This window comes from Micromonospora sp. NBRC 101691, assembly GCF_030269285.1.
GTDB classification, from domain to species: domain Bacteria; phylum Actinomycetota; class Actinomycetes; order Mycobacteriales; family Micromonosporaceae; genus Micromonospora; species Micromonospora echinospora.
On record NZ_BSTB01000028.1, the window covers coordinates 1 to 85,466 of the forward strand.

The 85,466-nt window shown below is 70.2% G+C and carries 62 protein-coding genes, 1 tRNA gene and 1 pseudogene; 24 read left to right on the forward strand and 40 right to left on the reverse strand.

Going from position 1 to position 85,466, the window contains the following annotated elements; translation table 11 throughout:
* Positions 1–247: 247 nt before the first annotated feature.
* Positions 248–1,180 carry an ornithine carbamoyltransferase gene (locus tag QSK20_RS29540; RefSeq protein WP_285791898.1) on the reverse strand — a complete coding sequence of 311 codons (933 nt, stop codon included), beginning with the start codon at positions 1,178–1,180 and terminating at the stop codon, positions 248–250.
* A 30-nt stretch (positions 1,181–1,210) separates the two neighbouring features.
* Entirely contained in the window at positions 1,211–2,503 is a 1,293-nt protein-coding gene (ectB, locus tag QSK20_RS29545) for a diaminobutyrate--2-oxoglutarate transaminase (protein WP_285791899.1), read from the reverse strand.
* 566 nt (positions 2,504–3,069) lie between these two features.
* Here ectB and QSK20_RS29550 point away from each other — a divergent pair.
* From QSK20_RS29550 to QSK20_RS29560, 3 genes are all read left to right on the forward strand, one after another.
* Positions 3,070–4,059, forward strand: a complete 990-nt coding sequence (locus QSK20_RS29550; protein ID WP_285791900.1) for a TauD/TfdA family dioxygenase — start codon at positions 3,070–3,072, stop codon at positions 4,057–4,059.
* Between the two features lie 383 nt (positions 4,060–4,442).
* Entirely contained in the window at positions 4,443–5,369 is a 927-nt protein-coding gene (locus tag QSK20_RS29555) for a TauD/TfdA family dioxygenase (RefSeq protein ID WP_285791901.1), read from the forward strand.
* 44 nt (positions 5,370–5,413) lie between these two features.
* A complete protein-coding gene (locus tag QSK20_RS29560; protein WP_285791902.1) occupies positions 5,414–11,836 on the forward strand; it encodes a non-ribosomal peptide synthetase in 6,423 nt (2,140 codons plus the stop codon).
* Between the two features lie 609 nt (positions 11,837–12,445).
* On the opposite strand, the gene QSK20_RS29565 is transcribed toward QSK20_RS29560, so the two are convergent.
* From QSK20_RS29565 to QSK20_RS29600, 8 genes and pseudogenes are all read right to left on the reverse strand, one after another.
* The gene (locus QSK20_RS29565; protein ID WP_285791903.1) at positions 12,446–15,634 is read right to left on the reverse strand and encodes a non-ribosomal peptide synthetase; all 3,189 of its coding nucleotides are present in this window, start codon (positions 15,632–15,634) and stop codon (positions 12,446–12,448) included.
* 176 nt (positions 15,635–15,810) lie between these two features.
* Positions 15,811–15,978, reverse strand: a complete 168-nt coding sequence (locus tag QSK20_RS29570) for a hypothetical protein (RefSeq protein ID WP_285791904.1) — start codon at positions 15,976–15,978, stop codon at positions 15,811–15,813.
* Positions 15,975–16,217 (reverse strand): transposase, encoded by a 243-nt coding sequence (locus QSK20_RS29575; RefSeq protein ID WP_352232331.1) that lies wholly within the window; start codon positions 16,215–16,217, stop codon positions 15,975–15,977. The genes QSK20_RS29570 and QSK20_RS29575 overlap by 4 nt, the downstream gene beginning before the upstream one ends.
* A 45-nt stretch (positions 16,218–16,262) precedes the next feature.
* Complete coding sequence (locus QSK20_RS29580; protein ID WP_285791905.1) at positions 16,263–16,523, reverse strand: hypothetical protein; 261 nt, start codon at positions 16,521–16,523, stop codon at positions 16,263–16,265.
* Between the two features lie 580 nt (positions 16,524–17,103).
* Positions 17,104–17,511 (reverse strand): annotated as a pseudogene (locus QSK20_RS29585) (glycogen debranching N-terminal domain-containing protein); the annotation flags it as partial.
* A gap of 125 nt (positions 17,512–17,636) precedes the next feature.
* A complete protein-coding gene (locus tag QSK20_RS29590; RefSeq protein ID WP_285791906.1) occupies positions 17,637–18,653 on the reverse strand; it encodes an ArsR/SmtB family transcription factor in 1,017 nt (338 codons plus the stop codon).
* A gap of 4 nt (positions 18,654–18,657) precedes the next feature.
* Positions 18,658–18,975, reverse strand: a complete 318-nt coding sequence (locus QSK20_RS29595) for a PqqD family protein (RefSeq protein ID WP_285791907.1) — start codon at positions 18,973–18,975, stop codon at positions 18,658–18,660.
* A complete protein-coding gene (locus QSK20_RS29600) occupies positions 18,976–19,758 on the reverse strand; it encodes a hypothetical protein (RefSeq protein ID WP_285791908.1) in 783 nt (260 codons plus the stop codon).
* 408 nt (positions 19,759–20,166) lie between these two features.
* Between QSK20_RS29600 and QSK20_RS29605 the strand changes: the two genes are divergently transcribed.
* Positions 20,167–21,291: a methyltransferase gene (locus QSK20_RS29605; protein ID WP_285791909.1), complete on the forward strand. Its 1,125-nt coding sequence runs from the start codon at positions 20,167–20,169 to the stop codon at positions 21,289–21,291.
* An 83-nt stretch (positions 21,292–21,374) separates the two neighbouring features.
* Here QSK20_RS29605 and QSK20_RS29610 read toward each other — a convergent pair whose 3' ends face one another.
* The 3 genes from QSK20_RS29610 to asnB form a co-directional block, all read right to left on the reverse strand.
* A complete protein-coding gene (locus tag QSK20_RS29610) occupies positions 21,375–22,643 on the reverse strand; it encodes an MFS transporter (RefSeq protein ID WP_285791910.1) in 1,269 nt (422 codons plus the stop codon).
* Between the two features lie 100 nt (positions 22,644–22,743).
* Positions 22,744–23,760 (reverse strand): diiron oxygenase, encoded by a 1,017-nt coding sequence (locus QSK20_RS29615; RefSeq protein ID WP_285791911.1) that lies wholly within the window; start codon positions 23,758–23,760, stop codon positions 22,744–22,746.
* Positions 23,757–26,009: an asparagine synthase (glutamine-hydrolyzing) gene (asnB, locus tag QSK20_RS29620; protein WP_285791912.1), complete on the reverse strand. Its 2,253-nt coding sequence runs from the start codon at positions 26,007–26,009 to the stop codon at positions 23,757–23,759. Before asnB ends, QSK20_RS29615 begins: the two co-directional genes overlap by 4 nt.
* Before the next feature lie 672 nt (positions 26,010–26,681).
* On the opposite strand from asnB, the gene QSK20_RS29625 reads away from it, so the two are divergent.
* From QSK20_RS29625 to QSK20_RS29650, 6 genes are all read left to right on the forward strand, one after another.
* Positions 26,682–28,766 (forward strand): hypothetical protein, encoded by a 2,085-nt coding sequence (locus QSK20_RS29625; protein WP_285791913.1) that lies wholly within the window; start codon positions 26,682–26,684, stop codon positions 28,764–28,766.
* A gap of 70 nt (positions 28,767–28,836) precedes the next feature.
* Positions 28,837–30,618: a non-ribosomal peptide synthetase gene (locus QSK20_RS29630; RefSeq protein ID WP_285791914.1), complete on the forward strand. Its 1,782-nt coding sequence runs from the start codon at positions 28,837–28,839 to the stop codon at positions 30,616–30,618.
* Positions 30,615–31,829 (forward strand): cytochrome P450, encoded by a 1,215-nt coding sequence (locus QSK20_RS29635; protein WP_285791915.1) that lies wholly within the window; start codon positions 30,615–30,617, stop codon positions 31,827–31,829. Before QSK20_RS29630 ends, QSK20_RS29635 begins: the two co-directional genes overlap by 4 nt.
* Before the next feature lie 68 nt (positions 31,830–31,897).
* Entirely contained in the window at positions 31,898–34,975 is a 3,078-nt protein-coding gene (locus QSK20_RS29640) for a non-ribosomal peptide synthetase (protein WP_285791916.1), read from the forward strand.
* Positions 34,976–34,980: 5 nt separating this feature from the next.
* Complete coding sequence (locus tag QSK20_RS29645; RefSeq protein WP_285791955.1) at positions 34,981–35,358, forward strand: nuclear transport factor 2 family protein; 378 nt, start codon at positions 34,981–34,983, stop codon at positions 35,356–35,358.
* A 60-nt stretch (positions 35,359–35,418) separates the two neighbouring features.
* Positions 35,419–35,763, forward strand: coding sequence for an inorganic diphosphatase (locus QSK20_RS29650; RefSeq protein ID WP_285791917.1), 345 nt, complete (start codon positions 35,419–35,421; stop codon positions 35,761–35,763).
* A gap of 28 nt (positions 35,764–35,791) precedes the next feature.
* On the opposite strand, the gene QSK20_RS29655 is transcribed toward QSK20_RS29650, so the two are convergent.
* The 14 genes from QSK20_RS29655 to QSK20_RS29720 form a co-directional block, all read right to left on the reverse strand.
* Positions 35,792–36,997 carry a hypothetical protein gene (locus QSK20_RS29655; protein WP_285791918.1) on the reverse strand — a complete coding sequence of 402 codons (1,206 nt, stop codon included), beginning with the start codon at positions 36,995–36,997 and terminating at the stop codon, positions 35,792–35,794.
* Positions 36,998–37,028: 31 nt separating this feature from the next.
* Positions 37,029–37,721, reverse strand: a complete 693-nt coding sequence (locus tag QSK20_RS29660) for an HAD family hydrolase (protein WP_285791919.1) — start codon at positions 37,719–37,721, stop codon at positions 37,029–37,031.
* Complete coding sequence (locus QSK20_RS29665; RefSeq protein WP_285791920.1) at positions 37,718–38,548, reverse strand: P-loop NTPase family protein; 831 nt, start codon at positions 38,546–38,548, stop codon at positions 37,718–37,720. The genes QSK20_RS29660 and QSK20_RS29665 overlap by 4 nt, the downstream gene beginning before the upstream one ends.
* Positions 38,545–39,744 (reverse strand): hypothetical protein, encoded by a 1,200-nt coding sequence (locus QSK20_RS29670; RefSeq protein WP_285791921.1) that lies wholly within the window; start codon positions 39,742–39,744, stop codon positions 38,545–38,547. The genes QSK20_RS29665 and QSK20_RS29670 overlap by 4 nt, the downstream gene beginning before the upstream one ends.
* Complete coding sequence (locus QSK20_RS29675) at positions 39,741–40,931, reverse strand: pyridoxal phosphate-dependent aminotransferase (protein WP_285791922.1); 1,191 nt, start codon at positions 40,929–40,931, stop codon at positions 39,741–39,743. Before QSK20_RS29675 ends, QSK20_RS29670 begins: the two co-directional genes overlap by 4 nt.
* Positions 40,932–40,933: 2 nt before the next feature.
* Positions 40,934–42,091: an amidohydrolase family protein gene (locus QSK20_RS29680; RefSeq protein WP_285791923.1), complete on the reverse strand. Its 1,158-nt coding sequence runs from the start codon at positions 42,089–42,091 to the stop codon at positions 40,934–40,936.
* Positions 42,092–42,104: 13 nt separating this feature from the next.
* A complete protein-coding gene (locus QSK20_RS29685; RefSeq protein ID WP_285791924.1) occupies positions 42,105–43,721 on the reverse strand; it encodes a B12-binding domain-containing radical SAM protein in 1,617 nt (538 codons plus the stop codon).
* A complete protein-coding gene (locus QSK20_RS29690; protein WP_285791925.1) occupies positions 43,718–44,173 on the reverse strand; it encodes a nucleotidyltransferase domain-containing protein in 456 nt (151 codons plus the stop codon). The genes QSK20_RS29685 and QSK20_RS29690 overlap by 4 nt, the downstream gene beginning before the upstream one ends.
* The gene (locus QSK20_RS29695; RefSeq protein ID WP_285791926.1) at positions 44,170–45,075 is read right to left on the reverse strand and encodes a phytanoyl-CoA dioxygenase family protein; all 906 of its coding nucleotides are present in this window, start codon (positions 45,073–45,075) and stop codon (positions 44,170–44,172) included. The genes QSK20_RS29690 and QSK20_RS29695 overlap by 4 nt, the downstream gene beginning before the upstream one ends.
* On the reverse strand, positions 45,072–46,121 hold the full coding sequence (locus QSK20_RS29700; RefSeq protein ID WP_285791927.1) for a phosphotransferase family protein: 1,050 nt from the start codon (positions 46,119–46,121) through the stop codon (positions 45,072–45,074). The genes QSK20_RS29695 and QSK20_RS29700 overlap by 4 nt, the downstream gene beginning before the upstream one ends.
* 61 nt (positions 46,122–46,182) lie before the next feature.
* The gene (locus QSK20_RS29705) at positions 46,183–47,424 is read right to left on the reverse strand and encodes a radical SAM/SPASM domain-containing protein (protein ID WP_285791928.1); all 1,242 of its coding nucleotides are present in this window, start codon (positions 47,422–47,424) and stop codon (positions 46,183–46,185) included.
* 81 nt (positions 47,425–47,505) lie between these two features.
* A complete protein-coding gene (locus tag QSK20_RS29710; protein WP_285791929.1) occupies positions 47,506–49,107 on the reverse strand; it encodes a hypothetical protein in 1,602 nt (533 codons plus the stop codon).
* Between the two features lie 276 nt (positions 49,108–49,383).
* Positions 49,384–49,527, reverse strand: a complete 144-nt coding sequence (locus QSK20_RS29715; protein WP_285791930.1) for a hypothetical protein — start codon at positions 49,525–49,527, stop codon at positions 49,384–49,386.
* Between the two features lie 162 nt (positions 49,528–49,689).
* A complete protein-coding gene (locus tag QSK20_RS29720; RefSeq protein ID WP_285791931.1) occupies positions 49,690–50,346 on the reverse strand; it encodes an MFS transporter in 657 nt (218 codons plus the stop codon).
* A 145-nt stretch (positions 50,347–50,491) separates the two neighbouring features.
* On the opposite strand from QSK20_RS29720, the gene QSK20_RS29725 reads away from it, so the two are divergent.
* Positions 50,492–51,904, forward strand: a complete 1,413-nt coding sequence (locus tag QSK20_RS29725) for an OLD family protein (protein WP_285791932.1) — start codon at positions 50,492–50,494, stop codon at positions 51,902–51,904.
* 36 nt (positions 51,905–51,940) lie between these two features.
* On the opposite strand, the gene QSK20_RS29730 is transcribed toward QSK20_RS29725, so the two are convergent.
* Positions 51,941–52,024 (reverse strand) — tRNA-Leu (locus tag QSK20_RS29730).
* Positions 52,025–52,306: 282 nt separating this feature from the next.
* Here QSK20_RS29730 and QSK20_RS32305 point away from each other — a divergent pair.
* From QSK20_RS32305 to QSK20_RS29770, 7 genes are all read left to right on the forward strand, one after another.
* A complete protein-coding gene (locus QSK20_RS32305; RefSeq protein WP_502889067.1) occupies positions 52,307–54,691 on the forward strand; it encodes a fibronectin type III domain-containing protein in 2,385 nt (794 codons plus the stop codon).
* 231 nt (positions 54,692–54,922) lie between these two features.
* Entirely contained in the window at positions 54,923–57,499 is a 2,577-nt protein-coding gene (locus QSK20_RS29745; protein WP_285791957.1) for a fibronectin type III domain-containing protein, read from the forward strand.
* 31 nt (positions 57,500–57,530) lie between these two features.
* Positions 57,531–58,526, forward strand: a complete 996-nt coding sequence (locus QSK20_RS29750) for an AAA family ATPase (RefSeq protein WP_285791933.1) — start codon at positions 57,531–57,533, stop codon at positions 58,524–58,526.
* 10 nt (positions 58,527–58,536) lie between these two features.
* A complete protein-coding gene (locus QSK20_RS29755) occupies positions 58,537–59,673 on the forward strand; it encodes a DUF58 domain-containing protein (RefSeq protein ID WP_285791934.1) in 1,137 nt (378 codons plus the stop codon).
* Positions 59,649–61,979 (forward strand): transglutaminase TgpA family protein, encoded by a 2,331-nt coding sequence (locus tag QSK20_RS29760; protein WP_502889068.1) that lies wholly within the window; start codon positions 59,649–59,651, stop codon positions 61,977–61,979. The genes QSK20_RS29755 and QSK20_RS29760 overlap by 25 nt, the downstream gene beginning before the upstream one ends.
* Before the next feature lie 188 nt (positions 61,980–62,167).
* Positions 62,168–62,494 carry an ArsR/SmtB family transcription factor gene (locus QSK20_RS29765; protein ID WP_502889069.1) on the forward strand — a complete coding sequence of 109 codons (327 nt, stop codon included), beginning with the start codon at positions 62,168–62,170 and terminating at the stop codon, positions 62,492–62,494.
* A complete protein-coding gene (locus QSK20_RS29770) occupies positions 62,491–62,820 on the forward strand; it encodes a hypothetical protein (RefSeq protein WP_285791935.1) in 330 nt (109 codons plus the stop codon). The genes QSK20_RS29765 and QSK20_RS29770 overlap by 4 nt, the downstream gene beginning before the upstream one ends.
* Positions 62,821–62,869: 49 nt before the next feature.
* Here QSK20_RS29770 and QSK20_RS29775 read toward each other — a convergent pair whose 3' ends face one another.
* Positions 62,870–63,628 (reverse strand): TetR/AcrR family transcriptional regulator C-terminal domain-containing protein, encoded by a 759-nt coding sequence (locus QSK20_RS29775; RefSeq protein WP_285791936.1) that lies wholly within the window; start codon positions 63,626–63,628, stop codon positions 62,870–62,872.
* Between the two features lie 30 nt (positions 63,629–63,658).
* On the opposite strand from QSK20_RS29775, the gene QSK20_RS29780 reads away from it, so the two are divergent.
* Complete coding sequence (locus QSK20_RS29780; RefSeq protein ID WP_285791937.1) at positions 63,659–64,783, forward strand: FAD-dependent oxidoreductase; 1,125 nt, start codon at positions 63,659–63,661, stop codon at positions 64,781–64,783.
* Positions 64,784–64,835: 52 nt separating this feature from the next.
* On the opposite strand, the gene QSK20_RS29785 is transcribed toward QSK20_RS29780, so the two are convergent.
* From QSK20_RS29785 to QSK20_RS29795, 3 genes are all read right to left on the reverse strand, one after another.
* A complete protein-coding gene (locus QSK20_RS29785; protein ID WP_285791938.1) occupies positions 64,836–65,624 on the reverse strand; it encodes a CPBP family intramembrane glutamic endopeptidase in 789 nt (262 codons plus the stop codon).
* A 114-nt stretch (positions 65,625–65,738) separates the two neighbouring features.
* The gene (locus QSK20_RS29790) at positions 65,739–66,536 is read right to left on the reverse strand and encodes an SDR family oxidoreductase (RefSeq protein WP_285791939.1); all 798 of its coding nucleotides are present in this window, start codon (positions 66,534–66,536) and stop codon (positions 65,739–65,741) included.
* Between the two features lies 1 nt (position 66,537).
* Positions 66,538–67,533, reverse strand: coding sequence for an LLM class F420-dependent oxidoreductase (locus tag QSK20_RS29795; RefSeq protein WP_285791940.1), 996 nt, complete (start codon positions 67,531–67,533; stop codon positions 66,538–66,540).
* A gap of 132 nt (positions 67,534–67,665) precedes the next feature.
* Between QSK20_RS29795 and QSK20_RS29800 the strand changes: the two genes are divergently transcribed.
* Positions 67,666–68,886 carry a low temperature requirement protein A gene (locus tag QSK20_RS29800; protein WP_285791941.1) on the forward strand — a complete coding sequence of 407 codons (1,221 nt, stop codon included), beginning with the start codon at positions 67,666–67,668 and terminating at the stop codon, positions 68,884–68,886.
* A 24-nt stretch (positions 68,887–68,910) separates the two neighbouring features.
* On the opposite strand, the gene QSK20_RS29805 is transcribed toward QSK20_RS29800, so the two are convergent.
* Positions 68,911–69,582, reverse strand: coding sequence for a maleylpyruvate isomerase N-terminal domain-containing protein (locus QSK20_RS29805; protein WP_285791942.1), 672 nt, complete (start codon positions 69,580–69,582; stop codon positions 68,911–68,913).
* Between the two features lie 80 nt (positions 69,583–69,662).
* Between QSK20_RS29805 and QSK20_RS29810 the strand changes: the two genes are divergently transcribed.
* Complete coding sequence (locus QSK20_RS29810) at positions 69,663–70,115, forward strand: YbhB/YbcL family Raf kinase inhibitor-like protein (RefSeq protein ID WP_285791943.1); 453 nt, start codon at positions 69,663–69,665, stop codon at positions 70,113–70,115.
* Between the two features lie 71 nt (positions 70,116–70,186).
* On the opposite strand, the gene QSK20_RS29815 is transcribed toward QSK20_RS29810, so the two are convergent.
* On the reverse strand, positions 70,187–71,068 hold the full coding sequence (locus QSK20_RS29815) for a phosphatase PAP2 family protein (RefSeq protein WP_285791944.1): 882 nt from the start codon (positions 71,066–71,068) through the stop codon (positions 70,187–70,189).
* 93 nt (positions 71,069–71,161) lie between these two features.
* On the opposite strand from QSK20_RS29815, the gene QSK20_RS29820 reads away from it, so the two are divergent.
* Both QSK20_RS29820 and QSK20_RS29825 read left to right on the forward strand, forming a co-directional pair.
* On the forward strand, positions 71,162–71,857 hold the full coding sequence (locus QSK20_RS29820; protein ID WP_285791945.1) for a DUF3159 domain-containing protein: 696 nt from the start codon (positions 71,162–71,164) through the stop codon (positions 71,855–71,857).
* Between the two features lie 209 nt (positions 71,858–72,066).
* A complete protein-coding gene (locus QSK20_RS29825) occupies positions 72,067–73,212 on the forward strand; it encodes a LacI family DNA-binding transcriptional regulator (RefSeq protein WP_285791946.1) in 1,146 nt (381 codons plus the stop codon).
* On the opposite strand, the gene QSK20_RS29830 is transcribed toward QSK20_RS29825, so the two are convergent.
* The 6 genes from QSK20_RS29830 to QSK20_RS29855 all read right to left on the reverse strand — a co-directional run bounded on the left by QSK20_RS29830 (position 73,148) and on the right by QSK20_RS29855 (position 84,074).
* Complete coding sequence (locus tag QSK20_RS29830) at positions 73,148–74,782, reverse strand: fucose isomerase (RefSeq protein ID WP_285791947.1); 1,635 nt, start codon at positions 74,780–74,782, stop codon at positions 73,148–73,150. The two genes, QSK20_RS29825 and QSK20_RS29830, sit on opposite strands and share 65 nt — an antisense overlap.
* An 87-nt stretch (positions 74,783–74,869) precedes the next feature.
* Entirely contained in the window at positions 74,870–75,871 is a 1,002-nt protein-coding gene (locus QSK20_RS29835) for a substrate-binding domain-containing protein (protein ID WP_285791948.1), read from the reverse strand.
* 22 nt (positions 75,872–75,893) lie between these two features.
* Positions 75,894–76,958 (reverse strand): ABC transporter permease, encoded by a 1,065-nt coding sequence (locus tag QSK20_RS29840; protein ID WP_285791949.1) that lies wholly within the window; start codon positions 76,956–76,958, stop codon positions 75,894–75,896.
* Positions 76,955–78,550: a sugar ABC transporter ATP-binding protein gene (locus QSK20_RS29845; RefSeq protein WP_285791950.1), complete on the reverse strand. Its 1,596-nt coding sequence runs from the start codon at positions 78,548–78,550 to the stop codon at positions 76,955–76,957. The genes QSK20_RS29840 and QSK20_RS29845 overlap by 4 nt, the downstream gene beginning before the upstream one ends.
* 116 nt (positions 78,551–78,666) lie before the next feature.
* Positions 78,667–80,790, reverse strand: a complete 2,124-nt coding sequence (locus QSK20_RS29850; protein ID WP_285791951.1) for a family 43 glycosylhydrolase — start codon at positions 80,788–80,790, stop codon at positions 78,667–78,669.
* A complete protein-coding gene (locus tag QSK20_RS29855) occupies positions 80,790–84,074 on the reverse strand; it encodes a DUF2961 domain-containing protein (protein WP_285791952.1) in 3,285 nt (1,094 codons plus the stop codon). Before QSK20_RS29855 ends, QSK20_RS29850 begins: the two co-directional genes overlap by 1 nt.
* Before the next feature lie 272 nt (positions 84,075–84,346).
* Between QSK20_RS29855 and QSK20_RS29860 the strand changes: the two genes are divergently transcribed.
* Positions 84,347–85,466 (forward strand): FG-GAP repeat domain-containing protein (locus QSK20_RS29860; RefSeq protein WP_285791953.1); only part of this gene is annotated, 1,120 nt, incomplete at its 3' end.

An 85,466-nucleotide genomic window follows, 5' to 3' on the forward strand; every position in this document is an offset into this window, starting at 1 on the left:
CCCCCGACAACACCTCCACCCCCACAAACCTGTCCGCCGCCACCGCCAAACCCTCCGGCGCCAACCGCAACACACCCGACGCCGGAAAACCCGGCCCACGCAACGCAAACTGATCCCACAACCGCCAATCACCCGTGGCCAGGGTCACGCCTTCGGACATCGCACTGACACCTTCCTGAGTGCGGCGCGACCGGCGCCGACTGAAAAGCAACTGTCGTCGATCAGTTCTCACGCAATTACGGAAGACTCATTCCGAGCGACCGGCGCACCACTGCAGCACCGCACGTGCGCTGTGGTACTTGTGTTCCGCCTGCTCAAAAGCGATGCTGGCCGGCCCGTCGAACACCTCGACGGTCACCTCCTCGCCGCGGTGGGCAGGCAGGTCGTGCATGAAGACCGCGCCCGGGCTGGTGGCCAGCACAGCCGCGTCGACCTGGAACGGGGCGAACGTCGAACGCCAGTCCGGGGTGGGCTTGACCGTTCCGGTGGTCTGCCAGCGGGTGGTGTAGACGACGTCGACCAGGGGCAGGTCAGCCATGTCGTGTCGCTGCGTCACCGTCGCGCCACTGCGTCTGGCGTAGACCTCCGCACGGTCCAGGAACCGTTGTCCCACGCCGTACCCGGGTGGGGTACGCAGGTGCAGCGCGACGCCGGGGAACCGGGACAGCGCGAGGGTCAGCGCCGACGCGGTGTTGTTGCCCTCACCGACGTAGAGCACCCGCAGGCCGTCGACACGTCCGAAGTGACGAGTCAGCGTGGTCAGGTCGGCCAAGGCCTGGGTCGGGTGTTCCTCGGCGCTCATCGCGTTGACCACCGCCATCCGGGGCTGCCCGGCCCAGGTACGCAACTCGGCCTCACTGCCCGCGGTACGGACCACCAGGACGTCGAGCATCCGGGACAGGACGGCCCCGGTGTCCTCGGCGGACTCGCCGGTGTTCTCCTGCAGGTCGCCCGGACCGTAGGTGATCAACTGGCCGCCCAGCCGCAGTGCTCCTGCCGAGAACGCGGTGCGGGTCCGGGTGGACGTCTTACGGAACAGCACCCCCACCACCAGATCGCGCAGGGGGCGGTCGTCGTCGGCACCGGAGGCGTACTCGGCACCCCGACGAATGATCCAGTGCAGGTCCTCGTCGTTGAGATCGTCGATGCTGACGAGGTGCCGACGCGGCGTGTCGAACATCAGGCCTTCCTCCGTCTCGTGAGGGATCGATCACGACGCCGACAGGGCGTCACGGAGCAGTTCGAGGCCGAGGTCGAGTCGCACGACGTCGATGTTCAGCGGTGGCAGGACCTTGACCACCTCGTCGTGTCGCCCGCACAGCTCGACGATCAGGCCGTGGTCGAAGGCGTACCGCTGTACCCGGTCGGCGCGTTCCGCCCCACCGGCCCGGCCGAGGTCGATCCCCAGAGCCATCCCCTGGCCTCGCGTGACCACTCCCGGCTCGCTGTCGGCCAGCTCGGCACCGAACCGCATCAGCCGGTTCGCCGAGACGGCGAGATTGGTCAGGAACTGCCCCTGCCGCCACAACTCGCAGGCAGCCGTGGCACCGACGAACGCGAGCTGGTTGCCGCGGAAAGTTCCCGTGTGTTCACCCGCCTCCCAGACGTCCAGGTCACGACGGATCAGTGTCAGCGCCAGCGGCAGCCCGTAGCCGCCGATCGCCTTGGAGACGGTCACCAGGTCAGGGATGACGCCGGCATGCTCGAAGGAGAAGAACCTGCCGGTACGCCCGCAGCCGGACTGGATCTCGTCGACGATCAGCAGGATGCCGCGTCGCTCGGTCAGCTCACGTAGCCGCCGCAGCCACTGGGACGAGGCGGGATAGACACCGCCCTCCATCTGTACCGGCTCGACGATCACCGCCGCGGGCAGGTCGGTGCCCGAGGACGGATCGTCCAGCAGCCGCTCGATGAGCGCGACGGAGTCGAACGGTCCGGCGGGTCCGTCCTCGTAAGGGACGAAGGTGACATCCTGTCCCGCCACCCCACCGGCACGGCGGGCCCGACGACTGCCGGTGACCCCCAGCGACCCGCAGGACATCCCGTGGTACGCACCGGTGAACGCGACAATCCCCTGGCGGCCGGTGGCCTTGCGGGCGAGTTTGAGTGCGGCCTCCACCGCGTCGGTGCCGGTCGGGCCGCAGAACTGCACCTTGTGGTCGAGTCCGCGGGGCCGTAGGACCGTCTCGGCGAAGCGGGTGAGGAACTCCCGCTTGGCGATGGTGTACAGGTCCAGGCCGTGCATGATCCGGTCGGAAGCCAGGTATTCCTGGATCCGTTGCTTGATGAAGCCGTTGTTGTGGCCGTAGTTCAGGGTGCCGGCACCGCAGAAGAAGTCGATGTAGCGGCGGCCGTCCTCGGCGTACAGCTCCACGCCCTTGGCCCGGTCGAACACCACCGGGAACTTGCGACAGTAGAGCCGTACCTCCGACTCCAGATCTTCGAAAACGGAGAAGTCCGGGGCGGCGACGGCGGTGCCGGGGTGCTCGCTGGTGACGGTCATCTGGGTCCTTTCGTCGGTGCCTGCGGCAGATCGAGCAAGTGACGGCTGAACCGGTCACGCCAGTGGTCGAGCTGGCCAAACACGCGGGCACCGGTAGCGACGCAGATCCGTCGACTGCCACCGATGTCCACCTTGTCACCTCCGTCGAGGGCCGACGCCGGCCGCCTCACCACTGGCCGCGGGCTTGACGACAAGGCTGCTGACCAGCCGGGATGGCGGACAGGGAAGAAGCAGCAGAACCGACGCGCGGGCTTGTCTGCGCGTCTGTCTCTACGCCTCCCGCCACCGGCGGGCGCACGCTGGCGGCCAGACAGCAGACCCGAGAGGGCCAAGACCCTGGCCGACGACAACGTCCACCGAACTGTCCGCCACGGTGAACCGTGGCGGTAACCGGCCCCTGGTACGGGTGACGGCTAGGCAGAGCTGCCCGCGCCCGACGGGCGACCGGTGATCCGCGGCCCGCCTGTCCCCGTTGTGACCGAGCCTGACGGCCGCACCACACCATCACCGGCCCGTCGAGCCGCACCGACACCGGCTCGGAGATCCGTACGAGAGGACCACCGATCATGCTCGATCAATCGATCCGCCCACCCCGGATCGTGCAGGGACCGCGACTGCACCTCCTCCAGGAGGAACGCTCAGCCGTGCGCCACCTGGCCGAACGCCTCGTCGCGGCGCCCCCCGCGCTGCTGGACGACCCGGGCTGGGTGACGCGGGCCCGGCAGGTCAGTTGTCGACTGCCGACCCGGCTCACCGAAGCGATCCGCGCCTACCGGCACGACCCGGGCCCCACCGGCACCCTCGTCCTCACCGGGCTGCCCGTCGGCGAACCTGACCTGCCCGACACACCCACCGTCCGGGACTCCGTGGAGCGCATTCCCGCCCTACCGGCCGTCACCGCGATGCTCATCGGCCTGCAACTCGGCGAAGTCATCGCCTACCGGGAGGAGAAGATCGGAGCCCTGGTGCAGAACGTGGTTCCCGTACCCGGGCTGCTGGAAACCCAGAGCAATGCCGGATCCGTGCCGCTGGAACTCCACGTCGAGAATGCCTTCCACCCGCAGCGGCCGGACTACGTCGGCCTGCTGTGCCTGCGCAACGACCACGCCAAGCAGGCCGGCACTCTGGTCGCCTGCATCCGACAAGCGCTACCACTGCTGACGGAGGCCGACCGCAGGATCCTCCACGAACCGCGCTTCCTGACCGCACCTCCGCCGTCGTTCCGGTCCGGCGACCGCACCCGGCCTCACTCGGTGCTTCAGGGCAGCCTCACGGATCCGAACATCTGCGTCGACTTCAACGCCACCAGAGCGCTGGACGAGGAAGCCCGGGAGGTCATGGTCCGTCTCCGGCAGGCCATCACCGATGTCGCGGCCTCGCTGGTCCTCCAGTCGGGCTCCATGGCACTGGTCGACAACCGGCTCGTTCTGCACGGCCGCACCGAATTCGTCCCCCGTTTCGATGGCCACGACCGCTGGTTGCACCGCGTCTACGTGCACCTGGACAACCGGCGCAGCCGCGCCTACCGGGACGACGGCGGGGCCGTGCTGACCTGAGACCCCACGTCTCCGGTCGCGGCGGGTGCCTTTGACGCGGTAACCCGATGCGCGGCGTTCCGGGCGCCCCTGCTGATGATCCGTCGTCTGCCCGCCGGTGCGTATCCAGTGGTGCCGGCCGGGCGGGCAGTGACCGCAAGGGAGCCTGCTCGTAGCAGGTCCTGTCACAGTCCCGTGGAAGGGAAATCGACCGTGCCGGCCTCCTGCCGCCGATCGGAGAGAAGAACACGCAGAAACTCGGGCACCGGTTCTGCCGGCAGCGCTGCCGGTTGTTCCCTGCTGTGACCCGGCGTCGATTGGACACGCTGAGCGCCATGGATACGACGACGACTGCCCCGAACGCAGGCACAAATGCTCCTCAGGCGCCGGCCCTCCCATACGTGATGTCCGCAGAAGCAGCGCCAGCCCCCGTCACCAGCTTCGTGTCCGGTGCTCGGAGGGAGATCCGGCAGCGGCTGCACAAACACGGGGCGGTGCTGCTGCGCGGCTTTGACATCGGTGGTGTGGACGGGTTCGAGGGCGTCGTGCGGACCGTCGCCGGAGCACCACTGGCCTACGCCGAGCGGTCGTCTCCCCGTAGCACGATCAAAGGTCAGGTGTACACCTCGACGGACTACCCGCCGAGCGAGGAGATTTTCCTGCACAACGAGAACTCCTACCAGGCCACCTGGCCAATGATGTTGTTCTTCCACTGCATGCAGCCGCCCGCCACCCTCGGTGCCACGCCCCTGGCCGACGTCCGGCAGGTGTACCGGTCCATCGATCCGGCCGTACGGGAGGCCTGCGCCGCCCGGGGCTGGATGGTGGTCCGCAACTTCACCCCCGGCTTCGGGGTGCCCTGGCAGCAGGCGTTCAACACCGACGACCGCACCGCCGTCGAGACCTACTGCGCGCGCAACGGCGTCGAGGTCGAGTGGATCGGCAGACAGGGACTGCGCACCCGGGCCCGGCGCGAGGCCGTACACCGGCACCCGGTCACCAACGAACTGGTCTGGTTCAACCACCTCGCGTTCTGGCACGTGACGACCTTGGCCGCCGAGGTCTGCGCCGGGCTGCGGCAGATGTTCGACGAGTCCAACCTGCCGACCAACACGTACTACGGCGACGGACAACCGGTACCCGACGATGTCGTGGCACACCTGCGGGACTGCTACCGAATGGCTCAGCGGCGGTTCGACTGGCAGCTCGACGACGTACTCATCGTGGACAACATGCTCGCCGCGCACGGCCGTGAGCCCTTCACCGGGGCCCGGCGGATCGCCGTGGCGATGGCCGAACCCTGGTCCGGAGGGTCGGCCGTCACGGCCTGACCCTCCGCTCCGCCCCAGACTCATCTCAACGCAGGAGGCGATCGATGGAAACCGGAGATGGTGGAATCCCACTGTCATTCGCGCAGGAGCAGATGTGGTTCCTTGACCTGCTCCACTCGGGGGCCACCCACTACCTGATGCAGCGCGCGTTCCGGTTACGCGGCCCGCTGGACGTCGAGGCCCTCTCGCATGCCCTGACGGCAGTCGCCGAGCGACACGAGGTGTTACGTACCCGGTACGAGACCGTCGACGGGACGGCGATCCAGGTCATCGACGATCCTCAGCCTGTCGAGCTGACCGTACGCGATCTCACCAAAGACCCGAGCGACAGCCGGGAGCGGCTGGTTCAGGAGATCGTCGCGACGGACCTGGACACGCCGATCGATGTGCGGACGATGACGCCCTGGCGGGTCACCGTCATCCGGCTCTCGCCGGCGGACTGGGTCCTCTCGATCACCATTCACCACATCGCCTTCGACGGCTGGTCGTGGGACGTGCTGATCCGTGAGCTCGGCGTCCTGTACCGGGCGTACGCCACGGCTTCGCCCGTACCGTTGGCGCCCCTTGCCGTACAGTACGCGGACTTCGCACTATGGCAGCGGAAGTCGTGGAACTCGTCCGCTGCGCTGATGGAGAAGCAGCTCACCTACTGGCGTGACCGGCTGGCCGGGTTGTCCCCGCTCGAACTGCCCACCGACCGACGGCGCCCGACGCGGTGGAAGGCCGATGGCGGCAGCATCGATGTCAGCATCCCTGATGCCGTCGTGCGGCAGCTGGCCGTCGTGGCCCGTACACGCAACGCGACACCGTTCATGGTCTACCTGGCCGCGTTTCAGCTCCTGCTCAGCCGCTACTCCGGGCAGAGCGACGTGGCCGTCGGTGTGTCGGTGGCCGGCCGTACCCAGGTGGAGCTGGAGCAACTGATCGGCCTCTTCCTCAACACCGTGGTGATGCGGACGGACCTGTCCGGCGCTTCGTCGTTCGAGGAGCTCCTGGACCGGGTCCGTGACACCACCCTGGACGCCTACGGCCACCAGGAGGTGCCGTTCGAGCGGGTGGTGGCCGAGCTGGCACCGGAACGCGACCTGTCCCGCAACCCGTTGTTCCAAGTCGGATTCGCCCTGTACAACACCCGACAGGAATCGCTCACCCTGCCCGGACTCGATGTCGAACGGTTCAGCACGATCGCGACGAGTTCGGCCTTCGACCTGTCCCTGCACCTGGTCGAGCGGCCGGACGGCTCACTGGTCGGACGAATGATGTACCCGACCGCGCTGTTCAACAGGTCCCGAATCGAGCGGATGGCCGCCAACTACCGTCACCTGTTGGTCAGCATCGCCGCCGATCCGCGCCGCCCGGTGACCAGGCTGGAGTTGATCGCGGATCCCGAGCGGGAACGACTTCTCGCGTGGAACCGGACAACGCTCCCCTTCGACACCCCGGACAAGTGCCTGCCCGCGCTCTTCGCCGCCGCGGCCCGCCGTACCCCACACGCCCCCGCCGTGGTCGCCGCTGACCGCGTCCTCAGCTATGCCGAGCTGGCCGCCCGGGTGAACAGCCTCGCAAGCTGCCTGCGGACGATGGGCGTCACCGCGGAGACGCCGGTGGGCGTGGCCATGGAGCGCGGGGTCGAGCTGGTCACAGCGCTGATCGCGGTTCTCTCCGCCGGGGGTGTCTACGTCCCGCTGCCACCCGATCACCCCACTGAACGCCTGTCACTCATGATCGCCGACGCCGGCATACGCATCGTGCTCACCCAGGAGGCCCTACGGTCCCGGCTGCCCGGGGCGGAACAGGTGGTGGCGGTCGACACGCGGTGGGAGGAACTCACCGACCGCGCGGCCCCCAGCGACCTGCCGCCCATCGATGCGGCCCAGGCGGCGTACGTGATGTACACCTCCGGGTCGACCGGGCGACCCAAGGGCGTGATGATCACCCACGACGGCATCCGCAACCGGGTGCTCTGGTCGGTCGACCGGTACGGTCTGGGTCCCGCCGATCGGATCCTGCAGAAGACCACCATCGGTTTCGACGCCTCGATGTGGGAGTTCCTCGCACCCCTGGTCTCCGGTGGCACCGTCGTAATGGCACCACGGGACGCCCACCGTGATCCAGCCGTCATGGTCCGCGCTGTCGTCGAGCACGGGGTCACCGTCCTGCAGCTCGTCCCGTCCGTGCTGCGACTGCTGGTCCAGGAACCCGGGCTGGCCGACTGCACCACACTGCGCCTGGTGTGTTCCGCGGGCGAGCCGCTGCCCGCCGCGCTGTGCGAAAGACTGACCTCCCGCGTGAACTGCGACGTGTTCAACACCTACGGACCGACTGAGTGTTCGATCGACTCGACCGCCTGGCCCTACGTCCCCGGAGAGGCGGCGGAGAGCGCCCCGATCGGCACGCCACTGTCGAACATCCGGGTCTTCGTGGTCGACGGCGAAGCCCAGCTCACCCCCATCGGCGTGCCCGGTGAGCTCTGTGTCGCCGGAGTCGGGGTGGCCCGCGGGTACCTCGGCCGCGGGGACCTGACCGCTGACCGGTTCATGCCCAACCCCTTCGCCCACGAACCCGGTGAGCGGTGGTACCGCACCGGGGACCTCGCCCGCTGGCGTGACGACGGCACGCTCGAGTTCGCCGGCCGCGTCGACGACCAGGTGAAGATCCGAGGCGTACGAGTGGAGCCGGGTGAGATCGAGACGGCCCTTACCGCGCACCCCGCAGTCACGGCCGCGACGGTCACCACCCATCGACCGGTAACCGGCGACGTGGAGCTGGTGGCGTACGTGGTGCCCGCTGACGACACGCCACCGCAGCCCGATGAGCTCCGCGACCACCTCTCCCTGCGGCTCCCGGCCGCACTCGTTCCCTCGGTCATCACGTATCTCGACGCGCTCCCGTTGACTCCCAACGGGAAGGTCGACCGCGCGGCGCTGCCCGTGCCCGGTGATGTACGCTCGGCCGGGACGAACGGTCACATCCCTCCACGCACACCGACCGAGCAAACTATCGCCGAAATCATGTCCGACGTGCTCGGGGTAGACCCTGTCGGCCTCGAGGACGACTTCTTCGCCCTCGGCGGGCACTCCCTGCTGGCTATCCGCCTCGTCCTCAAGCTGCGCCGCGCGTTCGACCTGGAGCTGACCGTCGGTGAGTTGTTCGACCGACGTACGGTCCGGGAGCTTGCCGCCCTGGTCGACGCGGGCACCACACCGAGCCAGCCCGCCATCCAGCCCGTGCCACGGAACCGACCGCTGCCGCTCTCCTTCGCCCAGCAGCGGATGTGGTTCCTGGACCAGTTGGAGCCAGACAGCGTGGAGTACCTCGTACCGCTGGCACTCCGACTACACGGGACGTTGGACGTGGAGGCGCTACGGCATGCGGCCGACGAGGTCGCCCGCCGCCACGAGGTGCTCCGCACCCGCTACATCGGGGTCCAGGGCGAACCGGTCCAGATCGTCGACCCACCGGGGCCGGCGACGTTCCGGCTGATCGACCTGACCGACGCCCCGGACGCGTCGGCCAAGGGCCGGAAGCTGCTCGACCACGCCTCCAGCACACCGTTCGACCTCGAACGGGAACACCAGCTGCGGGTCACGCTCATCCGCACCGCGCCGGATGAGCACCTCATCGCGATCACCCTGCACCACATCGTCTTCGACGCGTGGTCGATGGGCATCTTCCTACGTGACCTGGTTGCCTCCTACGACGCCTTCGCGGAGGGGCGCCCCTCCCCGCTGCGCCCCGCGCAACTGCAGTACGCGGACTTCGCGGCGTGGCAGCGGGAACGACAGCCCGGACACGAGTTGATCGGTCAACTTGACTACTGGCGTGAGCAGCTCGCCGGTCTGACCCCGGTCGAGCTGACGTTCGACCGGCCACGCCCAGCCCAGCGGGACCCACGCGGTGACACGGTGATGGTGGATGTGCCGGAGGAGCTTGCCTCGGCCGTCGCCAACCTCGGCGACCGCAACGGCACTACCCTGTTCATGACGCTGCTCGCCGCGTTTCAGGTGCTGCTCGCCCGGTACACCGGCCGGACCGACATCGCGGTCGGTACCCCCGTGGCTGGGCGGACCCGGCAGGAGACCGAGGAACTTGTCGGCTTCTTCGTCAACAACCTCGTCATGCGCGGTGACCTCAGCGGCGACCCGTCCTTCTCAGAGATCCTCCCGCAGGTGCGTCAGACGGTGCTCGACGCGTTCGCCAACCAAGACGTGCCCTTCGAACACCTGGTCGACGCGCTGCGCCCGGACCGAGACCTGTCCCGGAACCCGCTGTTTCAGATCATGTTCGAGGTTCAGCATCTGGCTCCCCTGCCCGCCGCCCTCGGTTCAGCATCCGTCGAACCCCTCACCTCCGGCACGCCAGTGGCCAAGTTCGACCTGACGCTGTCAGTGCAACAGCGCACGAACGGACGACTACGCCTCGTCTTCGAGTACGCGGCCGGACTGTTCGACCGGACGACCATCCACCGGATGGCCTCCCACTACCTGCAGTTGCTGGCCAGCGTCGTTGACGATCCCGACACCGCGATCGCCGAACTGAACCTGCTCACGGAGACCGAGCGACAGCAGATCCTCGAGCAGTGGCCGAGTTCGGCGGGCAGGCGGCTTCCGCACCTCGATCCGCCAGCGGAATGGCACCTCTGCGTACCGACGTTGTTCGAGCGGCAGGTGCAGCGCACACCTGATGCAGTGGCGGTGGTCTTCGGTGAGCAGCGACTCACCTACCGCGAGCTCAACCGTCGCGCGAACCAGCTCGCCCACCATCTGCGCACGATGGGGATCCGGCCGGAGACCATCGTCGGTTCCTGCCTGGAGCGCGGTACGGAGGCTGTCGTCGCGTTGTTGGCGGTGCTCAAGGCCGGCGGGGTGTACGTGCCTTTCGACCCCCAGCATCCCGTGGAGCGGCTGAACTTCATGCTGGCCGACGCCAACGCTCAGGTGGTGCTGACGACTCGGAACTTCGCCGACCGGCTCAGCGACGACCGAAGGGTGGTGGTGGTTGACGGGGAGGAACCGACGTCCGCCCATCAGCCGGAGACCGATCCCGCTCCCCTGGTCCAACCGAACAACCTCGCCTACATCATCTACACATCCGGCTCCACCGGGCGCCCCAAGGGCGTCATGATTGAGCATCGGTCCTACGTACACCACTGCCGGGTGATCGCCGACGCCTATGACATCAGCCCGGACGACCGGGTGGTCCTACTCTCCGCCCTCACCTTCGACGTAGCGATGGACCAGATCGCCGCCACTCTGCTGGCTGGGGCCGCCATCGTGGTCAGCGACCCGGTGTTCTGGGCACCAGCGGAGTTGGCCGAGCGCCTTGCCGAACATCAGGTGACGATCGTCGAGATCACCCCTGCCTACTACCGGGAGCTGCTCCAGTTCGACGTGGAGTGTCTGTCGCAGCTCAAACTGATGAACGTCGGCAGTGACGTGGTGACGGTCTCCGATGCCCGACGGTGGGCGGCGACCGGGCTGCCCGCACGATTCCTGTGCAACTACGGCCCAACTGAAGCGACTGTCACCTGTCTACTGCATCCGGTCGCCGGTGAACTTGTCGGACATCGTGAGGAGGCGGCACTGCCGCTGGGGCGCCCTGTCGCCGGTACCCGCGCCTATGTGCTCGACGCCGCCCTACGGCCGGCGCCCATCGGGGTACCCGGCGAACTCTGCCTCGGCGGAGTGCGCCTCGCCCGTGGCTACCATGACCGACCTGGACTGACCGCCGAGCGTTTCATACCCGATCCGTTCTCGTCAGCGCCGGGAGCGAGGCTCTACCGCACCGGTGACCTCGTTCGGTACCGACCGGACGGCAAAGTGGAATTTCTCGGCCGGATCGACCAGCAGGTCAAGGTTCGCGGCTACCGCATCGAGCTTGGCGAGATCGAGGCGGCGCTGGTCCGGCATCCGACGGTGCAGGCGGCTGTGGTGGTGGCCAGGCACGTCGGGCCAGGCGAGCGGCAACTCGTTGCCTACCTTGTGTGTCCGCCAGACGCCCGGCTGGACGTCAGCGAACTCTGCGACCACCTACGCGGACTACTACCGGAGTACATGATCCCAGCGATCTGGATGCCGTTGGCCACCCTGCCACTGACCAGCAGTAAGAAGATCGACCGAGCAGCGCTGCCGGACCCGGTCCTGGACCACGGGATGCGGACATACGTGGCACCGAGGAACCCCGGTGAGGAAGCCATCGCGCGGATATGGACCGATGTCCTCGGCATCGAGCAGATCGGCGCGACCGACAACTTCTTCGAACTTGGTGGGCACTCGTTGCACGCCACCCGGGTCCTCGCGCACCTACAGCAGACCTTCGCGGTCGAACTCCCGTTACGCCGCCTGTTCGAGGCGACCAGCGTGGCCAGCCTGGCCAACGTCGTGACCGAGACCATCCAGGCCCAGATCGAGCTGCTGTCCGACGACGAGGTCGAGGAGCTGCTCTCCGAGGACGGTCGAAGAGGTTAGGTCCGTTCGGGGCGAGGGTGGACACTCCGGGCTCGTCCTCGGTCAGGATCCGACGGTTGACCTGACGTTTCAGCGTCGCGCGGATGCTTTCGACGTGTTTCGGTCACGCCTCGACGTCGAGCGCGAGGCATCTGGCCACGGTCCGCATGCCGGTGGGTGTGGTGATCTGCTGGCGGAGCCGGTCGGCGACCCGGGCTGCCGACCGGCTCCGCGTACGGCGATCAGGTGTGATGTGCACCGGTGTCGCCGGGACGGTGTGCCGGTCAGCCGGTGCACGATGGTGGCCGCCGAAGCCCACAGCCTCCGTGACACGGCCGGCTCCGGCCGGATCTCGTACTCGCGCACGAGGCGACGGTGCAGCGCCATGTCCTGCCTGAAGTTCTGGTCGAGGATCGCGTTCGCGTTCTCCCGCCAGGTCGAAGCCGCCCTGATGACCCGAGACCGAGACGCGTTTTGGCCTTCCACGCCCGCAGGATCGGCCCGATCAGCGCCCACTGCTCGCGGTGACATCGCTGCGGTACGGCTTTCGATCATCCCTGACGAGCTGACGTGACGAGACCTCCGGTTGCAGTGTGGGCGTCAGCACCTCACACCTCGCCGGAGTGATTCTCAGCTCAGGGTGCCCTGCCATCGTGGCGTGAGTTTGGGCATCACACCCTGCGCAGGCAGAGGCGGATAGTCGGTGAGTGCGGCGGCCAACGCCGCCACGCTGGGGTGCTCGAAGAGCGCCCGTACCGGCACGTCGACGCCGAGGCTGGTCCGCAACCGCACGGCGATCCTGGTAGCCAACAACGAGTGGCCACCGACGTCGAAGAAGTTCTCGTGCACGCCGATCCGGTCCCGGCCCAGGACCTCCTGCCACACGTCGGCCACCGTCTGCTCCACAGCCGTCCTCGGCGCGATCGCGCCTGCCGTCGAGCCGAGCCGGTGTACCACCGGGTCCGGCAGCGCCCGGCGGTCCACCTTTCCGCTGCTGGTGGTGGGAATCATGGGCAGGGCCACATAGTACGCGGGCACCATGTGCGCCGGCAGCAGCCGTGCGGCGTGAGTTCGCAGGTCATCGGCATCCAGGGAGGAGTTCTCCCCTCGGGGCACCAGATACGCGACGAGGTGGGCGTCGGTGTCGCCGTGCACCACGACTGCGGCCTCGCGCACCGCCGGGTGGGCGGTCAGCGTGGCGGCGATCTCGCCCGGCTCGATCCGGAACCCCCGGATCTTGGCCTGCTCGTCGCTGCGTCCGAGATACTCCACCGTACCGTCGGGACGGTGTCGGGCGAGGTCACCAGTGAGGTACAGGCGCCCGCCCGGCGCGCCAGCCGGATCGGGCACGAACCGTTCGGCGGTCAGGGCGGGGCGGGCGTGGTAGCCACGGGCGAGTTGCACCCCGGCCAGGCAGAGCTGACCGGTGGCCCCGACCGGTACCGGGCGCAGCTCCGCGTCGAGGATGTGCACCCGGGTGTTGGAGACAGGACGGCCGATGGTCACCCGCTCCCCAGGGCGGCAGGGCGTAGCGGTGACGTCTACCGCAGCCTCGGTCGGTCCGTAGAGGTTGTGCAACTCGACGCCGATGCGGGTGTGGAAATCCTCGGCCAGGTCATCGGGGAGCGCCTCGCCGCTGCAGAACACCCGGCGCAGGGTGTTCAGGCCGGACGGCCCAGCGGGCAGGGCGGTGAGGAAGCTGCGCAGCATTGTCGGCACGAAGTGAACGGTGGTGATCCGCTCGGCGGTGATCAGGGTGGCCAGGTACTCCGGGTCCCGGTGGCCGCCGGGGCGGGCCAGTACCAATGTCGCGCCGGTGAACAGCGGCCAGAAGAACTCCCACACGGAGACGTCGAAGGTCGCCGGGGTCTTCTGCAGGACCCGGTCACTAGCGTCGATCCGGTAGGTGTCCTGCATCCAGCGCAGCCGGTTCAGGATGGCCCGGTGGGTGACCACCACGCCCTTCGGCCGACCTGTGGAGCCGGAAGTATAGATGAGGTAGGCCGGATGATCGGGGTCGAGAGCCACCTCGCGGGGGCGGGTCGGCCCGCCGTCGGTACCAGGGTCGCACACGTCGAGCACGGCGGCAGCGTGGCCTGTGACCCGATCGGCGAGATCCGCGCTGGTCAGCACGACACTGGCGGCAGAGTCGCCGAGCATGGTGGCAAGGCGTTCCGGGGGGTCCTCGGGGGCCAGCGGCAGATACGCCCCTCCAGCGCGAAGCACCCCGAGGAGCGCCACCACCAAGTTCAGGCCGCGGTGCAGGCATACCCCGACCACTGATTCCGGGCCGACACCGTGCCCGCGTAGCCGCTGGGCGATCCGGTCGGCGCGGGCTTGCAACGCCGCGTACGTCAGCTCTCCGTCGTCGGAGACCACCGCCGTTGCGTTCGGCGTGGCTGCCGTGCGACGTGCCACCAGGCCGGGCAGCGTCTCTCCGGGTGGATAGTCGACCCGGGTGTCATTCCACACCTCCAGCTGCCGCAGCTCGGGTTGCGACAGTAACGGCAGTGCGGCCAGCGGGGTGTCCGGCCGGGCCAGTACGAGGCGCAGCAGCCGAAGGTAGCTGTCGGTCAGGCGGCGCACTGTGGCCCGGTCGAACAGCGCGGTAGCGTACTGCACCCGGACGACGAGACCGCCGTCAGACAGCGGACTGAGCTCGAAGTTCAGGTCGAACGGCGAGCTGACGATCGGCGCGCGGACCAGTTCAACGTCGAGGCCGGGCAGCGCGAACGGCTCGGGAAGCGCGCTTCGCAACGAGAAGGAAACCTGGAACAGCGGATTGCGGGACTGGTCCCGTTCCAGGACCACCTCGTCAACCACCCGCTGGAACGGTACCTCGGCGTTGGAGAAGGCGGCGAGGGCGTTCTGTCGTACCCGTCGCAGCAGTTCGGTGAAGGTGGGGCGACCGGTCAAGTCGGCGCGGAGCACGACGGTGTTGACAAAGAACCCGACCAGGCCCTCCACATCGGTACGGCCGCGCCCGGCGACCGGGATGCCCAGGCCGAAATCGGCCTGCCCGCTGTACCGGCCGAGCAGCTCCTGAACCACCGCGACCAGCACCATGAACCGGGTCGCCCGGTGCGTGCGGGCGGTCCGGTCGACTTCGGTGACAAGTGCTGGTGACAGGTCCAGACTCATCCCATCACCCACGCCGTCCCAGACCGGTGGGCGGGGGCGGTCGGTTGGCAATTCCAGCGACGGTAGACCAGCCAGCCGGGTACGCCAGTGGTCGAGCTGGCGGGTCACGCGGGGACCGGTGACCCGTTCACGCTGCCACTCGGCGAAGTCGGCGTACTGCGTCGGCAGGGCCGGCAGGTCAGCCGGTACGCCGCTGGTATGTGCGGCGTATCCGGCGGTCAGTTCCCGGTTGAGCACTCGCCAGGACCAGCCGTCAAAGGCGATGTGGTGCACCACCAGCGCTAGCAGGTGGTCGTCGGGAGCGAGCCTGGCCAGGGTCAGCCGCCATGGAGGCGCGGCGGTGAGAGCGATGGGCCGCCGCAGTTCATCGGTGAGGAACTCCGTGACTGCATGCTCACGGTAAGCTGCGTCAACGCCGAGATCAACGAGGTTGATCGTCACGTCGACGTGCTCCTCGATTCGCTGCACGGGCACGCCGTCCCGGGCCTCGTAGCGGGTGCGCAGCACCTCGTGCCGGTCCACGATCGCGGCAAGCGCGTGGCTCAACGCGCCCCGGTTCAGGGTGCCGCGGATCCGCAGCGCCAACGGCAGCAGGTAGTCCGATGAGCCGGGTCGAAGCTGCTCAAGGAACCACAACCGTTGTTGGGAGAAGGAAGCCGCACGGGTAACGACACCCACCTGTCGAATGCCACCGTTGTCCACTTCGCCACCTCCGTCGAGCGGCCGACGCGCACAGGCGTCCACACCGGCCGTGGGCCTGACGACAAGGCTGCTGACCGGAACGGGCGGCCGACAGGGAAGAAGCAGCAGAACCGACCACGTTGCTCTGCCTGCGTCTTTGTCTCTATGCCACCTCAACTTTTGCCTGAGTAGGCTTCGCGCCGCGACCGGGCAGAGGCCGGACGGGTCTTGGCGGCGTAGTAGGTCGACGGTGCGATCTGCGCGGGCGTGTCCTCGAGCGCCCGCAGGACCGGCTGGACACCGTGTTCGGCCTTCTGGGAGTCGACGAAGTCGACCTTCATCGCGACGGACGGTCCAGCTCCGCCGCGAAGAAACTCGCCGCGGACTTCAGGATCTGGTTGGCCCGCCGCAGCTCACGATTCTCCCGCTCCAACGCGGCGAGGCGTTCGGCGTCGCTGCTGGTGGTGCCCGGACGGTCCCCGGCGTCGGTCTCGGCCTTCTTCACCCACGTGCGCAACGCCTCCGGATGAACCCCGAGCTGACCGGCGATCCGCCGGATCGCGCCTACCGCAGACGCCAGGACCCGCGGGCCTCGACGGCCAACCGGGTCGCACGCTCACGCAGCTCATCGTTGTACTTCTTCGGTGCGGGCATCGCTGGTGTTCCTCCCAGGTTTCGATGTCTCCATCAAACCGGTGCGGGACACCACGAGCAGGTTCGCAGCGGGATCCGCGGTCAGCAGGACCCGCTCCCCCGTTCCGAGGCCGCACCAGTGCCGCACCGCAGCCGGCAGCGACAGGTGCCCCTGACCGGTGACAGTGAAAACTCCCTGAGAATCACGACGCACGACGATGGCGCCGCCACCGTGACGGATGTCCGACCGCACGCAGGCTCCCAGCCCAGTGCGCCGATGATCGCCCGATCGCGGATCCGGCCACTGCTGTCGACCGAAGCCAAGCGATACATCCTCGCTCCGGTGCGCTGCTGCGGGAGGGCCGGCATCGGCAAGGGCGCTCGACGCAGCGGAGCCGGACCTAGCGACTCTCTCCTGGCCTGGAAGCAGGACCGGGGGGAACGACGGAAGCCACCGAGGGCTCAGCCACAAGGACCACCACCCTCGTCCGACGCGGAGTCGGTAGAGGTGGTGACAGAGGTCAGATTCGCATGGTCAAGTGCGCTTGACCACCAGTACGCGGGACACGGCATCGGTGCCGCAAATTTGTGTCCGAGGGGCCACACGAACCACTCCCCCACCACCGATCACGATCGGCGCAACCCTCAAACTCGCCCGAATCTAACTGCCATAAGCGCGGGCCTGACCGTCGAGGAGGAGGCAGTGCTGCCGTTCCTGCTCGCCGCCCGTACCGAGGCCATCGCCACCCTCCGCCCGGTGGGCAGGTGATGTCGCCTCTCTCCAGCAGCGAGCACTCGCACATGACGAATACGAGCGGCTGCCAGTCCGCCCACTATGGTTGTCCGCCCGTCGAGACGTCGGCGCGGCCCCACCGCCCATGGACGCCATGCAGGGTGATCTGGCCGATCCGATTGGGAATCGCCGGATCGGTCGCCAGGCGGCCGGCGTACGGCTCCATGCCGAGCATCGTCCGGAGCAACAGCATGGGTGTGCCCGTCGACCACACCTGCGGACTACACGCGGTGGGGTACTGGACGGGGTATTCGGTCAACTCTCGTTCGTAGCCGGCGAATGCCTCCGGTAGGCGCCCCTGGAAGCACTGCGCTGCATCGATGATCGCTCCCGCGATCCGCCCGGCCTGTTCGGCGAAGCCGTAGCGCCGGAGCCCCCACGCAATGATCGAGTTGTCGAATGGCCAGACCGTGCCGACGTGATAGCTGACCGGGTTGTACCGTCCCTCGCACCGTCGTTGGTCCACGGACGTGGAGGCGCACCCAGGTGGGTCGGCATCACGGTGGGGGCACCGGTAGCCCGTTCGCTTCGGCGAGGACGCTGCGGCACCTGTCCGGTAACGGCGTCAGTCGGTCAAGGTTGCTGCCCGTCGAGGTGGCTGATGAGGGCTAGTCCGCCCCTGTCCAGCTCGTAGAGGACCCGGAAGCCCACACGTCGGCGGCGGATCATGCCAGCGGCGGACAGCGTGGTGAGGTGCTCCGACACGGTGCTGGGGGCCAGTCCAAGCGTCTCGCTCACGGAGGTGGTCGTGGTGGGTACGGCCAACGCGCGCAGGACTGCTGCCCGACTGCGGCCGAGCAGCAGAGCCAGCCGGTCAAGTCCGCAGGGGCTGGTCCCACTGCCAGCTCCAGGAGTCGGGCGGGTCGCCAGCACAGCTGCCCCCCGCGCCTGGTAGGAGATCGCCGTCGTTCCCTGGAAGTCGCGGGAGAACATGCGCATACCCCGCCCGAACAGGACCGGAACGATGAGGAGCTGGGACCTACGTAGGACGCACTCGATATCGGTCTGGTGCGGGAGGCTGAGCCGTCGACCCTCCCACCGGACCTGTCCACCGAGGTCCCTGAGCATGGCCTCCGTTCCCTCCGTGGCCAACGTCCGCCCTCGGAACAGGATCTCCTCCTCGAGTACGCCACGCATGGCTGTCCAGTAGGGCGCCAGGGCGGCCAGATAGTACGACTCGACGAGATCGGTGAACCGAGCGAGTGCGTCGGCGGGTGAGTCGGCGAAACTGACCAGCGGCCCGGGAACACCATCCGGATACAGTTCGGCGAGCTCGCTGACGACATCCTGCGGAGTGGTCCTGCGCAGCGCCGCCAGCTCGTCATGAATCGAGGTCGAGCCAGCGGCCGGAATTGACGCGAGAAACGACGGCCATCGTAAGGGGCGAAGCTGGCGAATCCATCCGGACAGCTCTTCGTAGAACGGCTGCGAAACAACCTGGCGGGCGCGCCCGGCCCAGGCTTCGTAAGGGTAGGGCATCTCGGTGCGGTATCGGTTGAGCAGCGCGATGCTGGATAGCGTCTCCCACAGTGGGCTGGTCGCTATACGGACCTTCGCAAGGGATGACTCGTCGAGGGTGATACGAATCATCGAGTCACTTCAGGGATTGGTGGCCAGGCCCTGCCTGCTGGCGAAACTCGACGACACCCTGCGCCCTGAGCCACCCGACGAACTCGGCCGTGTCCACCTGGGCCGTCGCCTTGTCGACCTCGAACTCGGCCGCTAGGTCGACAGCGATGGCTCCGACCGTCGACCTCCCGTCGATCTGCCGGAAGATGAAGGCCGCAACGTCGGTCAACTCGAAGCTCTCCGCACCGGAGGAAACCATGATCGTCCCCCGGAAGTTTCGGATTCGGATCCCGAGAATGAGCCGAGGAACCGATTCCAGCGACGCGGTCGGACTTTCACTCATCTAGACCTCGACCTTCAGCGAGATGTCCTGACACAGGGTCAGCACCTCGTTGATCCAGTCGGACGGGCACTTCTCGTCGAATGTCCGCATGGTTTCGAGTCGCCAGTACCTGGCGAAGGATATGCCTGACGGCATCGCGGCCCGGAAGCGGTGCGGCCGCCACTTCGGAGAGTAGCTGCCGTACTGACCGTGCTGTTCCAGCAGCGCGTCAATCGCGTGACCGAAAGCCTTGCGCGCCGACAATACCGCACTCTCCATCTGGCCGGACTCCACCTGGCCCAGCGCGTCCTCGACGGCATCGTCGGCTGCGGCCAGGGAACGAGCAACGACAAGCGAGCGGAACGCCGAACTGTCAAGCTCTTGCTTCCGCCGGGAAACCCATTCCTCGCCCGCCAACGGGACACAGTTCGCGAGCCTCTCCAGAAATGCCTGCTCGTGACTCACCAGCATCTGACCAGCAGCCCGGTCGCGTTCGAATTCCGCCCAGGAGACCTTCGCCAGTATCTGATCAATCTGGTCGTCAAGCCAGTACGTCATCTCCCAGCGACGGCCGTCCGCATAGAACGCCTCCGTCTGGATCGTCGGAGAATCCAGGGGGAGTCGAATACTGTCGCGGTCGTCACCCGGCCACGGAGTACCAGAGACCAGATAGAAGTCGTAGTCGCTGCGGACGTTGGTCCAGCCCCGAGCTGCTGATCCGACGAGCAGGACCGCCTTGCAGTCCAAAGGTACGAGTGAGCGCTGATCCAGGACATTCAGGAATTTTCCAAGCTCGGTACCCACGCTGAAGCCCCCAGGTCGAAGGTTACTCTAGTAACAGATGGCCCTCTGTTCGTCTCCCGAAGTCCAGCCGGAACAGATCACCTGAATCCGCGGACTCCACGCCGCAGCTACCAGACGTTTCATGTCGGCGGGAACTCGGCCGGTCGTCCATCGAACAAGGGTCCCGTCGAGAGAGTCCATCCACTAGCCTGATGTCGCCCAACGTTACGGTAACCCGGCCGCCGCTTCAAGGATGAGCCAACAAAGACTGCCCCGAGGTATCGAGATACCACATTGACAGATATCGGTCCGGCTCGTAGTATGTTCTCGGCACCTCGGTCCATAAGTCGGCTGACCTTGGGGGCACCATCCCACGACAGGTCCGATCGGCTTCGACTGGCTGGCGCTGCACAGCGGAGGATGGCAGACGTGTTCGACGTGCCCTTTCTTGATGTGGCCTACCGTGAGCCGGCCAGACTTGCCCCTGACCTGTCGGGACTGTCGGACCTCCTTCGGGAGGTCGGGTTTACCGAGACCACGGTTGTCGAGTTGCTGGAGGCACTCGGCCTTCAGGATTTGCTGAGCCGGTCATTGGAGTACGCCCTTCTTTCCGACGGCACCGCAAACCACCTGATGGCGACGGCTGCCGGACTGCTCACCCAACTCTTCGTCCGCAACGGCTGGGCGCCGTTAGATGTGTACCGTGCGCGACTTCCGATCGCACTACGCCACCGCGCGGAGATGCTCGGCCTCGTATCAGTGGCGGGCGCATGGGTCAAAGGGCATGTTTCGATCTCGCCCCTTTCAGGCCAGCATTTCCTGTCTGACCAACTGTTTACCCTGGCCCGCTCGGGAGAGCCGAGCTTCCGTCGTCGCTCCGACATCGTAATGCCACCGCACGCGTCCACCATGGCCCTCCACGACGCCGCGAGTCGGGACGGAGCGTGGAAGCACTTGGTCGACCTCGGGTGTGGGTGCGGAGTGCTCGCAGTGACCCTCGGCGGTAGCTACGGTATGGTCACCGCAGTGGACTGCAATCCGCGGGCCGTCGCCTACACGCGAGCCAACGCGATACTCAACGGCGTTGACCTGATGGCGGAAACCGTCGACGTCACGAAGCAACGCGTCCCCGTCTCCGGCTCCGCACACCTGATCTTCAACTCCCCCACCTCGATCCCGTACCGCCCGGATGTCGGCGAGCCTGGAATCATGTCGCCAGAGCTCGCTCTACGTCGGGTCCTTGCGCAGTTTCCCACCCGTGGCCCGGCGGGTGGGCTGGCGCAGGTGTACATGGTCGTTGAGGTGCCGAACCGGTACGGATCGGCGGAGCAGTTGGTGCGTGACTGGCTGACGGGTGCTCAGTTCGACCGGGTCGAGGTCCGGGAACAACACGACTCCCCGGTTGCCATCCCCACCGAAATGATCCTGACCCGGTCCATCGAACCCCGCTGTCTGCTGTTGAAGCGTGGGGACGACGCGCCGGTGCTCGCCGACTACCTGCGAGAGCGTGGGACGAGAGAAGTGGTCTCGGCAGTGGTGTCGGTCTGGGTCTAGGCCTGTGTCAAGGCCCGCCACAGCCACCCGTTGGTCGCGGTGGATAGTAGCTCCGGCGGACGGCGAGTTCGTCGAGCCATTGGTCACGCTGGGGCCGGGAGGTCGGCGTCCGCCAGGTCACGAAGCCGGCGGATCTGACTGAACCAGATAGCCGCCGGGGCCAGCATCGACGCAAGGCAAGCTGCGGCGAGAGCCACCCGCGGCCCCCATGCCTGAGCCGCGGCACCGGCCAGCGCCGCGCCGAGCGGGATGGCGGACCAGGAGACGAACCGCGCCGAGGCGATCACGCGGGAGAGAAGGTGCGGAGGGGATGCCACCTGCCGATGGGTGCGGGTGATGACACCGAGGATGACGACAGTTGCACCGAGCGCTGCCATCCCGACACCGAAGACCGTGGCCCAGGACCGCGTCGCCAACGGCATCGCCAGTGCCAGGACAGAGCCGATGGGCAGCGCGACGAGCAGCGCACGGGCGCTGCCGAGCCTCGCCACGAGCCAGGCGGTCAGGGACGCTCCGACGAGGGCACCCAACCCGTCGACGGCCATCACCAGGCCAACGGACCCCAGCGGCAACTCGAGGGTTCGCACGAGGAACGGCGGGGTGACGGCCAGGATCCCGCCGACGGCGAAGTTCATCACGGTGCCTGCGATCACCGCCGGTCGCATGACGGGGTGCCGGGCCAGAAAGCGCAGCCCCACCATCACCTGGTTGAGGTAGCCGTCGTGGGAAGTGGCCGGGGTGGACTGCCCCGTTGCGGGGATCCGCGCGAGCAGGACGGCTGAGACGAGATACGAGAGAGCGTCCAGGATCAGACTGACGGCCGCCCCGACAGCCTGTACCAGCACGCCTCCGAGAGCGGGACCGACCAGTTGAGTCGCCGAGTAGGTCCCGGAGATGAGCCCGTTGCGGGCGGTGAGCTGGTCCTTCGGTACCACCTGAGGCAGATACGTGGCGTTGGCGACGTCGAAAAGGTTGCTGGCCAGTCCGACCAGAAAGGCTGCAACGAGCATGTGCGGCAACGTCAGAACGCCCCACCATGCGGCCACCGGCAGGGTGAGAACCGCGACCGCACGGAACAGGTCCAGCGTGACCTGGAGCCGCCGGAGCGCAAAGCGCTGCACGATCACTCCCGCAGGAAGCCCGATGAAAACCGTCGCTGCGTAGCTCGCCGCAGTGAGCACTCCTACCTCGAAGTCGGACGCGTCGAGTACCGAGATCGCTGTCAGAGGTAGGGCGACTACGCTGACACCGGCGCCTGTCATACTGATCGTCGAAGCCGCCCAGTACTTCCAGAAGTTCGCCGGCGGCCAGTACTCTTCCTGGTCGTCACGCCGATCCGACTGAACGGTCACTAGGTCCCCTCCTTGCCACCGTCCGGTGCGGGACAGTGAACCACATGGAGTCGCCAGCTGCGCGGAAGGCAACCGCCCACCTCGTTATCGAAACAGCCACTCAGCGCTCGACGAGGAGATCGAACGCGTCCTTCGTGGCGGGATCCTTCATCGCGCCGACCTCCGCGAAATACCTGGTCGTCGTCCGCGCAGCGACCGCGACGTCCGACAGCACCCGGTTAGGCGTGAATGATTCCGAGAGGATCGCTTCGATCTCGTCCACCGAGAAGCCCAGAGAGGCCATCGAAGTCGCGGATGCCCGGTAGTCAGGTTCCAGGAACGCCTGGATGATCGACGGGATCAAGGGTCCGACAGCGCGACGTTCCGCAGCAGTCAACGCCGACCAGAAGTACCGCAGGATGATCCGGAAGTAGGCATGATGACGACCCTCGTCGCGCGCATGCTCGGCCACGCTGTGACGAACCATCGACGGCAGTCGCTGATCGTGCGGTATCTGTGCCAGGAGGGCGGACACCAGAGTCTCGCTAACGATCGCGAACAGTATCCGCGACGCGGCGGCGATATGCGGCTGGATCTTTTCTGCGATGACGTCGAGGCGGTCGATGAACATCGGACTCGTCATCGGCAGCATCGGTTCCCCGCTGCATTCGACGATTCGTGTCTGGAGGTCGCGGGAGAACTGGGCATGCCACGCCTCGTCGGTCACGATCTTGCACGCGTCCGCCCGGGCCTGGTCCGGGAGAGGTAACCCGGAATACGTGTGGACCAGGTCGGTCGCCGCCGGAATCACCGTACGGCTCTCCAACTCCGAGGTGAAGTTCAGGTAGTGGTGCAGCGCGCGCACCAGCAACCGACGTCGGGTTTCGTCGCCGCGAGCGACCACGAGCGGATGGTCGCAGACGGGAACGAGTTCGGGCGGGAAGAAGAGCAGGTTCTCCCGTGTCAGGTCGTCCAGGGGCTCCACTCGCCGGCTCCGCACGCTCGCCGATCGGTCCCAGTTGCCGAATATCGATGGATAGGCGAATTCCCGTCCGACAAGTTGGTTGACAGGGCCGCCGTGCACCTGCGCGATCCAGTCCGCCGTTTGCGCGGCTATCTCCTGAAAGCCGGACGTCATCCGTCCTCCCCTCTGGTCGAGCCGGTCCCGGCGTCCAGCAGGGCCACGCTCCCGGCCCTCTCGTCTCGGGCGACCACCGCCACCAGGCCGGCGTCGATGGCCTCCCAGAGCGGCTCGGCGACCTCCCGGTACGGGACAGCCACGAACGCCAGCAACTCCCCGAGACTCCGGACACCGTCGATCTCGACCACGAACGAATACCAGGCCGGATTCTCTTCGTCGATCAGGTACTCGATCGCACCGTCACGAAGGATGTACCGCTGCATGCTGCCGTCGGTCGCGTCCAGGACCATCACGTCGCCACTCCAGGCCGGGACAGCATCGGGCGACAGGGGCGTGTGGCCGAGGACGGCCTGTGCCATCTGCTGACCGTCGTCACCGACGAAGGCAGCGCCCTGCCAGGCGGACAGAACTGCGCGCACGGGAGTTTCGACCAACGCTGGCCGCGACGTGGCCACGAGATTGTCTAGAAGACCGAGGTTGAGCAATCTCAGCACCAGATCGGCGGTCTCGACGTCGACACCCAACTCGATCTTCCGAACGACCTGGCGTAGAGCGTCCCCGTCCAGGTACTCGGTAGCACCCGGTCCGCTGAGTGCCTCCTCGACGAGGCGGCCGCCCTCCTGGGTCAGCATCCGGATCAGCATGCGGTGCGTGTGGCGCACGCCCGAGCCGTAGACGAACGGGACCTTCTCCCTCTCCACGACCTCCTTGGGCAGCAGGTCGCGTACCGCCGCCCGGAGGATCCGCTTGTCGAACAGAAGTCTCTCCCGGCGAGAGGCCGGGACGGCAGTCACCAGTTCCACCAGTCGGTGATCCAGGAACGGCACCCGGGCTTCTATGCCGCTGCCTGCGGCAGAGCGGTCCTCGTGCCAGACGTTGTACTGGTGGACCTTGCGATACTCTGCCACGAGGAAGCGCTGGTAATCGTCGCCGCCTCCCTGTGCGCCGCAAGCTCCGCGGACCACGGGTGCGGTCAGTAGCTCGTTCCAGACAGCGGCACCGGCCGCAGTGATTGCTTCACCCCGTCGTGCCATCTGGGCGACGTTCCTGGCGAAGTCGAACCAGTCCCCGTTACCGGAGATGTCAACCGAGTTGCCTCCGTTGAACTCGTCGCTCGCCGCGCCGAGCAGCATTCCCTTGATGGAGGGACGCACCGCGCGCGCGTAACGGTACATCTCATGCTTGAGATACGCCTCAGGGCCGGCCATCGGATGTTCCATCAGCCAGAGAAAGCGGAGCCATTCCTCGTGGGAAGGACAGTGGTCACGGGGGACGTACACCTGATGGTTCGGCACGCCCAGCCACCGGGCGACCAGGTGGGAGAAGCTGGCGTCACCGGTCTCCACCGTGCTGGGACTAAGGATCGTAAATGTGTGCAGAGGGGTCGACCGGACGGCCAGCGCCGCGACAGCGGCGGAATCGATTCCGCCGCTGAGCAGGAGTCCGAGTTCGGCGTCGGCGGTCGCACAGTAGGCGACGGATTCGGCAAGCAAGCACCGGTAACGTTCGACGAATTCGTCGTCTGAATCTGGCAACTCCGGCGCCTTACCCGGAAATTCCCAGTAGCGCCGGGTCCGGGTGCGGCCGTCGTGCAGATCGATCTCGATAATGGTCCCGGGAGGAACAGAGTCGATGCCGGTGAACCAGGTCACCGGTTGGGTGTCGGTGAGGACCGGCGCACTCTGGAGGACCGGACTGCCCAGGGCTTCCTCCCAGTTCACTCCGCGAGGGGTCGCCGGGTCGAGGAAGAGAGCCTTGATCTCCGACGCGAACACGATCCGCTCAGTGTTCCGGTGGAAGTACAGCGGCTTGATGCCAAACCGGTCCCGGGCCAGCACCAGACGATTGCGCGCGGCGTCATATATGACGAGGGCAAACATCCCTCGAACCTCTTCGAGGAACCGCAGACCCCGCTCCTGATACAGGTGGGCCAACACCTCGCAGTCCGAGGCGGTACGCATGACGGCACCGGAAGCGAGGGTGCGGGCCAGGGCGCCGTGATTGTACACCTCGCCGTTGGCGATGAGGACGACGGCTTCATCAGGTGTGTGAATGGGCTGGTCCCCGGCATCGGGTGCAACCAGGGCGAGTCGCGTGAAGCCCAGGCCCACCGGTCCTTCCCGCTCCACCACCTGCTCGTCAGGACCCCGGTGGGCCACTGCGGTTGTCATTGCCTGCAGCAGCGGCTCCGCATCGGCCTTCAGTACCGCGCCACCGAGCAGGGCGATTCCCGCTAGTCCGCACATGGCTCAATGCCCTTCTCGGCGTCGTGATCGGGTGCGGATGGTGCGCCCCCAGCATGAAGGCGCACCATCCGGTCGGTCAGTTGTTGGCGCGGAGTACGGTGGAGAACGTCACCGGGCGCGCTGCCGGCTTGTTGTACTTCTTCATCCTGGCCACCTCCTTCCCACTCCTCGCGATTCTCCGCAGAACGAGCGTGGCTGTTGCCCATAACTGCCCGGAGAATCTGAGCATGGACGGTCGGAGCATTCGGTCAGCCTGTTGGGATCGCCGATCTTCACTACTCCGACCGAACCTCAACGTACTACGGGTGACCACCTCGAGCCAGTCTTTCGGCTCTGCCCGAAAGAGGCATGGTCCCATCGGTACGACCGCACGTTCCGGTCCGCCTCGGAGGGTCGCCACTCCTACCAGATAGGACGGGACATCCGATTCGACAATCTTATTTCAGTGCCCAACCGGCGTTGACTCCTGTTGTCGTGATAGGTAGCGTTCCGGTCGGCGCCGATCGTTCACATTGGCCGACATTGACCTCGCGAACGTTCTTGGAACAGGGTCGGACCGTCCGACCAGGCTCGCTGCAGCCCTCGGATCGACGACGCCTGGTTCCTGCCGGCACCCGGTCGTTCTTTCCGTCCGGCTCAGGGCAGCCAACGCATGGACAGGAGATGCCAGCCGTGCCCGACCACGAGAGGATCCCCACGTCACCGGCGGGCCGCGCCGTGGTCGCCGTCAACAGCATCGCCGAGTACGTCGAGGCGGCCGCGGGGGTCGACATCTCGTCGGGGTCGATCCCGGTACTCCAGGCTCATCGCGGGCCCGTTCCTGCCATGGCCGTCGCGCTGCCGGTGGCGTGCGCGCACCGCGACGACAACTGGACCGGCACGGTGTTCGTGTGCGACGAGGAACTGACACCGGTCGGTGAGGTCCTGGGCCGCAGCACCGGCCGCCCGGTACGCGAGGGCACCATCGCGGCGGCGACGGCGCTCAGCCGGAGCGGTCCCGTGACCGTCGTGGCCAGGTCCATGATGGTCACGCCCGAGCGGCTTGCCGCGATGCCGGTGGATGCGCGGCTCGGATTCGTGACGGGAGCGGACTTCGCCTCGGTGAGCGCACTCGTGGCACGGTCGGTTCGGCACGGCCCCGCCGCCGTCGGCCGGTTGAGGGATCTGCGATTCGACACGTTGACGGACGAGGAGACCACCCCGGACCGGCTTACCGGCGCCAGCGTGACCCCTTCGGCGTTGCGTGCCGCCGTGGCGGACGGCGTCGCCGTGCTCGTCGGCCGCAGCCACGGTCGGGAGTGCCTCATGCATCTGCGTGGCGGGGGGATCTGCGGTCGAGCGGAGGAACGGCCACTGCTGCCCGTCCTGCCGCCCGTCGGTTCCCGCTGGGCAGAACACCCCACAGCCTGCCAGCAGAGTGACCGGTGCTGCCGTGACGACACCTCGATCGGCGACCACCTCCGCGCCGCGGACATCCCTGCTGCGATCGCCGTCCTGGACGGCTGTCGCACGGCGGTGGCCGGCGGTGGAAAGGTCCGCAGCGAGGCTTCGATTCCCCTGGCAATGCTCGATGGCATGACGTTGGCTGTGGCGGTGACGATCGGTATGCGGGGTGGATGTCCCCACGCCGGGCCGTTGTTCCGGGCTCTGCTCTACGCGGGGCTTTCGCTCGGCGAGGCGTGCGCCGAGGTCAACGGCGCCTTGGCGGCGGATCCCGCCGGGGTCGGAAGGCTGATGCTGTTCGGTGACGCCGGGCTCATCCCCGTACCGTCGGCGGCGGATCCGTTCGACGCGGCCCGGCGGTTGCGGGACGGCGAGCGACTGGCTGTCCCGGCCAGCTCGGCGGCGCTCCTCGTGACCGGCGGGTTGGCCATCGCTGCAGAGCCAGGAGGTCCGCTGCCCGTTCCGCGGCCCGACGCGCGGTCGTCCTGGGTTCTGACCGAGCCCGCGACGCGCCCCGAAGCTGGGATAGTGCTCGCACCCGAACGACTCGACGCTCGATGGCACGGACGGATTCGCCCGTGGATCGAACGCATGCGGGAACTACCCGAGATGGGGCTCAAGGTCGACCACAAGGCACTGGACGTCGTCGCCCGCTCCGCCGTCACGGCGGTACGCGCGCGCGCGGAGGCCGACCACCTGGCCGCCGCAGAGGCGGCGGTCGCCGCCTTCGCCACGGCGCAGCGTGACCTGGCGGCCCTGCAGGCCAGGCTGATCGAGGACGAGGTCCAGTGGGCAAGCGGGAATCTCTACAACTTCGTCGACGGGTGGCCGCAGCCCTGGGATGTACGGATGGCCCCCGTCCCGGAGATCTGTCCACAGTGCCGCGACCGGGCCGCCATGCGTCACAGGGTCAGGTCGGGTCGGGGCGCCGGCACGGACCTGTGCTACGTGGTGTGCTACCTGTGCAGCGAAGTCCTTGCCGGGGTCGAGGACTTCCCCGCCGAGGTGACCGTTGAGCACCCGCCGGAGGTACGGCGTGGCACAACCTTCGAAGTGTCGGTGTCCGTCACGGCGCCCGTGGGCATACCGCTGGACGTCGCCGTGGGTGTGACGTTCACCCACGAGAAACGATTCCACTGCTCGATTTCCGATACCCTTTCGTTCGGTCTCGGACCGGGCAGGACGCGACTCCTCCGTTTCTGCGGCACCTCGGATGCCGAACGTGCAATCCCCGACTGGGAGCCGCTGACGGTTATGGTCGCCGCAGATGGTGCGGTGCGCTTCCTCCTTCGCTCGGTGTGGCTCCGTACCTGAAGCGGGCCCGACACCCCGACCACGAGGCACGGCGTCGCACTGGCGGAACGCCGGAGCTCCTGGAGACGAAATGGCCACAGATTTCCGCTTCCCAACCGACTCGCCGCAGACGCTGACCGGTCTCTTCGCAAATAGCGTGGCTCGGTTCCCGGACCGGACGGCGGTGAGCGACGGTGAGCAGAGCCTCACCTACGCCGAGCTGGACCGACGTGCCGCTACCCTCGCCGCCCGCCTGCGCGCCCTGGGCCTGAACCGAGAGGACCGGGTCGGGTGTTATCTCGACCGTTCGGTCGACGTGGTCGTGACCGCCCTCGGCACACTCATGGCGGGCTGCGCGTACGTGGCGGTCGATCCCCGCTACCCCGACGTCCGGCGCGACCTGATGTTCGCCACGAGCGGCGCGGCTGTCGTCGTCACCCGCCCGCAGTGGCGGGAACGGCTCAGTCACCTGCCGGTCAGGCTGCTGCCCTACCGCAGCTCACCAGTGAACGACCGACCGGCGACCGCCATGAGCCCTTCGCCCAGCACGGCGGCCAGCGTCATCTTCACCTCCGGATCCTCAGGTACCCCCAAGGCGATCGTGCTCGAACACCGAAATCTCGCCTTCTTCAGCGTCAACCCCGGCCTGCCCGCGCTGTCGCCCGCTGACCGGGTCGGGCAGATCTCCAACATTTCCTTCGACGCGTTCCACTTCGAGGTGTGGAACACCCTCGCGGCCGGGGCGGAGGTCGTATTTCTGCCCCCCGTGCCCGACCTGATCGCCGCCGACCTACGACGCGAGCTGAAACGGCGGAGGATCACCGCGTTGCTGGTTCCCACGATGGTGTTCAATCACGTCGTACGGGAGGATCGGGACGCCTTCTCCGCACTCCGCATCCTGCACACCGGTGGGGACGTGGCCCGCCCTGCGGCCTGCCGCGAGCTGCTGGCGGGGACGTTCGGCGGCGAGTTCTACAACCTCTACGGCCCCGCCGAGGCCACGACTGCGTGTACGGCACAGCGAGTGACCGGTTGCGACGACGCCGACGCCACAGTTCCGATCGGCCATCCGCTGCCCGGTGTGACAATCCGTCTGCTCGGGCCGGACGATCGGCTGGTAGCCAGAGGAACGGTCGGCGAGATCCACGTCGGTGGCCCGGGGGTCGCCCGTGGCTACCTCGACGCGCCGGCACTGACCGGTGAGCGCTTCGTGCCGGATCCCCTCGACCCCGCAGCGCGGCTGTACAGGACCGGCGACCTGGCCCGGGAACGGGACGACGGTGCCCTCGAGTTCGTGGGACGAGCGGACGACCAGGTCAAGGTCCGCGGATATCGGGTCGAGCCAGCCGAGGTGGAGCGAACCCTCCGCCGTCATCCGCGGATCCACGATGCCGCCGTGCTTCCGTCCGCGGACGGGATGGACCGGCATCTGGTCGCGTTCGTGGTACACGACGGCACGCTGTCGCTGTCCGAGATGCGGACGTTCACGGAGGACGAGCTGCCCGACTTCCTGGTTCCGAGTCAGTTCATCTCGCTCTCCGAGATCCCTGCGACCGACCACGGCAAGCGCGATGTGTCGGCGCTGCGCGAGATGCTGGAGACCCACGGACTGCAACGGGACCGTACCGCGCCGGCCACGGCGACCGAGCGGCAACTCGTCGACCTTTGGTCTGGGCTGCTCGGCATGGAGGGCATCGGAACCAACGACGATTTCTTCACGCTGGGCGGGCACTCGCTGCTAGCGGTGCGGATGCGCGGCAGGATCAAGCGGGAGTTCGGGGTCGACCTCGATCACCGAGTGATACTGGCGGCTCCCACCGTCGCCGGGATCGCCGCAGCGATCGACGAGTCGCGGGAAGAAACCGTCGTATGACCGGCCAGCAGCAGGTGAACCTCGCCGACGTGGAACTCTTCGTACGGGGCGAGCACCCGGAGGCCTTCCGACACCTCCGCGCGACATCACCCGTCCACTGGAATCAGGATGGGCAGGGCGGCGGCTTCTGGGCGCTGACCCGCTACGAGGACGTCTTGTGGGCGTACCGCGAACACACGACCCTCAGCTCGGAAGGGGGCGCCGTCCTGGGCGGGTCGTTCCGAAAGGAGACGGACAGCGCAGCCGGGAGAATGCTCGTGGCCTCGGATCTGCCCCGGCACCGCCTCCTCAAGCAGCAACTACATCCGGCTCTCTCACAGCAGGTGGCGCAGCGGGTCAGCCGGCAGGTCGACGAGCTGGTCGGAAAGGCCCTGCGGCGCGCACTGGCCGCCGGGGGCTGCGATTTCGCCACCGACGTCGCCGCCGAACTGCCCGCCGGAGCGCTGATGGTCATCACGGGCGTCAGCCACACCGAGGCGCACCGCCTGATCGGCATGACCCGGCGTATGGTGGGCTACCGGGACGAACTCTACGTCGACACCGGCGATAACCAACGGCTGCGGCTGGCCTGGTTACAGGCGGAGATCTTCGAGTTTTTCGCCGACCTGGTCGAGCATCGCCGGCGACACCCGGGTGACGATCTCGTCAGTCTCCTGTTGGGAAGCCGAATTAACGGGCGGCCGGTCAGCGAGGAGGAAATCCTCTTCAACTGCCTGAACGTCGCCGTCGGCGGCAACGAGACCTCGGCGCACACCGCCTGCGCCGCGGTACAGGCGTTCATCGACCATCCCGACCAGCGTGAGCTGCTTTGCCGTGATCCCGGCCTGATGCCGGGGGCCGTCGAGGAGGTGCTGCGCTGGGCTTCCACCAATGCCTACGTGCAGCGGGTCGCCAAGCAGGACATACGCCGGGGGGACGTGCTGATCCGAACCGGTGATTCGGTGACCCTGTGGAATGTGTCGGCAAACCACGACGAGTCCGAGTTCACCGACCCCGAACGCTTCGACATCCTCCGCTCCCCCAACAGGCACCTCTCGTATGGTGCAGGACTGCACCGTTGCATCGGGGCACCCGTCGCCCAGGAGGAGCTGACCGTGCTGCTGCGGCGGGTGCTGCTGGGCCCGGCCCAGTTCAGCTCGATCACCCCGCCGGTCAGGATGCGGTCGAACTTCATTCTCGGCGTCCAGTCCATGCCCCTGGAGATCCGTTGACCGCTTCCGCGCACATTCGGGGATCGTCGCCCCGTCCCGCGTATGCCCTCGGCGAACGGATTGAGCGGGTGGTCGCCCACCACTCGAACTCCCACCCCGACGCTGTCGCCCTCCGGCAGGGCGACCGGATGGTCACCTATCGGGCATTGACCGCCAATGCCGAGAGGGTGGCCGGGGCCCTCCGACGGATGGGGGTAGGTCCCGGCGATTACGTTCCGGTGCTCGTCGACCGCTCACCGGAGCTGGTCGAGGTGTTGCTGGGCATCCTGGCCACCGGGGCCGCCTACCTGGCGCTGGACCGTCGATGGCCCTCCGATCGGCTGGCCGACACGATCCGCCGGGCGGGCGCTGCCGTCCTGGTCACCGACGATCCGGGCGAGGGCTGCGAGGGCGTGGACACGGTCACTCCGGTCGAACTCCTGACCGCCGGAACCGGTCCGCCGCCCGAGCCCTTGGTGGACGGCGGGGAGGCCGCCTGTGTCTATTACACGTCCGGGTCCACCGGCCGCCCGAAGGGGGTCGTGTCGCCGCACAGGGGGACGATCCGGACCTTGGTCGGCTGCCCCACGCTCCCGCTCGACCACACCACAGTCTTCCTCCAGGCAGCGCCATTGCCCTGGGACGGACTGTCGCTGGAGTTGTGGGCGCCGTTGCTGAACGGGGGGTGCTGTGTGCTGCTCGACCGCGGGACGCACATCCTGGACACGGAAGGCTTCCGTCAGGCGATCGAGCGCGGTGTCAACAGCGTCTGGCTCACGAGTTCCCTCTTCAACCTCCTGGTGGAGGAGGCACCGGAGTTGTTCGGTCGGCTCAGGCTGGTGCTCGTCGGCGGGGAACAAGTCTCGGTGGCCCACGTCCGGAAGGTGCACGGGAGGTTCCCGGGTCTCCGGATCGTCAACGGCTACGGGCCGGCGGAGAGCACCATCTTCACTACCACCCACGTGGTACGCGGGTCCGATTTGGTCGAATCGTGTGACGAGATCCCGATCGGTCGCCCGGTCCCAGGCACCGCTGTGCTGCTGCTGTCCGCTGACGGCCGGCCCACCGGCCCCGGCGAGGTTGGTGAGGTGGCGGTGGCGGGGGACGGCTTGGCTCTCGGGTACCTCGCTGATCCCGTGGAGACGGCCAAACGGTTCATCACCATCGGAGGCGCGCGCTACTACCGGTCCGGCGACCTGGCCGTACAGGACGAGGAGGGAAATCTGCGGTACCGAGGACGGATCGACCGGCAGTTCAAGATCAACGGAATCCGGATCGAGCCCGGCGAGGTGGAAGCCACGCTGGGGAGGTACCCGGGGATCACGTCCTGCCGCGTCCTGCGACTGGAGGCCGACACCGGACGGTCGCACCTAGCATGTCTCTACACCACGGCTGACGACGCACCGATCGACGAGATGTCACTCCGGGCGGCCGCCGGGCGGAAACTGCTGGCCGCCATGGTGCCGACCGTGTTACGGAGGGTCCCCCGCCTTCCGCTGAATGCCAACGGCAAGGTCGACCAGGCGGTCGCGACCGCGCTGCTGGCCGAGGTGTTGCCACGAGAGGCGCCACCACAGTCGGCGGGCGACGAGCGGGGCGCTGTGCCCGCCGGGGATCTGCTCGCCTCCGTACGGGACGTCCTCGACCGGCACGACCTCCACGACGCCGACGATCTGACCGCCCTCGGCCTCACCTCGCTCGACGCACTACGTGTCGCCGCCCGGGTCAGCCGAGTCCTGGGCATACGGGCGACTATCACCGACGTCTACCGGCTGCGGACGGTGGAGCGGATGCTCGCCCACTGGAGCCGTCTCCGGCCCGCCGCACCGCCGCTCCTGGCGGCGCCGGAGTGGGACGAGACGCCCGCCCCGCTCACTCACGTCCAGCGACGGTTCTGGATCGCCGAGCAGACCTTGCCCGGGTGCGCGGACAACCTCATCGTCTTGGCGTACCTGCTCACCGGTGACCTGGACGTCGCCGCGCTCCGGCAGGCGCTGAACGACGTGGTGCTCCGGCACCCGGCGCTACGAACGATTTTTCCTGTCGATGACGACCTGCCGGTGCAGCGCGTGCTCCCCCCGGGCGACCTGGCCCTGTCGTTCGACGAGACGACGATCGGCGCAGACGACGGCGCCGCCCAGCCCGACCTGTCCGCGCTGGTGACCGCCGTGACGAGGGACTGGTGGGATCGCCCCTTCGACCTGGAACACGAGTTGCCGATCCGGGTCCGACTGTGTCGACTGCACGACCGTCGGGCCCTGCTCTGCCTACACCTCCACCACATCGCCTTCGACGGGTCGTCGGAGCCGGTCCTCGTCGCCGATCTCCAAGCCTTGTACCAGGCGCGGCGGAGCGGCATCGTGCCGGACCTGCCGCCTGTCCTCAGCTATGTGGACTACGCGCGCTGGGAGCACCGGTACCTGGAGACCTGGGTCGCCGAGGAACTGCCGTTCTGGCGCGGAGCACTCCGGCACCGGTCACCTCCGATGCTTCCGCCGCCGGACACTCCGGGAGAGACCACCCGGATCGAGTCCGTTCTACACATCCCGGCGACGCGGGTCGATCAGCTACGGCACCAGGCCGCCGGACACGGCGGTCCGCCGGTGGCAGCGTTGCTCGCGGGCACCGGAATAGCTCTGGCCCGCACCTTCGACGTTCCCGAGCTGTTCCTCGGCACAGCCACCGCGGGCCGGGTGGATCCGGCTTTGAGCAGGGTGGTCGGCTGTTTCGTCAACCCTCTACCGGTGCCCTTGGTGGACCTGCGGCGGCTTCCGCCGTCGGCCGTGCTCGCGCAGGCCAGCACGATCAGCGTCCAGGCCCTCGACCACAGCCGGGTTCCCTTCGACGAGTTGGTCCGAATCCTGCGGCCGGAGCGGGGCCGGCACCCCTGGTTCCAGGTCTGGTCGGTGCTCCAGCAACCCCGACCGCGCGGCGAGTTCGCACCGGGGCTGTCCTTCGCGCCGGTGCGGGTGCCGCCACCCACCACCGCCCTGGAACTGATGTTCGACGTGACACCGATGGCGGACTCCTCCTGGGAGATCGTCCTCCTCCGTCGCTGTGACGGTGTCACCGACGACCAGGCCCGCCGGCTCCTCCTGGAAACCGACCGGGCGTTGACCGAGCTGACGGGTGCGCGCAGCGCGGACACCGGATTGGAAAACGCGTGAAGGCGATGACTGATGAAGATCCTGGCCTGGCGAGTCGCGTAGAGCGGGTACGCCGCTACTACACGCTGGTGGACCAGGGAAAGACGGCCGCACTGGTCGCGCTCTTCTCGCCCGACGCCGTCTACCATCGGCCCGGGTACGCCGCCCTGGCGGGACGCGACGCGTTGTCGAGCTTCTACGAGCAGGTGCGGGCAATCCGCGAAGGGCGACACACGATCTGCACCCTGATCAGCTCATCGGCGGGCGTCGCGGTACACGGGCAGTTCCACGGCGTCTTGCGGGACGGCCGGGAAGTCTCACTCCGGTTCGCAGACTTCTTCACCTTCACTGAGGCGGACAGCATCTCGTCCCGACGTACGTTCTTCTTCACCCCTCTGGTCTGAGTGCCGCCGACGGCCGCCGAATGGGCGCGGTGGCCGACCTGCCACCGTACGCTTGGGTCCATGACGGTGGCGCTGGCACAGACCTTTCTCGGCCGCGAGGTCCACGTGACGGTCGACCGGCCGGTGGGATACCGCCATCCCGTCCACGGGTTCGTCTACGAACTCAACTACGGTTTCGTCCCGGGGACCCGGGTGGCTGACGGTGAGGGACTCGACGCCTACCTGGTGGGCGTGGACGAACCGGTGGCGTCGGCCACCGGTCTGTGCGTGGCGGTGATTCACCGCCTGTACGACGACGATCCCAAGCTGGTCGTGGCCGTCGACCGCAGAAACCGCTCCGACGAGGAGCTGCTGGCCCGCATCAGTTTCCAGGAAGCCGGGTATCCGCACGTCGTCGTCCGGTAGGTCGTACGGCAGCCGCCCCGATGCCGGTTCAGCGCCAGCGCAGCGTCGCCCGAATCCCGTCCGAGCGGAGGGCACCGGCGGTTATCCGTTCGGGAAGGTGGGCCTCTGTCGCTAACACGGTCAACACCAGCGTGTCGGGAAAGACCTCTCGCAGAGTCCACGACAGGTGGGTCGGCATCCCCGAACGGCTGCCCGGCCTCGCTAGGAGCACCAAAGCGGCTGGCTCGGGCATAGCGCTTGCCCGTAGCCGCCAGGCCAGGGTGAAGGAGTCCAGCCTGACGTCGTCGAGTAGGGAGACCACCACGGCCCGGCCGGAGCCGTGACCGAGCCGGACGTCCACCTCCGCGACGGTTGTCCGGGTGACGCCGCGCAGGTCGACGACGGGGCCGTCGTACTGACCCGCCGAGTGGAAGAGACCCGCACCGTCGGGCAGCAGCCGACGTTGCAGCACCAGCGGCCGGCCAGCCGTGTCGATGAGGAACTCAAACTCGACGCACTGCGCAGGGCTCGGCGAGAGCGCCGCAGCCAGGTCGGTAAGCAGCCCGCAGAGGCGATCCGCGCCCGCGGTGCCGAGCGGGCCCGCACGGCGCAGCGCAGCAGCGTCGCCATAGCCGACCGGGTCGCCACCCCCGCCGTACGGAGCCAGTTCCACCGTCAGGCCGCCGCCGTGTACGTACGCGGTGCCCTGCCACCGCAGATCGGGCAGAAGGTCCATGATGATCAGGCCCGCCCGACGGGGTGCCTCGACCGGCAGCCCTCGAACGGCCAGACAGAAGGTGGTGTACGCCTTGTAGAGCCGGGCGAGGGCGCCGCCCTCGCCGGTAGGCGGCCAGGACGGAACCACGACGGTGTTGTCCACACCGGGGGGACGATGGCCGACCGTGCCCGGCCACTGCAGGCTGGTGCGCAGCACCGTAGGCCGGCCACGGCGATCGACGAGCACCCGGTCGAGCCGAGGCGTGAGGAGTCCGTCGAGGCTACGGGCGGCGGCCGGGACATCCAGAGCTCGGGGCAGTTCGGGCAGTTCGGCGGCCCCCCGCTCGACGCCGTGCGTGGTGAACAGGTCGTCGAGCATCGGCAAGCCGAGGACTGCGAACCATGGAAAGTCGCCTCCGGCGTGCTCCACGTCTCGGTGGAGCTCGACCATCTCGGCGGCCTTGTCGCCCACCAGGTTCCGCAACTCCGTAGGGTGATCGATGCCGGCCAGGTGCTTCCGATCGTACGGCTCGTGCATGTCTCTGTCTCTCCCAGATCCAACCGCAGTTTCAGCACGCACCGGAACGATCCGACGCATTCGACGCCGAGTCCCCCGTGGCCCCCGTAAGCGATCCACCGCAGAACATGTCCCTGATCCGCGCGCGTCCCTGCTCGGGGTCGACGTAGTGCAGCCCCGTCATGCCGACGGCCTCCGCGCCCCGCACGTTGCGCAGCCGATCGTCGACGAAGAGGCAGTCCGCCGGTTCGACCCCGATCTGCCGTGCCGCGTGCAGGTAGATCCCAGGCTCCGGCTTGCGCAGCCCGATCTGGTTCGAGAATACGAACTCGTCGATGCACTGTCGCAGCCGCCCCAGCGGATAGTCGGAGCCCCATGCGTTGGAGACCAGGGCGACCCGGACGCCGGCGGCACGCAAATCGGCGACCAGCGCGAGGGTGGACCCGTCCAGCCGGGTATCGGCGAAGAGCCGGCGGAGCAGCCCGGCGGCGGGCACCCGTACGCCGTCCCACCGGCGCAGTCGTGCGGCGAGACGTTCCTCGAAGGCGGCCACGCTCAACTGGCCCCGCTCCATCGCGGGCACCGGGCCGCCGCCGTTCGGCTGCCGAACCCAGTCGTCGAGGACTTCCTCCAACGAGGCTGGGTCAATGCCCAGGTCCCGGCAGAAGCGGGAGTGGTTGCTCGCCATCGGCTCGGTCAACACGCCGCCGTAGTCGAGCAGCAGCGCTCGGAGCGGACCGATCACCCTTCCACCTCCGTCATCGGCATCAGCCAGGACAGGTCTGCACCGGCGGCAAGCGCGTCGGCCCACGGGTCCGCCAGAGTGCCGGACGAGATGGGCAGATCGGCGTTCGCCACCCCGGTTAGGTCACCAACTGTGCCGAGCAGGGGTGTACCCGTTCGCTCTTCAACTGTCCGTGCCCATCGCGCGGCCGCAGGAGCGGACATGGCCCGGTTCTGCACGACGCCGATGACCGAGCGGCGCAGGTCGGCTGGCAGGAGGGCGAGAGTGCCAACCAGCGCTGCGGCGCTGCCGCCGTTCCAACAGTAGGTGGAAAGCAGAATGCGTCGTTCGGGCAAATGCCGGGCAACCAGCACGTTCGCCACGTCGTCGATGGCGTCCACCGGGCTGCCGGCGCCCTCGACGACCAGCGCCGAGCTGGTGGCGGTCAGTGCATCCAGGGCGGAGACGACCGCATGCCGCACGTGCTCCCGGACGGCGGGTGCCATGTCCGCTCCGTCCACCGTGTCGGGCGTGAGCAGCCTCACCTCGCCCGCCGGTTCGCCGTGGACGCGCAGCAGCCCGCGGGCTGGCCCGTTCCCCCCGGCCAGTTCCACCACGACCGGTGCCAGCTCCGGCCGCCAGGTCGTCCGTGCGGCTGCGACGTGGTGCGGGATCGGGCAGGCACCGGGGTCACGGCGCCAGCGTTCCGGCTCCAGGACGCAGACCGCCTTGAAGGGCAGCACCGGCACGTCGCGCCGGGCCAGGAGCCGCAGCAGGGCGAGGCTGACGTGGGTCTTGGAAGAGTTGGGGCCGGTGCCCCAGACCACAGTCGGCGGGAGGACGCTCACCGCCGCTCCTTCCGGTAATCGGCCCGTACACCGTCCGCCCAGGTTCGTGCCGGGCCGTCGCCGCGGGCGACGGCCGAGTCCGGCAGATAGCGGATCTGGGTGCCAGCCAGGGACAGCGCGGCCAGCCAGCGCAGATGGGTCGGCATGCCCGCCTGGGACTCGTCGCCGCGAGTCAACACCAGCGCAGCCGGTCGGGGCAGCTCGGGACTCCGGTCGAGGGTCCACAGCAGCGCAAAGAGGTCGGTCCGGACGTCGTCCGCCACCGCCACCACCCAGATCGACCCGGCGGCCGTGTCGAGGGTATCTGCGAGCCGCTGCGGGTCACGGGGCAGCGAGCGCAAGTCGACCGCCTCGCCGTGCACCGTCCCCGGGGTGTGGAAGGGCTGCGGGCCCTGCGACAGGAGCGGCAGCATCCGGCGCTGGGTGGGTACGAGACGGCGGTCCCGGTCGAACAGGAACTCCAGCTCGGCCACCTGTCCGACGGGTACCGCCCCGGCGAGTTCGGCGAGCCGGTCGAAGAGCTGAACGGACTCCGACCTGGACAGCAGCCCGGATGCGGCGATCCTCGACGGGGTGGTGCCGAGCACCGGAGCCTTCGCCCCACCCGGGCCGACCTCGACCGCCAGTCCGAAGGGACCCACGTAGGCGGTCCCCTCGAGCAGTACAGGCACCCGCTCGGTCAGGATGACACCGAAGCGCGGTTCGCCTCCATGCCAGCGGCGGCGGCACAGGTCGGAGTACGCCTTGTGCACGCCCTGGTAGAGGCCCAGCGCGCGCAGCGGTCCGTCGGCCGACACGGTGACGTCCATCCCCGGCGGTCGGCGACCCGGGTCCGGCCAGACGACGCTGGTACGCAGCAGGCCCGGCCCGGTGGGCAGGTCCGCCAACACCGGCGCGAGCCGCTCGGCGCACCACCTCGCTGCTCCCGCCGACCGGGGCGGTTCCTCCGGGCCGGGCAGGGGTGGGAAGGCAAACCCGTCCGGCCAGCGCACGGCGGCCAGCGGCCCGTCCGCTAGCACCGGGTCGAGGGCGGCCACGGGCAACAGCCAGGACGCGGGCACCGGGTGTCCGAGTTCTCGGCAGCGCCAGCCGAACTCGCACAGCTCAGCGGCCTTGACACCGAAGGTTGCGCGCAGGTCGACGTCACCGCGTACCTCGTCCGGGGTGTGGACCTGCCCACGGATCGCGTTGGTCACCGCAGCTCCATGAGACGCTCGGCGGCTGCGACGAGTCGGCTGGCCGGCGCCGCGAGGCTGACACGGACGTGGCCCGCGCCTGCGGCACCGAACACGCTGCCCGGCAGGACGGCGATCCCGCACCGGTCCCTCAGCGCGTGCGCCACTGCCACGTCTGTCCTTCCCTCGGTGTCCGCCAAGCCGAGGTGGCGGGCTAACCCGTCGATGGCCACGAAGGCGTAGACGCCGCCGTCGGGCAGGTCCAAATCGTCCCGAACTCCTGGCACGGACCCCAGGGCGCGGAGGAAGTCCCGGCCCGCCGTGGCGATGGAGGCGGCCCGGTCGGTGACGATCTGCCGGTGGTCCGGCGCGGTGAACGCCACGGCGCCGGCGATCTGCGCCGCGTGGTTGACCGCGATGCTGGTCAGCGGGTGCACCTGGGCGGCGGCCGCCACCACCGTCGGGTCACCGGTCAGCCAGCCCACCCGCCAGCCTGTCACGCCGAGTCGCTTGGACAGGCTGTTGACCATCAGAATGCCGTCGGCCGCCACCGCCGCGGCCGGCACGTGGGGCCCGTGCCAGGTGAAACAGTCGAGCACCTCGTCGTGCACGAGCCGCACCCCGGCGGCGGCGAGGACCTCGGCCAACGCTGCCAGGCGGGGCCAGTCGTACAAAGCACCCGTCGGGTTCACCGGGGAGTTGAGCAGCAGCAGGGCGGTTCGCGACGTGACGGCCCGGGCCACAGTGGCGGGGTCGAGCCGGTATCCGTCGTGTGGATCGCCGGGCACCCGCCGGGGCCGACGGCCCAGCAGCGTCACGATCGGTTCGTAGAGGGTGTAGCAGGGGTCCGGCAGGAGCACCTCGTCGCCGATGCCGGACGCAGCGAGCACCGCGACGAAGACGGCACCCGTGGCACCGTGGGTGACGAGGACCTGGTCGGTGTTCAGGCGGAGCCCGTAGCTGGCCTGGTAGTGGCGGACGATGGCCTCCCGTAGTCGGGCGGCACCATTCGGTGGCGCGTACTCGTCGTGCTGCCGCAGTTCCCCGGAGCCGGCGGCCACCAGCTCCGCCATCGCGGTACGGAACGACTCCGGCGGCCCGTACCACGGCGTACCGACGCTCAGGTCCAGGAGCTCCCGGTGCCCTCGGTAGCCGGCGCGGATCTGGTGGGTGGGAGCTGGCTCCAGACGGTCCAGCAGCGGGTTCACGGTCACTCCGACGTGGGGGTGAGTTCCGCCTGCGGGTCCAGGCGGAAGTAGCGGCAGGGGGTGTGCAGCAGGACCTGTTCCCGTAGCCCAGCAGGGGCGTCGGCGAAGACGTGATCCAGCCAGTCACGCGAGCGCGGGTAGGTGGTGACCGAGTGCGGAAAGTCCGAGCCCCACATCAGGTTCTCCACCGGCAGGAGGTCCCGACACTGGATCGCGACCCTGTCACGGACGATGCCGAAGAGCAGGTGCCGGCTGACGTACTCGCTCGGGGTGAGCTTGAGTCGGTACCCGAGCGCTTCCCGGAACGTGTCGTACGAGTCGTCCATCATGTAAAGCACCTCGGGGAGCCAGCCGGCGTTGGTCTCGGCGATGTAAAGACGCAGGTCGGGGATCCGATCGAAGACGCCGTTGGCGATCATCCCGGTGATCATTCCCAGCGGGGGCGGCACGGTGCCGCGCATCAACGTGCTGGGCAGTTCGTAACGGCCGGCCGCCGCGGATACCAGCATCGGGTGGCTGCGGCTGCCGATGGTGACGTGGGACGTCACCGGCATGTCCAGTTCGAGTGCCCGTTCCCAGAACCGGTCGTCCTCGTTGGTCGGCTCGGTGGTGCCGTTCGGGAAGTGTGACAGGCAGACCGAGGTCAGTCCCAGACCGCGCACCCGGTCGAGTTCGGCGAGGGCGTCCTCGATCCCGGTGACCGGGATCAGTGCGGTGGCGAGCAGCCGGTCGGGGGCCACCGCGCAGTAGTCCTCGGCGAGGAAGTCGTTGTACGCCCGGACCATAGCGAGGTAGGCGTCCCGGTCGGAGATGTTCTCGATGTATCGCCCGATGAAGACAGGCGGAAAGAGCACCTCGGCGTCGATCCCGTCGCGGTCCTGCTCGCGCAGCCGCTGTGCTGGGCTGCCGGTACCCGGTGCGGGGGTGCCGTCCTCCTCCCAGTAGGAGGCCCCGATGATCTTCATCATCCGGCCACCGGCGATGTTGGTGCCGTTGTGGATCAGTGGCATTCCCTCGACCAGCCAGCCCTCGCCACCGTCGGCAAGCTTGATCAGGCGGGGGGCACGCTCGCGGTGTTCCTCGGGGACCCGGCCGATCCAGCCGTCCACCGGGATCTCGAGATGGCCGTCGCTGGAGATTGTCTGGTATCGGCGTGACACAGGACTACGCTCCTCAGTCGGTGATCAGCGATTCAGCGGAGTAGGTGCGTGGATCACCCCGCCGGCAGCCCGCCGCGGCCAGCGTGTCCAGGAGGGTGTCGAGCACCGGCAGGCCGTCCCGAGGATCAGGGAGGTCGCGCGGGAGCATCGCGATGCGTTCCACGGTCTTCTCGACCGCGAAATTCCCCTCGCGGGACAGCTGTGGCATCAGCCAACGCTGGTAGGCGTCCTGCCAGATGATCAGCACCGCGGCATCGTTGCGGCGACGCACCTCGTCGAGAGTGCGGTGGTTGAGCGCGTAGGCCGTTTCGACGTCCATGCCCACGTGCCGCCAGGAGAAGTCGGGGTTGGCGGGGTCGAGGACCTCGATGCCGAACCGCTCCCGGTCCTCCCAGAGCGGCATCGTCTCGTCGCTGACGCCGAAGACGCTCAGCGTGAAGTGGCCGGCGAACTCCTCGGTGAGGAACTCGTGGGTGAGCAGGTAGTCCTCCGGGCGCTCCCCGGGATAGCCGACCATGAACGAGCAGCGGTAACCGACCGGGCTGCCCCGTAGCAGCTCGAAGGCCCGGCGGTTCGCCACCGCTGTCACCTTCTTGTTCATGTGGCGCAAGCTGTCCTCGCTCATCGACTCGAAGCCGATGGACAGGGTGCGGCAGTGTGCTCGGGCGAGCGCTGCCACGGTCGCCTCGTCGCGGATCGAATTGGCCCGGCTGTAAGCCTCCCAGCCCAGCCCTACCTCCGGCAGGATCCTCAGCAGCTGCCGCAACCGGGTCGGCGGCACCGTGAAAGTGCTGTCCATCGCCTTGACGAAGGTGGCGCCGTTGCGCTCTGCGTAGCCGACCCAGTCGTCACGGATCTTGCCGGCCGAGCGGTAGCGCCACTTCGGGCTGGCTGCGGGAAACGAGCAGAACTTGCAGGTGAAGGGACAGCCTCGCATCGACTCGTAGGGCACCGACGGGAACCGACCACGAAAGGACGGCGCGGGTTCGGCGTCGAGGTCGATGTACTCGACTCGGTTCGCTCGAACGGCACCGTCGCCGTCCCGGTGGACGAGGTTGGGTATGTCCACGACCAGACCACCCCGGCGGAGTGCCGCGAGCAGCATCGGCAGCGCGAGCTCGGCGTCACCACGTACCACGGCGGTGACCTCGGAGTGCTCACGCATGATCCACGGCCACTTCAGGTTGCTGTACTGACCGCCGAGGACGACCGGGATACCGGGCAGGTGCTCGCCGATCCAGGCCAACGCCTTGCTCAGAGTGGCCCGGTCCCAGATGAACGTCGTAGAGAGCAGCACCACGTCGACCGTGCCGGCCGGGGCGACCGCCGTGCCGTTCCAGACGTCGGCGGTATCGATGACCACGACGTCCGTGCCGCTGCGGTCGAGAATGGACTCGAGGGTGAAGGTGGTCAGGTGCGGCACTGTCCAGCGCCTCGGCCGCATCAGCGGATACCGCACCCCCCGGTACTCGAAGCCCAGCTCACGTAGGGAGAAATTGCCCCGGCCGGCGAAGTAACCGCGCTCCACCGTAGGGGCCGCCTTCGGATCGAAGAGCGTGCCGCGCACGTAACGGTCGTTCTTGTGGGTAGGTCCGAAGCCGGAGACGAGTGCGACCCGGTATGTCCTCACTGGCATCCCTCCGTCCGGAGCGCCCGGGCCCGGTCCGGGCGGCCGAGCCGGTCGTACTGGGCGGCCATCGCGGCGCGTGAGGCCACCGGCACGGCGCCGGCGGGCGTGGGCACCACTACCGGGTCACGGCCGGCCAGGAACGGTGCACACCAGCCGTCGCCGATGCGGATCTGCAGGTCACCCATGACCTCGACGATGGTCCCGGCCACCCGGAATCGGCCGAAGTGCGACCGCACCAGGTCGGTGCCGCCGTACGTCACGGGGCTGAGCTGGAATCGGCTTAGACGTTCCCCGATCAGTCGCGCCCCCGCAGCGGTGGACTCCAGGTCGACGTCGGACGGCGTGACCTGTACCCCGAGCAGCGCCGCCGCCAGGGACCCGCTGACCACCCAGGGCTCGGTCATGTCGGAGAGTTGGTCGATCAGCACGGCGAGAGCCAACTGGTGGGTCATGCCGGTACCTGAAGGGTGGCGCGGGCCCGCTGCCACTCCTCCCAACTCTGCGGACCGGCCGCGCCACGGACGCGCAGCGGAACGTAACCTCGTCCACCGATCCGGCGGTGCATGACCTCGTAGCCGTGCCGTTCCGCCTCGGTGATCGGACGGGAACCGAGGGTCGCCTCGAACCGCATGTCGATGCTCCAGCGGACGATACCGGCATGGTTCTCGGTTCCGCTGTGCGCCAGCAGGTTGGTGAAGACGAGCAGGTCGCCCCGGCGCATCGGCAGCAGCGTCACCGGCTCGTACGCCACCCGGTGGGCGGTGCGCCGGTAGATCGCCTCCTGCCGGTCGACGCTGCTGCGTGCGACGTTCCCGTCCCCCGGTACGGCCCCGTCGAGCATTCCCCAGCGGTGACTGCCCGGTACGACGGCCAGGCACCCGGCGTGCACGTCGACGTCGACCAGCGGCAGCCACACCTGGACCATCTGCCAGAGCATGTATTCCGTCCCGGTACCGTAGAACTGCGCGTCCTGGTGCCATGGCAGACGCGACAGGTGCCGTGGCAGGTAGGGGCGCAGGTGCCCGTTCCCCTGGTAGGTGATCTCCTCACCGAGGAGCGGGACGAGCAGGTCGGTCAGTTCCGCCCTGCCGATCAACTCGCAGAACTCGCGGCAGAACAGCATCGGGTCCCAGTCCCGATTGTCCAGGTCGTGCCCGGAGTAGAGGGTGTTGAGGCGGCGTTCGAACGGCTCGTCGGCGTACTCTCCCGCCAGCCGGTGCCGGATCGCCAGCTCGGGTGCGAGATGGTCCACCCGCCGCCGCAGCACGTCGACAAACGGGTCGAGCAGCCGCGGATCGAAGGCTCGGGGCAGCAGCACGTATCCGTCGCGGCGGAACGTCTCGACGTCGATCATGTGACCCCCGTCGGCTCACGGACGAAGTCAAGGTCGACGTCCCCTCGCACCAGGTCGATCTCGTCCCGCAAGCACCGGCGCAGCAGTTCCTCGAGCCAGGCTCCTGTGGCCGGTGGCATGGCCGGGTAGTACGTCGGGTTGAGCAGCACCAGCAGCCGCTTGGCGAGGAACGGCGCCATCAACGCGGGCCCGCCGTCGTCGCCGCCCAGCTCGCGGAAGGTACGCCGGAAGCTTTCCAGACCAGCTCGATAGGCGCCCGAAACCCGACCGTTACTGGCATGGCTGAACCACAGGTAGTTGACGGTGAACGCGGCGAAGTCGTCGTTCGGGTCGCCAACACCGGGCAGCCGGGCACCGATCGTGCGCACCTCCCGGTCACACGGCCCGATGAAGACGTTCCAGGGGTGGAAATCATGGTGCACGTACCGAAGCCGGTCGCCCCGGTCGGTCAGCAGCAAGCGCCACTGCGCGCAGGCGTGTTCCACGTCGACGCGCAGGTCGCGACGCGTGGCCCAGAAGCTGTCGGCACTGTCGACGAGCCGCTGCACCGGCACGATCAGCGCGTCGCGCAGTGCCCTGCGATACAGCACCGTCTGGTCGCCGGCCACGGGACGGTGGAGCGCGACCATGGCGGAACAGAGCCGACGCGCCTCCGCAGCCGCCCTGTCCGCACCGAGGGCCTCCAAATCGTCGAGGCGATCGGCATAACGGATACCTGGCTCGGCCCACTCGAGCAGCCACGGCGTGTCGGTGAGTGGTTCCAGCCGCACGAGGCTGCCGGCGGCGCTGCGGCCCACGGCGGCACAGCGCGCATGCCCGGGGAACCAGTCGTACCCTTCGACCCGCCAGGCTGCCTCACGCAACGCGTCCGCGGCGAGGGTCTCACCGTAAAGGTCCTCACGGGGCGTCTTGAGGTATGCGCGCCGTACGCGTCCGTGCGACTGCACGGTGAGTTCGACGGACTGGGTCATACCGTGCGCCTTGTCGCTGGCGGGGTCGCCGGTGACAGAGAGGACCACGGCCGGCGTGTCCAGCAGGTTGCTCACGGCCCGGCTCCAGGCGGCCAAGTCGTCCCCGAACGGAGGCGGAGTAGGAGTCACCGCCGGCCTACTTCGGCTGCCCAATCCAGGTACACAGGTAGTCCATGTGCACGAGGCGCTGTTCGGAGCGGATGACCGGGCGCTGCGGGAAGGACTGCGTCGGCAGCACGTCCTTCGGACAGTACGGATCCTTGGCACGCATGCTACGTTCGCCGGCGGTGTGCATATGGTGCAGGTAGGACCGCCCGCTGCACCCGCCCCCGCACTGCGCGAGCAGTTCACAGCCGGAGCAGCCCTCGATGGCCGCCGGGTTGGCGTTGCGCTGCCGGAAGACCTTGAACTGTGGGCTGTTGATGATGTCGATCAGGTCGTGCTCGAGAAGGTCCAGTGCCGACTTGTAGTCGTGCAGGTAGACGCAGGGACTGACATGGATCTCCCGCTCCGGCGTGATGGAGTGGATCCGGAAGGAGGTCCGGCCGCAAGGGCACCGCTTGGCAGCCTGGTAGTCGGTCATGGCGGCCAGCGGTGGCTCCCCCAGGTCGATGGGGTCGCAGAGTTCGAGCAGCCGCGCGAATCCCGCGTAGTACATGTCTGCGGGAAGGGCAACCTCCATGTGCTCCGGCTGGACGGGCTTGACCGGGTTGATCCGTACGTGCGCGTCGTACCGCTTCGCCAGGGCCACGATCTCCTCGATGTGGCGCAGCGAGAAGTTCCAGTTCATCCCGCACATGATGGCCGTGTGCGGCTTGCCCTCCTTCTGGGCGATCTCCATGGACTGGATCGCCTGGTGGAAGATGCGCGCACCCCGGTTGCGGTTATGTTCGTCCTCGAACGGTGAATCAAACGAGATGTCGATGTCGTTGAGCAGGTCGAAGGCCCGTCGGTGGTCACGGTAGAGTCGCAGCAGGGTCACGCCGCTTGTGGTGAGTCCCACGATGATCCCCGCGCCGGTCAGCCGCTCGATGATATAGGGGAGTTTGGTGTTGGCGGGGTTGGCACCATTGGTGAACAAGGGCTCGTTGCCACCCAGGTTTACCGTCTCCACGCCGACGAGGGCGAGTTGTTCGACGATCCGGTCGACCATCCAGTCTTCCATGTCGGCGCCCTTGACCCGGGCATTCATGCTGTAACAGTGGTTGCATCGATAAGGGCAGTCGTTTCCGAGAGTCCAACCGATGTTCTTGATCGTGGGCGGGCATTCCGGTAGATCACCGAACTCGTCTACTGGTCCGACATTCAGTTGGTAGTGCTCGAACTGGTCGAAGTCCTCCGGCTGGTACCGCTTGGGGGCGCCCAACTGAATGGACACGGGGATGGCAGGGGAAGGTCGGCCGGCAACCGTCACGGCAGCGGTCCTCTCTGAATTATTCCGAGTGTCGGAGAGAACTGATCAGTTCTCGAAGATGATCGAAGCGGCTTTGCGGATCGCCTCCAGGCGGTCGGGCGCCGTCTCGCGACTGAAAACGGAGAGCGACCAGAGCGAGGCGTACCGCTCGGTGACCGCCAGCGCCTCGGTGCAGTAGCCGGTGGAGCGTGCCAACTCGGCGAGACTGAGAACGTCGCCGCCATGCCAGCCGACCAGCACGTCGGGATCCTTGCCCTGCATCGTCAGCGGAAGACAGGACACCACGACGTCAGTGGCTGCCACCTCGGGAAGCTCCTGGAGCAGGCGTTCCTCGATGGCGTCTCGCCCGCTCGGGTCCCGCGCCTCCCGCAAGAGCGCCACACCCGCGGCGGAGAGCCGCCCTCGGTCCTCGATCCGATACGCCTCACGCCAGAGACGACGGGCCTTGAGGTCGCCGATCGCCGGCTCGCAGCCGTGTGGCAGGTTGACCTTGTGCTCCTCGACCTCGAGCAGGTCCAGGAACTGATCATCCCCCAGCTCCAGCAGGTCCGCTTCGTCGAACGGCTCGCCTGCGTGGTGGGCGTTGATGTTGCGGATGGCGCGGTCGAGCATCGCGTCCGCAGCCACCTTGCCGGACGAGTAGACGATGCGTTCCAGCACGTCGTACCGAACCCGGAGCAGGTCAACCAGAGACGTCACGGCGCGGTGCTCGACATGTCCGTCGACGACGGCGTTGACGCCGAAGCGGAACAACGGGTCGGATTGTCGAACGTCCGCCCTGGCCAGCAGCTCAGCTTCGGTGGCTGTCGGTGGGATTGCGAAGAGTGTCACGAAGCTCAGCAGCTCGCCGTCGAAGTTCCATGGCGTGCCCGCACCGAGCGTGTCGCGGAGCGAGAAGTCCAGCAGGTCGGTGCTGACCGTGGCGGTTACCAGGGTTTCCACGAACGTGTGGACCGGCAGACCGGCGATCACCTGCGCCTCGCTCCAACTGGAATGTGCCGCAGGGCGTCCAGCCAGCAGGTTCACCGAGGTGGCGACCGCCTCGACCGCCGCCAGGTGGTGGCGTACGCCGGCGAGCAAGCTGGCCCGGTCTGCAGGGTCCGGCACCGCCATCAGGAGCGGGGAGGACCCGACCTCCTCATGGATGCGAGCGAGGTAGCGCTGGAACCGGGGAATGCTGCCCGGGGCAGGGTAGTAGCCCAACTGGTGACTGAGGGTGTGCCCGAAAGGCAGCAGGTCCGAGTCGTGGATCAGCGCGTACAGACGGGCGAGCAGTTCCAGAGACAGGTCCGGACCGAGCATGGCGTCGAGATGGTCCAGTCGGTGCCGGTTTCCGGGCAGTGGTTCGAAACCGTCACCGACGACCTCACAGAACTCGTTCTTCCGCATCGCCGCGAGAAATCGGGTGGTCCAGTACGTGGTCCCCAAGCAGTGCGGCAAGCGGGTGTTCTCATTGGTCGGAATACTCAGGTACGCCAAGCCGGTCTGCCTCAGCCGGTTCATCCGCTGGACCGAGCGACATTCAAATACCATTCGTTCCGCAAGGGTGAGGCGATGCCGCAGACCAGGCAAAACGAAAAGCGATTCATCGAGTGCTTCAAGCAGAGAGACGACGCGACTCTTACCTCGACCGGAAATGACGTCCACGATTTTTGACCCTCAGCTTCCCCGTGTTTACAACTGAGGACGGCGGGCTCCAGCTCCCGGATCGCCCCCGTTCCGACTCGCCATGCGAGTGATAGGAATCTATCAGAGGACCACCACGTCCTTCAATCCCCTCCTCACTAACGGTGCGGGAGGCATACGCGGTGAGTGATGGAGGAGGCGCGAGCCCGCCCCGCGCTGCCGGCGCAAGGGCGGCCTACGCGGCGGTGGGTGAGACGCCCTGCGCCGCGACCGGCCGTAGATGTTCGCCGACGCGTCTCAGAGGTAGTCGTAGCGGCGGCCGCTGATCCAGTCGGACGATGCACGGTAGCGCAACAGCCGTTTGGTGGGCAGGGCCGCGCCCCGGGCCCGCGAGTACTGCTCAGGAGAGCGGCGAGGATCGGGGTGCTGGGGTCGAGGCATCGGCGGGGCGGTCGCCGGGCGCGGACAGCGTCGTGCGCCAGACGCCGTACGCCGGTGACGGCACCATGAGTCAGGTCGACGACCGCGACGCTGGCGTCATCGACGCGTTGGCGTCCTGGCCTGATTGGTCGCGGAATGAGCGACTCAGCAGTGGAAAGACACTCAACGTCCCCAGTCCGGCACCGACTGCGAGTGCGGCGCGGGCACCCAGGATCTCGGCCAGGAGGCCGACCGCCCGGTGGTGATCGGGTGAACCAGTCGCGTGGTGGCCGCCCAACTGCCAACGACCGAGCTGATCCGGTCCGCTGGGGTGACCGTCATCCGCGTGGACGCGAAGGTCGGGTTGAACAGTTTCGTGGTGAAGAGCAGGCCGATCTGCAACGTCAGGATCACCGCGAGTGTTGCGGGCCCCACCGGTACGGCGGTCAGGGGAAGCAGCCAGACGACGCGGACCAGTCCGGTGCTGGGAAGCACTCGGTCCCTCCCCCATCGCCGAACCAAGCGGTACGACAGCATGCCCGCGAGCATCCCGCCGAGGCATGGGACGCCGAGGACCAGCCCGTACTCCCAGGCGGACAGGCCCAGGTCGCGCACGACGAACAGCGCCAGGATCGGATTCGTGGCCATTGAGGGCGGACCCGAAGAGCACGGCATTGACGTACAGGGCACGAAGGACAGGCACTCGCCAGATGGTTCGGAGACCCGCGCCAACCCGAAGGCCGGCCGACGCTCGTTCGGCGTTGGCCGTCGGCGTTGACGCCGACGGCGATCAGGGCGTGGACGCAACTGTCCGGGCTGATGGCGCCGCCTCTCGCGCAACCGCAGTAGCCGCTTCAGCGCAACCGCGACGCATAGAGGTTATGCGGGACGGACCCTTCGGCCCGCGTGCCCTTGGCGACGGGTGGTGTCGCAAACCGGCAGACTGACTGACCCGCCGCATCGCTGTTTCGATGGAGACGACCGCATGCACCTGAGCAAGATCATTATCCATGGGTTTCGCGCCAGTGCCGAGGACCTCATCGAGTGCGAGATACCCGGCCGGTTCAGTGTGCTGATCGGCGCGAACAACGCTGGAAAGTCGACCGTCTGCGACGCGTTGTATCTCACCCACCGGCTGCGGTTCCCCTCGTTGGCTCCGCCGTCGTCGGCCACGTTGGGCGACGGCCCCCGTAGCATCACCGTTGACTACTCCTACGCCCTGGATCCAGACGATGAAGGCCCTCTCGGCCGTCTCCTGCAGGAAGCTGCGGGAACCAGAAGCACCGCTGTCGCCGCGTCATGGACGACGGAACTGCGGCGCAGCCTCGGCAGCGTCGCCGCGAGCACGGACTTCCACGCCCTCCGCGACCGAGTCCGGCTGATCTATCTGCCGGCCACCCGCAACCCGGTCGACGACCTGGCCCGCCGTGAAGCCCGCGTGCTCGTCGAGTTGCTACGTGCTCAGCAGCAGCGGCTCACTGGCCGCCGCGACCTGACAAATCTGCGGGCGAAAGCGGCCAGGTTGCTCGACGCGCTGGCCAGCACCGACCTGATCCAGGCCGTCGAACAGCGCATCGGCGAGCATTTGGGCCCGCTGACTGCCGGGGTACGCCAGCACTGGCCGTTCGTACGCGGCCAAGCCGTCAGCGACGAGTACCTCGCCAGGGTGCTGGAGCTGATGGTCGCCGCGGTCGAGGACCGACTGCAGGCCCGCAATCTGGCGATTACCGGTCTCGGCTACGTCAACCTGCTACACATCGCCGTCACCCTCGCGGCCATCCCCGACCCCACTCACGCCGACGACGCCAAGGAACCCGACGCTGTTGTATCCGGCCCTGAAGGCACCGTCGGCACTACGTCGACCGAAGCGAACGGCCCCGACGACGAAGAGCAGCAGGTGATGGTAGCTGCGGCGCGGCTGGCGCAGGCACGCGTCGAGCGCAACGCGGAGGAGGACTCGTTCTTCTCGTCGGCACCGTTTCACGCCACCGTCGTCATCGAGGAACCCGAAGCGCATCTACACCCGCAACTGCAACACGGACTAGCGCGCTACCTGCGCGAGTCCGTCCGGAACCGCCGCCCGCGCCGCAATCGCCGACTGCGACGCGAAACTCGCACGCTACCGAGCCGCCCTCGACTCCGGAGCGGACCCCGCAGTGGTCACCGGATGGATAGCCCAGACACAAGCCGAACGAACCCGAGCAGAAGCCCACCTACAGACGCGTCAAACGACCGGACCGCGCCCCATGAGCCGAACAGAGATCACCGACCTGGTCCACGCCCTGGGCGACATCACCACCGTGCTCCGCGACGCCGACCCCGCCGACAAGGCCAAGGTCTACCGACAACTCGGCCTCCGCCTCGTCTATCATCCGGAAACACAAACGGTCCGCGCTGAAGTGGATCTCAACGCGGACCGTGGGTGTATGGATCGTGTCCGAGGGGGGACTTGAACCCCCACGCCCTATACGGGCACTAGCACCTCAAGCTAGCGCGTCTGCCATTCCGCCACCCGGACCTACTCGTCCAGCCTACCCTGGCTGCCGGAGTGGTTTTCCACCACCCTCTGGCTGCCCGGCGGGCCGCACGGGGCATTACTTTACACCGCCGAACTCGATCATGCACATCGCCTTTCCCTCGCCCCTCCAGCCGGACGTTTCCCGAGTTCAGAGGCTTGCGAGCCAAGGCCCTTCATGGGAATCCCACGCGGCCAGGAAATCCCGGACCGGACGTCGCACACCCGGGGTGGCGTTCCACCCGCGGCTACCGGCAGCATGACGGAGTGTCCCAGCCGTCTCCAATGTCCGCCGTCCGGAACCGGGCCCTCGCCCTACGCGCCGGAGGCGATCTCACCGGCGCCCGCCAACTCCTCGCGGACACCGTCGAGGCGGCCCGTCCCCGTCTGGGCGAGGACCACCAGGACCTGCTGGGCACCGCACACCTCCTCGCCCGGTTGCACCGCGAGGCCGACGACCCCACCGGGGCGCGGCGGGTCCTGGAGGAGGCGTTCGCCGCCGGGGAGCGTCGGTGGGGGCACGCCGACCCGTTGATGGTGGCGATCGCGTTCGACCTCGCCTCCGTCGCGGAAGAACTCGGTAACCGCCACGAGGCACGCCGCAACTACCAGCGGGTCGCCACATCCGGTCCCGGGGTACTCGGTGAGGATCATCCGGCGGTCCGCACGGCACGCGCCTACCTGGGCCTGGCCACCACCGCTCCGGCGTCGCCGGGGCGGGAGGAGCCGACCGTCGCCATGCCCCCTGTCCCCAACCCCCGCCAGCCCGACGTCACCGTCCCGGCTCCGGTCGGCGTCCCGTGGCCACCACCGACCCCGCCTTCCCCGGCGGCCCGGCCACCGGACCAGTGGGCCACACCGGGTTCCGCCCAGCGACCCGGGACACCGACGCCCGGCACGGCCTTCGAGCACACGGCGCGACCGGCCGCCCCGCCGCCCGTACCGCCGGTTGGAGATTCCGCCGGCCGGGTCGTCCCGCGCCCGCGCAGCGCCCCGCCGACTCCGCTTCCACCACCGGTGCCCCCGTCTGCGGCACCTGGCGCTCCGCTCCAGCCGCAGGCCCACCCACCGGCGACGGACCCCAGGCCGGCATCCGGTGGGGCACCCGGTCATCCGACCGCGCCACCGCACGTACCCGCCGGTCCACCTGGTAACTCGCCAGCGGCACCGGGCCAGGAGGTGACCCGCCCGCTGCCGGCGCAGCAGTGGGACGAGCCAACGGTGCAGGTCCGGCAGATCAGTACGTCCGACGAGGGTCCACGACCGGTGGGCGGGCCGCCCGGCGGCCAGCAGGTGCCCACGCCACCGGCACATACGGCCGGTGTCCCACCGGTCAGCGGCCCCCCGAACCTTCCGGTCAGCGGCGCTCCGTACGCCTCGCCGGTGAGCGGTGCTCCCTACGCCTCGCCGGTGAGCGGTGCCCCGTACGCGTCGGTCAGCGGCCCGCCGTACCCGGGTCCGGTGAGCGGGTCGCCGACGAGCGCTCCACCGCACCTGTCCTCCCCGGTCAGCGCCCCGCCCGCCGGTGAGCCGCCGCGCCCGGACTTCCCGGTAGACGTACCGCCGCACGCCGGGGCGCCGCACGCCGGGGCACCGCAGGTCGGGACACCGCAGGTCGGGACACCGCAGGTCGGGGCGCCGCAGGTCGGGGTGCCCCACGCCCCGCCGCAGGTCGGGGCGTCCCACGTGCCGCCGCCGGTGGGCGGGCCGGGGACCGCCGACCCCGCCGGGCAGGCGAGCACCCCCGCCTGGGACCTCCTCGCGCCGACGGGCGGACCGGCCCCGGCACCGCCGACCCCGGCACCGCCAGCCCTGGCACCACCGGTCCCGCCGCCGCCCGTTCCGGCACCACGCCCTCAGGCGTCATCGGTCTCGGCTCCGCCCGTTCCGGCACCGCCCCCGCAGGCTCCACCGGTCTCGGCGCCGTTCGCCCCACGGTCATCCCTCCCGACGCCACCCGTCCCGCCCGGCGGCCCCCTGTCGGCGGACACCACCGCCCCGCTCGCGTCCGCCCCACTCACGCCCGCCCCGCAGCCGGTCGCGGATCAGCCGGTGGGCGGGTACCCGTTCCACCCGCTCCGGCGCTCCACGCTCGGCGGGGCCGGCCGGCCCGGCCCGGTGTCGGGCGAACCGGCCGGCGAGTTCTTCGGCCCGCCGCCGTCCCCGCCGGCTCCGGAGCAGCTTCCCCCGGCGTACCCGGTGGAGAAGCCGGGCCGCGACCCGGGCCGGCGGCTGCTGGTGGTGATGGTGCTGGCCGCCGTGCTGGTGGTCCTGCTGGTGATGGCCGGCGCGGGCCTGCTGGTGGTGAACGTGGTGCGGGACCGGACGGCACCGAATCCGCCGACGCCGCCGGCGGCCGCCCCGCCGACCCCGGCCCCGACCTTCGATCCGCCGGGTGACCTGCGGTTGCGTGACGACAGCACGAGCGTCACGCTGACCTGGACCGACCCGTCCGGCGGGGTGGTGCCGTTCGTCGTGGCGGGCGGCCGGGCCGGTCAGCAGTTGGGCGCGATGGCGAGTCTCGACCCGGGACGGACGACCTGGACGGTCAACGGGCTGAACCCCCGGGTGGACTACTGCTTCACCGTCCTGGCGGTCTACTCGACCGAGTCGTACGAAACGTCCGGTCAGGTGTGCACCACCCGCGAACCGGGGCCGTCCCCCAGCTGAACGGACATCGTCCCTGCATACGGAGGGTGTCCGGGACCGGACGGTGCGGGTTCCCCCGGTATCGACGGGGCCATATGATGGCAGCCGGCTCACGGGCGGGCTGCCGGGGAACGGCGCGCCGCCTGGCCCGATGCGCGGGCGAGTCCGATCACCTGGGGGAGACAGCCGGCTGTGGCCACCACCGACGACGACGCCAGTACCGAATCCGGCACCACGAAACGCCGGTCGCGGATGCGCGGCGGCCTGGTCACCGTCGGCACGGTCGCCGCGCTGCTGGCCGCCATGGGCGTGACCGTGCTCAACCTCGGCTACGCCGACAACGCGGTGGCGAACTACGACGCCTCCTCGTGGCTGTGGAGCACCGCCCGCAGCGAGCTGGCCCGGGTCAACGGGATCACCGCCAAGGTGGACACCCGGGTGGAGGTGCCGCAGGCGAAGCAGCATCCGATGCAGGTCGCCCAGACCGACCGGCTGCTCGTCCTGCGGGACCTGAACACCGGTCAGGTCTCCTCACTGGACCTGGCCACCCTCCAGATCACCGCTACCACGCGCACCACCCCGGGCCTCGGGGTGAACGTGACGCTGCACGAGGACGCGGCGTTCGTGGTGGACGCGGTGCAGGGCATCGTCCGGCAGCTCGATCCGCGGTCGCTGGTGCCGGTCGGTGAGCCGGTGCGTTATCCGCCGGGCATCACCGGCGGCTCGTTCGACGGCAAGGGCCGGCTGTGGGTGGCCGTGCCGAGCGAGGGCACCGTCTCGGCGATCACCCCGGCGGAGCTGCCGGAGAAGCCGGCCACCGCGGCGAGCGCCGGGGGCGGGCTGAGTCCGAAGCAGGTGAGCACCCACGACGTCGCCGACGGCAGCCACGAGCTGGTGGTCTCCACGCTGGACGACGGGGTGGCGGTGCTCGACCGTACGGCCGGGGCGCTGGTGACGGTGCGCGGCGACACGGTGCGGCGGGTGCCGCTGCCGGCAACCGGGCCGGGCACGCTGCCGACGCGGACGAGTGGCTCCCGGGTGCCGGTGACCGTCCCCGACGCGCGGACCGTCCACGTGGTCGGCGACGACGGGCAGGTGCGGGAGTTCACGGTGCCGGGCAGCGGCGACGGGCTGCGGCCGGCGGTGGCGTGGGCGGGCCGGTTCTACTGCCCGGACGCCACCGGCGGGGTGATCTACACCTTCGACGGGGACGGGAAGCTGGTCGACACGATCTCCGGCCGGGGCACCCGGGGCCCGCTGGAGCTGGAGGTCCGGGAGAACCACCTGTTCATCAACGCGCCGGACTCCTCGACCGCCCGGGTGGTCGACGACAAGCACCAGGTCAGCGAGGTCGACAAGTACGCCAACGACGTGCTCGGCGGTGACCCGCCGCCGGCTCCCCCGCCCCCTCCCCCGCCGAAGAAGCCGAAGGTCGGCAAGCCGAGCGCGCCGCGCGGGGTGACCGCCGCCGCCGGTGACGCGTCGGCCCGGGTGAGCTGGCAGGCCGCCGCCACCAACGGCGCCGCGATCGTCCGCTACGTGGTGGAGGGGGCCGGGCAGCGCGTCGAGGTCGGTGCCAACCAGCGGGCCGTGGAGATCACCGGGTTGACCAACGGGGAGACATACCGGTTCCGGGTGCACGCGGTCAACGCGAAGGGGGCCGGCCCGGCGCGGACGAGCAACCCGGTGGTGCCGACGGCGGAGGTGCCGGACGCCCCGACGGGGGTGTCCGCGAAGGAACGGCCGGACGGCACGGTGCAGGTCCGGTGGACGGCCGCGGACGGCCAGGGCGCGAAGATCACCCGGTACGTGGTGACCGCCGCGTCGGCCGGGGCGAACGCGCCCGCCGGGGAGACGAAGGGCACCGAGCTGGTGGTGCCGGCCGGTGAGCTGGAGTACGGCCGGCAGTACGCGTTCACCGTGGTCGCGGTGAACGACCGGGGTGCCGGGTCGAAGGCGTCCGGGGTGAGCAACACGGTGGTGCCGTTCAGCGCGCCGGGGCGTCCCGGGCAGTTGCGGGCGGAGACGGTGCCGGACCGGCCGGGCACGATCGTGGCGCAGTGGGAGCCGGCCGAGGCCAACGGCCGCCCGGTGACGGCGTACCAGGTCGAGGTCGGCGGGAAGCGCCGCGACGTCACCGACACCCGGGTCACGCTGGACGGGCTCGGCGACGGGCAGGACGTGACGGTGACGGTGCGGGCGGTCAACGAGGCCGGGCCGGGCGCGGAGGCGACCGAGACCGCCCGGACGGTCGCGCCGCCGAAGGTGACCGTCACCGGCGGGTCGGCCACGGCCACCTCGGTCACGGTGAAGGTGACCGTGGACGCGGGCGGCGGGAAGGCCACCTGCGTCGCCACCGCGGGCGGGAAGAGCTCCCCGGCGGGGGCGTGCACGTCGCTGGCCGTGGGCGGGCTCGCGCCGGGCACGTCGTACCCGGTGACGGTGACGGCGACCAACGCCGCCGGGAAGGGCACCGCCACCAGCACCCAGAAGACCAGTCCGCTGTACGGCATCGCGACCTGCAACAACGGTTCGGCCCCCGACCAGCGCACCTACTGCGACAAGGAGCGGCCGGGCGAACGCAACGGCAACGAGGTGTTCTCGGTGCCCGAGCAGGACAACGGCCGGCAGGTCGGCTGGGCGAAGCCGGGCACCCGCTGGCAGGCGTTCTGCCGAATCAAGGGCGAGCACGTCGACTCGTACGTCTACAACGGCCAGAAGGCGAGCACCTGGTGGGTGCGGATCAACTACGAGGGAAGGAACTACATCCCCTGGGCCTGGCTGAACCTCGAGGGTGGCGACGACATCGACGTCCTGCCCGCCTGTTGACCGCGCCGAACGGCAAGGAGCACCACGCACCGTGAAGACCCACCAGCCGCTCACCCAACCGGAGGTGCAGCGCTTCGCCGCGCTGGCCGCCCGGCTCGCCGAGAACGTCAACTCGGTGGTGCTGGGTAAGCCGCAGGTGGTGCGGCTGGCGTTGACCGCCCTGTTCGCCCAGGGGCACGTCCTGCTGGAGGACGTGCCCGGGGTCGGCAAGACCACCCTCGCCCGGGCGATCGCCGCGACCGTCACCGGCGAGTGGCGGCGCATCCAGTTCACCCCGGACCTGCTCCCGTCGGACGTCTCCGGGGTGACGATCTTCAACCAGGCGACCCGGGGCTTCGAGTTCCACCCCGGTCCGGTCTTCGCGAACATCGTCATCGCCGACGAGATCAACCGGGCGTCGCCGAAGACCCAGTCGGCGTTGCTGGAGGTGATGGAGGAACGCACCGTCACCGTCGACGGGGTCCGCCACCCGGTGCCCCAGCCGTTCCTGGTGGTGGCGACGCAGAACCCGGTGGAGATGGACGGCACGTACCGGCTGCCCGAGGCGCAACTGGACCGGTTCCTGGTGAAGCTGTCGGTCGGCTACCCGGACGAGGCGGTGGAGGTGGAGGTGCTGCGCGGGGCGACCGTCCGCTCGCCGGAGGCGCTGCCCGCGGTCGCCGACACCGCCGAGATCGCCGAGCTGATCGGCATGGCGCAGCGGGTGCACATCGCCGAACCGCTGTACGCCTACGCGGTGCGGCTCGCGGCGGCCACCCGCAACCACCCGCACGTGCGGGTCGGGGTCAGCCCGCGCGGGGTGATCGCGCTGACCCGGGCGGCCTGCGCGTACGCGCTCATCGACGGGCGGGGCTGGATCATGCCGGAGGACCTGAAGACCCTCGCCGGGCCGGTCTTCGCCCACCGGCTGCTGCTCTCCTCCGACGCGCAGGTGCGGGGCGTGAACGCCGCCGAGGTGCTCCGCCAGGCGATCGCCTCGGTGCCGGTGCCCCTACCGTCCGGGCAGACCGTCCCGGCGCAGGGCTGACCCGTCGCGGATGGGGATCACCGCCCGGGGGGTCGGGCTGCTCGTCGCCACCGTCGCCCTGCTGGCCGCCGGTTTCGCCTTCGCGTACCCGGAGCTGACCGTGCTGGGCGCGGCGGCCGGCACCGCCGTCGGCTACGCCCTGGTCGTCGCGGTCCGGCGACCGCGACTGACCGTGACCCGGCACGCCGACCCGGACCGGGTGGCCCGTGGCGAGCCGGCCCGGATGTCGGTGACCGTCCGCAACGCCGGGCGGCTGCGGGCGGCGAGCCTGGTCGCCGAGGACCGGTGTGGGGGCCGGAGCGTCCCGGTGCCGCTGCTGCGGCTGCGGCCCGGCCGGGACACCACGGTCACCTACGACGTGCCCACCACCCGGCGCGGCGTGGTGCCGATCGGCCCGCTGCGGGTGGTCCGTCGGGACCCGCTCGGCCTGGTCGCGCTCGCCCGCTCCTACGGCGACACCGTGCCGGTGTGGGTGCACCCGCGCGTCCACCCGTTGACGGCGGTCCCCACCGGGGCCGGACGCAGCCTCGACGGCCGGGTGGACGGGGTGCCGCACGGGTCGATCACCTTCGACTCGCTGCGGGAGTACGTGGTCGGCGACGAGCTGCGGCGGGTGCACTGGCGCACCAGCGCCCGGGTCGGGGAGCTGATGGTGCGGGAGAACGTGGACACCAGCCTGCCCCGGATCGTGGTGCTGCTGGACAACCGGGTCGAGGCGCACCCGGACCGGGCCGACGGCACGGCGGAGAGCTTCGAGTCGGGGTGTGAGGCGGCGGCGTCCGTGGTGGCCGCCGCGATCCGGGACGACCTGCCGGTGACCCTGTTGAGCGTGGTGCCCGACGACGAGCCGGACGCGCACCCCCTGGACCGGCTCACCAGCGTCGGGCTCGCCACCGGATCGCTGCCGGACGCGACTACCCGGCTGCGGCAGCAGCGGGCCGGGGACACCCTGGTCTTCCTGACCGGACCGGGCGGCCGGGCCGGCCTCGGGCACGTGGGCGCGCTGCGCGGGGCGTACCCGTCGGTGGTGGTCGCGGTGTTCGGCGCGGCGGAGGCGACCCCGGCGGACGGGGCGGGCCTGGTGGTGATCGACGCGGTCGACGGCGCGGCGTTCGCCGCCGAGTGGGACGGGGTGCGCCGGTGGTGACCGCGCGGAGGGTGCTGCGGGCGGTGCCGCTGCCGCTGGTCCTGGTCGGCATGATCGGTCTGGCCGGGGTGGTGCTGGGCCGGGTGTACGCCGGTGACCTGCTGACCCGGCTGGTGTTCGGCGCGGCGGTCGGGTCGGTGCTGGTCAGCGTCGCCGCCCGCCGGCTGCGGTCCTGGCTGGTCGCGCCGCTGTCGGTGCTGGCGCTGGCCGGCTACACGGCGGTGGCGCTGCGGGTGGCAGCCCAACGCGCCGACCTGTCGGGCGGCCTGGGTCGGATCGTGGTGGACGCGGCCGGCAACGGTGTCGCCCGGCTGCTGACCGCGATGATTCCGGTGGAGCCGACGCCGGACACCGTGCTGGTGCCGCTGGTCGCCGCCTGGCTGGCCGGGCTGGCCGGGGCCGAGGTGGCGCTGCGCGCCGGTCGGGTGCTGGCGGGCTACCTGCCGCCGGCGCTGCTCTACGCCGGCGCGGTCTACGTGGTCGGCCCGAACGCCGGGCCGGCGCTCTGGCCGACGCTGGCCTTCGCGGCGCTGGCCGCGCTGGGGCTGGCCGTCACGGGTGGCGCGCCGCCGGGGACCGACGACGATCTGCCGGCCGGGACGCGGGCGACGTTGCGGACCACCCGGACGGTCACCACCGCTGCCGGGCTGGCGGTGGTGGTGGGGCTGGTGGCCCTGCTGGCTCCCGTGGTGGCCGGGCAGGTCGACGACCGGCCGGTCGATCCCCGCCGGTACGTGGAGCCGCCCCAGGTGGAGACCCTGGACGAGAATCCGCTGATCCGGATCTCCGGGTGGGCGCTGCACCCGGAGCAGAAGCTGCTGGACGTGTCGGTCGACGGCGCGGCCCCGGCGGCGGCGACCGCCGGTCCGGCCCCGGACGCCGGGTCGGGATCAGGTTCGGGGCCGGACGAGGTGCGGCTGCGGCTGGCGGTGCTCAGCGACTACGACGGGGTGACCTGGCGGGTGGGCGCGACCTACCGCAACGCCGGCCGGGTGCTACCGGCCGTCGAGCCGGCGGCGGGCAGCCGGCTCGACACGGTCCGCCAGGAGATCACCGTGGCGGACCTGAGTGGACGGCTCCTGCCGGCCGTCGCCACCCCACGTGAGGTCGGCGGGGCACGGGTGGCCTACGACCCGACGACCGGGACGCTGATCCGCCCGGAGGGGCTGACGCCGGGACTGCGGTACACGGTGACCTCGGTACGGGAACGTCCCGACCTGAACCTGCTCGCCACCGCCGACGTGCCGGCCGGCGAGGGGGTGACCCGGGTGCTGCGGGTCGCCGACGGGGTGCCGGACCCGATGCGCCGCCTCGCCGCCCAGATCGCCGAGGAGAACGGCGCCCCGTACGACCGCGCGGCGGCGATCGAGCAGTTCCTTGCCGAGCACTACCGGGTGGTGGCCGACGCGCCGAGCGGCCACGCGTACCCGAATCTGAACTTCTTCCTGTTCGGGCCCCGCAACGCCGGCGGCCAGCGGGGCACCTCGGAGCAGTTCGCCGCCGCGTTCGCGGTGCTCGGCCGGCTGACCGGGCTGCCCACCCGGGTGGTGGTCGGGTTCAGCGCTCCCGGCAGCGGGCCGGTCCGCGCCGCCGACGCGTTCGCCTGGCCGGAGGTGCTCTTCGAGGGCCTCGGCTGGGTGGCCTTCGACCCGCTGCCCCGGCCCGACGACGAGCCGCGCCCGGTGGAGGAGGACTTCCGGCCGACCCCGGAGGATCCGCCCCCGTCGGAGGTGCCGGAGCCGACCGTGGAGCCGTCCGCCACTGCCCCGGCGGTGGCCGCGCCGCCCCGCCGGGAGTCGACCGGGACCCCGGTGGCGGTGCTGGTCGGCGGCGGCTCGGGTGCGCTGCTGCTGCTCGTCGCGGTGGTGCTGGCGGCGCTGGTGGCGGCACGCCGGGCGCTGACCCGGCGGCGGCTGGACCGGGGTGACCCCGCGCAGCGCATCGCCGGCGCCTGGCGGGAGGTGACCGACGCGCTGCGGCTCGCCGGGCACCCGGTCGGCGGGGACCTGGCCGCCACCGAGGTGGCCGCGCACGCCCGCCGGCTGGTGGTCGCTCGCCCACCGACTGCGGACGGGGCCACGGAACCGGGAGGCGGGACGGCGGTCGGGACGGCCGCGTCCCCGGTGGAGGAGTTGGCGGCGCTGGTCAACCGGGTCACGTTCGCCCCGGACGGGGCCGACGACGGCGAGGCCACGCGCGCCGGACGGATCGCCACCGACTACGTGCGCGAGTTGCGCGCGGCCCGGCCCCGCTGGCGGCGGATGCTCTGGTCCGTCCACCCGGGCCCGTTGCGTTGGCGGCGCTGACCCGGCTGGGCCGGCGCTGCCGCCGCGCGGAGCGGCCCGCGCCGGCCCGCTCCTGATCCGCCCGACGACCCGGTTCCGGCGATGTCCCTGCCTCACGCTTGACGCCCCACGCCCCCGGTGTCAGTATCTTCTGACAGGGGGTGTCAGAAGATACTGACACCCAGGCGACGAGTCGGGGGTGGACACCGGTGGCACCGACGGGAGAAGAGTTGCTGCGGATGCTCGCCGCGCTCGCGAGCCCGCACCGGCTACGGATCATCGCCGCCCTCGCCGAGGGACGCAGCTACGTCAGCGAACTGGCCCGTCGCCTCGAGATGAACCGCCCGCTGCTCTACATGCACCTGCAACGGCTGGAAGCCGCCGGCCTCGTCGCCGGCACGCTGGAGACCGCACCGGACGGCAACTCCGTCAAGTGGTTCGAGGTCGTGCCGTTCGCGCTGGACCTGACCCCGGCGGCGATCGCCGCCGCCGCACCGACCCTGGGCGCCGACGGCCCCGGAAAGGACGAGAAGTGAGCACCACCGACACCGTCACCGCGACCGACCAGATCGCCCAGACCGGCATGATCACCGGAACCCTGCTGCTGATCGCGCTGGTCGCCATCGTCGCCTTCGTGGCCCTCGGCGTCTACCGCGCCCGGTACGCGGCAGCCCGCGAGACGCAGTACCGCCAACTCGCCGAGCAGGCCGGCACCGCGCAGGAGCAGATCGCCGAGAGCAGCCGCGTCACCGCCACCGAACTCGCCGGGCTCCGCTCGGACCTCCAGAACACCCACAGCGAACTCGCCCAGGTCCGGCAGCGCCTGACCGAGCTGGAGCGTCTCCTGAGCCAGGTCGGCTGACCCTGCCCGGTATCCCCACCACGGGCCGGAGGAGCCCTCTCCGTGCTGGTCATTCGTGTCGAGGTAAGGCCGGAGGAACACCTGACCGGTCTCGCGGCGCGGTGATGCCGTCCAGGATCGTGGTCAGGTTGTGGTGGAAGGTCTCCTCGGCGTCGAGGTGGGCGCCGTCGACGACGAGCCGGGCGACGGTGGGGTAGCGGCCTGTTTCGAGCATGCGTGTCAGGTAGGGCCCGAGGGCGGCCTGCCAGGCGGACACGTCGGTGCCGGTCGAACGGGCGGTGCGTCGCTCGGTGATCTCCCTGCGGAGCGCTCCGACGACGAACGCGTCGAGGGCGCCCACGGCCCGCTGAAGATCGTCGATGCTGCGCACCCCAGGGGCCTGACTGAGCGCCGCCGCAATCGATTCGCCCACGGCGAGCGCGTGAGGTCCCAGGTGCGGCCTCGCGCCGAGCAGGTCGGCGAACCACTCATGGTCGAGAGCGGCATCGCGGGTCCGGCGGACGATGGCCAGCAGCGCGGCGCGCCACTCGGTGTGCTGGCCGGCCTCGGCGATCCGGGCATACACGGCGTCGACCATCAGGTCGAGCAGTTCGGATCTGGCGGTCACGTAGTCGTAGAGCCGCATCGGACCGACACCGAGCTCTTTGGCGATCTTGCGTACCGACAGCCCGTCGAGGCCGTGCGCATCGGCGACCCGGATGGCCGCGGCGGCGATCTTCGCGCGGCTCAGCGGCACCGGCGCCGCCCGCGGCTGAGGCTCGGGCCGTTCCCAGACGGGCAGCGGTGCGCTACCGTACGGCGTATCCATAAGGTACAGCGTACGGTAACGGAGACGACGATGCGGATCGCGATCGCCGGCGGTGGCCTCGGCGGCCTGACACTGGCCCGGGTCCTGCACCGGCACGGCATCGACGCGGTGGTGTACGAACGTGAGGCAAGCCGTTCCGCACGATCACAGGGCGGTTCGCTCGACCTGCACCCGGAGTCCGGGCAACGGGCCCTGGCCGCAGCGGGCCTCACCGGACGGTTCCGGTCCGAGGCACGGCCGGAGGGCGAGGAACATCGCATCCTCGACCCGGCCGGACGCATCCTCGTGCACCACAGGCCACCACCCGGCTCGTTCTCCGGACGCCCCGAGATCGACCGCAGCGCCCTGCGAGACCTCCTGCTCGATTCGCTTCCCGCCGGCACAGTCCGGTGGCGGCACCGGCTCGTCGCGGCGACGCCACGACCCGACGGAGGCTTCGGGCTGACCTTCGACGGCGGCCACAGCGCCGACTGCGACGTCCTCGTCGGCGCGGACGGCGCACACTCGGTCGTCCGGTCGCTGCTGACCGAGGCGGCCGTGTCCCCCGTGGCCACCCTGGTCGAGCTCAGCATCGGCGACGCCGACCGGCGCCACCCGGATCTCGCCGAGTTGGTCGGCCCCGGAAACCTCTGGTGCGTCGGCGTGAACCAGATCCTGGCAGCGCAACGCCTCGGCGACGGCAGCATCCGGGTCGGGATCTCGTTACGCGCGGACGGCCGCCACCTGGACACCTACCGCAGCAAGCGCGCTCTGCTGCACATGTTCGACGGCTGGGCTCCCGGCCTCACCGCGCTGATCGAAGCCGGCGACGGCCCGCCGGCCCCACGCCGGATCGAGGCGATGCCCACCGGTACGCGGTGGGCCCACCAGCCGGGCATCACCCTCGTCGGTGACGCCGCGCACCTCATGCCGCCCGTCGGTGAAGGCGCCAACCAGGCCATGCTCGACGCCGCCGAACTCGCCGCCGAACTCGCCACCGATCCCGCCGACCCCGACTCGGCGATCCGGACGTACGAGGAGGCGATGTTCACCAGGATCCGCCCGATCGCCGAGATGTCCGCACGGGTCCAGGCGATGATGCTGTCCCCCACGGCAGCCGACGACATCGTCCGCTTCTTCACGCCGCAACCCACCGCGCGGACCGACGACGCGTGACGCAGCCGGCCACGCCCTGACGGACGTTCCCGCCTCCTGGACGCGGGGAGCCTCACGAGTGGGCGGTGAGCAGTCCCAGCCCGAAGAGGGTCCAGTCGTTGAGGACGTGCGCGCCCACGGAGGTCCACAGGTTCTTGGTGATCAGATACGGGATCAGCAGGACGACCCGGGCGGTGCCGATGACGAGCAGGCACTGGGCGACGTTCCAGTCGTAGGTCGGCAGGTGGATGGCCGCGAACAGGACCGCGCTGCCGGTCACCGCCAGGACCAGCCCGGCACGTCGCCCGGCGCCCAGCACCGCCGTGGCCAGGGTGAGGACCGCCAGGAACGGCAGGACGGTGAAGACCTCCTCACCGATCAGCTGGGGCACCATGCTGGCGAAGTACGCCAGGCGGTCGAGCGTGCCGAGTCCGGCGAGCGTGTCGTTGGCGGGGTTGCTGCTGACGTCGAGGACGGCGGAGACGACGAGCGCGATCACGAAGGACAGCACCACGTTGATCGCGGCGAAGGCGACCATGAGGCCCACGTCCTTCGGGCGCACCGGCCGGAACAGGTACGACAGCGTCCCCGGAGCCAGGCGGGAGAGCACGAGCAGCGGGATGCCGAAGAAGAGAACGCCGCGCACCGCGACGCTGAGCCAGGGCGGACCGGGCAGGGCGACGAGCAGGTCCGCGGCGGCGGCGACCACGACCGCGCCCATGAGCACCGCCCACTGCCCACCGGTCAGGCGCACCGGCCGCCCGTCGTAGAGGGGAAAGTCCGCCCGGGCGGGCCGGCGGTTCGGTCCACCACCGTGACGGGGCCCAGCGGGCGTGCCGGGCGGAACGGGTGTGGCACTCATGGCGACTCCACCGGATGTCCGGAGCGGTGAGCGCGGCTCGACGTGATCGTACCGTCGCCCCTCCGGAATCCGCAGGTCATGGCCGGGCTGCACGGCCGGCCACGACCACCGGGGTCACACGTCCGGGTCGAGCCGGGCCACCATGCGGCGCAGCGCGGCCTGCCAGCCGTCCGGGTCCTCGGCGCGCCGCCGGGCGTAGCCGGCGACCTCCGGGTGCGGCAGGATCAGGAACCGCTCCTCGGCCAGCCCCGCCACGGTCGCGTCGGCGACCTGCTCGGCAGTGAGCACCGCACCGGAGGCGGCGATCACCCGGGCACCGAGGTGACCGGCGGCGAGGCCGTCGGCGAGCATCGGTGTGTCCACGCCCTGCGGGCAGAGCGCGCTCACCCGGATCCCCCGGTCCCGGTACGTGATCGACAGCCACTCGGCGAAGCCCAGCGCCGCGTGCTTCGTGGCCGTGTACGGGGCGTCCCCCACCGCGGTCAGCACCCCCGCCGCCGAACAGGTGTGCAGCAGACACCCCTCGCCCCGGGCCAGCATGCCCGGCAACACGGCCCGCGCGGCGTACACGTGCGCCAGCACGTTGACCCGCCACGCCCGTTCCCAGTCGGCGTCCGGGGCGTCCAGGCCCCGGCCGGTGGCCACCCCGGCGTTGGCGCAGAACAGGTCGATCCGCCCGTACCGCCGCTCGACGTCGGCGACCAGGGCGGACACCTGGTCGGCGTCGGCGGCGTCCATCGCCACGGCGGAGGCGGCCGGGCCGATGCCGTCGGCCACCGCCCGTACCCGGTCGGCGTCGGTGTCGGCCAGGACCACGGCGGCGGCCCCCTCGGCGACGAGACGCCGGCCCAGCGCCGCCCCGATTCCACCGGCCCCGCCGGTGACGACCACGATCCGGTCGGTCAGGTCCACGTCAGCTCCCCGCCCGACCGCCGCCGTCCGACGGCGGCGGGCCGAGTCGGCTGACCAGGGCCGCCAGGGCCGGCGCGCCCCCGGCGGTCAGCTCCGGGGTGGGCAGCAGCGCCAGCACCGGCACGTCCACGCCGGCCTCGGCGTACCGGCGCACCCCGGCCCGGCAGGCCTCCGGTGAGCCGTGCAGCACCAGCGCGTCGACCAGCTCGTCGGGGACCGCCGCGCTCGCCCCGCGCCGGTCCCCCGCCGCCCACGCCCGCCACATCCCGCCGAGCACCGGCTCCCGCCCCAGCCAGCGGTGGAACTCCGCGTACGCCGGCACGGTCAGGTAGCTGGTGATCAACCGACGGCCGAGGGCGCGCGCGTGCTCGGCGTCCTCGGTCGGACACACGAAGATCCGCGCCGCCACCTCGAAGCCGGGTCGCCGCTCGCCGGCCGCCGCGACGACGGTGGGCACGTCCTCCGCGGCCAGCCAGTTGAGGATCACCCCGTCGGCCTCGGCGGCGGCCAGCCGGAGCATCCCCGGCCGCAGGGCCGCGAGCAGGATCGGCGGTGGCACGGCGGGCGGCCGTTCCAGCCGGAACCGGCGGACGGTGAACGTGTCGTAGACCTCGTCGACCGTCTCGCCGCGCAGCGCCGCCCGCAGGAAGCGCAGCATGTCCCGGGTGCGCCGGAACGGCTCGGTGAAGGGCACCGCGTTCCAGTCCCGCACCACCGTCGGGGAGGACGCGCCGATGCCGAGGCTGAACCGTCCGGGCGCGGCCTCCGCCAGCGACGCCGCGCTCATCGCCAGCAGGCCCGGCCCCCGGGTGAACACCGGCGTGATCGCCGTACCGAGGCGTAGCCGGGGCTGCCAGGCGGCGGCGAGCGCCAACGGCGTGACCGCGTCGGTGCCGTTGACCTCGGCCGACCACACGTCGGTGAACCCAACCCGGTCCAGGGCCGCGTACACCGCGGCGTGGTCGGCCAGCGGCACCCCGGGAAGCGGGACCGTCATACCCCATCGATTCGTCACCGGACGATCGTCCCGCCGATCCCCCGTGGTGGGCAAGATTCCCGGCCGACCACCGGGTCCCGGCTTCCGCCGATAACGACCCGTCGGACGGCACGGAGGTGTTACGACTGCCAGGTGACCACGCGCCCCCCGCCCGCCGACCGGCTCGAACCGGCGGCGGAGGGAGTTCAGCGGGCCTCCTTCCTCGAACTCTTCTTCGACCTCGTGTTCGTCTTCGCCTTCACCCGGATCTCGGCCCGCGCCTTCGAGGACCTCGCGCTGGAACCCGGCGGCGCCAAGGGCTGGCACCCGGTGACCGGTGGCGCCAAGACCCTGCTGCTCCTGCTCGCCCTCTGGGCCGTCTGGCAGGGCACCACCTGGACCATCGGCCGGTACGACCCGTACCACCTCTGGTTGCAGACGATCGTCATCGTCTCGCTGGTCTGCGCCATGGTGATGGGGGTGGCGATCCCCAACGCGTTCACCAACCACGGGTCGACGTTCGCCACCGCGTACGTCGTCGCGCAGGTCTCCCGCCCGCTGATCCTGTACCTCGCGCTGGGTCACTACCACCTACGTCAGCTCCGGGTGCGCATGCTGGTGGTGCACGGCGTGGCCGCGGTGCCCTGGCTGGTCGGATCGGTCATGCCGACCACGGCCCGGGTGATGCTGTGGACGCTGGCCCTGGGCATCGAACTGGTCGCCGCCCGGACCGGCTGGCCGGTCCCCGGCCTGGGCCGCTCCCGCCTGGACCGCTGGCGACCCGCCGGTGGGCACCTGGCCGAGCGCTACCAGCAGTTCTTCCTCGTCGCGGTCGGGGAGACGATCCTGTTCAGCGGTCTGGCCTACAGCGCCCGGTCGTTCACCCCGCCCCGGACGGTGGCGTTCGCTCTCGCGCTGACGACCTCGGTGCTGCTGTGGCGGATCTACTTCCACCGGGCCGGGCGGATCCTGGCCGAGGCGGTGGCCGTGGCCACCCGGCCCGCCGCCATCGCCCGCTCGGCCGCCGACACCCACCTGGTGATGGTGACCGGGGTGGTGGCCACCGCGATCGGGTACGAGCTGGCCATCGAGCATCCCCTGGAGCACCCGGAGGCGGCCTGGATCGCGATGATCCTCGGCGGACCGCTGCTCTTCCTCGCCGGCCGGGCCCGCTTCGAGTACGAGGTGTTCGGGCGGGTGTCCCGCTCCCGGTGGATCGCCATGGTCGCCCTGCTCGCCCCGGGCTGGGCGCTCCTGCACAATCCGTTGCTGTTCTCCGCCGGAACCGCGGCGGTCATCCTGCTCGCGGTGGCGGTCGCCGACGCCCGACGCGCCTACCGCCGCCCGCCCGAGCCCGCCGCTCCCCCGTTCTGACCGGCCGCCGCGACACCGGGCCGGTCAGCCGGCGAAGGAGAGCCACCGGAAGCCGGCCGCCGCCAGGACGGCCCGTTCCGGTCCGGTCAGCGGCGACCGCCCGGTGAGCCGGCTGACCAGGGTGGACCGGTTCCAGCCCAGCTCGGACGGCACGTCCCGGCCATCGGTGAGCAGCCCGGCGACGACCTCCGCCGCCGCCGGTGTCAACCAGGACGGACGTCCCAGAGCGGCGGCCAGGTCGAGTCCGTGCACACCGACCTCGACCACCCGGGTGACCAGGAAGTCCGTCAGGGTCATCGCGTCGCCGTGCCGGGTGCGCACCAGCCGTCCGGGTGGCTGCGCGCGGACGGCGGCGTCGGTGGCCCGCCAGGCCCGGTCGAAGTCGGCGACCAGTGCGTCCCGGTCGGGCAGCGTGGTGGCCTCCCGGCGGGCGCTGGCGACCCGGTCGGCGTCCACCGACGGGGCGAACTTGGCCGCCCCGAAGTAGCCGGCGGCGTCGACCTCCGCGCGGGGCGGGGCGGGAGCGGCGAGCATGCCGGTGAGCCGGTCGACGCCGGTGCGCACGTGCGCGAGGAGTTCCCGGACGGTCCACGGCGGGCAGCCGGTGGGCCGGTCGAGGTCGGCGTCGTCGAGGGTGCGCAGGACCGTCGCGAGCTGCGCGCACTCGTCGCGGAAAGCCACCTGCACCGGGGTCACCGGCGTACTCTCCCATGCCGTTTCGGCCCGGACCTGGCGGGTACCCGCGGCCAGACGAGGGAAGGGGAGGTGGAGGCGCGATGGCCGGGATCATGCTGCGCAGCACGGCGTTCAACGACCACGACCTGTTGCCGGGACGGTTCTCCCGGGACGGGGGGAACCTGTCGCCGCCGTTGCAGTGGGCCGAGGTCCCCGGCTCGGCGCGCGAGCTGGTGCTGATGGTGGAGGATCCGGACGCCGGGAAGACGCCGTTCCTGCACTGGCTGGTGACCGGGATCGATCCCGCCACGGGCGGCACGGACGAGGGCGCGGTCCCGGTGGGTGGCCGGGAGTGGCCGAACGACTTCGGTGAGACGGGCTGGTCCGGGCCGCACCCGCCGCAGGGCGAGGAGGCGCACCGCTACTTCTTCCGGCTGTACGCGTTGGACCGGCCGTTGGAGCTGCCGGCGACCCCGCACGCGCCGGACGTGCACCGGGCGCTAGCCGGGCAGGAGATCGCCAGCGGGACGACGGTCGGCACGTTCTACCGCTGACCCTGGCGACGCGGCTCGGCGGCGGAGAACATGGGCCTGCCGCTGCGGCGGCCGGGCCCGCCCGGCGGTGGTCAGCCCTTGACCCGGGGCACCAGCCGGTGCACCGACGCGAGCACCAGGGCCATCACCACACCCATCGTCCCGACGATGCCGGCGGCGCTGCCGGCGTACCCGACGAAGAGGGGCCGCCGGGTCAGTTCGCGGACCGGCTCCGTGGGCTGACCGTCCAGCCAGCCCAGGGCGACCGCCGAAACGATGATCGCGACCAGGCCGGCGACACCCAGCACCAGGGCCGCCCCGCGGTGCGCGTCGGCCGATTCGACCTGGGCCTGTTCCCGCTGGGTGAGCAGCAACAGCAGCCCTCCGGCGGCGGCCCAGGCACCGACCACCAGGAACGCGGCGACCGCGTCGCTGGGGCGGTGCCAGCCGGCCGAGAGGGTGGCGACGCCGTTCACGGCGGCGTACCCGGCGCCGAGGAACGCCCCGAGCACCCGGACCTTGCGGGGAAGGACGAGGACCAGCGCGACCGCCACCGAGGCCGCGACGCAGGCGTGCCCGCTGGGCAGGCTGTTGCCGACCGCGGCCCGTTCCGGGTCGATGCCGTAGTCGGGCCGGGCGAGACCGTACTTGAGCAGCTGGGTGGTGACGTTCGCGCCGACGATGAGCGCGGTGGCGGTGACCGCCAGGGCGATCCGGCGGCGCAGCAACGCGATGAACCCGATCATCGCGGTGGCGGCCAGCAGGGACACCACGGACACCGCGTTGAGCACCCGGTCGACCGGTTCGTCGATGCGGTCCTGCCCGATCTGGTTGCCGGTCAGGGCCACCGTGTCCAGCCACTGGCCGGTCTCGGTGTGCAGGGCGAGCCGCCAGACCGCGATCAGGGCGACGACGTGCGCCACCGCAAGCAGCACCAGCCACACCCCGGTCCAGACCCTCGCTGACGCTTGCACCCGGACACGGTAGCGCCCCGGGCGACCGGCCCGGGCAACGGGCCGACGACGGTTCGGCGCTAAGTTGGACCGGGTGTCGAGCAGGAGGTGACGGTGACCGGTACGCCGCAGACCGATCAGCCGCCCGTACCCGACCCGCCGGGACCGGAGTCCCTGGCCGACCTGCTCGGCGGACGCCGGGGTGCGGTGGACGCCACCCTGCCCCCGCTCGCGTTCGGTGTGGGGTGGCTGCTGGGCGGGGAGTCGCTGGGGGGCGGAGTGCTCGCGGCGCTGCTCACCGGGGCAGCGGTGGCCGGGTGGCGACTGCGCCGGGGCGACCGTCCCCGCTCGGTGCTGATCGGGTTGCTCGCGGTCTGCGTGGCCGCGCTGATCGCCCTGCGGACCGGTCGGGCGACCGACTTCTTCCTGCTCCAGGTGCTCGCCAACGTGTCCAGCGCACTGGTGTGGGTGGTCAGCATCGCGGTGCGCTGGCCGCTGCTCGGTGTGGTGGTCGGCGTGGCGCTCGGGCAGCGGACCCGCTGGCGGCGGGACCCGGCGCTGCTGCGCGCGTACGGTCGGGGCAGCTGGGCGTGGGTGGCGTCGTACGCGCTGCGGGTGGCCGTCTTCGTGCCGTTGTACCTCGGCGGGCAGGTGGTCGCGCTGGTGGTGGCCCGGGTGGCGCTGTCCTGGCCGCTGGTGGCCACGGTGCTGGCGGTGAGTTGGTTCGTGGTGCGCCGGTCGCTGCCGGCCGGGCATCCGGGGTTGCGGCATCCGGTCGTACCGTCGGAACCGGACGCGCCTCGCCCCTGAGTCGCCGGACGCCAGCCCTCGACCCGACGACAACCATCGACATCCGACGATCGGACTGCCGGTGGCGGCACGGAGAGAAATCGATTCCTTGTCGGTATAGGATCTCAGGTCAACCATCATCGCGTGTCAGCCACACGGGCCATGACGCCCCATTGGTCACCTTCGAGGTCTGACGCTGGATGAGCGCAGGACACCGACAGGGGCGGCATATGACGACCATCTATGACGTGGCGCGGATGGCCGAGGTGTCGACGTCGACGGTGTCGCGGGTGCTGAACGGGCATTCGTCGGTCGATCCGGACCTGGCGGCGCGGGTACGCCAGGCCATGCTGGACCTGGACTACCGCCCCAACGCGGTCGCCCGCAGCCTGCGTCGGCAGCGGACCAGCCTCTGGGCCGTGATCATCTCGGACATCGGCAACCCCTTCTTCACCGCCCTGGTGCGCGGCATCGAGGACGTGGCGCAGGAGGCGGGCTTCTCCGTGGTGCTGTGCAACGGGGACGAGGATCCCGACAAGGAGACCCGCTACGTGACCGCGGCCCTGGACGAGCGGATGGCGGGCGTGATCATCTCGCCGTCGGGACGGCCGTCCCTGATCAACCGGCTCACCGGGGCCGGGATGCCGGTCGTGGCCATCGACCGGCAGCCCCGTGGCGTCGCCGTGGACACCGTGCTGGTGGACAACGTGCACGGGGCGGAGATGGCCACCGCCCACCTGGTCGACAACGGTTACCGCCGGATCGCCTGCATCACGGGACCACGACGGATCTCCACCGCCGTGCAGCGGCTACGCGGATACCAGCAGGCCCTGCGCGCGTCCGGGCGGACCGTGACGGAGGACCTGGTCCGGTACGCCGACTTCCGGGAGGACGGCGGCTACCGGGCGATGGCCTCCCTGCTCGACGCGGCCGAGCCACCGGACGCGGTGTTCGTCACCAACAACCTGATGACGGTGGGCGCCGTGGAGTGCCTGCTCGACAGCGAGGTCGTCGTGCCCACCCAGTGCGGCGTGGTCGGGTTCGACGACCTTCCCTGGGCCCATCTGGTCCGGCCCTCGCTGAGCACCGTCACGCAGCCCACCTACGACCTGGGGCGGGCCGCCGCGGCGTTGCTCACCGAACGGATCACCAACCCGGCGAAGGCGTCCTCGACCGTCACCCTGCGGACGGCCCTGAAGGTCCGCGAGAGTTCGGTCCGGGCCGCCGCGCCGCCGGACGCACAGCCGGCGGACGGCAGCCCCGGGGCCGCACCGACCCGGCCGGCCGGCGGCGAGGACACCTGCCCCGCGATCACAGCGCGACGTCACCGCACAGGTGCACCCGCACCCCGAGCGCGTCGAGCATCGCGGCCTTGACCCGCAGGGCGCGGTCGGCGGCGTCGGCGTCGGCGGCGTAGACCACGTTGACGTGGTTGGCCCTGTGCCGGGCCATCAACTGGTCCCGGCCCACGCCGTGCAGCACGGCGTGCATGATCGGCCACTGCGGGGTGGTGGCCCGGAGCCGACGCTCCGTCTCGGCGGCCGGCAGCTCCACCACACTGCCCCGGCCCAGGTCGACGTGGAGCGTCCCGTCCATCACGAAGATCCGCGACCAGACGATCTCCCCCGGCCGGGAGACACCGCTCAGGGTGCCGCCGCCGAGCGGGAAGTACATCGGCGGCTGCCGCATGCTGTACGACCGGTCGTAGCCGCCGTTGTGCGACGCGGGAACCGAACCGGAGATCTCGAACACCCAGACGAAGTCCGACCCGTACCGTTCCCCCCACCGGATGTCGTGCAGGGTGGTGGCCGGGTCCATCCCCATCGCCGTCCAGATCCGGTTGGTGACCAGGGAGTCCACCGCGACGCCCTCGTCGACCTCGTTGAAGTGCGGCAGCGCCTGTCCCGGATACAGCTCGCGCGTCCCGTCCCGGCTGGTGACCGGCGGCCGGGACACGTCGTTCAGCAGCCCCTCGGCCAGGTCGCTCGCCGGCACCGTGTCCTTGAGTCCCTGCTGGTACTGGATGCCGACCGCGTCCAGGCCGAAGTCGTCGGCGATGCGCAGCACGGCGACGTACATCCTGCACTGGCTGAGCAGTTGCGCGTCGGTCAGTTCGGTCGCCTCGTCGGTGCCGGTGTGGAAGGTCATGCCGGCGGCGTCGAGCCACGCCCGCACCGCGTACGCCTCCTCGTCGGACACCCGCGACATCTCCGCGACCAGCGCGCTCTGCGACAGCCGTTCCTTGTAGACGCCGAGCGGGTTGAGCAGCTCGTCGTCGATGATCGCGTTGTACATGCCCATGCAGCCCTCGTCGAAGACGCCGATGATCGCCTTCTCCCGCTGGAGCTGGGCGGCGAGCGCCCGGCCGAGCGCCACCTCGGCGTCGGACGGCAACGGCGGCAGGTCCCGCACGTGGCTCTCGTCGTGGACCACCTCGCCGGTCTCCAGCCAGGTCTTCAGCCCGTCGCGCGCCCACTCGTCGGTGAAGTCCTCGCTCCACAGCGCCGAGTAGCGCACGCCCGCCTTGGTGAGGCTGCCGGCGAGGTTCAGCAGGCCCACCAGGCCGGGGAACGCCCCGCTCCAGTTCGCCACGAGCAGGATCGGGCCACGGTGGGCGCGCAACCCGGCCAACACGTGGTGGCTGTACTGCCAGACCGCCTCCACGACGACCAGCGGGGCGTCGACCGGGATCCGCCGGAAGATCTCGATGCCGGCGCGCTGGCTGTCGACGAAGCCGTGACCGGTGACCGCGTCCACCGGGTGGGCCCGCTGGACCGACCAGCCCAGCGCGGTGACCGCGGCGGCGAGATCCGCCTCCAGGCGCTGCTGGGTCGGCCACCCGGCGACGTTCGCGCTGCGCCGCAGGTCGCCACTGGCGACCGTGTAGACGGTCCGGGGGGCGGCGGCCGGCGGGTCGACCAGCACCGGCATGCGGTAGTTGCTCACGGGTTGACGTCCTCCACTGGCTCGTCGGTGCCTGGCTGGGGCGAGGTCGCGAGGCGCGCCTGCCGTCGGGTCGTGCCGGTCGACGTCTCAGCCGACACCGCCGAGCCGGGCGTACGTCTCGGCCGCGTTCTCCCTGGTGACCTGCATGGTGGCGAGCGTGGTCGTCCGCGGGACGTCCCGGTCGCAGTCGACCAGGATCCGGCGGGCCAGGTCGACGGCCTCCCGGCCGCCCGTGGCGTACTGGAAGGTCGCCGCGAGCCGGCCCTGCTCGACGGCCTTGATGCCGCCCGACGGGACCGGCAGCGCGTCGATGCCGGTGAACTTCACCCGGGTGTGCAACCCGGCCGCCTTCGCGGCCAGGTACGCGCCCTCGGCCATCGGGTCGTTGTGCGCGTAGACGGCGGCGGCGTCCGGATGCGTCTTGAGCAGCGCGTCGGCCACCGACTGCCCCTTCTCCCGCAGCCAGTCCCCGGGCTGGGAGGCGACGATCTCGATCTTCGGGTTGCCGGCGATGCCCTCCCGGAAGCCCTGCGCGCGTTCGGCCGCCGGGGTGGAGCCGGGCAGACCGGTGATCTCGATGACCTTGCCGCCGTCGGGCAGCAGCGTCCGGGCGTAGAACTCGCCGGCGGCCTTCCCGATCGCGACGTTGTCCCCGCCGACGAAGGCCGTGTACGCCTCGCCCTCCACCTTGCGGTCCAGCACGATGACCGGGACGCCACGGTCGTGCGCCTTCCGCACCACCGCGGTCAGCGGCCTGGCCTCGTTCGGCGAGATGATCAGCAGGTCGATCCGCTGGGTGAGGAAGTTCTCCACGTCGGCGACCTGCTTGCTGTTGTCCTGCGCCGCGTCGGCGACCACCACGGTGAACCCGGGGACGGAGTTCGCCGCCGTCTGCACGTCGGTGTTCATCACCTGCCGGTAGGGCTCGGCGTTGTTCGCCTGCGACATGCCGATGAGGAACTCCTTGCCGGTGCCGCAGTTCCCGGCGGCGGCGTCGCCGTCGGACGGCTTCTCCACGCTGCACGCGCCGGAGGTGACGAGCGCGCCGCTGCACAGCAACGCGAGAACGACGGTACGGGTGCGCATCATGACGCTCCTTGTCGGTGGCGGTTCAGGCGATGCTGTGGCGCAGCTTCTGCAACCCGGCGGCGGCCACGATCACCAGCCCCTTGATCAACAGCTGCACGTTGGCGTCGATGTTGTTGAGCGCGAGGATGTTGTTGAGGATGCCGAGCAGCAGCGCCCCGGCGAGCGTGCCGCCCATCGAGCCGGTGCCCCCGGCCAGGCTGGTGCCGCCGATGACCACCGCGGCGATGGCGTCCAGCTCGTAGCCGGCACCGTCGTTGGGGCTGCCCTGGTTGAGCTGGCCGGCGTGGATGACGCCGGCCACCGCGGCGAGCAGGCCGGCGATGGCGAAGACCGCGACCTTGACCCGCAGCACGGGCACCCCCGAGAGCCGGGCGGCCTTCTCGTTGCCGCCGATGGCGTAGACGTGCCGGGCGAACGCGGTCCTGCGCAACACGACGATCGCGGCCACGCCGATGCCCACGAACAGCACCGCCGGGACGGGCAGCACCCCGTTGACGCTTCCGTTGAGGATCTCGAACGCCGGGGGCGCCTCCTGCGGGCCGTCGCCGTAGGCGATCGGGATGCCGAGCCCGCCCGACCAGATCCGGGCGAGACCGCGCGCCACCTGGAGTCCCGCGAGGGTGACGATGAACGACTGGATACCGAGCCGGGCCGTCGCGTAACCCTGCAACGCGCCGAAGACCGCGCCGATCAGCAGGACCACGGTGACCGCGGGCAGGATGCCCAGTCCGGAGTCGACCATCAGCGTCGCGGTGCCGACGGCGGAGAGGCCGAGGATCGCGCCGACGGAGAGGTCGATGCCGCCGAGCAGGACGACGAACGTCATGCCGACCGCGATGATCCCGATCTCGGACACCGCGCGGACGACGTTGCCCAGGTTCTCCGTGGAGAGGAACAGGATCTCGCCGTCGCGGCGGGGCGAGAAGACGACGGCCAGCACGAACACGACCAGCAGCGCGAAGAGGCTCTGCACGGCGAAGAGCCGCTCGACGAGGTCGCCCCGGCCACCGGGGCGGCCCCACCACCGGCCGGCGGCGGCACCGGGCGGCGCGGCGGATCTCTCCCCCGGTTCGCGGAGGTGGGTCATCGCTCGTCCCTTCCGGCGTACGCGCCGCCCATCGCTGCGGTCAGGATGTCCTCGCCGGTGCACCCGTCGGCCGGCAGGTCCGCGACGGTCCGTCCCCGGCGGAGCACCACGATCCGGTCACAGACCCCGGTCAGCTCGGGCAGTTCCGACGACGCGAGCAGGATGCCCATCCCGTCGTCGACGAGCCGACGCAGCAGCCGGTAGATCTCCGCCTTCGCGCCGACGTCGACCCCACGGGTCGGCTCGTCGAGCAGCAGCAGCCGGGGCCGGGTGAGGATGTGCCGGGCGAAGACCACCTTCTGCTGGTTGCCGCCGGAGAGCGCGCCGACCGGAGCGCCGGCCGACGGTGTCCTGATCGCCAGCGCGGCGATCTGCTCGCGGACCGCGTCCCGCTCACGTCCCACCCGGACGACCCCGGCGGTGGTGAACCGGCGCAGGGCGGCCAGCACGATGCTCCGGCCGACCGGATGCTCCAGGACGAGGGCGGAGCGGCGACGGTCCTCGGGAACGAACCCGACGCCGGCCCGCAGCGCGGACCGGGGGCCGCGCGGGGCGTACGGGCGGCCGGCCAGCCGGAGCACGCCGGTACGCCGGCCGGCCGGGCCCGCGCCGTACAGCGTCTCCAGCAGTTCGGTACGACCCGATCCCATCAGGCCGGCCAGGCCGACGATCTCCCCGGGGCGGACGGTCAGACTGACCCCGGACGGTTCGCAGCGTCCGGGACGGGTCACCCGGGGCCGGACCGCGAGCTCCGCCACCACCAGGACCGGAGGCCCGGTCGGGTCGGTGCCGCCGCGTCCCGCGTCGCGCAGCGCTTCCGCCGGGCCGGGCCCGCCGCGTCCCGCGCCGAACAGCGCTTCCGCCGGGCGGCCGACCATCAGCGTGATGACGCGCTGCCGGTCGGTGCGGTCGGGGCGCAGCGTGCCGGCCACCTCGCCGTTGCGCAGGACGGTGGCGCGGTCGGCGATGTCCTCGATCTCCTCCAGGCGGTGGGAGATGTAGACGACGGCCACGCCGCGCTCGCGCAGCGCGCGGATGGTGGACATCAGCCGGCGTACCTCGGCGTCGGCGAGCGCGGCGGTCGGTTCGTCCATGACGAGGACCCGGGCGTCGAGGGAGAGCGCCTTGGCGATCTCGACGAGTTGCTGCTCGCCGACGCGCAGCGAACCGACCGGTCGACGCGGGTCGATCTCCGCGCCGAGCGGGCCCAGCCAGTCGCGGGCGGTACGGATCATCGCCCGCCGGTCGAGCGTCCGTAGCCGGGTACGCGGTTCCCGGCCGAGCACGAGGTTCTCGGCGACGGAGAGCGCCGGCACCAGGTCGAGTTCCTGGTGGATCGTGGCGATGCCGGCGGCCTGGGCGGAGGCCGGACCGGCGAAGCGTACCGGCTCGCCGCCGACCGAGATCCTCCCGTCGTACTCGGTCACCACGCCGGACAGGATGTTGATCAGGGTCGACTTCCCGGCCCCGTTCTCGCCCAGCAGGGCGTGGACCTCGCCGGCCCGCAGGTTCAGGTCGACACCCCGCAGGGCGTGGACGCCACCGAAGCGCTTCGCGATGCCGGACATCGAGACGGTCACCTGGCCGCTCACCCGGGCCTCCGCAGGAGTTCGGGAATCGATTGCCGGCGAGAGTGGACGGGCCCCGAACCGCCGTCGAGGCCGTCGACACGGGTCGAGCGGCGGCCCGGCCCACCAGACACGACCATTCACGGCACCGCGTTGACGGCCGCGTGGACGGTCTCCGCGAACGCGGTGTCCCGTCCCACTCCGCTGGCGGCGAACCGCCACGTCCCACCCGGGTACTGTCCCGGCGGCCACGAGGTGCCGCCGCTGCGCCAGAGCGGCTGCCAGGCGGCCATCGCGTGCCCCGCGTCGTACCAGGTGTTGTCACCGCGCCAGGCCGAGGCCCACCGGTGCGCGACGACGAGGGACAGGTCCGCTCCCGAGGTCATCGACCACGTCGGCATGCCCGTCACGTCACCGGTCGGCCGGGAGGCCACGGCCGGGTCACCGACCGCCGGCAGCGCGCCGTCGACGTTGAACGCCACCTCCCACACCGGCGCCGTCGTCGGGCCCGTGACCGACCAGGTGACGTCGCTCTGCAGCGCCGGTCCGGTCCACCGGGGCGCCACGGTGAGCAGCCAGTCGGCGGTGACCGGCTCGTCCCCCATCCGGATGCCGACCAGGTGGAGCCGGGAACCGTCGGCCGAGACGTCCACCCGGGCCGGCGGGCCCGCCCGGTCGGTGACGTCGAACCGGCCGACCGCCAGGTAGGGGCCGGTCCCCCGGTGCGACGAGTCCAGCGCCGACCGGTACGCCCCCGCGCCCGCCGGATCGACCTCCAGGGACGCGATCCGGGTGTGTGGCCAGGTCCGCACGTCGGCGCGCAGGAATCCGGTGCTGACCTGGTAGCCCCGGGCGACGACCCCGGTGGACCAGGTCAGCGGGGCGAGCCAGAGCCCGCCCTGCCCCCAGCCGGCGTGACTGAGGTACCAGTTCCCGCCGTCGACCACGACCTCCGCGGCGTGCGCGTCGAGCACGGTCACCTTCTCCGCCCCCTCGAACCGCAGGGGGTCCCGGCTGCGGTAGACCGCGGTGCGCCGGTACGCCGCGCCGTAGTCCGTGCCGTCGCAGCAGACGAAGAGGTACCACCAGTCCCCCCGGCGCACCACGAACGGCGACTCCGTCTGCCCGGCCGCCCGCCCGGTGTGCGGCGACGCGTACGCGACGCCCCGCCCGCTCCAGGTCCGCAGGTCGGTGCTGGTGCGGTAGGCGACCACGTGGTTGCCGCCCTGCGGGTGGGAGGTCGCCGTGTAGTACATGACCCAGCGGTCGCCGACCCGCGTCACCATCGGGTCGCGTCCCTCCCAGCCGTCGGTGAACAGCGGGTTGGCCGGGCTGCGGGTCCAGGTGAACAGGTCGGTCGAGGTGGCCAGGTGCATCCGGTAGTTCGCGTAGTCGGGACTCCCGGCCGCGTAGAACATGTAGTAGACGCCCCGGTCGTGCACGACGTGCGGCGCCCAGATCCACTGCTCGCCCGCCGCCGGGTCGGCGACCAGCGCCGGTGGTCGTTTCGTCCAGGGACCGGTGGGCGTGGGGGCGGTCGCGTGACCGAAGCTCTTCTCGTCCTGCGGCGCGCCCGGCTCCGCGTGGGTGATGGCGAAGACGTGCCACATTCCCGTCCGCTCGTCGCGCACGAGCGTGTGGTCGTTGTAGTACCAGGCCACCGGCTCCCCCACGCTGGGGTCGTAGACCCGGGTCAGCGGCCCGCGCGCCGGCGTCTCGCCCACCGTCTCGTACGCCGTGGTGGTCACCGCCGCCAGCGGACCGACACGCCGCAGGGCGATCGTGTCCAGGCCGGCGAGGAAGCCGGTCGACGACGCGGACCGCCCGGTCACCGTCACGGTCAGCCGGTGGGTGCCGGCGGTGAGCGAGGCCGATCCCAGCGGCACCGCCTCGACGCGCCGCACGGTCGGCGCGTAGCCGTCGAAGAGCTGACCGACGGCCACCCCGTCGACGGCGAAGCGCAGGGTGCCGTAGTCGGCGGCCCGGGTGAGCACGGCACCGAGGTCGTACTGTCCGGCCGGCACCGGCGGCAACGTCACGGTGACCGAGTCCCCCGCCCGAGCCGCCCGCAGCCAGAGCTGACGGCCGGCCGACCAGGCGACCCCGCAGCAGTTGGCCTGCGCCTCGACCGGGGCGGTGGACGAGGTCACGGTCAGCGCCTCCGCCTCCACCCGGACGACGTCCTCGGCGGCGGCCGGCCCGGCCGGGACGGTCACCAGGGCGGCGCCCAGCAGCAGCACCACGAGCATCCGGGGGATCCGCATCACGACACGCTCGGCCGGGGCAGGTCGGTGCCGGGCGCGAAGCGGTCGTGCCACCGGACACCGGCGCCGAAGCCGCCGCCGGTGGAGAGCGCCACGTAGACGTCCGCCGCGCTTCCCCGGGTGAACGTGACCAGGTCCGCGCGTCCGTCGCCGTTGACGTCGCCGACGCCGGGAAGCTCGTCGCCGATGGCGAACCAGTCGTGCCACCGGGTGGCCTGCGGGACGAACCGGCCGCCGTCGGAGAGCGCCACGAACACGTCACCCGACGTCCCCCGGGTGAACGTCACCACGTCGTCGCGCCCGTCCCCGTCGACGTCCCCGAGCGCCGGCAACTGGTCGCCGAGCACGAGCGAGTCGTGCCACTTCCAGCCGTCCTCGACGAACCGGGTCCCGTCGGAGAGGGAGACGAAGACGTCGCCCGTGGTGCCCCGGGTGAACGTCACCAGGTCGTCGCGCCCGTCACCGTCGACGTCGCCCACCGCCGGTATCTCGTCGCCGATCGCGAAGTGGTCGTGCCACTTGACGCCGGGACCGAAGCCGCTGCCGGTCGACAGCGCCACGTACACGTCGCCGGCCCCGCCCCGGGTGAAGGTGATGATGTCCGTGCGCCCGTCGCCGTCGACGTCGCCGACCGCGGGGATCTCGGTGCCGGTGGCGAAGAAGTCGTGCCACTTCACCCCGGCCGCGTAGGTGGTGCCGGTGGAGAGTCCGACGTAGACGTCGGCGGTGTCGCCACGGGTGAAGGTGATGACGTCGGCCCGGCCGTCGCCGTCGACGTCCCCGGTGAACGGGATCTCCGTGCCGACGGCGAAGAAGTCGTTCCAGATCCGCGTGTCCGGGACGAACCGGGTGCCGTCCGAGAGCGAGGTGGTCACGTCGGCGGTGGCGCCCCGGGTGAACGCCACCACGTCGTCCCGGCGGTCGCCGTTGGCGTCGCTGGTGTTGCGGGTGCGGGTGGTCGCCGACACCTCGGCCGAGGGCGTGGCGGCGTTGCCGGCGCCGTCGACCGCGACGACCCGGTAGTAGCGGGTCTGCGCGGCCGGCAACGGGCCGTGCCGGAAGGTGGTGGTCCGGGTCGTGCCGACCAGGTTGGCCGGGGTGGTCGCGACGTTGGGGTTGCGCGAGGCGTAGACCCGGTAGCCGGCGACGCCCACGTTGTCCGACGACGCCGACCAGGCGAGGCCGAGGGCGTGCACCCGCCCACCGGCCAGGGTGAGACCGGTGACCGTGCCCGGCGCGGACGTGTCGACGAACGGCGCGACCATGCTGTCGGCCTCGTAGCGGGCCGCCGTCCAGGCCGGGGCGCCGGCCACCGGGGTCAGGGTGACGGTGACCGTCGACCGGCCGGCGGTCAGCGCGGCCGGGAGGACGAACTCGTCGGCCAGCCAGCGCTGCCGGCCGTTGCCCAGCGCTTGCAGCCACACCCCGGCCGGCGTGCCGTCGACCGACACGGCGGCCTGCTGGTACCCGTTGGCCTGGTCGCCGTGCCGGCGCAGCCGTACGCCCTGGTTGGCGGGGTCGACGGCGAGCCGGAAGCTGACCGCGCCGCCGCCGGAGCGCACCTGACCGGTGACCGGGACGTTGTCGTCGTCGCCCTCGTACGGCGTGGTCAGCGCGGACTGGCTGCCGGAGTCGGTGTAGGCGTGCGCGGTACGGCTGGCCGCGTCCCCGGTGACCAGCGCGTCGGTGCGGCGCAGGGCGACGCTCGGCTGGGTGTAGAGGAACGCGGTCGAGGCGTAGTCGGCCGGCATGTCGTTGGCCGGGCCGTGCTCGATGCCGAACCGCAGCGCCGTGGCGTAGGAGACCGCGTCGCCGATCATCAGCCGGTAGACGGCGTCACACTCGTCGACGCAGCCCCCGGACCGGAACAGGTGGGCGGTGTTGCCGGTGAACACGCCGCTGTACTCGCCACGGTTGAAGTACCACCCGGACTCGTAGAAGTCCTCGGTGCCGGTGCCGTAGATCTGCGGCGTGGGCGAGCCGTCGACGTGGACGCGCTCGTCACCCTCCAGGTAGTTGCGGGTGTTGCCGCCGACGATGTGGCCGCGGGCGGTCTGGGACACGCCGACGAACCGTCCCCGACCGGCCTGGTCGGCGACGATCCAGTCGCTGCCCCCCACCGTTTCGGCACGGCGGGAGTGGGTGGTGAAGTAGCCGGCCGTGCCGTCGGGGGCGAGCGCGCCGGTCCAGGTGGCGCCCGGCGCGGTGGTCACCTCGGCCTGGACGCCGGTGACCGGGGCGCCGGTGGTGTTGGCGACCGACACCGTGGCGGTGGACCGGAACGGCATCGGCCACCAGGCGGTGTACCAGCCGCCCGGCGCGGTGTCCATGGCGAACATCAGGGAACGGACGGACCGTTCGCCCAGGCCCGCGCCGAAGAACTCGCCCACCGGACTGTCCACCGTGGTACGTCCGTCGAAGGAGATCCGCAGCCGCAGGCCCGACAGGGTGGCCGGGGTGGCCGCCGCGTCGGGCACCCGCAGCCGCAGCGCGGTGACCGCGCCGGGCCCGGTGAGCGTGGCGATCGTCGACTGCCCGCCCGCCGGGACGTCCACCCGGGCGGTCACGGTGGTCGCGCCGGGCTGCGCGGGCTTCGGGTCACGTTGGCCGGCCGCCCGTAACCGGTCCACCACGTCGGTCGCCGGGTCGCGCGGGTCGAAGGTGGACACCCCGACCGCGTCGGCGAACTCCCGGTAGGTGACGTGGTGGAAGAGCGGGTTGAACTGGGTGGTGATCCGCATCGAGTCGCGGTAGGGCATCGGCACCTTGATGGTCACCCCGCCCGAGGTCTGGTCGGCGTTGGTGACCAGCGGCCAGACGAAGGGGTGGCCGAGACCGCCGTCGACGATCCGCTGGAGGCTGGCGTCGACCACGGTGACGCCGTCGAGTTCGATCCGGATCCAGCCGGTGGCGCTGACGTTGCCGTCGTCGCGGGTGAACCAGATCGACTGCACCTCGCCGGGCCCACGGTCCTCGGCGATGACGCAGCCGCCGGACTGGCGCAGGCAGGAGTAGGTGCCGACGAAGCCGTCGTCGTTGGAGCCGTCCCGGGCGAAGCTGGAGAACTGCCGGGTACGGCTGCCGGCCGCCAGCTCGGGCAGCCGGTCGAGCCGGCGGTACACGTCCCAGCCGACCGGGCCCTTCCCGTCGGCGACGGCGAGCGGCGCGGGCGGCGGGGCAGCGGGCGGGGGCGGAGCGGACGGGGCGGCGTGTGCCGCCGTCGGGGGGATCACGGTCGCCAGCGCCGCGACGAGGGCCAGCCAGCGGCGGACGTGGGGCTTCATGGATGTCCCTCCAGGATGACCGTCGGCAACCGCGCGGGAAATCGATTGCTCGGCAGTTAACTGGGAACATCGCAAGTTGTCAATACTTTACCGTCGCCACCCAGTTGCTGAAGGAGAACTTCACGACGCATTGACAGCGGTCATGGTCCTGGCGATACTCCTCGGCAATCGATTTCTCACGTACGCACGGCCACCGGCAGCGCCCGCGCCGGCACCGGACCGGTTCCGTGGCGCCGCTCGCCGAACCGCTGACACCCCTGGACAGGAGCATCGTGAGACGTACTCCCCTGGCCCTGCTGGTCAGCCTCTGCACCGCGCTGGCGTCGGTCGTGGTGGCCGCTCCGGCGCACGCCGACGCTCCGGTCGGACCGCTGGCCTGTGCCTCCATCCCCGCCAACCACGATCCCGCGATCACCGTGATCGTCTACCGGGTCGCCCGTGCCCACAACGTCAACGACAAGGTCATGCTGTCCGCGTTCGAGGCCGGCTGGGTCGAGTCACACATGAACAACCTGCCGTGCGGCGACAAGTCGTCGCTCGGGGTCTTCCAACAGCGGTGGGACTACGGCTGGGGCACGCCGGAGCAGATCATGGACCCGGTCTACGCCAGCACGCAGTACGTCACCCGCGCAATCGTCTGCGACCGGAACAACCCCCAGTACACCGCCGGTCAGGTCGCCCAGTGCGTGCAGCGCTCCGGCTTCCCCGACCGCTACGACCAGGTGGCGACCAAGGCGCGGACCCTGCTGAACGAGGCGGCGCGCACCCACGCCATGGCCGCCGGGTCCGCCACCGACGTCAGCGGTGACGGCCGCGACGACATCATCACCTTCACCCAGAACGCCCTCGCCGACGTCTACGTCAGCACGTCCACCGGCACCGGCTTCGCCGGGACCTCGGTGAAGTGGAACGACTTCTTCTCCATCGGCGGCGAGACGGCCTCGACCGGCGACGTCAACGGCGACGGCAGGGACGACATCGTCACCTTCGCGCACAGCAACACCGGCGACGTGTACGTGGCGCTGTCGAACGGCACCAGTTTCGGCGGCGGCCAGAAGTGGCACGACTGGTTCGCCCCCGGCGCGGAGATCGGCGCGGTCGGCGACGTCAACGGCGACGGGCGCGACGACATCGTCGCCTTCACGCACAACGCGGCCGGCGACGTGTACGTCGCGCTCTCCACCGGTTCGTCGTTCGCCGGCACCGCCGTCAAATGGCACGACTACTTCTCCATCACCGGCGAGTTTCCCGCCCTGGGTGACGTGAACGGCGACGGCAAAGACGACATCATCACCTTCACCCAAGGACCCACCACCGCCGCCGACGTCATCATCGCCCTCTCCACCGGCACCACATTCGGCCCACCCCAAAAATGGCACGACCTCTTCGCCA

Excerpts from the sequence above, each read along its gene's own strand:
- QSK20_RS29555 (WP_285791901.1), top strand. The coding sequence starts at position 4,443 with ATGTCCGCAGAAGCAGCGCCAGCCCCCGTCACCAGCTTCGTGTCCGGT.
- QSK20_RS29695 (WP_285791926.1), bottom strand. The coding sequence starts at position 45,075 with ATGATCGACGTCGAGACGTTCCGCCGCGACGGATACGTGCTGCTGCCC.
- QSK20_RS29635 (WP_285791915.1), top strand. The coding sequence starts at position 30,615 with ATGACCGGCCAGCAGCAGGTGAACCTCGCCGACGTGGAACTCTTCGTA.
- QSK20_RS29550 (WP_285791900.1), top strand. The coding sequence starts at position 3,070 with ATGCTCGATCAATCGATCCGCCCACCCCGGATCGTGCAGGGACCGCGA.
- QSK20_RS29630 (WP_285791914.1), top strand. The coding sequence starts at position 28,837 with ATGGCCACAGATTTCCGCTTCCCAACCGACTCGCCGCAGACGCTGACC.
- QSK20_RS29775 (WP_285791936.1), bottom strand. The coding sequence starts at position 63,628 with ATGGATACGCCGTACGGTAGCGCACCGCTGCCCGTCTGGGAACGGCCC.
- QSK20_RS29785 (WP_285791938.1), bottom strand. The coding sequence starts at position 65,624 with ATGAGTGCCACACCCGTTCCGCCCGGCACGCCCGCTGGGCCCCGTCAC.
- QSK20_RS29560 (WP_285791902.1), top strand. The coding sequence starts at position 5,414 with ATGGAAACCGGAGATGGTGGAATCCCACTGTCATTCGCGCAGGAGCAG.
- asnB (WP_285791912.1), bottom strand. The coding sequence starts at position 26,009 with ATGTGCGGACTAGCGGGAATCGCCCTGCTCGGTGGCGCGGTACTGAAG.
- QSK20_RS29540 (WP_285791898.1), bottom strand. The coding sequence starts at position 1,180 with ATGTTCGACACGCCGCGTCGGCACCTCGTCAGCATCGACGATCTCAAC.
- QSK20_RS29835 (WP_285791948.1), bottom strand. The coding sequence starts at position 75,871 with ATGATGCGCACCCGTACCGTCGTTCTCGCGTTGCTGTGCAGCGGCGCG.
- QSK20_RS29855 (WP_285791952.1), bottom strand. The coding sequence starts at position 84,074 with ATGAAGCCCCACGTCCGCCGCTGGCTGGCCCTCGTCGCGGCGCTGGCG.
- QSK20_RS29715 (WP_285791930.1), bottom strand. The coding sequence starts at position 49,527 with ATGCCTCGACCCCAGCACCCCGATCCTCGCCGCTCTCCTGAGCAGTAC.
- QSK20_RS29570 (WP_285791904.1), bottom strand. The coding sequence starts at position 15,978 with ATGAAGGTCGACTTCGTCGACTCCCAGAAGGCCGAACACGGTGTCCAG.
- QSK20_RS29650 (WP_285791917.1), top strand. The coding sequence starts at position 35,419 with ATGACGGTGGCGCTGGCACAGACCTTTCTCGGCCGCGAGGTCCACGTG.
- QSK20_RS32305 (WP_502889067.1), top strand. The coding sequence starts at position 52,307 with ATGTCCGCCGTCCGGAACCGGGCCCTCGCCCTACGCGCCGGAGGCGAT.
- QSK20_RS29595 (WP_285791907.1), bottom strand. The coding sequence starts at position 18,975 with ATGAGTGAAAGTCCGACCGCGTCGCTGGAATCGGTTCCTCGGCTCATT.
- QSK20_RS29810 (WP_285791943.1), top strand. The coding sequence starts at position 69,663 with ATGGCCGGGATCATGCTGCGCAGCACGGCGTTCAACGACCACGACCTG.
- QSK20_RS29755 (WP_285791934.1), top strand. The coding sequence starts at position 58,537 with ATGGGGATCACCGCCCGGGGGGTCGGGCTGCTCGTCGCCACCGTCGCC.
- QSK20_RS29645 (WP_285791955.1), top strand. The coding sequence starts at position 34,981 with ATGACTGATGAAGATCCTGGCCTGGCGAGTCGCGTAGAGCGGGTACGC.
- QSK20_RS29655 (WP_285791918.1), bottom strand. The coding sequence starts at position 36,997 with ATGCACGAGCCGTACGATCGGAAGCACCTGGCCGGCATCGATCACCCT.
- ectB (WP_285791899.1), bottom strand. The coding sequence starts at position 2,503 with ATGACCGTCACCAGCGAGCACCCCGGCACCGCCGTCGCCGCCCCGGAC.
- QSK20_RS29690 (WP_285791925.1), bottom strand. The coding sequence starts at position 44,173 with ATGACCCACCAGTTGGCTCTCGCCGTGCTGATCGACCAACTCTCCGAC.
- QSK20_RS29780 (WP_285791937.1), top strand. The coding sequence starts at position 63,659 with ATGCGGATCGCGATCGCCGGCGGTGGCCTCGGCGGCCTGACACTGGCC.
- QSK20_RS29615 (WP_285791911.1), bottom strand. The coding sequence starts at position 23,760 with ATGACGTCCGGCTTTCAGGAGATAGCCGCGCAAACGGCGGACTGGATC.
- QSK20_RS29745 (WP_285791957.1), top strand. The coding sequence starts at position 54,923 with ATGCGCGGCGGCCTGGTCACCGTCGGCACGGTCGCCGCGCTGCTGGCC.
- QSK20_RS29825 (WP_285791946.1), top strand. The coding sequence starts at position 72,067 with ATGACGACCATCTATGACGTGGCGCGGATGGCCGAGGTGTCGACGTCG.
- QSK20_RS29795 (WP_285791940.1), bottom strand. The coding sequence starts at position 67,533 with ATGACGGTCCCGCTTCCCGGGGTGCCGCTGGCCGACCACGCCGCGGTG.
- QSK20_RS29850 (WP_285791951.1), bottom strand. The coding sequence starts at position 80,790 with ATGCGGATCCCCCGGATGCTCGTGGTGCTGCTGCTGGGCGCCGCCCTG.
- QSK20_RS29590 (WP_285791906.1), bottom strand. The coding sequence starts at position 18,653 with ATGATTCGTATCACCCTCGACGAGTCATCCCTTGCGAAGGTCCGTATA.
- QSK20_RS29725 (WP_285791932.1), top strand. The coding sequence starts at position 50,492 with ATGCACCTGAGCAAGATCATTATCCATGGGTTTCGCGCCAGTGCCGAG.
- QSK20_RS29840 (WP_285791949.1), bottom strand. The coding sequence starts at position 76,958 with ATGACCCACCTCCGCGAACCGGGGGAGAGATCCGCCGCGCCGCCCGGT.